Here is a 115,343-nt window from a genome sequence, read left to right as displayed (position 1 = left end):
ATATTTCAACTTTAACCATTAAATTTGCACCTTTTGCAAGTTTATTAAATTGGCAACCTGTTGCAATATTTAATCCAAAGGGAACAGAAATCATACTAAACAAAAATAATAAAGGTTCTTTTTGGGTCTTACCATCATCTGATAATTCTAAATCAAATAATTTTCATCTAAGATTTAATCTGAAGGGCTCAACTAAAATTGTATTTAATCCTGGTGAAAAGACATTATTTGCCAAAGGGAATCTTGCTCTAAATCTTGCTAAGAAAAAAATTTACGGTGCTATTAATTTAAATTCTAAAAAGCAGGGAAGTCTCTATTTTTCTGGGAAGGGATATTTGGATGGGTTAGAGTTTCAAACTAAAGTAAGAATTAACAAATTTAGACTTGGTTTCTTGCAGGGGATTTTAGGAAATGATTCAAATATTATTTCAAAGGGAAATATTAATGGTAAAATCAATTTAGCTATAGAAAAAGGTTTCATAAAATGCAAAGGTGATTTAATTGCAAATAATCTAAGCTTAAGAGGAGGGGTTTTAAATGATATACTATTTTCTGATAAATCAAGAATTAAATGTGATAATAAAAGTTTAAATATAACAGATTCAAATTGGCGATATGGTTTTTGGGATATATCTACTTCAGTTGAAATACCATTTTATAAAAAAGATGAAACTCATATAAAATCTTTTAGTTATATAAAAATCAAAGATTTTGATCACCAACCTCTTTCCTTGAAGTTTAAACTACCAATTTCTATAGTTGATAGACGCTTTATTCCTGGTGACTTAAAAGCTAATATAAATTTAGAGTCTTTCCCTTTAGGTGCATTAAATCCAATATTAAATGCATCATTATCTGGTAAATTAAATACTAATGGTGATTTTTATGGCCCCCTATCTTCACTGAATTCTAATATTGACCTTTCTTTAGATAATCCACAAATTAATGGTATTCGCTTAAGGGAAAAATGGAAAGGTTCTTTTATTCGAATTCCAAATAAAAAGAAATGGGGTAGTTTGAAAATGAAATCAGAAGGGGCTTCCATCCCTGGTGAACTTCAAATAAACTTAAACAAAGACGGTGATTTTAATGATTTAATTCTAAATAGATTAGGCGGTAAAATAAGTCTAAAACCTAAATCAAATGCTTTTGAATGGGATGCTAATAAATTCAGATTAGATAGAGTAGAAGTGGCTTTCCCTCCAGAGAAAAGTTTTAAACGTATCTTTGGGGAAGTTTCAAGTAATGGAATAATTTCTTTTGATCCACTATTTGTTAATGGTGACTTGAATTTGGATAATTTCAGATTGTTAGGTTTTAAATTAAAAAATGCAAGTATTAAAGGTCAAGTTAAGAATTCAGAAACCAATCTAAAAGGTGAATTAATACCATCTAAAAATGGAAAGATTAAATTTGATATTAACAGTGGATCAGGATTTTCTTTGTTAGCTAAAGTGAATGATGTTAGCTCTAGTTGGATTACTGCTACAGCTTTAGAGTTTCCTAAGTTAGGATTGAAGTACTCAGAGGCAGTTGGCAAAGCTGAAGATTTAGCGACATTGATGATTGGTGATACTAATAGTTCGATAGATAGTCAGTTAGAAGCTTTAACTAAATCTAAGGATTCATACAAGGAAGAGATTACTAAGAAAAATAGTAAGAGTATTATTAATCCTTATGATCTAAATGGAAATGTCAATGCGGATGTTAAATTAAGTGGACCAAGACTATCTGATTTAAAGTTAGAGGCCAAAGCATTTGGTAAGGTTTGGACAAGCAAACTGAATATCATAAATTCTAAAGATATACGACCTTTTAAAGCAACTTTTAATGGGGATTTAGGTTCAGCTAATGGAAGCTTTTCACTAATTGATTTCAACTTTTCATTATTGTCTTTGGTGGCGCCGATTCCTTCAGCAGTAAATGGATATTTTGGTTTAAATGGTAAATATAGCTTAATTAATGGAACCCCAAAAGTAACTGCAGATCTAATTATTAAGGACACAGTAATTGATGATAGAAATATTATTTTAGACAAAGGAAATATTTTGCTTAAAGATAATTATCTTGAATTTGATATAGCTCTAAGGGACCTATCTTCGATAAACCCAGTTCAATTAAGTGGAATTTATCCATTGAAAAACTCTGACCCTATTGATCTAAAAGTCGAAAGTCATGGAGATGGATTGGTCTTTCTAACAGGTCTAACAAAAGGAAATGTTTCTTGGACTTCTGGATCTGCTGATCTGAGCTTGCTAATTAGTGGGACCCCTGAAAAGCCTGTGGCGAATGGTTTTTTTGTTTTGAATAAGAGTGATCTACTTTTACAAAATAGAGAAATTAATAATTTGAATAGCACAATGGTTTTTGATTTTAATAGACTTGAAGTTCGCGAACTCACAGCAAATATTGGGCCAAACGGTCTCATTAACAGTAAAGGAGGAATTTCGTTATTTGATTCTCAATTAAGTGAAATTGAACCATTGGTGCTTTCCATAGAGAAAACACGAGTTAAAACAGCATTTGCCGATATAAGAGCTTCATCCAAGATTATTGTTAAGGGCTCTATTATTAAGCCTGAATTGGCAGGTGAAGTATTTATTTCAGAAGGCTCTGTTTTTGCTAAAAGAGCTAATAATCAAGATAAAAATACATCTGAAAAATCTGATCGTCTTAAAGATACCAAGGTTAAAAGTATCCGTAGATTCCCTGAGCAAAACTGGAGCCAGAGTGAACCTTTGGTTTTATTTATTCAAGATGAAGATGCTCCTGCAAGCCGAATAGTGAGAGGTGGCTTTCCTCGTGGATTGGAAGCCATTAGCTTTGATAATTTTAAGCTGGTACTTGGCCCTTCATTACGATTGGTATCTCAACCGTTGGCAAGTTTTGAAACGAATGGATTTCTTTTCTTAAATGGTGCTTTTGATGAGACACTTGATGTTAGTGGAGTCATTAAACTTGTTAGTGGTTACGTCAATCTCTTTACGACTACTTTTAATCTAGATCAAAGTGAACCTAATGTAGCCGTATTTGTACCATCTATGGGATTAGTTCCATATGTTGACGTAACTTTAAAAAGTCGTGTCCCAGATAATGTTAGAGACGTAAGCAATTTTTCCTCCAATGGCATGGCATCATTTGGTATTGGAGGATCTCGTTTTGTAAATGTCGAAGTAACGGCCTCTGGACCTGCAGATCGAATTAGTGAAAACTTTCAGTTAAGAAGTACTCCAACTTTGGGAAGAAGTGAATTGTTAGGACTCATAGGAGGTAATTCGCTTGCAACTCTAGTAAGTAGTGGAGGTAATGGAGATGCTCTCACTAGCTTTCTAAATAGATCTTTTGCTTCGTATCTTCAAGGTAATATCAATGGATTTTTAAGTGATAGGCTGCAAATATCTTTGTATCCTGCATATATAAATGGATCAGATTTAGAGGATGATGCTAGTGAAAGTAGTTCAAATACTGATCAAGAGGATACGAATTTGACAGGCCAACAAGCATGGGTAACTGAAATAGGAGTTGACCTTAATGATAAAATTAATTTTTCAGTTCAGGCTGCTCCTAATCGACAAGATATTCCACCGAAAGGAAATATTACTTTTCAAATGAATCCCAATATAGGTCTACTAGGGTCTTTTGATAAAGATGGGAATTGGCAAAGTCAGCTTCAACTCTTTTTTAGATATTAAATAAATGAATAGTTGAATAAAATGATTTAAAAAAGTGCTCAGTTCGATAGATTTTTATCTTCTTTTATTGCTTGATTCGCCATTAAAGGAATATTTTAAAGATAGTGAAAAATTAACTTTGATTACATAGTTGATCTAAATCAAATGAGTACAAACTTTTCAGTACCTGATCCTACGTCCCAGCTAGTAAAAGTAGCTGAGAGTGCAAAAAAGGCTTCTATTTTGCTTGGTCAATCCACTAATGAACAAAGGTGTAAGGCTTTGACTGAAATGGCAAATGCCTTGAATGCTAATGCTGATGATATTTTAAAAGCAAATATTCAAGATCTTGAAAGATCAGAAAAAGAAGGGTTGAATCAATCACTTTTATCAAGACTTCAGTTAACAAAAACTAAACTCAAAGGATGTATTGACGGGGTTCTAAAAGTTTCAAATCTCGCGGATCCAATTGGTAATAGACAACTTCATAGAAAATTGGATGAAAACCTTATTCTTGAGAGAGTGACAGTTCCATTAGGAGTTTTAGGAGTGATATTTGAATCGAGACCAGATGCATTAATACAAATAGCATCTCTTGCTGTTCGTTCTGGTAATGGAGCTTTATTAAAAGGAGGAAGTGAAGCAAAAGCCACCAATCAAGCAATAATGAATTCTCTTGATAAGGGGTTAAGCAAATCAAATGTGGGCTCAGGAGCGTTGTCTTTACTCACTACACGTCAAGAAAGCTTAGGCTTGCTTCGCTTGGATCGGTTTGTCAATTTGATAATACCCAGAGGTAGCAATGAGTTAGTCCAATTTATTCAAGAAAATACACGTATCCCTGTCTTAGGGCACGCTGATGGGATTTGTCATCTATATGTAGATAATTCTATAGATATTGCTAAAGCTATAAGTATAGCTTTAGATAGTAAGATTCAATATCCTGCTGCTTGTAATGCAATTGAGACATTATTAATTCATGAAGATGTTGCCGAGATGTTTTTGGAAAAAGGCTTGCCAATTTTTTCTAGTGCAGGAGTTACTCTTAAGGGAGATGCAAAAAGTCAATCTTTAGGTGTTAAAAATAAGGCTGATGAGGCAGACTGGTCTACAGAATATCTTGATTTAATTCTTTCAATAAAAATTGTTCGTAATGTAGATGAAGCTATTGAACATATTCGTAAATATAGCTCACGTCATACGGAGGCGATAGTTACTGATGATAAAGAAGTTGCTGAAAAATTTTTAAGTTCAGTTGATAGCGCAGGTGTTTATCATAACTGCTCTACTCGTTTTGCGGATGGTTTCCGATATGGATTTGGAGCTGAAGTTGGAATAAGTACTCAGACTCTTCCACCAAGAGGACCAGTTGGATTGGAAGGCTTAGTTACCTATCGCTATTATCTCAGAGGTGATGGTGACCTTGTTAAGGATTTCGCTTCTGGAGATAGAAGCTTTTCTCATATTGATCTACCATTATGAGTCAATTTAATAATTTAAGTGTAATTCATATTAAAGATATAAATCTATGGGCCCATGTAGGTGTTTTAGAAAGTGAGCGAATACATGGTCAAAGCTTTCTTCTCGACATTAGTTTTTGGTTGGATTTGGATGAGTCATCCAAGCTTGATCAATTAGATAAATCAATAGACTATAGCGAAGCAATTAAAGCTGTTAAAAAACTTTCATTTGAAATCAAATGCTTAACGATTGAATATTTTAGCGATCAAATTTTAAATCTTCTTGAGTCTCTATATGGTCCAGTTCCAATTCATATTCTGCTGAAAAAATGCTCACCACCAATAGATGGATTTACTGGAAATGTTCTAATCGAAAAGAAAAGGAATTTCTTATTTCCTATTAATTAATTGGATAAAAACAAAAGACCAATTTTTCTTATTCATGGTTTGTGGAACAATCCTAAATTATTTGAAAAATTAATTAAAAAAATAAAAGAAGATGATTATGAATTGTACAGACCACATTTGCCACATAAATATGGGAAAACATCTCTTAGGCGCTTAGCTCTAGATCTTGATTTTAAGATTAAGGAATTAGTGGGACCTGAAATCGAAATTGATATTGTTGGTTTCTCAATGGGTGGATTAATTAGTAGGTTTTGGCTACAAAATCATGATGGCTTTTTAAGAACTAAACGTTTTTTTAGTATTGGCACTCCTCATTTTGGTACCTATACAGCTCAAATGATTCCTTCATCCTTGATGCCAGGTATTGCAGAGATGAAAAGAGGAAGTAATTTATTATCTCAATTAAATAATGACTTGACTTCTCTAGAAAAGATTGAATGTACTAGCTTTTTTACAAAATGGGACTTGATGTCATTCCCAGGGTGGCAAGCAAAACTTTCTATTGGTGATTCTTATCACTTACCTGTGTTGACACATAAAGAATTGATAACAAATTCTAGTTCTCTAGATATTTTAGTCAAAAAGATTTTTATTAATAGCTAATTAAGACCACTATGTCTTATTAGGGCATCAGTAGAGGGATGTCTTCCTCTAAATTGTTTGAAAACCTTATTGGGTGAACGACTACCGCCAAGACTAAGAATTGAATCGCGATATTTTTTACCAATCTTTCGAACTTCATCCTGATTGGCAAGACCTGCCTCTTCAAATGCTGCAAAGGCATCAGCACTGAGTACCTCAGCCCATTTATAAGAGTAGTATCCAGCTGCATAGCCACCAGCAAAAATATGACTGAAGGCACAGAGAAATTGATCTTCTGGAATTGGATCCATCACTGTCGTGTTTTTTGCGATTTCTCGTCGTAACTCATCTGGGGAAATTTTTATATCTTTATTCCATTGACTATGGAGTTTTAGATCAGTAAGAGCAAAATGTATTTGCCTTAAAGTCGCAAGCCCAGAATTAAATGTTCTGCTTAGCCTCAATTTATTTATTTCCGATTCTGGTAATGGCTCTTTCGTTTTCCAATGTATTGCTATATCAGAAATTGTTTGATCCTCTAAGCACCAATTTTCCATAAATTGGCTTGCTAATTCGACAGCATCCCATTCAACGTTATTAATACCGGCGGCTTGAGGGTAATCTACAGTTGTCAGCATATGTTGTAGTCCATGACCAAATTCGTGGAAGAGAGTTTCTACTTCTTCGAAACTCATCAGGCTGGGTTTGTCCGCAATAGGAGGTGTTTGATTGCAGACTAAATAGGCTACTGGGAGAACAACATCATCTTTCGTCTTTTGATTTCGGCATAAACATTCATCCATCCATGCACCTCCTCTTTTTGTTGCAGGACGACTGAAGGGATCTAGATAGAAAGATGCAATTTTCTGGCCATCTATATTTTTAACATTGAAGAAACGAACATCTTCATGCCATAAAGGAGCTGTATTACTTGCTTCTTCAATGTTAATTTCAAAAAGTCTTTTGCACAAGTTGAATAGACCATTAAGAACTTGATCTAAAGGAAACCATGGCCTGAGTTTCTCTTGGTCGAGATCGTATTTTTCTTTGCGTAGAACTTCAGCCCAAAAACTTACATCCCATGGAGACAGCTCAAAATCTTCGTTTTCTCCATTTCTTTTGGCACACTCTCGAAGATGTATAAGTTCTTTTTCAGCATGAGGCATTGCAGCCAATCTCAATTCCTCTAGTAACATCTCAACTGCATTTTCACTATCCGCCATCTTTGTGGCCAAACTAATTTCACACCAGTTTTTATATCCCAATAGTTTTGCCTGTTTGTTTCTGAGATCTAAAATTTCTTCAATTATTTTTTTGTTACTAATCTCTCCATCGCTAGCTCTGCTTACAAAGGCTCTATAAACTTTTTCTCTGAGACGTCTATCTTTTGCATAAGTTTGAAAAGGAATGTACCTAGGCATATCTAAGCCAACTCTCCATGGGCCATTGGATGCTGATGGATTATTACCTTCTTCATCTTTGTCACCAGACTCCTTTGCCGCAAGAGCCAATGTTTCAAGTGCTCTTTCAGGAAGCCCCTCGACTTCTGACTTGCTTTTTAATAAAAGACTCCAATTCTTAGTCGCATCTAATACATTGTTGCTAAAAGTAGTTGATAATTCAGCTAATCGTTCACTGCGAGAATTAAATAGTGCTTTTTCATTAGCTCCTAAACCAATTCCTTTGTTTCTCATCGTTATTAATTCTGTCTCAATTATTCTGATTTGTGTTTCATCCTTTATGTTCCCATGCTCTTTCAAATTTGAGAGCGCCTTAAAAATGACTTCGTTTTGAGCAAGTTGATTACTAAATCTAACGATTGTAGGTTGCTGACTTGAATGAACCTCACGTAATTCGGAGGAATTGCATACTGCATTCAGATGACTTACAACTCCCCAGCTCCACCTGAGCTTTTCACCAATATCATAAAGCTGAGGCATTACATCTTCCCAACTTAGAGAGCTTTTGGTTGGTAATTGTTTTTCGAGCTGTTCTTCTAGTTTATTTAATTCTTCATTTAGTTCTTTTATCAGTTTGGGTATATTTTCAGTTATCTCGTTAGGGGTGATTTTATCGTAATCAGGAAGACCTTCACCTTTTAATAATGCTGTTGGCTTAATTGAAGTCATTTTTTAGATTCAAAAACTAACTGATTGGTACAAGGTTATTGGTAATTAATGATTGTGCGAGAGCATTTGTTGATACCTCATATAAATCAATAGCTATCCTTGGCCAAAAACCTATTACTAGTGTAGGAACCAAGAGGCTTAAACCTATCGAAAGCTCTCTCGCATCCATTTCTTTTACTATCGATAAAGCAGGTATTCTTGGGCCAAAGAATACTCTTCTACACATTGAAAGAAGGTAGATAGGAGTTAAGACAAGTCCAATAGCTGCTAAAAGGATTGTTATTGCTCTAAATAAAGAAGTGAATCCTTCTTGACTAGTTATGCCTAGAAAAACTGTGATTTCACTTATAAACCCACTCATCCCTGGTAAGGCAAGTGATGCTAAAGAACTGGCCAAGAAGAATGCAAAGGTAATTGGCAAAGCCTTTGCAAGACCGCCCATATTCGGGATTGAAAGAGTATTGGTTCTTTCATAAAAACTACCAGTAACAAAAAACATTGCGGCCGCAATCAGTCCATGGCTAATCATTTGGAGCATCGCTCCACTGATTCCAAGTGCATTAACTGCACCAATTCCAACAAGAACAAAACCCATATGACTTACAGAACTGCAGGCTATGCGCCTTTTTACATTGTCTTGAGCAAAAGCATTTAAAGCACCATAAATAATATTTACTATCCCAATGATGATTAATGCTGGGGCGAGTATTAAATGAGTATCCGGTAAAATTTGGACGTTAAATCTAATGAGAGCGTAACCTCCCATTTTTAATAAAACACCAGCTAATAACATTGAAACCGGAGCATTTGCTTCCCCATGCGCATCTGGTAGCCAGGTATGAAGTGGAAAGATAGGAAGCTTTACTCCAAAACCAATTAAAAAACCTAGATAACAAAATATCCCAAAATTACCAGTAAAAGATTTGGCTGCGATTTCATTTAAATTAAAGGTAAATTGATCTCCAGAAAGAGCTAAAGCAAGCCCACTAATTAATATTAAAAGGGAAGCTAGAGCTGTATAAAGGATAAATTTTGTTGCTGCATATAGTTTTCTTTTCCCTCCCCAAATTGCAATCAGTAGATAGACAGGAACAAGTTCAAGCTCCCAAGCTAAAAAGAATAGTAAGAAATCTTGTGATAGGAAAACTAAAGCTTGGGCTGAAGCTTGAATTAGTAACAAAGCAAAGTAAAGCCTTGTTTTTTGTTTTACTTTCCAACTTGCGGCTGCGGACAAAAAAGTTATTAGACCGCTTAGAACTACTAGCGGTGCAGATATACCATCTACACCTAATGACCATTCGAGTCCTATGGAAGGAAGCCATTGAAGTCTTTCAACTAACTGGAGATTTTCGCTACTTGGATCAAACAAATTGGCAAAAGCCAATACAATTATTAGAAAATCGGCTAATAAAATAACTAGGGCTATGTTTCTTGGCAGATTAGAGTTTTTACTATCTTGCGTTGGGAGGAAAGGCATTATCAATGCTCCAACTATGGGTAGGAGCACAATGAGTGAAAGCCATGGAAATACTGTCTGAGAATCAATACTCATAGGCAGATTGGCATCCATAATTTGGGGCAAGTCAGCCATAAAGCTATCAGTTTTTGTTCGTTTTCATGAGTAGAACTACCCAAAGGTGTTTGAAATACATTCGCTCCCTCTGAGTTGGAGGCTCATTAAAGGAGCACGACTTGCTACACCAGCAGCTTCCCAGGCTTTGACCATTGCGACACTGACTTCTCGGCCTTTAGTCGCTTTGCACAAGGCAAGAATGCTTGGACCTGCTCCACTAATTGCACATCCTAAAGCTCCGGCAGCCTTTGCTGCTTCTCTTACTTCTAACCCACCTTTGATCAATCCCCATCTGTATGGTTCATGAAGCTTGTCATGCATGCCATCTGCAATTAGATCCTCATTTCCAGTCCTTAGTCCTTGAAGCAGAAGCGTGAGGGCTCCTAAATTGATTACTGCATCATTTACTGGAATGTTTTCTGGCATGACACGCCTTGCTTCGCTGGTGCTAAGGCGAATAGATGGGATTGCAACTACTGCTTTTATTGATTGATCCCAATCACAGCGGACTACGCGCCATCTGTCGTTTGCAGTTTTAGCTGTTACGCAAAGACCTCCTATTAAAGACGGAACAACATTGTCTGGATGACCTTCTATATCTATTGCCAGCTCCAATAATTTTTCCTTAGGCAAAGGGTATCCAGCAAGTGCATTAGCTCCAACTAATCCTGCCACAATTGCTGTAGCACTGCTTCCAAGCCCTCTTGCAGGAGGCACAGCTAATTTTACTCTTGCTTCAAGAGCAACAGGCTCAACACCTGCAGTTCTCCAAACTCTTTGCGCGGCTCGATAAAAAAGATTCTCAGGGCCGCCTCTTAAATGATTACCTTCAGTACTTTCCATTATTAATTCAAACCTTTCAGCATTACCCTCAATTCTTTTAATAGTGAACTGATTGGAAAGATCTAATGCTGCACCAAGGCAATCAAACCCTGGACCAATATTTGCTGTAGTAGAAGGAACTTCTACTACGACAGTTTGTCCTATTTTTGGCGGCCCCATGTTTTTATCCTTTAGCTAAGTCTCCCATTTGATTCGGCACTTAAGCGTGCTCTGCAAGCTGAACTGAATAATGTCGCTTCTGGATCTTTAAGAACAATCAATGGGATTTCCTTTAAATAAGATTGAAAGCGACCCTTATTACTAAATGCATTTAGGAAGTTAGAAGAGTTTATTCCATCGAGGTTTTTTTCGGCTGTTCCACCTGAAATCCATAACCCTGAAGAGCAAAGTTCCTGTAAAGCAAGGTCTCCAGCTGCAGATCCGTAAGCATTTAGCCATAATTTCAAAGCTTCAGACATTAATTTGTCTCCATTATTTGCTTTTTCCCAAACAAGTGCGGGTAAATCTGTGAAATCTGATTTGTCACTATCCATTTTTTTTAAAGTTCTCTGAAGTGGGTGGTTTTTATTTATTGGATCATCCAATTTCCATCTAGCAATCATTCCAAGGCCAGTACCACTGACTATTCTCTCAATCGATACTCTTTGAATATTTAGCTTCATTTTTAGCCATTTCACTAATTCCCATTCGTTCTCAGTCCTTGGGGAAAATTCCCGATGCCCCCCTTCACTTGGAAATATAAAAATGTTTGTAGGCGTAATTAATCCTCTGGACATTCCTAAGCCTGTACCAGCTCCGATAATGGCAACTAATTTTTGATTAGTTTTGTACTCAGATTTTAATGTTCCTTGGATTACTTCATATTGGGATTTCTTGAAAAATGGTATTCCATATATTAAAACTGAGAAATCATTAATTAATTTAATATTATTTATTTTTGAAAGCTTAGATAATTCTTCTGTTTCGATATTCCATCCTAGATTTGTAATCGTAACTTTCTGGTCTTTTATTGGGCCTGCTACTCCAATACATCCATATTCAGGGAGTGATATATGATCTGGTAAATGTTTAAAAAAATCTTTAAATATTGAGTAAAAAGATTCCCATTCTGAAGAAATATAGTATTTTTCAAATAATTTTTTTGGATAGTTCTCGTTTGAATAAACAGCTAATATAGTTTTTGTCCCTCCTAGGTCTCCAGCAAGTAAATTCATTAGTTATTAAAATCGTTTTTGATTTAGGATTGATTAACTTGTATACCTTTTTTGCTAATTGATTCGTCAATTATTAATTTAAACTTATCTATACTCATATTTCCAAGATCTTTACCTTCTCTTGTCCTTACTGAGATTTCATTATTCTCTTCTTCCTTATCTCCAATAATTATCAAGAAAGGTATTCTTTGCATAGTATGTTCTCGTATTTTAAAACCGACTTTTTCATTTCTAATATCAATTTCAGTTCTGAAGCCAAAGTCAACTAATTTATCTTTAGCACTAAAACATGCTTCATTATTTCTATCAGTTATGCCCATAATCATTATTTGAACAGGTGATAACCATGTAGGAAAATTTCCTGAATAATTCTCAATTAATATCCCAATAAATCTCTCAAATGAACCTAAAATAGCTCTGTGAAGCATTACAGGTGTTTGTTTCCTTCCTGTAATATCGATATAATTTGCATTGAGCCTTTGAGGCATGGAGAAATCTACTTGAATTGTTCCGCACTGCCATACTCTGTTGAGACAATCTTTTAGGGAGAATTCAATTTTTGGACCATAGAAGGCGCCTTCTCCAGGGAGTAGCGACCATTCTAATCCTTTTGAATCAAGTGCCTCAGATAAGGCTTTTTCTGATTTGTCCCAGATATCATCACTCCCAACCCTTTTCTCTGGTCTTGTTGAGAGCTTAATAAGAATTGAATCAAAGCCAAAGGTTTTATAAACCTCAAATACCAAATCAATAAAATTTTGGACTTCTTCTTGGATTTGTTCATCGGTACAAAATATGTGTGCATCATCTTGAACAAAATTTCTTACCCTCATTAAGCCATGCAGTGCACCAGAAGGCTCATTGCGATGACAAGAACCAAATTCAGAAAGTCTAATAGGAAGATCTCGATAGCTTTTTAAACCTTGATTGAATATTTGTATGTGGCATGGACAATTCATAGGTTTTATTGCATATTCCCTGTTCTCTGAAGTTGTAGTAAACATATCTTCTTTAAATTTATCCCAATGGCCTGATTTCTCCCAAAGACTTCTATCTACTACTTGGGGAGATTTAACTTCTTGATAATCATATTTTGTAATCGTTTCCCGAATAAAATCTTCTAAAATCCTATAAATAGTCCACCCTTTAGGGTGCCAAAAAACCATACCGGGTGCTTCTTCTTGTGAGTGAAAAAGTGAATACTTTTTCCCTAATTTTCTATGATCTCTTTTCTCAGCTTCTTCAATTCTAGAGATATATTCTTTTAATTCTTTAGAGTTTTTCCAAGCTGTTCCATATATTCTTTGTAGCATTTCATTGTTAGAGTCTCCGCGCCAATAAGCCCCGGATACTTTCATTAGCTTAAATACTCTTAGATGCCTTGTATTTGGCACATGAGGACCTCTGCACATATCAATATATTCTTGATGTTTGTATAACTTTATGATTTCATTTTCAGGGATATTTTTAACTATGTCTAGCTTGAAAATTTCACCTCTATCAGTAAAAACTTCCGTTGCTTTCTCTGGACTAACTATTTCAACACCTACATTATAATCTTTGTTAACTAACTCTTTCATCCTTTTCTCAATTTTGAGAAGATCATCAGGAGTAAAGGTATCTTTATAAGAAATATCATAATAAAAACCATCTTCAATTACCGGCCCTATTGCCATTTTTGCTTCGGGGTATAATTGCTTTACAGCATGTCCAAGAAGATGAGCGAATGAATGTCTAATAATTTCTAGTCCTTCATCATCTTTAGATGTAATAATCTGTATATGAGAATTTTGAGTTATAGGAATACAAGTATCAATTAATTCCCCATTCACTCTCCCCGCTAGCGCTGCTTTTGCTAAACCAGGACCAATTTCTGATGCTATTTGGTCAATTGTGACAGCGGAATCATATTTTTTTTCAGTTCCATCAGGTAATGTAATTATTGGCATAATTTTCTACAAACTTGAATAAAATCCTAGAGCTTCTTTGACTCTATTTAATGTTAACTTAGAAACTTCCTCGGCAGTAAGTTTGCCTTTATTTAGTATTCTTTTTAACTCCTCTGGATCATTCATTAGTTCTTTATACTTTTCTTGAATAGGTTTGAGAACGTTAATCATTGCCTCTGTAAATTCTGGTTTGAATTTACCCCAGCCCATTTCTGCACAATACGCTGCTGCTTTTTCTCTTCCTAGGCCAGAAATTATTGAATAAATTGTTAAAAGATTATCCGCTTCAGGTCTTGAGGGATTTCCAAATTCTAGTCCTAATTCTGAGTCGGTTTTTGCACGTTTTATTTTTTTAGTAATTACTTCTGGATTGTCTAATAAAGTAATCCTACTATTTTCATTTGGGTCGCTTTTACTCATTTTCTTTGTTCCGTCAGTCAGGCTCATGACTTTGGAACACTCTTTCAAAATTAAGGGATTTGGAACTTTAAGTATTGGATTCTCTTTTGTTCCGAATTTTGAATTAACTCTTTGAGAAGCAATATCTCTCGCAAGCTCCAGATGCTGCTTTTGATCTTCTCCAACAGGAACCAAATCAGCGTCATAGAGAAGAATATCCGCTGCCATAAGTACTGGATAATCTAATAATCCAATAGATACATTGTCGCCTTGTTTAATTGACTTTTCCTTAAACTGAATCATTCTCTCCATCCAGTTTAAAGGAGTTAAGCAATTTAATATCCAGCAAAGCTCGCTATGGGCGCTTATCTGACTTTGAATGAATATTGAGCATTTATCAGGATTCATCCCACAAGCGATATACAAAGCCGCTGTAGATAGAGAATTTTGATGAAGAGATTTTGGGTCATGCGGAGTGGTTATCGCATGAAGATCAACAACGCAAACAAAAGTTTCGTAATTTTCTTGTAATTCAACCCAATTTCTTATTGCACCAAGCCAGTTACCAATATGAACATCTCCTGTGGGTTGAACACCAGATAAGACTCGCTTCTGATTCACTTATCCTTGCTCGCTTGTATCTGTGGAATCAACTTCATTTGAACTTGCTGCTGTTGCTTGATCATTATCTTTTTCTCCAGGATCTTGAGTAACATTTTTTCCCTGATCAGTATCAGCGACCTCTTTCTCTTTAACTGGTTTTTCTGGCCTTGCAAAAGGGTTGGGCTTTGTGTTGACTGAGTTGTTATTTTCACCGTTATAGTTTCCGCTGTTACCCCTTCTTCTTTGGTCATTAGCAGGCGCTTGAGACCTATATTGGTTGACTAAATTTTCAAGACTTCCATCTTCAAGCATTTGCGCAAGAGTTCTTACTGCGAAACCTAGAACAGCGACAGTAGAACGAAGATTAAAGGCTTCTTGTAATGATCTGGCTGCTCGCATTTCATTATCACTTAAGCGAATACGAAAGCCTCCCTCTCTATTGTTAGGACCTCGGCCACCTCTAAAGTTATTACGACCATTTTGTCTTTGGTTTTGGAAATCGCCACCACCTGACTGATTATTGGTGTAAGAGTCACCCATGAACATATTTGCCAATAGGGGCAAGTGTGACGCATAGCCGGTACTTTTGCGACATATTTGAATATCTTGATTAGCACTTTCACATCTAAGGATATTGATTCCAGCGGAATGATTTGATTTCTTTAGGCATAAATTTTTCTTTTTAAAAACGTAAAACCTTCTTTCTTTGCGGTTATTAAGGGGAAATTTGCTTTAAAATGAAAGTTAGCTAAGAAGAAACTGTATTTATTGAAATCGTGGAAAATCATTCATTAACAAAATCTCCTCTCTCCTTGCCTTCTTTTTCGATTCCGAAAATTAGTCTTTTTATTGGGCTAACTATCACAGGTCAATGGGTTTTGAGTGATGTGGCCCATATTCCTGGGGGTGGACTTGGATTGCTATTAGGCCTTGGTTGTATTTTTTATTTTTTAAAACCAGGGAAGGTTTCATTTGATGCTCCCTCAACTGTTCAAGGATGGGTAAGAAGATGTCATGACGTTTTAGAGAATTTTGAGTACTTACTTGAGGATGGAGAGCAAAGTGAAAGAAAAAAAGAAAGAATAAATTCCTTGCAAAAAATTATTGATAGAAGCGAAGATCAAAGCATTGGTTTCTTGAAAACAAAAGGCGTAAAATTGCCTGATAAAGAGCAATTGGAAAAAGTTTTAGGAATAAAAAATCAAATAAAAGTTTCTTTCCCACCATCTCTTCCGGTAAGAGATCGAAATTGGATTTTGCCAGATTTAATCCAAGAACAAGATTTTATTGTTTATTCTTTGGCACTTCCAATGAGCGCAGCTGATCTTTTGTGGATTAAAAATATCCCTACAGATCAACCAGCCTGGCTAATGGTTGCCAGTAAAGAATCTACTGATTGGTCTGATGAACGAAATGCATTGGAGGCTCAATTACCTGATAGATGGACTAACAGAGTATTGAAATGGGATGGATCTCAAACAGAAATGGCAACGGTTCTTTCTCCCATTAAGAAACTTCTTGAAAATCCAAAGAAGAATACAGACATTACCAAGCAAAGACTTTTGTCTCGATTGCATACTTCTTGGCAAAAAGATTTAGAAAAATTAAGAAGAGAAAAATTCAAGGTTATTCAAACAAGATCTCAGTGGATAGTTGCTGGTATCGTTTTCGCCTCCCCTGTAGCCTCAACTGATTTGCTTGCAGTTGCAGTTGTTAATGGCTTGATGATCAAAGAAATGTCGAAAATATGGTCTTCCAAAATGAAGCCAGAATTACTTGAGGCAGTCTCAAGACAACTAGCAATGGCTGCAATCGCTCAAGGAGTTGTCGAATGGAGTGGACAGTCGTTGTTGAGCTTGGCAAAGCTTGATGGCTCCTCTTGGGTGGCTGCTGGAACAATTCAGGCCTTGAGTGCTGCTTATTTAACCAGAGTGGTTGGAAGATCGATGGCTGATTGGATGGCTCTTAATAATGGAGTAACTCAACCTGATTTAGAACTTATTAAGCAACAAGCTCCTCAACTGGTGTCAAAAGCTGCTGAACTTGAAAGAGTTGATTGGGTGGCTTTTTTAAAGCAATCAAAAGAATGGATTCAGTCTCAATCTATTAATTACAAAGTTAAATCATTTTAAGTTTATAACTGTTCTTCTGGTATATCTTTGACTTATATTTAGATAAGACATTAATATTTTCTAATTTCAAATATATGTTTAATAAAAAGATTTTTTCTGAGTATATTTATAAGAAAAATAAGATACTTAGTTTATCTCTTTTACTTGCTTTAAATATTTTATTCTCGACAGGATGTGTAAATAAAAAAACTTATGGACCAAGCTATGAAAAGCCTTTTGTTTTAACTACTTTTACAATTTTGGCGGATCTTGCTAGAAATGTTGCTGGGGATAGACTTTTAGTTGAATCAATAACGAAACCAGGGGCAGAAATCCATAGTTATCAATTTACACCTAGTGATATTGTAAAAACTAAAGGAGCAAAACTGATTATTGAAAATGGTTTAGGTCTTGAAGCATGGTTTTCGAAATTTATGAGTAGTACGGGTGATGTCCCCAAGGTGAAATTAACTGAGGGGATAAAGCCATTATTGATAGATGGTGATGCTTATGCAGGCAGGCCAAATCCTCATGCCTGGATGTCACCCAAAAGAGCTATGAATTATGTAGATAAAATAGTCGATGCTTTTATTAAAATCGATCCTGATGGAGCTCTTGAATATTCATCTAACGCTTCAACCTATAAAGCTAAACTTGAATCGCTTGATAAAGAGCTCAGAGATTCTTTATCCTCTATTCCTAAAGAAAGAAGATTTTTGGTGACATGTGAAGGAGCCTTTACTTATCTGGCCCGTGATTACGGAATGAAAGAGGCATATTTGTGGCCAGTTAATGCTGAAAGTCAAGTAACCCCAAGGAGGATGGTGAATCTAATAAAAAAAATCAAAGAGAATGAAGTCCCAACAATTTTTTGCGAAAGTACTGTGAGTGCAGAAGCACAAATGGAAGTTGCGAAATCAAGCGGAGCTGTTTTTGGTGGGACCTTCTACGTTGATTCACTCTCAGATCTAAATGGTCCTGCTCCTACCTATATAGATTTACTAAGGCACAATGTTCGATTAATTACTAAGGGCCTATCCATTTCAGAAGTGAAAAAATAATGAACCCAATTTTTAAAAGCCATGAGAAAGATTTTATGCGTATTGAGGCAGACCAAGTTTGTGTTGACTACAACGGTACAGTTGCTCTCTATGACGCTAGTTTAAATTTAAAGGCTGGATCTATATGTGGTCTTGTGGGGATGAATGGTGCAGGAAAATCAACTTTTTTCAAGGCTCTGATGGGTTTTGTTAGACCTTCAAGGGGAAAAATCAGGATCAATGGTATAAAGGTTAATCAAGCGCAGAAGGAGCAATCGGTTGCATATGTTCCACAAAATGAAGGGATAGATTATTCATTCCCCGTGAGCGTTTGGGATGTTGTGATGATGGGCAGATATGGCGCTATGAATATTTTTCGAATACCAAGAGAATCTGATAGAAGAGCCGTTATTCACGCCCTTGAAAGAGTTGATCTTTTGGATCTCAGAGAGAGACCAATAGGATCTTTATCAGGAGGACAACGCAAAAGAGCTTTTCTTGCAAGAGCAATTGCTCAGAGGGCATCAGTACTTCTTTTAGACGAGCCTTTTTCGGGAGTTGATGTACCTACTGAAAAGCTTATGGCTGAGCTATTTCTTCAGTTTCGACAAGAAGGACACACTATTTTGATTTCTACTCATGATTTGAATCATGTGAGAGATTTTTGTGATTTTGTTGTTCTTATCAATAAGACTGTTCTTGCTTATGGTGAAACCTCGGAAGTTTTTACTTCAGAAAATCTAAATAAAACATTTGGAGGAATTCCACCAAATCCTTTATCGGGGCCGACTTCAAGTAAAGATTTTGTAAATGAGTGAATTTCTAATTTCCATTACGCCAATTGATTGGCTATTGGATCCATTAACTCATGACTTCATGAGAAGAGCTTTAATGGTTAGCGCATTAGTGGGAGGTGTTTGTGGACTTTTATCTTGTTATATGACCTTAAAAGGTTGGGCATTAATGGGTGACGCAGTTTCCCATGCGGTTATGCCAGGGGTGGTTGTTGCTTATGCATTAGGGCTCCCTTTCTCCTTAGGTGCTTTTGTTTTTGGAGTTGGTTCAGTTGCTTTGATTGGATTCGTTAAGCAGAAATCCAGAATTAAAGAAGATACAGTAATAGGACTTGTTTTTACTGGTTTTTTTGCATTAGGCCTTGTATTGGTTTCAAAAATAAAAAGTAATATTGATCTAATGCAAATACTTTTTGGAAGTCCTCTGGGGATCTCTCGTTCAGATGTAAACCAGACTTTAATAATTTCGTTTATTGTTATATCTATTTTGCTTATATTTAGAAAAGATTTAATGCTTTATTGTTTTGATGCTAAGCATGCTAGATCTATAGGAATTAATACAGGTATACTTCATTATTTATTATTAACTTTATTATCTCTATCAGCAGTAGTTGGTTTGCAAACTGTTGGCATTATCCTCGTAGTAGCAATGCTTATTACGCCTGGTGCTACAGCATATTTGTTAACTGATCGTTTTGATCAGATGACTTTATTAGCAGTTATTAGCAGCTCATTCTCAAGTATTCTAGGTGTCTATATAAGTTATTGGTCCGATATCGAAACAGGTGGATCTATCGTTTTAGTTCAAACATTAATATTTCTAATAGCATTTTTATTTGCTCCAAGATATGGAATATTTAAAAATCAATCTCTAATAAAAAATGATTAATTTATTACAACTATGAGTAACCTAGCTTCTGAACAGAAATGGAGTTGGTGGCCACTTTTACCGCTCTATCCTTATGGCAGAAAAAGAACAATATTCAGGGAATTAGTCCCAAATCAGATTTGGAGTTTTGAACAACTTCAGGGAATTTATTATGTTGCTGTCCCTGTGAGGTTATTAGTTGTAAGAGTAAAGAATGAATTGATGATAATTAACCCTCTCCCCCCGACGAAAGAATTGCTGAGTGATATCGACGTACTTGTGAAAAAAATTGGTCCTGTAAAAACTATAGTTTTACCAACGGCCTCTGGGTTGGAACATAAAATTGCTCTACCTGCATTGGCTAGAGCTTTTCCTGATTCAAAAATATGGGTTTGCCCAGGTCAATGGAGTTTTCCATTTCAATTGCCTTTTGATTGGTTGGGAATTCCGTCTAAAAGAACAAATATTTTATTGGCTGATGGATTTCCTCATAGTGATTATTTAGATTGGATTCCATTGGGACCAATTGATATTGGCTTAGGACGATTTCAAGAAATATCTTGTTTTCATAAACCATCAAAATCTTTGTTGGTTACTGATGCACTTGTGGGTATTGAGGAGACTCCTCCTGAGCTCTTTGATTTAGATCCTACGCCTTTATTGTTTCATTCAAGAGAGAAGGGGTCTGAAGAGCTAATTGATACGCCAATTGCAAGAAGGAAAGGATGGCTTCGTTTGGTTCTTTTTGCTTCCTACTTAAGGCCTGAAAAGTTGGAGATACCAAAAATAAAAGAAATTTTTGAAAACGCTTTTAAACCAAATTTAAGAAATAAAAGAGCACATTTCGGCATATATCCTTTTTCTTGGCAGAAAGGCTGGGAGTTGTCTGCTAAAAAACTTGTTGGGAAAAACAATCCTCTGATACAAATTGCTCCTGTAATAGAAAGGCTGGTTTTCCCTAGAGGACAAAAAGCTTTAATAACTTGGTTAAATAAAGTTGAATCTTTGCAAGGTCTTTCTTGGTTAATATCTGCTCATTACAGCGGGAAAGTTAGATTTTCAAAAAATGAAGTAACAGCGTTAAAAAATAAAATTAAAAAATCTGATTGGGCTACAAGTAAGAGTGATTTTGGATTTTTAAGTTGGTTAGATCAAAAATTATTAAAAATCGGCGTAGTACCAAAAGACCCTCTGAAAAAATTTAGTGATTAAATTTTATCTGGGTCGACTGACATCTCTTCATCAGATAAGAGTGTTTCCTCTAGCTGTTTCCTTTGCTCCATTTGCCTTAAGAAATAACCTGTCATCATTGCAGAGGCTAATAAACTCGCCAAATTATCCTTGCTAGAAGTAACTTTTACCTCAAATTGCTCTCCTGGAAGCATTCCAAGTAATCCTTGAACGTTGTGTCGAATTATTTCTTGGATTTCTGGACTTGCAGATTTTGCAACTCTTTGTAGAACGTCCGCAGGTTGGTCTTGTAAGTACTGAATTAGAGCATTTGCCTCATGAGCCTCATTATTGTCTGTAGCTAAAAATTCAGGATTAAACATCCAGTTTTTTACGTGTAACTACACATTATCGCAAAATGTACTCCAATAAAATTTAATTTAGGTTATGGGAACCGAATAGGTCCTATTTTTTTTAAAGGCCAGTACCTTACAAGTGCCGTACCAATAAGATTTTTTTCTGGAAGAGCTCCCCATATGTGAGAGTCCAAACTGTTATTTCGGTTGTCTCCTAAAACCCAAAGTGAATACTCAGGTACATTGGTTGGTTTCATTTCATATTGGATAGGTTCTTTAATCCAAGGTTCATTTATTTCTTTTTCATTTCTATATAGTTTCCCATTAGTAACTTCTATTTTGTCTCCAGGTAATCCAACGACTCTTTTTATTAGCGCTGATCCATCACTGTAACCCGCTTCTGTAAGTATTTTTGGAGGTTTGAAAATAACAATTGTATTTAAATTTAAATGTTTATTTAGTTTATGATTAAGTCTTGGGGTTATTTTTTCTATCAATATTCGATCTTGAATTTGCAAAGTTGGAATCATTGATCCAGATGGAATCCATCTGGGTTCAACTGCTTGCCATCTTAATAAAAGCGCAATTAGTATCCAAACCAACAATCCTTTCCAATTATTTTGGGTTTGATTTTTTTTTGATTCAGTGGATGTCATGAATTTTCTTTGTTTTAGTTTCTTGTTGGAAAGTTCTTTACAAAAATCGAAGTAGTTTTTCTTTTGGCAATTTCACTAGCACGTTACAATTTTTTTATTAGTTTAGAGCTCCTTAAAACTCTAGTAGCAAAGGGAGTGAAATATTTTGTCCTTTGCCCCGGCAGTAGATCAGGCCCTCTTGCATTAGCAGCAGCAAGTCTTTCTAAAAGGAAAGAATTAACTCTAATAACATCAATTGATGAAAGGTCAGCTGCTTTCCTTGCTTTGGGAATAAGTGCAGCTAGTGGACAAGTAAGTTGTGTCATTACAACTTCTGGAAGTGCTGTCGCAAACCTTTTGCCGGCGGCTGTTGAAGCAGATAGGTCATGCCATCCTATCTTGTTCTTGACTGCAGATAGACCTTTACGATTAAAAGAATGTGGAGCGAATCAAGCAGTTAATCAACAGGATTTTCTTAAGTCTGTTTGTAGACATTTTGATGAATCTCCAAAAGAAGGAATTCATTTAATTTCTAAAGAAAGACTGACATCTTTAATTAATAAATCATTCGAAATGGCTTCTAATATTCCTGGCCCAGTTCATATTAACCTCGCTTATGAAGAGCCTTTGCATCCTTGCGAAATTGATCAGAAGAAAGTTCTTGATGGATGGGTCCTTGAAGGATTTTTAGAGGAAAAAATTACTTCAAATAAGATTGAGGCTGTTCAAAATTCTCCATCTTTAAAACTACCAGTATTAGATCCATTTTCTTTAGGAATAATTATTGTTGGGCCATGGAGAGGGAAAGCAAAACAACTTGTTCCTTTTAGGAATGCATTAAAGAAATGGCAGAAATTAACTGGATGGCCAATTTTTGCTGATCCACTTTCTGGGGTTGAAAATCATCAAGAAGGTTTGATAAATCACTGGGATCTTTTTTTCTCAATAGGTTTATTTGAAAAAATCAAAGAGATTCAAGTTTTACGCTTGGGTCCAATGCCACCAAGCAGAGAATTACACACTTGGCTTGCAAAACCTGGAAAAGTTCGATTACTTATTACGGAGGGAGATTGTCGAAATCTTGATCCAATAGGTGGATCAACTCAATTTAGTGAAGGGTTTTCTTGTTGGATTAATAAATTGCTTGAGGGTAATCCTACAAACCCAGCAATAGATAAAAAAATTGTTAGTCAAAAATTGACTAAAGAGCTTATAAAATATGATTCATTTATCCATGATTGGCTTGATAAAAGGTTATTCAGGAATGGGTTAATTACTGAACCTGCCTTAGCTAGATTACTTCCTCGCTTGTTGCCAACTTCTATCCCTGTGATGCTTGCTTCAAGTAGTCCCATAAGAGATTGGTTAAGTTACTCGGGAGAGGGGGCTTTTCTTAGAAGGTGCTTTGGCTTTCGGGGGGCATCAGGAATTGATGGGACACTCTCAATGGGTATGGGATTATCAATAATTATGGGAAGGATGATATTGGTAACTGGTGATTTAGCTCTTCTTCATGATACAAATGGTTGGTTATTTTCTAAGGATAAAAATATTAGTCTAATCGTAATCATGATTGATAATGGAGGAGGGGGCATATTTAATCAATTAAATATAGATAGAATCCAAGAAGGAAATTTTGAAGAAATTTTTCTTATGCCTCAGCAAGTTTGTCATCTTACACTTGCTAAAGCCTACGGATTGAAATATAAGCAAGTTGCTTGTTTGGATGATTTAGAACAAGCAATTGAATGGAGTTTTTCTTTGTCAACAAATGTATTGATAAGAGCTTGTACTAACTCTCTAGAAGATCATAAATTGAGAGTAAGTTTACGTGATGACTTAAAAAAAACATTATCTGAGAATTTATCAATTTTTGACTAAGTTTAATTTAAAAAAATGACTTTAAAACCTGTTAATTCTAACAATATCTCAAGAAGAGTTCTCCCTGGGGAAATTATTACCTCATGGGCCTCTGTTGGTGAATACAAAGATATCCTGCTTGACATAAGTCCGGAAGGAATTGCTCGAGTTGCGATAAATCGACCTGAGAAAAGAAATGCTTTTCGACCTCAAACAATTTCAGAACTTTGTGATGCATTTATCAGAATAAGAGAAGATCCGAAAATCGGAGTGGTCTTATTTACAGGGGTAGGACCTTCCAAAGATGGAAAGTTCGCTTTTTGTTCTGGAGGAGATCAGGCTATACGTGGAAGTGGAGGATACCTAGGGGATGATGGAATCCCGCGTTTAAATGTTCTTGATTTGCAACGTATAATTAGGAGTCTTCCTAAAGTAGTTATTGCGCTTGTTCCTGGTTTCGCAATCGGGGGAGGACATGTTTTGCATTTGATTTGCGATTTGAGCTTAGCTGCAGATAATGCAATATTTGGTCAAACAGGACCTAAAGTTGGAAGCTTTGACGCAGGGTTTGGTTCAAGTTATTTGGCAAGGGTTGTAGGTCAAAAGAAGGCCAGAGAAATTTGGTTCCTATGTAGGAAATATGGAGCGAAGGAAGCATTGGATATGGGGTTAATAAATGCCATCTCACCAATTAACTTGCTCGAGTCAGAAGGTGTTAAATGGGCTAGGGAAATACTTCAAAACAGTCCAACCGCTATAAAGTGTTTGAAATTTTCTTTTAATGCTGATACAGATGGATTAGCAGGTATCCAAGAGCTTGCTGGCCAGGCAACACATCTTTTTTATACGACTGATGAGTCAAAGGAGGGAAGAAATGCTTTCATGGAGAAAAGGGATCCTGATTTCTCCGAATCAAAATGGCTTCCATGATTTTATTTAGTTTATCCCAAAAATAAATCTTTCTTTTTCATGAATAAAATGCGAATACTTTTTGCTGCTGCTGAATGCGCCCCAATGATAAAGGTTGGAGGTATGGGTGATGTTGTTGGTTCATTACCTCCTGCGCTTAAAAAACTTGGACATGACGTTCGATTAATAATTCCAGGTTATGGAAAATTATGGACGTTGATGGATATTTCTCCTGAACCAATTTTTCGAGCCAACACAATGGGTGTTGACTTCGCTGTTTTTGAAACAAGGCATCCCTCTAATGGGTTGCCAATTTATTTGATTGGACATCCATGTTTTGATTCTGAGCGTATTTACGGAGGAGAAGATGAAGATTGGAGATTTACTTTTTTTGCTAGTGCAGTCTCTGAATTTGCATGGAACTCATGGAAACCACAAGTCCTCCATTGTCATGATTGGCATACTGGAATGATCCCAGTTTGGATGCATCAAGACCCCGAAATTAGTACGGTATTTACTATTCATAATCTCAAGTATCAAGGCCCATGGAGATGGAAGCTTGATCAAATAACTTGGTGTCCCTGGTATATGCATGGTGATCACACCATGGCATCAGCAATGTTGTATGCCGATAGAGTGAATGCAGTATCTCCAACTTATTCAAGGGAAATTCGAACATCTGAATATGGAGAAAAATTAGAGGGACTTTTAAATTATATTTCTGGAAAATTACGAGGAATATTAAATGGAGTTGATCTCGATGAGTGGAATCCGGCAGCGGATAATTCATTGCCAGCTAAATTTAGTGTAGATAATATTTCTGGTAGAGCAATTAATAAAAGAGTCCTGCAAGAAAGAATGGGACTTGAAGTGAATCCAGATAAATATCTAATGGGAATGGTGGGTAGGCTTGTTGATCAAAAAGGTATAGATCTTTTATTACAAGTAGCTAATAGGCTTCTTTCTTATACAGATTCTCAGGTCGTTGTACTTGGGACGGGTGATCGCAACTTAGAGTCATCTTTATGGCAACTTGCGATTGAATATCCTGGTCGTTTTTCTGTTTTCCTTACTTACGATGATGCATTATCTAGGCTCATTTATGGAGGAGTTGATGCATTCCTAATGCCTAGTCGCTTTGAACCATGTGGTATCAGTCAATTGTTAGCTATGCGTTATGGTGCTATTCCGATCGTTAGAAAAGTAGGCGGTTTAGTGGATACAGTAGAACCTTATAATCCGATGAATGAAACAGGTTCCGGATTTTGTTTTGATCGGTATGAACCAATTGACTTCTATACAGCATTAGTTCGTTCTTGGGAAGCATATAGACATCAAAAAAGTTGGAAGGAGTTGCAATTAAGAGCAATGTCAAATAAATATAGTTGGGATAGATCCGCGAAAGAATATGAATTAATGTACAAAGACGTTTGTGGAATTAAGGAGCCTTCTCCTGATGCTGCTGAGGTTGAAAAGTTTTCTTACGGCCAAGACGCAGATCCTTCAAGGAAAGGCACTAAAATAAAATTATAGGATTTTTGAGTATTTAGATTACTTTGCTTCTATTCAAATATTTGTATGGATGTTACTTTTAAGGATTTAATTGAACTGTGGGGGAAGCCAGATAATCAAAAGGAAATAGATCTTAATTTACCTATTGGTCGTATATCTACTGATTCGAGGGCAATTGAAAAGGGTGATTTCTTTGTCCCTTTGGTAGGTAATAAATTTGATGGTCATGATTACTTAGATATGGCTTTTGATCTTGGTATACAGGCAGCAGTAGTTTCTGAAAAATATAATGGTTTGGTACCAACTGAGCTGTCTCACTGGGTGGTTCCAGATACTCTGTACGCCTATCAACAGATCGCATTGCTTCATCGAAGAAATTTAAGTCTTCCTGTGGTTGCTGTTACTGGCTCTGTTGGTAAAACAACTACAAGAGAACTGATTCGAGCAATATTGTCTCCTCTTGGTAAAATTGTCTCGAGTAGAGGGAATGAAAATAATGATATCGGTGTTCCAAAAACTCTGCTTAGAGGGTCGGAAACAGATGCTGCATTTGTTCTTGAAATGGGTATGCGTGGTTTTGGTCAAATTGCACGTCTCTCTCGAGTCGCTGAACCTGATATCGCTGTAATTACAAATGTAGGACAAGCTCATATTGGCATTCTTGGTAGTAGAGAAAATATTGCAAAAGCTAAGTCTGAAATCACCTCAAACCTAAGACCTGATGGTGTTGTGATTATTCCTTTTGGCGACTATCTCTTGGAAAAAGCTTTGTTAGAAAAATGGTCAGGACGTATTGTTCGAGTAGAGATAGAGGGCTTTTCACTGAATTACTCAGATTGTAATAATGAGCATTTTGCTTTTCAAGATATTGAACCAGATTATATTTCTCAAATTGACATGCAAAATAATTTCATTCTTTTTCAGGGAAGAAAATTCAAATTGCCCCTTGAAGGAAGACATAATGCTATGAATTTTCTTCTGGCATTAACTGTCGCAACAGAATTAGGACTATCAATAAAGAATCTTGATCAATTAAAAATTAATATGCCAATGGGAAGAAATAGATTAGTTAATTGTGGACAATATTTAGTTTTAGATGAGACTTACAATGCATCTCCTGAATCTGTTATTGCATCTCTAGAGTTATTGGTAAGCAAGCCTGGCAGACATTTTGCAGTTTTAGGCACGATGCTTGAGTTGGGCTCTGAGAGTATTTCACTTCATCAGAAAGTTCTTAACAAAGCCATTGAATTAGGTCTTACTGGTATTGTTTTCGTATCTTGTGGGGATGAATTTAATATCATAAAAAAGACAATCAAAGAATTACCAAATCATGATGTAGTAAGTACCCCAAAAGATGCGGCTATGTCACTATTGTCATGGCTTTCACCGGGAGACAATATTTTAATTAAAGGTAGTCGTAAGTTGGAATTAGAAAAAGTATTACCATATTTACAGAAATAACTTCGCCGTTTTAGTTAATCAGCCTTAGTTCTAATAATTGCTTTTGATCTTTCAACTACTAAACTTTTATCAGGAATATCTTTACTTATTGTTGAGCCTGCACCAATGGTTACATGTGACCCAATCTTGATGGGCGCAACAAGTACTGAATTTGCACCGGTTTTTGAATAATCTTCAATAATTGTTCTATGTTTATTTTTACCATCAAAATTAGCTGTGATAGTTCCTGCTCCAATATTAATATTTTTTCCTAGAGCTGAATCACCTACATAGCTTAAATGATTGATTTTTGTTCCTTCACCAATACAACTTTTTTTTATTTCTACAAAGTTTCCTATTTTAGAATTTTTACTTATGTTTGATTCCGGCCTTATGTGAGCGAATGGCCCAATTGATGTGTTACTCCCAATCTCTGCTTCATTGATGAATGAATGAATGGCTAATACATTCTCCGCAAGTGTTGAATTTGTTATGACACTGCCTGGTCCTAAATGACATCCATTGCCAATATTGCATTTGCCACGAAGATGAGTTTGTGGCTCAATAATTACATCTGTGCCAAAGATTGAATCCTCACTAAGCGAACAACTAATCGGATCAATAAATGAAACTCCCTTGCTCATCCATAAGGATTTAAGCTTTTCTTGGATGTAATGTTCGCATTCAGATAGTTGAAGCCTATTATTAATGCCCTTAATTTCAAATGGATTATCTACCTCAAAATGTAATGCTTTTTTAAGTAAACTTATAGTATCAGTTAGATAAATTTCATTTTGACTATTTTGGTTAGATAGTAAATTTAAAACATCTGATAATTGTTGCCAATCAAAACAATATATACCCGCATTTATTAATTTATTTTTTCGCTGTTCATTAGTGCAATCTTTCTCTTCGATGATGTTTTTTACTAGTCCTGAATCATTTGTGAATACTCGCCCATATCCTGTTGGATTTTCTAAACTTGAAGATAAAAAAGTTACACTCGCTTTGGATTCTTTGTGAAATTTTAAGAGTGAACTTAGAGTTTTCTCCTTTAGCAGTGGAACATCGCCATTTAATACTAAAAGTTCTCCATTAAATCCTTGTAATTTAGGAATTAATTGCTGGATCGCATGTCCTGTTCCATTTTGAGGTTTCTGAAGAACAAAATCTAAGTTTTGATGATTTTTCAGAGAGTCCTTTACTAAGTTAGCTTGATGTCCTACAACTATTAGCTTACGGCTTGGCTTGAGCCCCTCGGCAGAAGACAAAACCCTATCAATAAGTGATTTTCCTGCTAATGGGTGAAGAACCTTAGGCAGCCTACTTTTCATTCGCGTACCTTTTCCAGCCGCTAAAATTGCGATGGCAAGCATTAGAGTACTTTTTTGATGAAATCTAATTGCTTTATAGCTATTGCGCAGTATTCCATCGCTTTCTCCATGATGAAGTGTTTATTAATTGACTTTTAGATTGCTCAATTTCTCTTGTTGAAATAATTTCTTTAGAGATTCCTCTCCCCGTTGGATCTCTGTAAGGAATTGATGAACGCGTAGCAAGGTGTTCTATTTCCCTGGTGCTTAATTCTTTAAATTGACAATTTTCTGAAATAAAATGTGCTTCTAATTCCTTTCTCATCGCAACTGTTCCTGAACTCCATTTGTTTTGATTATCGATTAAGGGGACTATTGAATAGATCTTTAAGCCAGCTCTTTTAAAACTTGCTCTAATCGAGGCAGCAGTTGAATATGTAATCAAGCGGCCTTTGATAGATAGCTTTTCGGTTAATACAGAAATAAATTCCTCACTCCATAGTTCGGGACACTTTTGTGGGGAAAAAGGATCAAGAAGAATTAAATCAAACTTTAGAGAACCTTTTAATTCATAAATCTTTTGTCTTGCATCTCCCCAGTGAATATTTCCTTCATTAAAACCGTCATTCCATTCCCCTGATTTGTTTATGCAATTAAAAAAATGTAATAGTTTTGGAGACCAAGTTTTCTGAAATATTTTTTGATTGAGAGCAAGATTTAAAGGCCTTTGATCAATTTCAAGCCCATGCCATTCAATTTTTATATTGCTTTGAAATAACTTCTCGAGAATACATCCTGTGTTATACCCCAATCCTACGCAAACATCTAAAACAACTATTTTCTCAGTAGTAGAAAATTGTTCTAATTGAGCTGGCAAGAGATATTTACTAATTGATTCTCTAAGTGCTCCGTCCTTATCATGAAATCCTTCTTCATAGCTCAAGCTGTAAAGACTTAAACTCCCATCTTTTGTCGTTTGAATTCTGTAATCATTCAATTTTAAGAAGAGCTAATTTTTTTGTTGAAGTCTTTTTAGATCATCCCAAAAATCTGGATATGAGATTGCTGCTACTTCGCCACGTCTTAATGTCGAATTAGAAATAGCCATTATTGATGCTATAGCTAAACTCATTGCTATACGGTGATCATCTTCGCTATCAAGCTCACATCCTTCTAAAGGATTTCCTCCATGGATAGTTAGACCATCTGGATGTTCCTCTAGATTGGCTCCCATTCTTTTTAATTGCCTGGCCATCACATCTAAACGATCAGTTTCTTTTACTCTTAATTCACTTGCTCCTTTTATCTGGCTGATACCGTTACAAAAACATGCTGCAACTGACAATATGGGTACCTCGTCTACTAGCCGAGGCATTATCTCATCATCAATCTTAAAGGGCTTCAAGTTTTCTTTATAGTAAACTTTAATGTCTCCAACTGGTTCGCCGGCTACATCCCTTTTGTTTATTATGTTGATATTTGCTTCCATTGCCTCTAATACGTCAAGTATTCCAGTTCTTGTTGGATTTAGACCAACATTTTCAATGATTAGTTCTGATCCTGGGATAATGCTACCAGCAACTAGCCAAAATGCAGCGGAACTAATATCACCGGGGACAATAATTGATTGACCTTTTAGATCTTTCCCTGGGGAAACAGTTATATGCCTACCCATTTCACCATCTACCTCTAGATTAGCTCCAAAGGCTTTTAACATTCTCTCACTATGATCTCTTGATCTTGCTGGCTCTATAACAGTAGTTGAACCTTCTGCATTAAGAGCAGCGAGGAGGATTGCAGATTTTATCTGCGCACTTGCCACTGGTGTGCCAATTACGGCACCCCTTAATTTACTCCCCATAATCGATAGAGGAGCGAGGTCTCCGTCATGTCTTCCAGAAATTTTGGCCCCCATCATTTTTAATGGTTGTCCTACTCTTTTCATTGGCCTATTTCGAAGTGATTTATCTCCTGTAAGGATGAAATGACGATTTTTTTGACCAGCTAATAATCCCATTATTAATCTCATGGTTGTTCCTGAATTTCCACAATTCAAAATATCTTGAGGTTCTTGAAGACCATTTAGTCCAACGCCATTGACTTCAACAATTTCTCCTTTTTTAATTGGACTAATCTTTACACCCATTGACCTCAAGCATTCAGCTGTGCTTAGGGGATCTTCAGCAGGTAAAAGCCCCTCAATTATCGTTTTCCCTTTAGCAATAGAACCGAATAATAGAGAACGATGTGATATGGATTTGTCTCCAGGCACTTTAACTTTCCCAAAGAGTTCCCCTCCTTTTTGAAGGTTTCTTAAAGAATGATCTTTAGTAGGAACTTTCAATTAAAAAACAATGAATTCTCTTTATTTTATTTATTGATACGCTTTATTTCTTATTTATGAATTGTTTATTTGTTTTTGACGCATTAGTTCATCGATAACGTAACCAAACAATTCTGGACTGGGTTGGGTGTTTTCTATCTCTGATAATCCTAATTCGGCCCATCTTTCATCAACTTTGTCTTCAAGTTCTTTTGGCCTTGTTAATGGTTTACCCCATTCATGATTTTTTTCTGGACCAATCTTTGTTGTTGCATCAATAGCTAATCTTCCTCCTAAGCCGATATGTTCACTTGCAAAGTCAAGGGAATCAAAAGGGGTATTTTCTAGTACAAATAAATCTCTTTGAGGATCAACCTGACTGGATAAGACCCAAACCACTTGTCTAGGGTCTCTTACGTTAATGGTCGAGTCGACAACAACGACAAATTTTGTATAGGTGAATTGGGGTAAAGCACTCCAAAAAGCCATTGCAGCTCTTTTCGCTTGTCCTGGATACGCCTTGTCAATTGAGATGACTGCTAATTTGTAACTCAATGCCTCCATTGGAAGGAAGAAATCAACAATTTCAGGGATTTGTTGTTTAAGTATTGGTGTATAAATTCTATTCAAAGCTATTGCTAGCATCGCCTCCTCTTTTGGAGGCCTCCCACTGAACGTTGTTAAAAATATTGGTTCTTTTCTTTGGGTCATGCAGTGGAATCTTATCAAAGGTGAGGACTCAGCTCCTCCATAGAACCCCATATGGTCTCCAAAAGGACCATCTATCATTTCCTCTCCAGGAGATATTGATCCTTCCAAAACTATTTCACTGTGACTTGGTACCTGAAGATCGATGGTTTTGCATTTTGTTAATCGAACACCTTCCCCTGCATATAGACCTGCAAAAAGCCATTCACTGAGCTGTACTGGAATAGGAGTAGCTGCAGCCATAACAAGAAGTGGATGAACTCCTATAGCAACGGCAACTTCTAGTTTCTTATTCATGGCAACAGCTTTGCGAAGATGCCTGGCTCCTCCTCTAACACTTAACCAATGGACTGTCATGCTTTTGGCAGATTGTCTTTGGAGCCGATAAACGCCAACATTTGGGACGCCTGTTTCAGGATCTTTTGTTATTACCAGGCCTAAAGTGATAGCACCTCCTGCATCCTCAGGCCATGGTCGTAAAAGTGGTAAATAATTTAGATCTAAATCTTTTTCACCTATTATTTTTTGATGACATGGTGGTAAGAGATCAATGTCAGGACGAGCTTTAAGTAGGTCCCAAGCAACTGAGGCAAAAGCTTTAGTTGCTTTAAATCCTTTTGGGGGTCTCGGTTGCTGAAGAAGTGCTAATTTTTTTCCTAAATCTTCCAATTCTTCTTGCTTCTCTAATCCCATGCTCCATACGACACGTTCCATTGTTCCAAGTAGATTTACAGCAACAGGCATTGATGAACCTTTTACGTTTTCAAAAAGTAGAGCAGGTCCTCCCATCCCCAGAACTCGGTCACTTATTGCTGCAATTTCTAAATCACTATCAACCTCACCACTTATTCTCTTTAATTGACCTTTGTTTTCCAAAAGAGAGAGAAAATCTCTAATGTCACGTGTAAGAGGTTCTTGACGAAAGAATTTCATGAAGGTCTGCACGATTAACCTAATTATCTAGTTACTGTGACGCAAGTTATTAGCGTTTGTGGAAATGAAACTTTCTTATTATTCTGTAGCAGCAGATGTGCCAAGTGGCATTATTCCTGAATCTTCAGTTGTAATTGATGTTCTTAGAGCTACAACAACAATTGCTTGGGCTCTTGAAAATGGTGCTGATTCAGTACAGGTGTTTGCAGATGTTGATGAACTTAAGAATGAGGCAAAGTCTTTTTTTGAAAAGGATAAAATTCTTGTAGGGGAGCGAGGAGGAAAAAAATTAGATGGGTTTGACTTAGGAAATTCTCCATTGGGAGTTTCAACCGCAAATGTAAGAGGCAAAAGAGTTTTCATGAGTACTACTAATGGAACAAGATCACTTCATCGTGTTAGGGAATCCAAAATTTTATACACAATGGCACTTCCGAATAGAAAAGCTATTGCTGAAAGATTGAAAAGTGATAACCCAAATGAAGTTTGGATTGTAGGGAGTGGATGGGAAGGCTCTTACTCTCTTGAAGATTCTTTGGCCGCTGGAGCTTTAGCCTCTCTTTTAATGGATCAATTAGAGTCCGTACAAGTATTAAATGATGAATTGATGGCCTCTATCGCATTGTGGAAAACTTGGGAGAATGATGTTGAAGGATGTTTACGTATTGCAAGTCATGGACAAAGACTTGCAGGAATAGGCAATCATGATGATGATTTCGCTTGTTGCGCCTCTTTGGACAATCTTTCTGTTATTCCAAAACAGACTGAGATGGGCGTACTTCGCTCAAGCTAACTTTCAAATTATTTTTCTTTTTTTAACTCAGTGTCAGATTTCTTGGCTGCGGCCTTACAGCTAACAAGTACCTCAGATATAGATGCAAATCTCAATGCGGCAGAAGAACAAATTGAGTTAGCGTCAAGACGTGGGGCTGATCTTGTTGGACTTCCTGAAAACTTTGCTTTTTTGGGTGAGGATCAAAAAAAACTAAAAATTGCATCATCAATTTACGAAAAATGCAATAGCTTTTTAGTCACAATGGCAAGAAGATATCAAGTCGTTTTGCTTGGAGGTGGTTTTCCTGTCCCCGCAGGTGATGGAGAAAGAACTTTAAACAGAGCCGAATTGTTTGGAAAGGATGGTCAATCTCTGGCTAGATATGACAAGATTCACTTATTCGACGTTGATCTCCCTGAAGGTAACACTTATAGAGAATCTGAAACAATTGTGTCTGGAAGTGAATCGCCACCTGTTGTTGATGTGCCAGGTCTTTGCAAAATCGGACTCTCAATTTGTTATGACGTAAGATTCCCTGAGCTTTATCGAGATTTGGTAAATAAGGGTGCAGATTTATTAATGATTCCCGCCGCTTTCACTGCTTTTACAGGTAAAGATCACTGGCAAGTTTTACTTCAAGCAAGAGCTATAGAAAATACAGCTTATGTTGTTGCACCAGCCCAAACAGGTCGCCATTATGGCAGAAGACAAAGTCATGGACATGCGATGGTTATTGATCCATGGGGCACGGTCCTGGCAGATGCAGGGGTGGTTCAAGGAGCAGCGATAGCTCCTGCTGATAAAGAAAGAGTTGAGAGAATTAGAGGGCAAATGCCCAGCCTTAAACATAGAAAAACAGAGCTTTTTATTTGATGTTTAAAGATCAATCTTTAAAGTCAAAATTAGCATTTTTTACTGGACTTATTTTTTGTTCCAACCTGTTTATTACTTTACCGCTCAAATCTGCTAGTGCGCTTGCTGCTTGGGCTTTGACCAGTAACGGTAGCCTTAAATTAAGAACTTCTTCTGGGACTAAATTAGATGCTTTTTATCAGTCATCAACTATAGATAAAGGTGAAAGGGTATGGATTGATTTTCCTGGAGAATTAAGCAGACCTAGAACTATTAAAGGGAATGGATCAGTTAAGGAAATTAGACTAGGTAAACCTTCTATGGGTAAAACAAGGCTTGTTATAGAGTTCTTACCCTCAGTTGAATTAGAACACTCAAAATTAAGATTAATTGGTACTTCTCCATACAATTGGGAATTGAAATTCGTTGGTTTAGAAAGTAATTCTTTTCGTTCTATTGAAGAAGGTAATATCTTAAGAAACTCAATAAAAAGAACTTATGAAAAAATAAAGATTCAAGATTTAGATATTTCTACCTTGCCTAATGTCCCATATGGAAAGTATGAAGTTGTTATAGATCCTGGTCATGGGGGTTCAGACCCTGGTGCGGTAGGAATAAATGGGTTAAGAGAGACTGATATCGTTTTAGAGGTCTCAAAGAGTGTTTCAGAATTTCTAACAAATAAAGGGGTTAAAACAATACTCACTAGGAACTTTGAGAGAACATTAGACTTGCAACCAAGAGTTACTAAAGCTAATAATTCACAAGCTAATGCTTTTGTAAGTATTCATGCAAATGCAACAAGAGGGAAGCGAAAAGATGTAAATGGATTAGAGACTTATTATTACTCTGGTTATAAAGGCTATTCTTTAGCAAAAAATATTCAAAAACAGATTTTAATTTTTTCTCCGCAAAGCCCTGATAGGGGGGTTCGTAGATCTCGCTTTTATGTGATTAGAAAAACTTCCATGCCTGCAGCTTTGGTAGAGATTGGATTTGTTACTGGTATGTATGATGCAGATTTATTACGACAAAAAGCTTACAGAGATAAAATGTCTTTTGCTATTGCGAAGGGAATACTGAATTATCTCAGGGTTTCTAATTAGGTATGCATCTTGGAATATTTGATAGTGGTGTTGGAGGCTTCACAGTTTTAAAAAAGGTTATTGAATTATGTCCCAATACTTCATTTATATATCTGGCTGATACGGCAAGACTTCCCTATGGATTAAAGACAACCAATGAAATCAAACTAATTGCTGAAGAAATATCATCTTGGTTTAGGCATCAAAATATCGATGCTTTTTTGGTTGCTTGTAACACAACAAATGCAATAGCCTTGGACGTTATAAAGAAAAATTTAGATGTTCCTGTTTTTGACTTGATTGGTTCTGCAGCCTCAACAATCGAAGAATCAAAGGTGGGTGTTCTTGCTACTCCCTCTACAGTTAAATCCAAGGCTTATACAAATGCGATTTTAAAGTTCAAGCCAAAAACTTTAGTAATAGAACAACCATGTCCGGAATTTGTTCCGATGATTGAAATGGATAAAATTGATTCAGATGATCTTATTGATATTGCAATTAAATATTTAAAACCTCTTTTAAACCATAAAATTGATTCTTTAATTCTTGGCTGTAGTCATTATCCTCTCATAACCCCTTTACTCACAGAAATACTACCGTCTAGTGTTAAATTAATAGACCCTGCTGAGGCTCTTTCTTTAAAATTAAGGTTGTTTATGGATTCAAAAATAAGTGATTTTTCAGAGAAAAAATTTTTAGTTGATTCAAAGTTTTATGTAACCTCCAATCTTAAACAGTTTCCTTTTAAGGCCAAGCATTGGTTAAACGTGTTTCCTGAAGTTAATCTCGTTTCGCTGCAGAAGAAGGGTTGTGTCTCTTAATATTAAAAAGTAGAGCGGTTTTATGACCACAGTCACGGAAATTCTTCAACCTGTAGAACTTGATCTAGAAGCATTGCTTTTAGATCTTCGCAGCCTTATAGGTGCTGGACACCCTATCTTGCAGGCGGCTGCAGAACACCTTTTTAGTGCTGGAGGAAAACGTTTAAGGCCTGGAATAGTCCTATTGATTTCAAGAGCCTTGACATCTGAAAAGGATCTTCCTTTGAAGCATCGAAAGTTGGCCCAAATCACGGAGATGATTCATACTGCCTCTCTTGTTCATGATGATGTTGTTGATGAAGCAGATACCCGAAGAGGTGTTGAAACTGTACATAGTCGATTTGATCCCAGGATAGCTGTACTTGCAGGGGATTTTCTATTTGCACAAGCGAGTTGGCATCTAGCAAATCTTGAGAATTTAGATGTTGTTAAATTATTAAGCAGGGTAATTATGGATTTGGCTGAAGGTGAAATAAAACAGGGTCTAAATAGATTTGATTCTAGTCAATCATTTGAGAGCTATTTAGAAAAAAGTTATTGTAAAACAGCTTCACTTATCGCTAATAGCTCAAAGGCTATTGGTGTTTTATCTGATGTAGATCAAGAGAGCTTAAATTCACTTTATTTTTTTGGAAGACAATTAGGATTAGCGTTTCAAGTCGTAGACGATATTCTTGATTTTACTGGTAATGATGAACAATTAGGAAAACCAGCGGCCAGCGATCTTCAGAGCGGTTACCTTACGGCACCTGTTTTCTATGCTTTGGACGAGAATCCAACTCTTAGCGAACTTATTAATGGAAAATTCTTAAAAAAAGATGATCTTGATAAGGCTCTGTCTCTGGTAAGGGATTCAAATGCAATAAAGAAATCAAGAGAATTAGCAGAAAAATTTGCTTCTGAGTCTAAAGATTCAATTTCTTGGTTACCAGATTCATCATCAAAAAAAGCATTACTTGAATTGCCTGAATTCGTTATTAGCAGGCTCTATTAACTTAGTAATCACTCAATATTTTCTCAATTTCTTTTAAATGATTTATTTCGTTTAAACTTTTGCTTTGTTCAAAAAATTCTTTTTTTGGTTGCGCATCACTTTTTTCTTTTAAAAAGAAAACAAAACATCCTGCCTCTAGTGCTGAAGATACTCCAGAAATTGAATCTTCAACAGCCCAGCATTCTTTAGGCGTAATATTTAATTTTTTAGCAGCTAAAAGGTATGGATCTGGGGCAGGTTTCCCTTTTTTTAGTAGTTTGTCATCGCCAAGAACTCTAATAGAAAATAAATTCATCCATTTATGAGGCGCTGTTTTTATCTCGACAGATTCATGGCTGCTACTTGTGACTAACGCCATCGGAATATTTTCTTTATGACACCTTTTGACCAAACTCTCACCCCCTGGCATTGCTTGTGCGGTGAGAATGAGCTTTCTTGAGATGGGTTTATGTAAAGCTAGTAATTCTTCTGTTCTAACATCCATAGAAATCATTTTAACTAGTTCATTTGCACAATCAATTCTTCTTCTGCCTCTTAAGAGCTTTAGTTGGCTTTGAGTTAGATTTAGATCAAAAAACGAGGCTGTTTCTTTCCATGCCTGTCCATGTAAGGGTTCTGAATTAATTAAAACTCCATCAAGATCAAATAAAAATGCTTTAGGGAAATCCCAATTTTTCTTCATTGTGAATTTGTTTTAAATAAGAGTCTCACTATTCAAGCCTTTTGCTCAGAAATAGCTTGAATGCAATAAATGAAAAGTTGTTTTTATCTTTCATGAATTTAGACAATTCTAACTCTATTGAGTCTGTTCTTCAGGAGCAGAGAGTTTTTCCTCCTTCTGAAGACTTTGCCAGTAAAAGTAGAATCTCATCTTTTTCTAAGTACTTGGAAATGTCTGAGATAGCTAAATCAGATCCAAATAAATTTTGGGGTGATGCAGCTAGAGAAGAATTAAATTGGTTTAAATCTTTTGATAAGGTTCTGGATTGGTCCAATCCACCATTCGCTAAATGGTTTGATGGAGGTAAAATTAATATTTCTTTTAATTGTTTAGATCGCCACTTAAATACTCAAGCGGCTGACAAACTTGCGTTGATTTGGGAAGGAGAGCCAGGTGATCAAAAAAAATATACTTATAAACAATTGCACAAAGAAGTCTGCAAAGCAGCCAATGCACTCAAATCTATTGGTATTGAGAAAGGGGATCTTGTCGCTTTGTATATGCCTATGGTGCCTGAAGCCGCAATTGCGATGCTCGCTTGTGCAAGAATCGGAGCACCACATTCAGTCGTGTTTGGAGGCTTTTCATCTGAGGCGCTAAGAGATCGATTGATTAATGGTGAAGCGAAAGCAATAATTACGGCAGATGGTGGCTTTAGAAAAGATAAAGTAATTCCTCTCAAAGATTCTGTTGACTCAGCATTGGAAGGTGGTGCTTGTCCAAAGGTCGAATCAGTATTAGTCGTTCAGAGGACTAAAAAAACTATTTCTATGGATGATGGTAGAGATTATTGGTGGCATGAAATTGTAGATAGTCAATCTGAAGAATGTTTGCCTGAACAAATGGATAGTGAGGATTGCTTATTTGTTTTATATACCTCTGGTTCTACAGGCAAGCCAAAGGGAGTAGTTCATACAACTGCTGGTTATAACCTTTGGTCTCATTTAACTTTTAAATGGATCTTTGATATTCGTGAAAATGATGTTTATTGGTGTACGGCTGATGTGGGTTGGATAACGGGACATAGTTATATCGTCTACGGGCCACTATCTAATGGAGCAACTACTGTTATGTATGAAGGAGTTCCTAGACCGTCAAATCCAGGAGCTTTTTGGGAAGTAATTCAGAAGCATAAAATTTCGATTTTTTATACTGCTCCAACCGCTATAAGGGCCTTTATGAAAGCGGGAGAAAAGATTCCTAATCAATACGATTTATCTAGTTTGAGACTTTTAGGAACTGTTGGAGAGCCAATTAATCCTGAGGCTTGGATCTGGTATCGAGATGTCATTGGAAGGGGGAGATGCCCAATAGTTGATACTTGGTGGCAAACAGAAACGGGAGGTGTAATGATTAGCCCACTTCCTGGCGCGACTCCAACCAAGCCTGGATCAGCAACTTTCCCTTTACCTGGAATTGAAGCTGATGTCGTCAATTCAGACGGGGACTCTGTAGCTAGTAATGAGGGTGGATATTTAGTAGTCAAAAGACCATGGCCAGGAATGATGAGAAATGTTTATGGAGATGAAAAAAGATTTAGAGAGAGTTATTGGGAGTATTTAAAACCTTCAGATAATAGCTATTTATATTTTGCTGGTGATGGAGCTCGAAAAGACGAAGACGGTTATTTTTGGGTTATGGGTCGAGTTGATGATGTTATAAATGTCTCTGGTCATAGGCTTGGTACAATGGAAATAGAATCAGCCTTAGTAAGTCATGAGTTCGTCTCAGAAGCTGCAGTTGTGGGTAGGCCTGATGATTTAAAAGGGGAATCAATAGTGGCCTTTGTCACTTTGAAAACTGGAGCAGAGGCAAATAAAAATATTGATGCGCAATTAAAAGAACACGTCGTTAATGAAATAGGACCTATTGCCAAACCTGATGAAATTAAATTCACTGATTCTCTTCCTAAAACAAGAAGTGGAAAAATAATGCGAAGAATTTTGAGAGCACTGGCTTCAGGTGATGAAATAAAGGGAGATACAAGTACTCTTGAAGATAGATCAGTTTTAGATAAATTAAGAAGTTAATATTAAATTGCCCAATTAGCTATTTGATCGACCAAAAAATCAATTTTTTCATATTTTGAAGAATTTTGGAAATTAGATTTCAGTAACTTTTCTCTTAGACCTACGCCTACTGGGGTTAGATGATTACCGTCAATTCGCATGATTTTAGACTTATCAGAATTTCTACCCCTTAATGATTTTAGTAATAAATTATTTTGATCTAGATTATCATTTTTAAATTTGATTAATAGATTATTTCTTTGCTCATAGTGTTCTCTAATAAGAGTGAATGTTTCAGAGGGACTTGGACTAAATTCAGTTTGGAAATTTAGCCTCTGAGACATTTCCCCAAGCATAGGTATAGATTTATCTGCCTTGAAATTATTAAAGCTTATAGCTACTAAACCATCGCAATTCCTACCTCCATCCGGCGCGAGCAAATGTAATTTGCAACCAAGACTATGACCCAATCTTATTGAGTTTGGTATTATGCTAACTTTTTTTTCAAGAACTTTTCGAGAGTGACGGAATTGCTTCCATGCTTCATTCGCTTGAAGTTGATGATCAAAATTAGGTATATAGCTCCATGCATGTACTGCAAAATTTCTTTGCAAAAAACCAGAAATAAGTCTTTTGTACGTAACTTCTGGCTTTATTGAAATATAGCTACCTCCAATTATTTCTATAAGACCAACTGGCCTGGACGGCCATTGACAAGAAACATTATTTATTCTTCTAATAGTACTCATCGATGAATAATTACTCTAGAAAGAGAAATAGATAACGATTATAAGTTAAATAAAAGAATTTTTATTTTTAATTTTCTGCTAAGTTTTTATTCAACTCTGTTTTTTGATAATAATAGAGGCATGACTAATTAATTTTAATGTGAAAGAAAAGCAAACTCATCAGAAAGAGAGTGAACAGCTTGATTTCCTAAATGGAACAACTAAAAAAATTGCTAATAAAAAAGAGGAAGAGCTAGGAGAAAAAAGTTCTTTGAAACCAAACGAAGAACGGCCTGAAATTTTAAAAAAAGAGAATTCACCTGAGAATATCTTAATTTTAGATACTGAAACTACTGGCCTTGATAATGAAAAGGATGATTGTCTTGAAGTGGGTTCGATCCTTTTTAATGTCAAAAATCGATCTGTATTGGCGCAACAATCCTTCCTGTTACCAGTTGAAATAAATAATGCAGAAAAAATAAATAATATTCCTGCTGAAATAACTAGATTGGCTCAACCTCTATCTGAAGCAATTAAATATTTTGAATCTTTGGTTCGAGTATCAGATGTGATTGTTGCTCACAATGCAGAATTTGATATGAAATGGTTTGGTCTTAATAAATTACCTCAGATTGAAAAACAATGGATTTGCTCTATGGACGACATAACTTGGCCAGTTGATAGACAATTAAAGACTCGCCCTTCTGTAAGAGATCTTGCATTGGCTTATGGTGTACCAGTCTGGAATGCACATAGAGCTTTGACAGATTGCATATATTTGGCAGAGGTCTTTAAAAGATGTAGTGAACTTGAAAAAATGTTAGTTAGAGCGCTAGAACCAAAAGTTCTTCTTCGTGCTGAGATCTCTTATGAAAAAAGGCATCTAGCAAGAAACGCTGGTTTCCGATGGAATGATGCAATTAAGGGTGCCTGGTCTAGAAAAATGAGTCGTAGGGATATGGAAAAATTAGAATTCCCTGTGCATGAGGTTGACTTTCGTGATTAAAGTGGATTTTTCATAAAGTACTCATTCCAAATCTTTCATATATGTTTAATGTATTGAGTAATGAGTTTTCCTAGAGTTTTCTCCATGATTGATTTATGAGAAAATATCTCACTAAAGGAAATATAGTTGGTCAGTTTCATCTTGTAGAAAGTAAAACTGACGGTAACGAATTAAAAAAGCGCCTGAGACAATGGCAGCACTCGAGAAGTTGGGCTCGTTTGATTTGTGAAGCGGAAAGAATGTGGACTCTTGAATCAAGAGAACTAAAACGACTCGGGGCTATGGAATTAATTCAACTCCAAAATGAAATGCCTTTTAATGTGAGAAGAAGAGTTAATTATTGGTTGATTAAATATTCAGGTGTTACCCGGCTAGAGGATTAGGCTTAATCCTCTAGCCGAATTTAGTCTTACTAATTTTTTTAGCAAAAATTACGCAATAAATATTATTTTGAGGTTTACGTTAACAATTACTATTAAACAAACAAAAAATAATTTTGCTGAAGTTACTTTGACAAATTTCAAGAATTTAAGAGGGATGGTAGATCTTTTGCCTTCTCAGAGTCATTGCTGGCAGACGGTCGAATCAATTGCACTAGAACATTTTAATCGAGCTGGGCTTCAAGAAATTAGGACACCGATTATTGAGAAAACAGAATTGTTTTCAAGGGGTATTGGAGAAAATACTGATGTTGTAGGTAAAGAAATGTACAACTTCGAGGATAGGGGGGGGCGCTCTTGCACTTTGAGACCTGAAGGTACAGCTTCTGTAGCAAGATCAATTATCCAGCATGGATTATTAAATAATGGGCCTCAAAGGCTCTGGTATAGAGGACCAATGTTTAGATATGAGCGTCCTCAAGCAGGAAGACAAAGGCAGTTCCATCAAATTGGAGTTGAATTTGTTGGATTAGCATCTGTTATGAGTGAAGCAGAGGTTATTTCAATAGCTTGGAACTTTTTAAAGGATGTTGGTCTGAATGATTTGACTTTAGAAATTAATAGTCTTGGAAGTAATGAAGATCGAAATATTTTCAAAGAAGAGTTAAAAGATTGGCTTACACAGAGATTTGATTTATTAGATGAAGATTCTCAGAAAAGAATTGATGTGAATCCCTTGAGAATATTAGATAGTAAAAATAATTCTACAAAAGAACTTTTATCTGAGGCTCCTTCTTTAAAGGACTTTTTATCTAATGAAAGTAAAACTAGATTTGATTATTTACAGGAGTTACTAGATAATCTAAAGATCCCATATGAAATCAACAATAATTTGGTAAGGGGACTTGATTATTATTCTCATACAGCTTTCGAAATAACAAGTGATCACTTAGGCTCTCAAGCAACTGTATGTGGTGGTGGACGTTACGATGGGCTGATAAGAGAGCTGGGAGGGCCTCAAGCCCCCTCGATTGGCTGGGCTATTGGGATGGAAAGGCTGATAATTCTTGCTGGCGATAAAATTTTAAAGTCAAGATCCCCAGATATTTATGTGATTCATAAAGGTGAAAAAGCTGAGAAACTAGCTTTGGAAATTACTTGTCAGTTAAGATCTTCCAACTTAATGATTGAATTGGATTACTCAGGTTCATCTTTTTCAAAACAATTTAAGCGGGCAGATAAAAGTAGGGCTAAATGGGCCTTAGTTATAGGCGAGGATGAGGCCACTAAGGGTCAATTATTGATGAAGAAATTAAGAGATAAACAAAATGATGAGCAGAGTAAGGAATATATTTTTTCAAAGGAGGATTTAGATCAGTTAATTAAAAAGTTGATTGCTTGAAAAAATGATGGATTGTTTTAAATGAGATCTATTAAAATACAAAAAATATGTTGTATTGGCGCTGGTTATGTCGGCGGCCCAACCATGTCTGTTATTGCAGATAAATGTCCCGATTTAGAAGTTAGGGTTGTTGATATCAATAAAGAACGAATTGATGCATGGAATGATTCAGATCTAAATAATTTACCAATATTTGAACCTGGATTAGATCGGATAATTTCAAGAACAAGAGGGCGAAACCTTTTCTTTAGTACAGAAATGGAAAAATCAATATCTGATGCTGATATGATTTTTATATCAGTTAATACTCCAACAAAAACAAAAGGTCTTGGAGCAGGACAAGCAAGTGATCTTAGTTGGGTTGAAGCTAGTGCAAGGCAAGTAGCTAAATATGCAAAAGGACATACGATAGTAATTGAAAAAAGTACTCTTCCCGTTCGTACTGCACAAGCAATAAAAGAGATACTTAAGACAACAAATAGAGAGAATCAAAAAAATGAAATCGCAAAAACTTTTTCTGTTTTATCGAATCCTGAATTCTTGGCTGAAGGTACCGCGATTAATGACTTAGAAAAACCTGATAGGGTTTTAATTGGTGGAGAGGATTCTGATGCTGTAGATGCACTGGTTAAGATTTATTTGAATTGGGTTCCTGGTGAACAGATAATTTGTACTAATTTATGGAGTAGCGAACTTTCAAAATTAGCTGCTAATGCATTTCTAGCTCAGAGAATTAGTTCCATAAATTCTATTTCAGCCTTTTGTGAAGCTACTGGAGCTGATGTTCAGGAAGTTGCCAAAGCAATAGGAACAGATAAAAGAATAGGGAATCAATTCCTTAGTGCAGGTCCTGGATTTGGTGGGAGCTGCTTTAAAAAGGATATTTTGAATTTAGTTTATTTAAGTGGGTATTTTGGTTTGCCAGAGGTTGCTGATTATTGGAATCAAGTCGTGGTACTCAATACTTGGCAGCAAGATAGAATTTATAAAATTGTCCTTGAGAAGCTTTTTGGCACCGTTAATGGAAAAAATATAGCAATACTTGGTTTTTCTTTTAAGGCAAACACCAACGATACTAGAGAATCTCCTGCAATAAGAATTTCCAGTGACTTACTTGAAGAAGGAGCAATTTTATCGATTTATGACCCTAAGGTTTCATTTAAGAGAATAGAAGAAGATTTTGAAAAAATTTCATTTAATAATCAAGGAATTTGGAAAATGGCCAATTCCATTCCAGAGGCATTGAAAAATGTTGATGCAGTTTTAATTCTTACTGCATGGGATGAATTCTTTGGACTTGATTGGAATTATTTGGCTTCTTTGATGAGATCACCGGCTTGGGTTTTTGATACAAGATCTGTTGTTGATCGAAAAGAAATAGAAAATACATGCATAAATCTATGGAAGCTGGGTGAAGGGAACTAAATTTTTCGTCATAAAAAAATAATATGTCTATAATCGATGCTTAAATAAATCAAATTGATTTGAAGTCTTTAACTGATTTAATTTTAAAAAACATAATGCTATTTAAATTTCTTTTCAAGAAGAAGAAAAAACTTCATGAACAATCTGAAGAAACATTTGAAATGAAAAATTGGATGAACTTAACAAAGGAAGAGAGACTTGAAATAGATTTTAATGAAAAGAATAAAATGATGAGAAAGAAGAAGGCATTGTTAGAATCAATAAGAGAAGAATATATTAAAATAAAAAAGGAAAAATAATTAATATTTAAGTATTAGACTTTAAATAAAAATGCTCAAAGTTATTTATTAGAATAATTACTATCAACTATTGAATTTTATGATTTGGCCTCCAGTAAAAGCATGGACTAGCAAGGTATATATAAATGATCAAGTTCATTTCGTCGCAATTAATTATGGTGGAGAATTGCTTAATAGATGGGTCGTTCTTATGTCTGTACTTGACTCGAATGTGATTGTAAAAGTTTCGTGGTCTCAAATAATTGATTTGTCTAAATGGGAGGCTGGATGGGATGAAAAAAATTATCTAGAATCTTCTAAATCAGTTAATAAGAAAAATGATAATAAAACTAGCAAATCTTCTCGTCTATCCACTGACTCTGGTTTAACTATTCCTATAAGCGAGCATAGCATTAGGCCTTGGTTTTACTAGATTTAAATAATATTTTATCTAACATTTTTAATACTTTAAGTATAATTTTTTTCTTATTTGCTTTTAATCTGACGTTTTGAGCTTTCTTTGGTTGGCTTTTTACGTTAGAAAAAAGATACCTGTTTGTTTGAGAATGATAGAAGCATCAATGTGGCTATCACAGAAAGAAGCTAGTGAGGTTTTAAGAGTAGATGAACAGTCTTTAGAAGTGTTGAGAGAAAGGGGTTATCTAAAGCCAGGATCTCACTGGAGAAGTTCAAATGATCCTAAGCAATTACCCTGGAAGCCAAAAGTTTTCTATTTTATAAGCGGATGTAAAGAAGTTGTTGAATATTTGCAGAAAAATGATGATTCTTTTACTCAAAAAGCAGCTTAAAGAAAAAATCAAGAGTTTCTTGAATTCGGTATTTCAGGATTGAAGATTTTTAAGCCACGAGAATTTCACCTTTACAGTCTTTGATCGAAGTCTCCAAAATTGGATAAAGAGAAATCATTTTTCCGTATTCAGCCGATGTTCTATAAACATTCGCTTTCTCTCTATAGTGGTCTTCTGTCTCCATCTCTAGATTATTAAGTCGATTGAAGTTCATGATTCATTATCCAAAAGGATTTAACTATTTAATAGTTATAAATAAAGAGACTAAATTAATCTTTTATATTAATTACATATTTGGATGTATTTATATGGATTAAGAGACTTGATTGGTCTCGAATGCCTGATATAAATTATTTTTATGTATCAATTAATTCTTTAATCAAAAAGTCTAAGATAGGCAATTTGCTTGATTTTGTTTGTTATCTCTCATTGGCTGTCTGTTTTTGTATTGTTTAAAACCTCGTCTTTTGGATATTTTTTTATTTGGATAGGATTTGAATAATAAAAAAAATTTACAGATTCTTTCTCTTGCATGAGTATTCGATGAAATTGCAGTATTCTCTGTTCGGTTTTGAAAAATAGAACTTCTAATGCAGACCTATGGAAATTCAGCAGTCACCTACGGGTGGTGGGCTGGTAACTCAGGGGTCACCAACCGTTCAGGCAAATTTATTGCTGCTCATGCCGCTCATACCGGTTTGATTGCTTTCTGGGCTGGTGCCTTCACGTTATTTGAATTAGCTCGTTTTGACCCTTCTGTACCTATGGGTCATCAGCCTTTAATTGCTCTTCCTCATTTAGCAGCTTTAGGTTTGGGCTTTGATGAGTCTGGGGCTTTTGTTGGTGGTACTGCAGTCGTTTCAATTGCTGTAGTTCATCTAGTTTTGTCCATGGTTTATGGCGCTGGTGGATTAATGCATTCATTGCTTTTTTCTAGCGATATGCAGGAATCTTCAGTACCTCAGGCAAGGAAATTTAAACTTGAATGGGACAACCCTGACAACCAGACTTTTATACTTGGACATCACTTGATTTTCTTTGGTGTAGCTTGTATTTGGTTTGTTGAATGGGCCAGAATTCATGGAATTTATGATCCTGCTATTGGGGCTATTCGTCAGGTTGAATATGACCTTAATTTGAGTCACATATGGGATCATCAGTTCGACTTCCTCACTATCGATAGTTTGGAAGATGTAATGGGAGGTCATGCTTTCTTGGCATTCTTAGAAATTACTGGTGGAGCATTCCATATCGCTACTAAGCAAGTCGGTGAATATACGAAGTTCAAAGGATCTGGTCTTCTTTCTGCAGAAGCTGTCCTTTCATGGTCTCTTGCTGGTATTGGTTGGATGGCAGTAGTTGCAGCATTCTGGTGCGCACAAAACACTACTGTTTATCCTGTTGAATGGTTTGGCGAACCATTGGCACTTAAGTTTGGTATTTCTCCTTATTGGATAGATACTGTTGATCTTCCTAACGGAGCTCATACTTCACGTGCTTGGCTATCAAACGTCCATTATTACTTTGGATTCTTCTTTATCCAAGGTCATTTATGGCATGCTCTTCGGGCAATGGGATTCGATTTTAAACGAGTAACTAATGCCTTAAGTAATCTAGATACTGCATCAGTATCATTAAAATAGTTAAATAAATTTAACTTAATAAAAAAGCCCCACTTGTTTGGGGCTTTTTTATTGGGCTTAATTAATCAATAGGTCAGTAATTACAATTAGAATCGACAATATCTCTTAATATTTTAAAATCTTTATTTCTTCGATTACTAATTAGTGATTTATCACATATTTACTAATGATTAGAGCAAATTAAATGTTTGATTGAGATATGATAAGAATCAAATTTACTTGTGATGTTAAATATTCATATGGGATATTATTTTTTAGGAATTTTCATTTACTTCCGTAAGCTTGTTTATAGATGAGTTTGTCGTTTTTAGGCTTGGATGACCTATATAAAACTAATGCAATCCCAACATTAGTACTTTCCTTGGGCCTTCTTGGAATCATAGGAATTCTTCTGACCCTTGGTAGAAGATTAGATTCTGCGATGAAGTTAGAAAGATTTGGTATTCCGATAGCACTTTTAGTTGGAGCATTAGGTTTTTTAATTGGTCCTTATGGACCTTTTTCATTATTACCAGAAAGGGTTCTGGATACATGGATGCAATTACCAACGCCATTGCTGACTTTAGTTTTCGCGACCTTAATGCTTGGAAGACCAATTCCAAGCATTAGTGCTATTTGGAAACCAGTTGCTTCCCAGGCCTTATTGGGACTTTTACTAGGCTTTGGTCAATATGTTGTTGGTGGGATAATTGTGTTGTCATTTCTGCTTCCTTACTTCGGGGTAGATCCACTGATGGGATGCATTATTGAAGTTGGTTTTGAGGGGGGACACGGAGCTGCTGCAATAATGGGAGATAGTTTTATGAAGTTAGGCTTCCCTGAGGGCCTAGATCTTGGGTTCGCAATGGCAACTGTAGGTTTACTTGCTTCTACTTTGCTAGGTAGCGGTTTAGTCGTACTAGGTAGGTTTTTGGGATGGCTTGTTCCAGCCGAACCAGAGATCAAAAATGATTTAAATGACATTGAATTGGAATTTAAACCAATTGAACAAATTAAGTTGCTTTTATATAATTTTGCTCTAGTAGGACTAGCTGTTTTAGTTGGAATATTTCTACTCTATTGTTTAAGATTATCATCTAATTATTTGAGTGATATAAGTAAGCAAGTTATATTTGCTTTTCCTGTATTCCCATTGGCTTTGATGGGTTCATTCTGTATAAGATCTTTATTGGAAAAAACTGGAAATACTAAATTAGTCTCATCACTTTTTCAACGTGAGATTGGCATACTTTCAACAGATTTACTAATAATCACAGCTATGGCTGGATTGAATTTACCTTTATTGGTTAACTACTGGGTTCCAATAACGATTTTAGCCATTGGTGGATTAATTTGGAATCTTGCAGGGATGTTGATTTTTTCTAGATTATTTTTTAGAGAAGAATGGTTTGAAAGAGCAATAGCAGAGTTTGGAAATTCAACTGGAGTGGCAGCTAGTGGATTATTACTCTTGAGATTGGCTGATCCTCGAAACTCTACTAATACGCTTCCTGTGTTTTCTATTAAGCAATTATTTCTTCAACCACTTCTTTCTGGAGGCTTAATTACGGTAGTAGCACCTTTGTTTATAAGTAATTTTGGTCTTAAAGGATGGACAGAATTTTGTGTATTAATTTCATTGTCTTTATTCGTTGTCGCAATATCTTTGCAGTCAAAATATACAAAAGCTTCAGCATGACAATCAACATACTTAATTAAAGTTATAATTTATATAAATATTAGATTTAATAAACCATTTCCCTGCTTTAAATGAACCGACAAATTTACAATGATATTCCTCCTCAAGAATTAAAAGAAAAATGGTTTAAAAGTCATCTACTTGGAAAAGAGGTTGAATTAAGAGAGCTCTATGAATTACCTCAGGATCAGTTGGATTTGGTCATGGCAGAAACTGCAGAATTTAGGAGCGATATAGGAAATAGAGATAGAAATCTAGGTAAATTTTGTACAGCTGGGTACTTTTTAGAGTTATCAAGAATCATTGACAAAAGAAGAGCATCAGAATAATTTTCTACTTTATTTCCCGAAAATCAGAGGCTTATTTTGTTTCCTCCATAGTTCATTTTTTTTCATAACTATTGGATATTTCTCATGCGTGAAATAATAATTTAACCAACTTCGTAAATATTGGATTTCATGGTTTTGATCAAAGTTTTTTATATCCGCTATTCTAAATTGCCTTACAAATGGCCAGATAGCCCAATCAGCTAAGCTTTCTTTTGCATCAACGAGAAATAAAGGTTCCCCTTCGGTCGCAAATTCTTTTAATCTGTTATTTAAAGATAAAAGTATTTTCGTGGCAGCAGCTCGATGAGTTTCTGCTTCTTCAAAATTGAATCTAGATGCATATTTAAACCGATCTAAATGATATTTAAATTGATTATCATTTGTTTCTATAAGACTAAATATTTCTTTAGACTTTTCATTATTATCACCAAACAATTTATGTATATAAGATCTTTCAATACTCCATTTCATAATGTCTAAACTCTCGTCAATTACTTTTTTTAAAGTAGTCTGTAATACAGGTACAGTTGCTTTTTTAGAAATTTCAATTAGCTCAATAGGCTTATCCTTTAGTTCGACCTCTCTTAACTCCACTACCTGATTTGTATTTAATAAAGCCCATCTAGCTCTAATTGCATAAGGACATCGTCTAAAGCTATATAAAATATTGTGCTTCATAATTTTCCTGTTAAAATCATCATGAGCCCTATACCTAGATATGATTAGCCATTCTCATAAACCTTAAAAGAATATGCTTCATATGTATATCTTTTATTATTTTTTTTGGAAATTATATTTTACTATAAGAATATAATCCATTTTTTTATATTCCAAACACTTTATTTCTCAAGAATATTAAATCATGTCAGGATTTGTTTATTTAATGAAAAATGGAGATTTATATAAACTCGGGTGCACTGCTAATTTGAAAAGTGAGGCTAGTAAGATGAAACCAGGTGAAATAATTTCTTCTTTCAAAACTAATGATCCCAAATCTTTTGAAGTAAGATTGCTTAGGCTTTATAAGAAGAAGAGAATTCCAGATACGAACTATTTTCGTTTGTCTGAATCAGAAGTTAATAATTGTAAAAAACATTTAGAAGGTAAAAGTAATTTTCCAAAAAGCTTAAATGATGAGTTGAGAATAGGATTAAATGGATCTTTATTTTTCGCGGCTATAACTTTTATTGTTTCATTCCTTATTAATAAGATGTATATATTTAGTTTCTTTCTTTCAGTACTATTTGCCTCTTTCCCAATGTGGTCACTTGCAATTCTCGGTAGTTTTGGTGGTTATGATACTGATGACCTTACACTTTTCTCTACAACCTCTAACAGATTGAAAGGCTTTTTAATAGCTATTTCGATGATTTCAGTTGCATATGTTCTATATACTTTCTCTCGCTCTTCAATTGCCTTTTAATTTAAATAATTATTTATAGATTATATACATATAATTTATAAATTCTTGCTTAATTATAAAAATATAGCTATAAAGATATTTAATAGGTAACGACCTTTAGAGAGAATGAACATTTCTGATTATCTTCAATTCTTAGAACCAATACAAGACCAGCTAAATAAGGTTTACTCAATCGCTTCATTGGCTCTTACGGTTTTGGTTTGTCTGTGGCTTTTTAATTTTATAGTTGGTCTCATACAAAGAACTTATTCAGTAGGTAAAGCTATAGGAAGTTTTTATAGAAATTATTTTCATAAGTATCTTCGTAAGGCAATTCTGGGAGTATTGAATACATTTAAGAAAACCACTAATCCTATTTAAAAAAAGTCCTTCATCATTTTCCCTCATAGTGTTGTTTCAAGTTGACAGTTTAGTGCTATTTCAAAAGGAACAGAACTGTTTGGCAAATCAAGTAAATTAGAACAAATATTTGCAATATCATTTGACTGTGTCATATCTTTTTTGGGAAAATGATTTATTTGTTTTGTCATATCTGTATTTACCCAGCCTGGGCAAATAGCTGTAACCCTAATACCTTTTTCCCAGCCTTCATTTCTCATTGTTTGGCATAAGCTCATTAAAGCGAATTTACTCATTGAATAGCTAGCTAAGTTGCCTTTAGATCGCTTTCCACTCATCGATACCAAGACAATAATTCGTGCTGAAGTACTATTACTTAAATACTTCCAGGCATCTTTTGTTAATATCCATGGCCCCATTACATTAACTTTCCATAGTTCTTCAATATCTTGCACATCATTATCATTAAATATTAAATTTGTTCTTTTAAATATTCCAGCACAATGAATAATAGTATCAATATTTCTAAAAGTTTTGACTGTTCTCTCTACCCATGATTTTGATGAAGTTTGATCAGTAGCATCATAGTTATGAACTAAAAAACTTTCTGGATTATTTAATCTTGGATCTAAGCATGTATTTATTAAATCTTCTTTATTCCTTACCCCTAAGCTTAATGAATGACCTTCTTTAAGTAATTTTAATGCTATCGCTTTTCCTATACCTCTAGTTGCTCCACTTATAAGAATCTTTCTCATTTATTATTAAATATTAATGCTTTAAATAATAAATTTAATTCTCTACCATGCATGTTCATTAAGCCTTGCTTTATAGCCCAAGGTGATTTCCTGAACATTTTCCACATTGCGGATACTAATTCTTTAAGACTAAGTGTATTTGTAAGGAATCCATACCATTGTTTATTAGGTAAACTAAAAAATTCTACAAAGAATCCCCTTAGCAACTCCTCTTCAAATCGCATCAATTTTTCTAATCCAAATTTATAAATAGCTTGTTTTCTTCTAAGTTCTGATGGCCATAAGACTTGCCATCCTTCCCTTGCTAGTGAAGCTGAGGATGCTTTTTGATCTTTCATTGCCAATGAAAGAGCTTTGGCAACCTTAGGAGCTCTCCTTAAAAGGCTTCCAACCATGTATCCGGATGCGGGGTGTACCATCCCAGCAGAACCGCCGAAACCAAGAACCGGTTGTGATAGATCAGGTATAGGCATGTTCATTGGCAAATATGAACCATGCTCTTCATGCTCAAGACTTTTTATTTCTAATCCCCGAGTTTCTAATCTTTTTTCCAGTCTTCTTTTTAACTCATCAAGAGAGACTGGAGGAAATAGACCCAAGGATGTTTCTTCTAAGAAAAATTTTCCATCTCCCATATCCATAGCGTATAAAAATGTTGGAGCTTCTTTCCTCTCGTCTGGATTCAAGTGGTCACAGCGATAATCCATCAGAACAAATTGACCTTTCTCGACAGGGGGTTCGTTGAACTTCCCTACGATGCCGTAACAAGTTTGAACGGCTACTGGGCCTTGGTTCGGAGATTTAATAAAAACGGGTTTGTAACCAGTTGCGTCAATTACTAAACGAGCATTAAGCTTCTTACCATTGGAAGTTTTAACTGTGCTGGTTAATTGATTGGTTTCTAAGTTAATTGCTGATCCTTTGTGCCATTCTATTCCAGCCTTATTGCATTGATCTAACCAATAAGCTTGCAATTTGTTTTTATCAAAAAGCCCATAATCTCTATTATGTTTAGTAACTTCATTCTTTTTAGAATTTGGATCCTTGTCTCCTTCCCCAAAATAACTAATGGTATTTATCCATCTATGTTCAAGTAAATGACTTAGACCAAGGTCGTCAACCTCTTCACCCCAAATACCATAGGTAAAGGGCCAAGGTTCTTCTGGAGATTGCTCCGATAAGATTTCAATATTTAAGTTTTCACTTGCTAATGCTGCCGCTATTGATAAAGCGCCTGGGCCTGAACCTAGTACTAGAGCATCTTTTAATGCACTATTCCTCATAGCTCCCCTTGAGGAACATTGTCGTTTCCGTTTACTTGGAATCGAAAATTAGCATTTAATTTCTTAGAATAAAATCTAGTTATTTGACTGCTTCCCAGGAATCCCACTTTAAACACCTATGCCTATAGAATCAAGAATAGCTTCTGATGGGATTAACAATGAATTGTATTAATGTTTTTTATCAACTTAAGGGTTTTATTTTATTTTTAAGTATCTATGAAGACTTTTTCAATAAAAATTGAGATAATAAATAATTTAATTTAATTATAAATTATTAAATATTAAAATTAAAATTAAAAAATTATGACAGAGAAATTAAATAGTTTCAAAAAAGGTAAATCTTTAACTATTTTTATAACAGGGGGCTCATCAGGTATTGGTTATGAAGCAGTTTTAAATTTAATTTCCCTTGGTCATAAAATAATTTTACCATGTAAAAATATATCTAGAGCGAATGAAGTCTTGATTAATATATTTAATCAATTACCAATTAAATTATCTAAGAAAGGAGAGATTTCTACTCCAATAATGGATCTTTCTGATTTGAAAAGTATTGACTCGCTATGTTCTGAACTTAAAAAAAAACGTTTAAAGATAGATGTCTTAATCTTAAATGCTGGTCTTCAATATACAGGATCAAAAACACCTAGAATATCAAAGCAGGGAATTGAATTAACTTTTGCAGTCAATCATTTATCACATTTCTATCTTACTACAAAGATTTTATCTTTGATGGATAGAAGTAAAGATCCAAAAATAATTATTACCTCATCAGAAGTTCATAACCCTGATAGTGCTGGCGGGAAAGTAGGAGCAAAGGCCAGCTTAGGAAACTTAAAAGGATTAGAATCTGGTTTGGGATTTGAGATGGTTGATGGGAATAAATTTAATGCTGATAAAGCATATAAAGATAGTAAATTATGCAATATTCTTTTTGCAAAAAAGTTAAGTACTTATTTGATGAGTAAAAAACTATCAATGCCAGTTATTGCTTGGGCACCAGGCTTGGTAATCTCTAGAAATAGTGGAGGATTTTTTAGGTATAGTAGAAAATATAATCAATTAGGACAAATATTATTTGCTTTTTTAGCTAGAGATATTTTAAGAATAACTATATCAAATAAAAAAGCCGGTTTAATTTTAAGTGATTTAGCTTGTATCTCTAAATATAAAAAATCTGGATTTAATTATTATAGTAATAAAATTATTTCATCAGGTAAATTTATTTTTGAAAAATCTGATATCAGTAAGGATGCCCAAAGAGAAGATTTATCTGATCATTTATGGGATTTATCTAATTTTCTAATAGATAAGATAATTAAATAAAAATCTCTTATTTATTCAAATGAATTGTTTGGGTTGGATATGCGAAGCTAATATTTTCATTTTGGAACTTCCTCATGATTTCTAGATTGATTTCTTGTTGTGCTGACATTGCTTGAAGATAATCACTAGTCGGAATGTAATAGACAAGTTCAAAATCAAGACTACTATTTGCGAATTCGATAAAATGACATCTGTCGAAGATCGCATTTTCAGTCTTGTCAACGATATTTTTAATCATCATAGGGATGTTTTTTGCTTGCTCATATGTAGTTTCATATACCACACCCAATTTATGAACTAGTCTTCTTTTATTCATTTCAGCATAATTTGATATTACTCCATTTGTTAATCTGCTATTGCTCATCACTATTGCTTCTCCGTTAATACTTCTTAAGCGTGTAGATCTAACACCTACGCTATCAACTTTTGCCCAGATTCCATCAATATGAATAAACTGTCCACTTTGAAATGGTTTATCAAGGAGGATCGTTATGTATTCGAAGAACTCTTGAACTGGCTCCTTTAAGGCCAGGCCAGCACCAATACCTCCTGCACTTAATAGAGCCCAAATAGCAGCCATTTGGACACCCATATTTTGAAGATAAAAAATAATTCCAAGACTCCAAACAGATGCCCCAACCATTGGACTAAGTGAGCGAATCATTTCACTAATAGATTGATCATTGATTTTGTTTGCCCATCTTTGGAGTATTTTAAAAAATACTCTATTTACAAATCTGACTATATAAATAAGGCATAGAAACTTACTAATACCTATAAATGTCTTATCTACTATTCCACCAATCAATAAAACTTTCCATGCAACTATGAAACTTAAGATCAACCCTAAAGGCTTAATAGTCTCAATTAAAAGATTCGCTATGTAGTCATCTGTTTTGCTTTGCGTGGCGGAGGTTATTCTCCTTAAAACCTTTTTTAGAATTTTTGGACTTACTAAGGAAATAATGCAACCTATGCTCAACGTAAGTAGTGAAATTATTATGTTTTTATACAAATCATTCATGATTCCATCTTTCTTTTCTTCAGACTGCCTGATAAAAATGATTTGTCTAGATATTTTCTTATTATTTAATTTGAAAATGAATTTTTTAAAATTTTACTAACCTCTCTAAATTCTTTTCTATTAGAGGTCTTGCATAATTCACATATTAGACTCTCCGTAGTAGATGCTACTGCTCCTGATAATATAAGCCTTAAAAAAGCAGTATTGTTATCTATTTCATTCCTGCTTCCGATAGCATCCCTTGGAATTAATATATTGAACCCTTTCTTTAAAAGATCAATCGATGTCTGAAGGATACATATATGACTCTCAATTCCACAAACTATAATATTTTTGAAATTATTTTTATTTATATAATTAAGAAAGTTCTTATTCTCGCTACAGCTAAATTCCATTTTTTCAAATTTAGGGTATTTATTATCACTTAAAATTGATTCTAAAGTCATTCCAAGCTTTAATGGATTTTGTTCCGTAATAGCGATATTAACATTGAGTAAATTGCATGTATCGATAAGCTTTTTTATATTAAATATTAATAGTTGACTTCCTTTAATATTATTAATAAGCTTTTGTTGAACATCTACTATGAGTAGTAGAGTTTCATTCTCTAATAATGTTTTACTATTATTATTTAATTTCTTTTCTGTAGGACATTGTCTTAAAAATTGATCCATTTAGAATTTCTTTTTATCTAATTTAAATATAAATCATTTAATATTCTTAGACATCATTTACAACTAAAATGCGTTCATGGAAGCCTCTGTGCATTGCAAGCTTTTCTCATTACGCTAAACTATTGAGAAAGCAAGGCTGATATTGGTTTCACCCTCTTCCTATCGTACCCACCCTTCTCCTTTTGAGTCAGGACTTCGTTCGGATGGCAAAAGAATGACCCCTCAAAGGAAAAAGGTTCTTTCTTTATTTGAAGAGATTGGATCTGGAATTCATCTCAGTGCGGAAGAGGTGCATTCCAAATTGACAATTTCTGGAGAGAAGGTCTCTCTTGCAACTATTTACAGAACTTTAAGACTCTTGGTTAAAATGACCTTCCTTAATGAGCTTGATTTAAGTGAGGGGGGTAATAGGTTTGAATTGCTTAGTCATGATCATCCAGATCATCATCATTTGATTTGTATTCGCTGTGGTAGAACTGAAGAGTTTGAAAATAATGCAGTGATTAATGCTGGTAAGGCAGCAGCTAAAAATTTCGGATTTAAATTATTGGAATCATCGTTAAACGTAAGAGCATTATGTCCGAAGTGTCTTAATAAAGAAACACTGGCTTTAAGCTAATTCTCCACCACAACTAGAACCAGCTCCAGCAGTACAGCCAAAACAATGATCTCCTGTTGAAATAGGATTATCCTTTAAAGAGACAAAAGGAATTAATAGATCGTCCAAATGTTTAATGTCACCATTTCTTCTCATTCCAAGTTGTTGGTTGAAATCACAATCATATAGATAACCTTTCCAGTCAACACTCAAAGTGTTTCTACACATTACGGAGTTAATGTTTCCAGGATTATGATTATCTTTAAGTAATTTATTATACTCTTTTAGTTTCCCAATTATCTTTAAATAGTTTTCATATCTATTAATTGGCATATTGGCTAACACAAATAAATTGGAGAAAAAAATACCAAACCTTTCTTTTAGTTCTAGTCTATAAGTATCCTCTAATTCTTTCTGGGATGGTGGAAGTTGTGGACCACTTGGATTATAAACAAGATTCAAAAGTAAACCTTTATCTTTTATTCCATAGCCAAGTGAGTTAAGCTTTTTAAGAGCTAATATGCTTTTTTCAAAAACACCTTTACCTCTCTGTTTGTCTACATTACCTTCGAGATAACAAGGAAGGGATGCTGTTATTTGTACTTTATTTGAGGCTAAAAAACTAGCTAAATTTTCATAACCTTGCTCTGTAAGTATTGTTAAATTACATCTATCCATAACTTCAACATTGAGACTACGTACTTCTTTTACTAATTGTTTGAATTTAGGATGAAGCTCGGGTGCACCTCCAGTAATATCTAATAGCTTAATATTGTTAGCCTTTATAACTTTAGGTATAAGTTTTATAATATCATTGCTCATCATTTCTGTTCTGCTGGGACTAGAATTAACGTGACAATGACTACAGGCTTGATTGCATTTATAACCTATATTTATTTGCAAAGTGTCAAGATAGTCTCTTTTTATTTCCGGGAACTTTGTTTTTTTTATTTCCATAGAGATCTAAATATAACTAACATATTTTGCCATTATAGTTAAAATATTTTTTAGGTGCAAATATTTTATTAATAAGTCAAAAGTTAATAGCTAATTGCTTAAACCACTCTATATATTCTTTTGGACCATCATTAATAACCATATCGAATTTTAAATCATCATTAGGATCGCTAATACCTTTCATGTCAATTCCATTAACTCTTGGCCTTAATACCTGATCGTTGGAGCTGTTAACAAATACAACTAGATTCTCTTTCTTATATGATTCTCCCAACTTTTGTATCAATGTTAAGAAACCTCTATCACTACCTCCTCTCAGCCATGAATTATCCTTATTATCTTTAACCGAGGTTACAGTATCACCAACACCTATTAACAATGGCATTTGATCGCTAGGAATTTTACGCTTGCATAGGTCTATTAATTTATTAAGTGTCTTTGGGGCATTTCTGACGTTGAAGTTTTCACCGAAAGGATAAACGCCGGTTTTGTTTGATATGTATTTATTTAATAGAAATAAAAGACCTGCTTCTTTTATTGCACCCTTGATAATAAACTGAATATCTGTTGTACCGAATTCATTTTGAGTTGCATATTTTATTATTTCTCTACCATTTTTTAATCCTAGATTTGGCATCAAATGAAGATAAAAAGATTTGTCTAAGCCACAATTTTTAGATTCTTCTATTAAATTATTCATTATTTTTACCATAATTAATTGTAAATCTTTTATTTTTATATAATCATTTTTCACGTAGCTAAGAATTTCATTAAAGTTTAAAGTTGGAGTAAAGCGGGTATCACAAACAGCTACATTGATAAATTTATTTCTTAAGTCATTTGATATATTTGGTAGGAATTCTTTTAATTCATTAGTTAACATTGAGCGCATTAACTTTGGAACTTTTGCTAGAAAGTTAATCTCATTATCCTGAAGGCCTGGATAGCATAAATTACTATATCTATCTTGAAATTCAACTCCACATGCAGCGAGGCCAGGTAAGTAAAATCCATTTTCTTTTGCTGTTGTTTTTGAATTAAGTGCCTTTTCAACTAAACGATTCACGCCTCTTCTGCCTTCATGCTCACCGCAGGTTAGAACTGCAAACTTCTCTCTTAATCTTGCAACGTCCTTCACGTATTCTTTGTCTATCTCTCTTTTGAGTGGGTCTTGAACTAGTGGAATACATACTCCGTCAAGATCCTGAACTATTAGAATATTTTTTTCCTTTATAATAGTGCTAATAACTTCTTCTTTCGTCTTGAACATTTTAATAAAAGAAGACTTTAAATATTAGTTTACTCTAGTTCAAATGAATATACACTTTTTTGATAGTTCTTATTCCTAAATGAGTATATAGATAAATATTCATTATTATAAAAACGCTTTTTAAAAGTTTCTTATTATTGTATATAATGCAATCGAATGAAAATAAACTGTGTTTGAAAAGAATTTAAGTAATAGCTTCTTTGATGAGCCTTATTCAACTGAGCCTTTAGCTAAAAGAATTAGAGAGGTTTTGAATGGAAAAGTAGGATTTTATAGTGTCGGCTTGTATCCTGCTTCTCTTGCCTACAACTGTGCATTGCAAAATGAAGGCTTAAACATTCTTTTAGCACCTAGAGACGGTAGAGAACTTTTCGGGGCTTTTTCTGATATTGATCTGTCTGAAATGGATAACGGTATAAAAAATAAAATTGAATCTATCGCAATTGCAAACTCTGATAAATCAGGAAGATATAATACTCTTGAAGACTTAATAATTAACTGTGAATTAGTTCTTTTGAGTTCAAATAGTAAACATATAATAAGCGATGTTGATTTAGCATTTAAGCTCAGAAAAAAACTTAAACGAGATAATGTTTTAATTGCATGCCTGGTTGGATCATTTTGCCATGACTACAATTTGAATGAATCTTTCGTTTTGTGTGAAAAATTAAATAATCTAGCTTTTTTTTCAGGGTTTCATCGACACGGAGCACTTCGTAACCCATTAGATAGCTTTACTGCTAATTTTTGTCATCCAGATGCTATGAATGCAATATTAGGTGCCAAACTATTAAATAAAATTTCACCTAATATTCAAGTTTCTGCAGGTATACATAACGTTGAAGGTCAATACATAAAAGCTGCTAAAAATATTTCTTCAATTTTGGCAGGTTTTGCTCATACTTTTCATAAGAATAATCCTGGATTACTGCCAACTTTATTAACTCTTTTATTAGATCAATGCCTGGATCAGGCTGCTTATGTTTCTATGAGTCGAGCAGATAGAGAGAGCTTATATACAAAACAACCCTTCCCTATCACTGAATTAGGATATGGTGTTCAACGTATAGAGGCTTCTTTACAGAAGGATGGAGATTTTGTGCAGATAAGAGATCATACTTTTTGTCAGTTGACTGCCATGGTTGCCGACGTGAGAGGGAGCATGATGTTGCCGGTAAGTGGTAAGCCAACTAGGAATTTTCAAGCTGGTCAAGTCCTCGCTGAGAAGATGATTGAGTATGGGAGGTGTCCAGAAGATGTAGACGAGTTTATAGAATGGTGCGCAAAATCTGGACTAAAGCGCGGAGCTTTAGAAGGAATAAATTCTTTAAATTATTGGCCACATATCTTGAAGAAATATTCAATTCCTTTGAATAACTCCTCAATGATAAATCTTTTATATATGTGTATAATGGGTCCTAATAAAATGAAGAAATATGTTTATAAAGTTATGACAAGTACTCGTGAACTAGCTAATTATTGTCAAGAGTCTGTTAGATCTTGCCAGAGCAAAAAAATATCTGATTCGCTAAATAATTTTCATTTAAAGTCTTCAATTGATTTTGTTACCAAGTCTTTAATTGATGATGATAGATCTTTTTTCGAATTAAGTGATATTGACTTTGGCAATCAAATAGAATCAGTAGACATTCCAATTTATAATAAGGTTATTGATTATATAGAAACTTATTTAATAAAGTCTGATTTGTAGATCTATTTTATGGATTTTAAAAAAATTAATTATATTACACAAAATTTTTTTTATAAAAGTAATGTCTTAAATATAGACTTAGTAGATTCTGGTTTTATAAATAAAACTTACATTATTGAATATTTAAGTAATGGTAAAAAGTCTAAATTTATCTTGCAGTGTCTTAGTAATATATTTGAATCTTATGATATATTAAATATGAATCATAATTTAATAACGGATCATATTAAAAATAAAATAAAAAAAAACTTAATAGATTTCGATTGCCGTAGATTCGAGGTCCCAAGTTTAATTAGGTGTGATTCTAATAAGCTTTTTTTGTTCCCTTATGATTCCGGTTATTGGCGAGCGATGGTGTATATAGAGGATACTTTTAGCTACGATATTTTAAAAGAAAAATCAATTGCTTATGAAATAGGCCTTGGTCTTGCTAAGTTTCATTTAATTTCCTCCGATCTAGATCTTACAAAAGTAGCTAATAGTATTAAAAATTTTCATAATACGACGTTCTATTTAGATCAATTTAATATAAGCATTAAAGATTATAACTTTATAAAATTAGATGATGATTTAAATAAAAGGACTCAAAAATTAATTATTAGTTTGTCTAATCATATTATATATGTTAGATCTTTATTAGGATCTTTAAGATATAAATCAATTGATCATAGTGTTATACATGGTGATCCTAAGTTAAGTAATTTTCTCTTTGACATTAAATATAAAGACGTTGTTTCTTTGATCGATCTGGATACGGTCTCCTCTGGTTATTTGCTTACTGATTTGGCCGATTGTATTCGTTCTATTTGTAATATGGCCGGCGAGGATCCAAGTGATATAGAGAATGTCTATTTTGATATTAATTGCTGTAAGTATTTTCTCAATGGCTATTTCTCAATACCACATCAAAAGGGTGATTACTTCTTTGGACTCATTCCCGAATTTATTTACTTGATAATATTTGAATTAACTATTAGATTCTTAACTGACTTTTTACAAGCAAATAGGTACTTCAAAATAAATTATCAATCGCAGAATCTATATAGAGCAGAGGTCCAATACCGATTACTTTCTAATTTCGTTACTCAAATTCCTATTTTGTCAAATTCACTGCATGAAATTGGAATTTCTTCAAACTCAACTTTTGTCTCAGATGTACAAAAAATTGTTTAGGGTTTTCACAAGACCCATCTAGTCACTAAAGTAAAATTGATATTTATTTTTTCTTGTGGCAAAGGAATTAACTCATAGGGCTGATGAGCTTAAACAATTAGGTTGGAATCAGGAAGATTTGTATAAATATATTGAATTATGGGATTACAGACAAAGGTGGGGCTCTATCAATTTGGAGAGGGAAGATCGGTTGTTTTTAAGAAAAGCAGAATCTTTATTGCCTGAGATTTCTAAAAAGAAAGTTTCAGTTAAAAAACCTCTCAAGGAAAAGTCATATTATTGCTGGATTCAGTTTTTCCTGAACGAAATGAATAACTTTGAGTCAAATGCAAACTTAGATGATGGTATGAGAGGGGTTTGGCCCATTTTTCTAGAGGAAGAACTTCGCGTAATCGATTATTTTGAACCAGTCCTAGGATTACCAGATACTATTAAAGCTAAATTAATTGCTCCTATTAGAGAGGATTTAGTCAAAACAGCTTTGCAGATCTATAAAGACTCAGTTATTACAAAGAAATTTGATTTCCAAGGAACTTTGGCTAATGCCAAAGTAAATGGTGAAAACGCTAGTTGGCGATCTCTAAGAGATAGTGATTATGAAGGTAATAAAGATTATCAAATTATTGATAAAGCATGTGTTCATGAATTTCGTAAAATAGTAAATGAAAAACTTTTGTCATTTATTAAAGAAAATTTGCCATCATTAGCTGAGTCGGATAAGTCTTTACCTCCTAATGATTGGATTGATTAGGTAGCCATTTTTCAACTTATGTGGCTAAAAAGAAAATAGAGATAATTAATTCTTTGACTTCCCAACGTTTTGAAACGCTTCAATTGCATGCAGGACAAGCCCCAGACCCTGCTACCAATTCAAGGGCGGTTCCTATTTATCAGACAAGTTCATATGTTTTTAACGATGTAGATCATGGTGCAAACTTATTTGGCTTAAAGGAATTCGGGAATATCTATACCCGTTTAATGAATCCTACAACTGATGTTTTTGAGAAAAGAATTGCGGCTCTTGAAGGAGGAGTCGCTGCTTTAGCTACAGCATCAGGACAGTCTGCACAATTTATCGCAATTACCAATTTCCTTACGGCTGGAGATAGTTTTGTGTCAACTTCGTTTTTGTATGGAGGTAGCTATAACCAATTTAAAGTTCAATTTCCTCGTTTAGGAATTAATGTCAAGTTTGCTGATGGGGATGATGCAGAGAGCTTTGAAGAACAAATTGATTCATCTACAAAAGCAATTTATGTAGAATCAATGGGTAATCCTAGATTTAATATTCCTGATTTTGAGGGACTTTCCAAATTAGCTAAATCTAAAAACATACCTTTAATTGTTGATAACACTCTTGGAGCTGCTGGTGCTTTGATTCGACCTATTGAACATGGTGCAGATGTAGTTGTTCAAAGTGCTACAAAATGGATAGGTGGTCATGGGACTAGCCTTGGAGGAGTAATTGTTGATGCAGGAACTTTCGATTGGGGAAATGGAAAATATCCTTTAATGAGTCAACCCAGCAATGCTTATCATGGTTTAGTTCATTGGGATGCTTTTGGATTTGGTAGTGATATTTGTGGAATGCTTGGAGTTCCTACAGATCGAAATATTGCTTTTGCTTTAAGAGCTAGGCTTGAGGGCTTGCGAGATTGGGGCCCTGCAATTAGTCCGTTTAATTCGTTTTTATTACTTCAAGGATTAGAAACTTTAAGTTTAAGAATAGAAAGACATTGCTCTAATGCTCTCTCATTGGCCAAGTGGTTAGACGAACATTCAAAAGTTGATAATGTTAGTTATCCAGGATTGCCTACGGATAAATATTATTCAAGAGCCTCTACTTATATGACCAATAGAGGAAAAGGTTCCATGTTGATTTTCTCTCTAAAAGGTGGTTTCGATGATGCTGTAACTTTTATAAACTCTTTAAAACTTTCGAGTCATTTAGCAAATGTGGGCGATGCGAAAACATTAGTAATTCATCCTGCTTCAACAACTCATCAACAATTATCTCCTGATGAGCAGTTATCAGCAGGTGTTACTCCGACCATGGTTAGAGTTTCAGTTGGAATAGAACATATTGAAGATATTTTAGACGATTTTGAGCAGGCCCTTAACTTAATTTAATTTCTCAAGTTGGTATATAGCTATGGCTTTAATACTTCCTCGTAGTTATCATAAAATATCCTCAATTGAAAAAAATCATATCTCATGGATTGAGCCTGAATTAGCAAAAAGACAGGATATTAGACCTCTTAGGATTGGGATATTAAATATTATGCCTTTAGGAAAACAATATGAATTTAATTTATTGCACCCGTTGGGACTGTCGCCTCTCCAAATAGAACCTATTTGGATAAGATTGAAATCCCATTCATATAAAACATGGGATTTAGAACATTTGAAAAACTTGTATATTTACTGGGAGGATGCAATGTCTCCAACGCCTCTAGATGGTTTGATCATTACTGGGGCACCTGTGGAACATTTACCGTTTGAAGAGGTTAATTATTGGAAAGAATTAGTAAGTCTAATTGAGGAATCAAAATTAAAATGTGCAAGTACCCTAGGCTTATGCTGGGCTGGTTTCGCTATGGCATATATGGCTGGAGTTGAGAAAAATATTTTTAATAAAAAGCTTTTTGGTGTATATCCAATGAGAAGTCTTGTTCCTAGCCATTCTTTAATGGGAACACAAGATGATGAGTTCTTCTGTCCTCAAAGTAGACATGCTGGTTTACCTGACATTGAAATGGAAAAAGCAGAAAAGGAAGGCAAGCTAAGATTATTGGCCTATGGGGAAAAAGTAGGATATACAATTTTTGAAACTCCTGATCAAAGGCAATTAATGCATTTGGGACACCCCGAATATAATGTTGACCGATTGAAATCTGAAATGGATAGAGATAAAAAAAGAGGTGATGTTCCTCCGCCAGAAAATTTTGATTTGACTAAATCAAATACTTCATGGCGATCACATAGGAACTTATTATTTCAACAATGGTTGTGGTTCTGTTATCAACGTGTAAGCCTAAGTGTTTAACTTAATTGAATTTTTTATGATATTGATTCTCTGAGATAAATATATTTAACTATTTTAAAGGTGGCATTAAATTTCTTGGATCATGAATGCCTTTTAATTCTGTTAATGTTGGAAGCCAATCTTTGAAAGCTGTTGATAATTCTCTTTTATGCCAAGGTAAATGAGGGTGTATTTGCGCAAGGTGAACGCCAGGGCATATGAATTCTAGATTATCCCAAGCCTCTTCCATCCATTTGAGGGTTAATTTTCTTTTTGATTGATCGTAGGCGTCCCAAGCCCCATTAATCCAAGGTTTCCAAATCGCTTCACGATGGATAAATGAAGTATCTAGATCAGTTAAATGTGTTATGCCTCCCAATTGTTGTGAAGCTACATAACAGCTTTTGTTAGGTCTTTTATTGATTAAATCTTGAATGATTTTTAATACTTGTGGATTATTCTTTTGCCAAGCAGGACCTAGTAACCCAAGAACTTCAGAATGGTTTGAATTATTATTTTTATGATTTCCCAAGCTTAGATTTGGTAGAGAAATCATATCGTGGACTTTATTAATTGTTCGATTTCGCGAATATGGCAATCTTTCTAATAAGTTTATTAATGAGGACTCATCATCAGTATTTATGGGTTCGCCAATTGCATGAGCAAAAATATCTTCTCCATAAATCCATTGAAAGCTGAGTGAATTAGGCCAACTTTCGGCTTGATTAATACATTCTGAAAGCTGGGAAAATGAAAGGTTTGCTGTCCAGCTTAATAGTGGTCTTAATGGCTGAGTTTTTAGCTTTACTTTTGTGATTATGCCCAGAAATATTGCGGCTCCGCAAAGGGCTTTCCATTCTAAATATGATTCTTTTTGTCTGGTTGGTCGTAATAAGTGAAATTCCTTACCATTTCCCCAAAATCCTTTAATTTCTATGATTTGATCAATTGCTAATCCTCTGTTTCGACTAAGTGGACTTATTCCACCGGTCAAGATATACCCTATGCCTGTTTTTCCGGATAAACCAATTGGGAAACTTCTTTTATGCTTTTTTAAAAAACCTGATAATTCTCCCATTGTTACCCCAGCTTCAATTTCTACGTGCTTTTTATCTAGATCAAAAGATATATTTTGGTAGTTTTTCCTTAGATTTAAAATCCAATGTTTATCTGCTGCCGCTCTGCTTGTAGTCCCTCCACTAGAAACTAAAAAAGGATTGGATGTGTCTTCCGATGATTTCAGAAATTTGAATAATTCTGGGTTGACTGTTTCAAAAACTCCAAGGACATCACTGTCATTGGAATTTTGGTTTTGTAGTGTTATTAAATCTTTAATAATCTGCTCCTTTTTCTATACTGAGTTTCTTAACTTGATATTTTATAAAACTATATTCAATTAAGTAGATTACTAGGTGAAAACATTTTGATTTCCTCGGCTTCAACTAAAGATAAATATCCATCTAATATTGGAATTGTTTTATGCGGTCATGGGAGTAGAGATCCTAATGCAGTAAAAGAGTTCATTAATGTAGTAGATAAAATAAAATCTAGAATACCTAATATTCCAGTTGCATTTGGATTTCTGGAATTTAACCGTCCAATAATCAGCGAGGCCTTAGATCAACTTAGAAATATGGGAGTAGAGAGAGTAATTGCTTTGCCAGCAATGTTATTTGCTGCGGGACATACTAAAAATGATATCCCCGCAGTTTTAAATAAATACTCTTCTGAAAAGGGACTTCCCATCCAATATGGTAGGGAGCTTGGTCTGAATTCTTTGATGATTGGAGCAGCAGGAGCAAGACTCCAAGAAATAATTGACAGTAATCCAACTTTTCCGCTTTCTGAAACATTGCTTGTCGTAGCGGGGAGAGGATCTTCAGATCCTGATGCAAACTCAAATGTTTGTAAAATCACAAGGATGCTTGTCGAAGGATTTGGTTTTGGTTGGGGAGAAACCGTTTTTTCAGGAGTAACATTCCCTCTAGTTGATCCTGGCTTGAGACATTCTCTTAAACTAGGCTTTAAAAGAGTAATTCTTTTACCCTATTTTCTTTTTTCTGGAGTTTTGGTAAGTCGTGTTAGAGATCATTCTTTGAGAGTTTCAAATGATAATCCTGATGTGAAGTTTTTAAATGCAAGTTACTTATCAGACCAAGATTTAGTTATTGATACTTTTATGGAAAGAATTCAGGAGGTTTTGAAAGGAGAAAATTTTATGAATTGTTCCTTATGTAAATATCGCTCTAGTTTATTAGGTTTTGAAAGTGAGGTTGGATATGAGCAGATCAGTCATCATGATCATGTTGAAGGTTGTCTAGACATTTGTCTAGATTGTGGCGTTGAGGAATGCAAATGCAAAAATAAGAAGGAAAGTTTCTCAGGAAATACAATACACGAGCACTCACATGAACATTTTCCTTATCCACATGCTGAGCATCCTTTAGGACCTGTCACGCTTAGCTCTTTAAATCAAAGCCAAATATAAAAAAAATAGGTTTAAATTAAAGAATCAATTGTCTCTTTCTTGACTGCGACGCAATGGACTCGTTATTTATACATTTTTTTAATGTTTAGTTTCAGCTCTTTTCCCCAAGTGGTTTCCACAGCTAGTGAAGAGTTTTCCACTAAAAAATTCTAAAACCCTAGCTTTAGCGATGAACTTGTGGGATTTATTAGAAATTTTAATAGTAATTTACACTTAGTGACCTTGGAGGGATAAAACTTTTTCTTTTGATTAACTTTATCGAGAAGTCTTGCTATTAAGTGAGTCTAGTCATGTCTCATTTTTGTTGTATAGCTTTTCTTTATCTTTGACGTTTTGCTGAAAATTTAAGATCCTTATCTCATAGAAATTGAACATTTTAAAAGGAAATGGAGTTTAATCAAATTGAAGCTCGTATTGAGGGAATAGAAACCGACGAGGTTAGATGTTGTGAAAATGATTTGGATCTTATGTCGATAAGTCTTGAGGCTGAGGTGCCTGAAGCTCTATACGTCGGTATGAAGGATTTTATTAGTGGAAACGAGAAATGGGATCAATCCAAGCTTATTAGCTCAGCTATTGCAAATTTTCTTTTTCAAAATGGTTCTGATGATAGGGCAGTTGCAGAGAAATACTTAAATGATATTTTTAACCTTTAAAGTCAATAATTGCCTTTTCACAAGCTCTTTTAGTTATTGCCATCATTGTTAAGGTTGGGCTTTGCCAAGATGAAGTTGGCCAACAAGCCCCATCAACAACCAATACATTGCTACATTCCCATACGCGATTCCAATTGTCTACAACGCTATTTTCTTTATTATTTCCCATTGGTGCTCCTCCTACCTCATGTATGTAATAACCAGGTGGTGGAGCATCGTTTCTTATGGCAACAGATTTATTTAGAATTTTTTTTGTAAATGGAATATTTAGGATTTCATTTGCTGGAATAATAGTTCCATTTCCAGAATTGATAATCAGTTCAATCATTCTGTTCATTTCTCTGACCATTTGGTGTTCATTTTCACGCCAAACTATGGATATGTGTGGGATAGAAATATCGTATTGATCTGTGTTCTTTGAGAGAGAAACAGTGTTTTTATTATTTGGAAGTACCTCTCCATGACCGATAAGGAATCCCGTTTTCGTATCTTTGTATTTTTTTAAGAAATCTGGTGGTTCAAATCTATCTATTCCTCCCCAAATCCCATATCCTCCAACAAAGTTATATTTACTTGATCGGTCTCTGCCAATGGGAATAAAGAAGCTGCCTGCTCCTGTTAAAAGACTTTTATTATCTTTATTAGAATAATTAGTTAGGTTCTTATCGATTGGGACAGTAAAAAACCTACATGTTGATATGTGGTCCATTAAGTTCCTTCCCAGTGATTGGGAGGGATCGATTAGACCATTTGGATTATTTTTTTCTTCTGAACTTAGTAGAATTCTAATCGTTTGGATTGTTGATGAACATAATATTATTAATTTACTTTCTATTTCACTTCTTTCTCCAGTGCATTGGTTGACTATAATAATACTTTTTGCAGCATTTCTGTTCTTATTCAATACTAATTTTTCTACAATATGATTTGATAGCATTTCTACTTTTCCTAATCTAATTGCTTCTTTTAATGTGCTTCCTAAGCTACTAGATCTGGGCCATATTGTTTTATCTTTATTAGCCCCAAAGCCTCTGGAATGTATAAATGGAAGATTTAATTTTTCTTTTACATTGGAGGCGAACTTTTCTTCACTTTCTGTGAATGGGATTCTGCCAATATATTCACCATTCGGCAGTTGATTTAGATCGTCTTTGCTACCATATATTTTTAGAAACTTTTCTATATCTGAGTAATGTGATTCAATATCTTTATAACTAATGGGCCATTCCAGGTTGTATTCTTTTTCTTTTGAGGCTTCAAAATCTTCTTTGGCTAATCTTAAAGTTATTCCACCCCAGGTCAGGCTTCTTCCCCCAACTTGATTCCCTTGAGTCCACATAAATGGGGCCTTTGGTGGGTGTGTGTAAGGATTTGCTTTCTTGTTTGCGTACAATAACGGATTTGATTTCCAGAACCCTGGATGTTGTGGTTGATTTTGATAATTACCAGTTGTAACTCCTATTAGTCTACGAATCATATTGCATGGCTCTGTTCCATTTGCTCTATTTATTTCAAGCTCAGGTCCTCTTTCAATTACTAATACTCTTACGCCTGCCTTAGCCATTGTTAGAGCAGCCATCCCTCCTGTTGCTCCAGAACCAACAATGATTGCTTCATATGGCTTGTTAATCATTTCTAGTAAATTGGATATTTAAGGTTTTGTAAGATTAAGTAAGTACTATATTTTAATATATAAAATATATATTAAAATATAGTAATGTTTCATAGCTAGTTAGGAAAATTTATTAATTTATATCGTTATTCCTAGCTCTTTTGAAACAGCAGCATTGAATATTCTTGTTAGTCGATTTCCAAATTCAAAGTTTAATTGTTTATTTATTTTTAATTTGTTTCGAATTCTCAGAAGAGAGTATAGTTATGTTTGCTTTAGATCTAAATATATATTGAATTCAATATTCAACTTTTATACCCATTCTGAATTAAAATATAATCATTAGTAGATATTAGAAAGTTATGTTTAAACATCTTCTTCTTTTTGTAAGCGCGATCCTATTTTTCTTTTATTCTCTTCCAACTTATGCTGCTTTGGACTATGGGAAGCAAACCTTGATAGGAGCTGATTTCTCTAACACTGATTTAAAAGGTGCTACTTTCTATTTAAGTGATCTCCAAGATGCAGACTTTTCAGGCAGTGATCTTCAAGGAGCTAGTTTTTTTGATGCAAAGCTTGAAAATGCCAATCTAAGTAATACAAACATGAGAGATGTAACTATGGATGCGGCTATACTTAACGGTGCAAACCTTTCAAATAGCATATTAGAAGGTGCTTTCGCTTACAATGCCAAATTCGAAAATGTTGTTATTGATGGTGCCGATTTTACTGATGTATTGATTGCTAATGATGTTAAAAAGAAGTTATGTATTATCGCAGATGGGACAAATAGCTTCACTAATAAAAAAACAAGTGAAACATTAGATTGTTAGCAAATAGTAGTTACTTAAGAAAGATCATAAATATATTATCAGGATTTTAGTTTTTTTAATAAATCATCTTTTAAGATTTTATATCTATGTAATGCACTTACATAATTTAAAAGAGGTTTATATTCAATTTTAATAATATAATTAATATTTAGGCGATAAATATTTTTCGGTTTATAAAATTATTTCTCTAGATTTTGATTATTACTTTTGAAATGCTTTATTCCAGCAATGAGATGCTATGCCAAGAGACATTAGCACCTCAAAAATCTCTTGATCATTTCGTATTTGACTTATTGTAGATGCCTGAGAGATATCAAAATAGAAATAAAATAAAGCTACGAAAAGGAAATATAGACTATACCTTTTTTCAGGGAAAGCATCAATAGAGGGCCAAGCTCTCCATCCAATCCAACCAAGAAAGAGACAAGAAATTTCGAAAGATGGGTCTAAAAGATAATGATGAAAAAAGTGAATATTATGTATGCTAGTTTCTCCTTGACTATTTATTGCTCTTATAGAATCCAGTCCTATCCCGGTTATACGCTCTCCCCAACTTATCTCTTCTCCAGCGACAAAGAAACAAATCAAAGCCAAAATCAACCATGCCATCCATTTTTTATTAATTCCTATTCTTCTGCGTTTAAAAAGAATTATACTTGAACATATAAAACCTATAAAATATCCAATAAATTGTATCCATTCCAAAGGGCCATCTTCGCTTCTAAACCAATCAAACCAACTCATTCCTACTATGTCTCTACCATAAGGAAATATATATATAAAACCGTAAATAGATAATAGATAAATAACAGGGAAAATATCTACAGCTGGATCAATACTTCCCCAACTTGTGTAAATAACTTTTGGCTTAAAAGGAGTGAATGGATTAAGGTGCTTAAGAATAGAGATCATATTAGATTAAAGATAATATAAACCTTATTATAAATTCTTAATCACTCTTATACGGTATATAACTTATTTGTCATTTATAAACAGATAAGTTATTTCTAATATATAGTTTTATTTTTTTGTTTTGAGCCTAGTATTGAATTGTTAGCTTTTCAAGCATAGTAGTTTTTAATTGTCAAAAATCCTTTTTCTAAGTAATGGTCATGGAGAAGACCTCTCAGGGTCTCTTATGGGTAATGCATTTAAAAAGCTTGGACATGAAGTAAACGCCTTACCTTTAGTTGGCCATGGTGAAGCTTACTTAAATGCAGGTCTAAAAGTCCTTGGAAAGACTAATTCATTTAGTACAGGTGGGATGGGCTATACAAGCCTAAGAGGTCGAATTCTTGAGTTGATTCAAGGCCAGATAATTTATCTAATAAAACGTATTTACCTTTTATTTTCGATTTCTTCTAAATATGACTTTTTAGTTGTAGTTGGGGATGTGCTCCCTATTACAGTTGCATGGTTAACTGGATTGCCAGTAGCAACTTATCTCGTAGCATATTCAAGTCACTATGAAGGAAAATTAAAATTACCTTGGCCTTGTTCTATTTGTTTATCTAACGATAAGTTTTTTAAAATTTTCACGAGAGATAAGCTTAGTGCTTATGATTTAAAAAAACAAATATTTGGCAAAGTTGAATTTATTGGTAATCCTTTTATGGATCCATTTATAACTAAACATCAAAGTCTTCCAAAACATAATAAGCGTTTGGGAATATTGCCTGGCAGCAGAATGCCCGAGGTGGGAGATAATTTATGTCTAATACTTCGAGTTATCGATTATATTTCGAATCTAAGATATGAAGATTATGATATAAGTTTTGATGTTGCATTGGTTTCTTCATTAAATGACTCTCTTTTGAAAAATATTATTACTCCCTATGGATGGAAATTGTGTTATCGATCTAAAAAAGATCATCCATTAAAATTAATTAAAAATAATGTCGTTGTTAATATTTATAGGAATTCATTTGTAAAAGTTGTTCAAAGTAGCAATGTTTTAATTAGTATGGCTGGAACTGCTACTGAGCAAGCAGTACTTCTTGGAAAGTTAGTTATTCAAATAGAAGGGAAAGGTCCACAATTTACTGCCACTTTTGCTGAAGCACAGAGAAGATTATTAGGCACTAAAATATTTTGTGCTAATGGCTCCGTTCTACAGAAAAAATATATGATTGAAACCTGTAAATTGATTCTTGATTTATTAGATAGTAGCTCTCAAGATTTCTTTTTTAATGAGAAAGATAATAAATTAATTTCAGAAGAAAAGATCATTGAAAGAGTATCAGAAACTATGGCTAAGTCAATAACAGATTCTTTTTTTAATTATTAAAATATAAGTTCTAATTAAAATTTTTTCTTTTTAAATTAATATGGTATTGCTAATATCTTTCGGGATCGTATTGTGTCCAAGAAGATTTTAAATTATATTCTTTTTTAAACTTTTCAGCTATCTCTTGCAACCTTAATATGTCCACTCGCCATACATTGTAAATACCAAATCTACGCAATTCTTTTGGTTTAAGTAATTTCCAATGACTTAATTTTGCAGTTGCATTATCTATTAGAATTAATACACTATTTGAGCCTTGATGACTTCCGATTTGATGACCTTCCCACCCGATTCTTTTCTCAATAGCCAATCTTTCTGATAAATTAATAATATTAACATTTGTGTTAGATTCATATAAAATTACTTTATTTGTATAAAAGTGAACAGATGGTTTTTTTATGCCCACCATCGCTATCGATTCATTAGACTTCCTTGAGTTAATTATAAACTTTGAGGCTTCTCGTAATGGCAATTGTCTATTGATGTCGATTAATCCAAATAGAGGATTGATGGCTAATAATTGAAAGAATATAATTGGAATCTGAAATATCAATAAATTAATTTTAGATGATGTCTTTGAAGCAATACCTATAAAGGAAGCAAATAATAAACAAATACCTCCTCTTTTTAATATTCCACTGCTAAGAAGTTGGTTTGATAAATTGTTCATTTCATTATCATTAATTGTATTGAGGAAACTTAAATCAGGTATGAAAATCGGCAATAAAAAAATAAAAGCGATCAAAAATATAAATAAAATAGATAACCACCAGCAGATATTATATAATCTACTTTTCTTGTTTTCTTGATTAATCTCATAATTTTCAACCTGCCCTATAATTATGGCAGCTGCAGGTATTGCAGGAAGCCAATAACTTGGAAGTTTAGTACCCGATAAAGTAAAGAATATAAAGACGGATAAGAGCCAAGATATTGAGAAAACCAATAAAGAATTTGAGGGTTTAAGAGTTCTCTTAGGGAAATTTCTTGTTATCTCTTTAGAACCTTTTATCAGCCCTAGAATTAACAGAGGAGTAAACGGTAAGGAAGCTATTATTGACATTAAGACAAAAAAGAATATACCTTCTTGATGTGAATTTACAATACTTGTGTATCTTTGAAAATTGTGATATCCAAAAAAACTTTTAAGAAATAAATTTCCTTCTAAAATATATTCAATGATGAACCATGGCATACTTATACCCATCGCAATTAAAATTCCATACACAGGCTTTATGTGTCGTCTTATTCGATCAAAATCATTTTGAAATAGACCAAAAATAAATAGTGAAAACATCATCAAAACAATTGCTACTGGACCTTTTGCAAGTATTGATAAGCCTAAAACTATCCATGCATATACCCATGAATTTGGTCTAGGTTTTACATAACAACGCCATTGCAAAAGCATACTTAAACCAAATGTCCCGCAGAGTAAAGCATCTGATACTGCTGTACGACTCCATATCATGACAAAAGGAGAAAGAGCAAAGGAAAGTGCAGTTACAACTGCAGTTCTTCTTTGATTATTGTTTTTCTTTTGAGGCCATCTCAATAATGTTTCTCCTAGAATTGTCATCAATAAAAGAGAAGATATGGCCGAGGGAAAGCGAGCTGAAAAAGAACCTAAAGGATCCCATGATGATTGATTAGGTATTGAATAAATTAAACCCATTAACCAATAAATTAATGGCGGTTTATCAAATCTTGGTATTCCGTTCGAAATGGGTGTTAGCCAATTGCCAGTAACACTCATTGATCGTCCTGCTGCAGCAAATTTTGCAGGTGTTTCGTCTATTAATCCAGAAGCCCCAAGCCCCCAAAAGAAAAGGATTATTCCAGCAAATGCTATAAAAATGAGACTTACGAAGTCACGTTTACTAAAAGAAAACACTTAAATTTTACTGATCCTCTTTTATATTAATAACCAATTTTAGATTCATTTTTTAAAAGTAATAAAGAACTGGAAATTATCTGTGCTTGAAATTTTATCAAATAGGCCCTCTTAATCATATAACCACTTAAAGAATTTGGAACTATTGCTTCGAAATAACTTTCCACTTGTGTAGATCGAAATTATGTTAATATTAGAGTCTGGTATTATTGGACATTTCCGTTTGATGACCGAAAATGCTAATAAAAAACAAAATTATTTGTTAAAGTTTTAGAAACTATGGGAAAATAAAATAATCAATAACTTAATGATATAAATAAATATTTTTTAGAGTTTAAAGTTGATCTCTTTCAAATGTCTTAGTGATCTCTTTTAAAAATTCTACTATTTGAACATTTGTATAGCCAAGCTCAGTTCTCAGCCCTTTGCAAGATGAGGTGATTTCTTTCCAAATGTCTGCTCTTACGATAGCTTCTCTGTCTTTTAGGTAGCGCTCTTCTCTCATTTTGATTTGATTGAGTGATGTATGGCTTTCTGAGTTGTATTAAGAAAAATAATCTAATAAATATTTGAGATTACTAGATTATTTAGATCTATATAAGATCAATTTCTTAAAAATCAAAAAAGTAATTTCGGCAATACACTAACGAAAAAATAAAAAAATCATGGACAGTTTATAATTCTTGTCGATATTTAATATTTGTTTTTCTTATGTTAAGAGTCTTAAAAATAAATAAATTTAAAGATTGCATGCTTTTGAGCCCCATTCCTTTGAAGCCTAAAACTTGCCGTATAAATAAGAGCTTTTTCTTTATCCTATGAATGTATAAAACAATAATGAGAAAGATATAATCTCCCCCACTCTCCATATAAGAACGGAGAGTGGGGGATTCGAACCCCCGATGGAGTTGCCCCCATGCTAGTTTTCAAGACTAGAGCCATAAACCACTCGACCAACTCTCCACCTAAAATTTTACATCATTAGCTTAGGATTTTTACAAGTAAATTTTGAAAAAAGCAAAAATCTATAAGTTGAAAATATAGTCAATGCAATCGTTTTTGGGAAAACTAATTGAATTGTGGAATAGGCGAGAATTGGGTATTTGATCGTTAAGAGCGTGATGCCTGACTAACTAGATCAAATAGAAAGTGTATGTGAACCTTTTGAGCTAATAACAAAATGAACTCGGCTAATTACTGCTTTAAAAAGTATTTTCGCCAGAAGTAGATATTTTAGGCATTTCTAATACACAATTCCATCCTGTTCTATCTGAGCGGTTCACTCAACTACTCAGATAGAACAGGATGGATTCACCAGCCAGAGATGATTCAAAATATAACTAAACGAATATAAGAATAGTTGATATTCCTCCATATAAAAACCGACAAGAACATCCTCAATGGGACATAATTCCTTATAAGAACAGATGAGATCTTTGCTGTTAAAAATTTGATTAAATAAATGAGCAAAGACAACACCTTTAAATAGTTCGTTCTTACCTACCTAGCAATTCCAATATTTCTCATAATTGCCGTCTATGGATATTTAATTCTTAAGTAATGGATGATTATCAAATAGCCGTATTATTTTCAATTCTCATTTTAGTTCCATTTGCAGGCGGTTGAATATCTGGCATGGTGAAGAAACTTCAGAAGATGGCTAGCAGAAGCAATGTTGAAGCAATTTAAAAATCTGTTTCCATTTATCTCTGCGATTGGAGTTTTCTTCTTGGCTAGTAATTCGCCAATGTGGAATGAAATGAATCAACCCAACTCAGTCGAAAACGGAATCAAATCTTTCCCTGTAGAGAGTTTTAAATAGTTGATCTAAAAATGGATTTTCAGCTTTTGTTCTTCTACTAGTTTTGATCCTGCAAAGATCGCAATTGTCCTTTTTGGGAATGGTGAAAGGAGTAAAGAGTTTCATAAGCCCTGCTTGCTACACCTTTCGTTTACTCCTCCTATTGATAAGAAGGGAGTAGGAAAGCACTACCTCAACCGAACATCGGTAATAGAAAAAATTTTTTACTCTTAAATGTCATCGAGTTGAGTGCTCAAACCTTTTTAAACCTAAGTTTTTATTGCATATCACAATAGAAATTATGAAAATTTTTGCAACTTCACTTTGTGCATTGGTTTGATTACTATTAATTCTTTTAATTCAGTTTTAGAGAGAAACTCTTGGATTAGACCTTTAAAAAATTTCAGAACCTATAGATTCTCTAACTGCGGAAATATCAATGATGTTATTTGTGCAATAATTTCAGACATTGGTAATTCACATTCATGGCAAGCAACAAGAGCCCACAATCTCGTTTCCTTGGAGACCTTCCAATGGAAGGTGGTATTAGTCAAAAAGAGAAATATCGTTATGTCGCTCACTTGATGTTCTTTATTGGATGTGCTTTGTTTTCCTTTGGGATTTGGGCTTTGTCAGGTTTTACTGCTTCAAGTGGCGCATCAGGACCATTTCCTTTCTAAAAAACGACTTCATAATTGATTCCTGATAATAGACTTAAAGTAAAGATTATTTAACCGACAACTTAGTAATAGTATTTTCTCTATCTTCAATAAGTGTTAGGAGCCATTTTGACCCTAATGCTCTTGATATACTTCTATTTTTTAGCAGTTCGCAAATTCTTTTATAAAGTTTGTCTGATTCAATATTTGAATTGAACCATTTTTCGAACTTAAGAATTTCCTCAGGGTTTTTACAAGCTCTAAGTTGATCGATAAGTGCATCAGTAGTATTTGTGCTACTTATCTTTATTGGTTTATTAGTCGTAGTCATTTAAATTTTAAGAAACACAAGACCTACTTAATAGTTAGCCAACATTTCTGATTTGGACCATTATCTTTAAAACTTCTTTGAAAAGAAAATTATTCTATTAATCCATTTACTATTTATATATACATCAATATATCCGACGGATTCAAGATTATCTGACTTTCCTTAGGAGGGTTTAGCAAGTGGCAGTAAGCATTTATCAGAATCGCACCCAGCTGGTCCAGCTTCAGAAAGTTCCCCTTGATCATATCGACTAAGAGCATCAAAGAAATCACAAGCTTCTCTTCTTTCTATGACCTCTGCTTGCAGCTTTGTATAGCATTCTTCGTTAATAGGTTCAAAAGGAAGTCTAGGGAAGGTTGCATTCGCATCAAATCTTGCCAGCAAAGCGGCCGAAATATAACCTTTATTTTCATCTATTGAGCTATGCAGAGCTTTAGCTAAATCCTCTATCTCATTCTCTCTAAATTCAATTGTGGCAGAGGTATTGTGGTCTGTGTAGTTAGTTTGAACTTGCATATAAAAATCGAATTGTGCTAGAGCTGAGAAGTTATTTATATCTATTTGATCCGCACCAGGTATGTTTGCCCAACTTACTTCAGTCGGAATTTCAACTAGCCACTCAGTACATTTTGGATCAAATGGATTGTCTAGTAGTTTTCCATTCTCATCCTTATCTGACTGAGAAGGAACGATTGTGTAACCATAATCCATGCAAGCTAGAGCGACTGGATCGTTCTTGCGAAAAGTGATTCTTCTTATAAAACGCTGAGCTTTTGGAGGATGCCATCCTGGTGAAGCCCCAGTTAGGAGACTCTTTGTCCCCGCGGGTTGAACTGTTGTACAACGACTTGGACGACGGATATTATGTCTATCACAATAATCAAATACTGTATCGTTGACGATTTTTCTCCATCGACTCAAAAAAGTAGCTTCTTGAGTTTTAAAATCTTGCCCTTCTTTTGTCTCAGGTCGCCCAGCTTCCCACCATTTCAACCAGGGTGTCCCGAATGCATGAACAAAAAAGTCAAAAAGGCCTGTGAAACTTACCCCAACAATGGGATCCCATTCACGACTTTTTCTGTATCGCTCTACTTCGAATCGATGGTTAAGTAGACAAGCAACTGACAAAGCTGCTGCTTTAAAGGCATCTTCTTGTTGATTGATGTCTAATGGATCAATTTGATTAAGATGGATTTCGGCAAGATTACAGTGAAAATCTGAGCCTAAAATTTCACCACAAGGATTAAGTCCATATCTACTGAGTCTGTGAAAAAGTTCTTTATCATCGAATGGACCGTAATTTGATTGAATCCATTTGGAGGCTTCTTCTTTGCCTTGGTCGCAATATATATCTATAAATTCATTCCTTAGTTCTACTGTTGAAAGTATATCTGCGTTAGAACGGGCAATTGCTTCTGGTGCAAATTGAATTGCACCTTCTCCTGAATGAAATTGCTTGATAACGGCTTCGACAAGAACTTTTAATTCAGGTTTAGTGTGGTAAACACGAGTATGGTTTGCCATTCTTAAGGCATCCTTTTCTGGATCAATACTCCAATTACCATCTGAGTCTTGCTTCCACAAATTTTCTTTAGCGCCAGCAGCGTCTAAATCTTGCGAAGAAAATTGACGCATACCTGCACTTCTTCTGATATTGCCAGCAACGATCGTGACGGCAGCTTCGTCTATGAGGAGACAGCACTCAATTGAGGTTAGTTTTCTTCCCCTTGCTTTATTTAAAAGATTTGCCACACGAGGGTATAAATCTTTTAATTTGACTGGGTTCGCCATGCCTCCGAAACCTTTAAGTGATTCACCTGCTGGTCTTACATCTTTTAAATCAATAGATACATTAATGACTTTGGAATTGAAACTATTGTCACTACTTAATTCAAGGATTTTTTGATAGCTATCAACCCATCCACGTCTACTATCTCCTACTTTTATAAGTACATTATTCTCTTGGATAGAGAATGTAGTTTTTTCATTTCTTTCTCCAGAGGGAGTCAACCCAATATCGGAAACACTTTCAATATTTATTGTATTGATAACCTCTGGCAGCTTATCAATTAAGTGAGGTTCAATTATTGCGCCAGTTCCGCAACCCATCATGGCTAAATCCATCATGAGTCCAAAGGCTTGCCAATCAACAAGATTTGTTGAGGTGCAATTGTAGGCTCCAGAAAAATTCTTTTCTTTCTCAATCCATTCTGTTCCTCCTATCCAAAGCCACCTGCCTGAAGGAAGAGCTTTCTTCTCCTGTTGCATTCTTTGCATTAAATTTATTTCTGCCTCGTTTAATCCCCCAAGCTTTTTAAGACCATCAAGGTTTCTTTTATTTACTTGTTCCCAGCTTTCACGACCTGCGGGAAGTTTTCTACTATATGTTCTGTAAAAGACAGGATTAGCTGCAGGTGCAGTTATTGGAAAATCAGTAGTAACATTTTCTTTTCCCGATGCTGAATTATTCGTTTCGGGCTGGCTTGTTGCAATTGTCAAAATCTTTGTATCCCTTTGGTAAGTACTACGGTAACGCCATGTATAGCGTTAGCAAGTTTTTTTAACACCATCTACAGGGCTCCAAGGAAAGAATCAATTTTTTTGCTTTTAGTAATGAATAGAACACCTGAACCTGAACTCATGCAAAGCCCTTCTCAGGTAAGGGCTTATGCAGATGCGGATTTCTCTAGAAGCGATTCAATGGTTGTGAAATCACTTGAAAAATATTTAAACAAAGTAGGAAGAACTCTTAATAAAAGTGATTTGATTTTTGATATTGCATGTGGGCCTGGAAATATTGCAGAGAGAGTTTCAAAAAATTGGCCCTTTGTAAAGATTGTGGGAATTGATGGCTCAAAGGAAATGTTAAATGAAGCAGAAAAGAGACTTTCTAAAAGCCTTACGAAGAATCTCTCTTATGAATTGATTGACATTAATTCGATAGCCTCAGATGGTACACATTTTCCTTTTAAGGCTGATGTTCTAGTCAGTAATAGTGCCTTGCATCATTTTCACGATCCTTATTGTTTTTGGGGTGCATTAAAAAAACTTGGTAAAACAAAGTGTATTCATATTCATCGTGATTTAATAAGGCCTGCTTCTGTTGAAAAAGCATTTGAGCTAAAAGAAAAACATCTTTCAAATTCTCCAGAAATTCTAAAAAAGGATTTTTATGCATCTCTCAAAGCATCATTTACAGTTGAGGAAGTATCTCAACAGCTAGTCGATGCAGGCTTATCTCAATTAGAGCTTTTTCAAGTTGATGAGCTTTATTTTGAGATTATTGGGTGTATTTAATCTTTTCTCTCAACAATTGAACAATCAAAAACAATAATGAAATCAACTCCCCAAGACAAAACTAATTTAGATCCAAATTCAGAAGAAGAACTAACGATATCTTTAAGTAAGGAGGTTGGTAAAAGAAGAAATTTTGCGATTATTTCCCATCCTGATGCTGGGAAAACCACTTTGACAGAAAAACTTTTGCTTTACGGCGGAGCTATTCAACAAGCAGGAGCAGTAAAAGCAAGAGGAGAGCAGAGAAAAGTTACTTCTGACTGGATGGAGCTTGAAAAACAAAGAGGCATATCAATCACATCAACTGTCTTACAATTTGCTTATAAAGAAAAGACCATTAATTTATTAGATACCCCTGGTCACCAAGATTTTTCGGAAGATACGTATAGGACACTTGCCGCTGCTGATAATGCTGTGATGCTTGAGGATGCAGCGAAAGGACTTGAACCTCAAACAAGAAAGCTTTTTGAGGTTTGCAGAATGCGTCAAATACCAATTTTTACGTTCATCAATAAAATGGATAGGCCAGGTCAAGAACCTCTGGAATTATTAGATGAGATTGAGTCTGAATTAGGATTATCAACCTTTGCAGTTAATTGGCCAATAGGAAGTGGTGAGCTTTTTAGAGGTGTTGTAGAGCGTGCAACCAAAGAAGTTGTTTTATTTTCTCGAGCGGAAAGAGGAAAGCAATCTGGGGAAATAAGGTTGAAAATTAATGACCCTGAACTTAAAAATTTAGTAGAAGAAGAACTATTGACAAAAGCACTTGAAGAAATTGAGATCCTTGATGAGGCTGGTTGTGACTTAAATCAAGAATTAATATTATCTGGTGAATTAACTCCTGTGTTTTTTGGATCTGCAATGACCAACTTCGGGGTTAGGCCATTTTTAGATAATTTTCTTGAGTTATCTCAGGGACCCGTTGCTCGAAATAGCTTTGATGGACCAATCGTTCCTACAAGAGAATCATTTAGTGGATTTGTATTTAAATTACAAGCAAATATGGATCCAAAACATAGAGATAGAGTCGCCTTCGTGCGGGTATGTAGTGGGAGGTTTAAAAAAGATATGACAGTTCAGCATGCTAGGACGGGTAAACAAATCAGACTCTCTCGTCCCCAAAAAATTTTTGGTCAAGATAGGGCAGTTGTTGATGATGCTTACCCTGGGGATGTCATTGGTTTGAATAATCCAGGGATGTTTTCTATTGGAGATACATTATTCATTGGTCCAAGAGTGGAATTCGAGGGGATCCCATGTTTTAGCCCCGAGATATTTAGTTGGTTAAGAAATCCAAATCCCTCAGCTTTTAAGAACTTTAGGAAAGGGGTCAATGAATTAAGAGAGGAGGGAGCGGTTCAAATTCTTTACGATAAAGATCAAAGCAAAAGAGATCCAATTTTGGCCGCAGTTGGTCAGCTTCAGCTTGAGGTAGTACAACATCGACTTGTCAGTGAATATGGAGTGGAAACCAGGCTTGAACCAATGGGTTATCAAGTCGCCAGATGGGTAAAAGGGGGATGGCCGGCTTTAGATGAGGTTGGAAGAATTTTTAATTGCAAAACGGTTCAGGACGCTTGGCTTAGGCCAGTACTTCTTTTTAAAAATGAATGGAATCTAAATCAGCTAAAAGAAGATCATCCTGAAATGGAATTAAACTCAGTTGCTCCTGTTGTCAGTGGTGTTGATCCTGTTTCCCTCTAAAGTATATTAAAATCTATTTATTAAAGAGAGTTTATAAATCTTTTTTGAAAAATCTATGGAGCCTGGTACTAATTCACAACCAAATTCAAACTCACAAGATCCTTATTTGATACTTGGAGTAAATGAGGGTGCAAGTTTTGATGCTATTCAAGAAGCAAGGGCCAAAAAGTTAATAGAGGCAGGAGATGAACAAATCACAAAAGCAAAGATAGAAGCTGCTTATGATTCGTTGTTAATGGTAAGTCTCAAGTCAAGACAACTTGGTAATGCAAGTAATGAAGCTATAAATGCTTCAAAGAAAGAAAATAAATCCAAGAAAGTTGGTGATATGGGGGCTGGTTCTCTTCTGACTAGGTTGAAAAATTTAAATCTTCCCAAAAACGAGGCATCAGCATCTAATTTTTTACCAAGCTTAGAGTTGCCCTCTGGACAAGAACTAAATATACGGATTTCTTTTGGAATATTGGCTTTTTTGCTCGTTTTAATTGTGCCTTCTGAAAGTGTTGAATTAATACTTTCATTCTCAACAATAGGCTTATTTATTAGTCAGTCTCGAAGAGGTAGACCTTTCTTTTCCTCTATTCTTTGGTGCATACTTCTTCTTAGTATTGGACTTTTATCTGGTGCATTACTTTTGGGTGGTGCTCAGTCATTTATTGATAACGCTGGATCATTGTCTTCAGATAAATTTGAGGCCATACCAGCAGTATTTTTACTTTGGTTAGGAGTGATTTTCCTTGATTGATCCTTTAATCGATTAAAGATGTCAATTCGTCCTTGTTAACAAGATAAACATTTTTGCAGAATTGACATGTAAGTTCTGCTTTCCCATCCTCCTTTACCATGTTCTGAAGCTCTTCTTTTCCTAAAATCTTCAATGCTGATAGGCTTCTCTCTCTTGAGCATCTACATTTAAAACGAACTTCTTGAAATGTGCTAATAATATCTGAATGTGATTGATCAAGGTCAGGAAAAATTTCTTCAATTAGAGAAATAAGGTTAGTTCCTTTTTTGTTTAATAGTTCACTAAAAGAGTTGATTTCTTTACATCTATCTTCAAGTAGGGCTATCAATGAATAGTCTCGTTCTGCTTTGGGTAATATTTGTGCTAAAAGTCCTCCGCTACAAACTATTCCATCCTGATTAATTCTTTCTCCAACAAATACAGCTGATGGAGTTTGTTCAGAATGTAATAAATAGGAAGCGATGTCTTCACCTATCCCTCCATTAATTAATTCAACTGTGCTGTTGTGTGGCTCACCTTTCCCGTCGTCTCTAATAACGTGAAGATAGCCAATACCTGTTGCTTTTTTAAAATCAAATGTATAGTTATTGCTTTTATTTTTAATTAGGTCTAATTCAAGACTTGGATCGCCAACATAACCTCTCACACTTCCATCTCTACCCGCATCAATAGTTAATCCTTTTAGTGGTCCATTTGAGCTTACCCTCAAAGTTACCCTTCCATGATTTACTTTCATTGAGCTTGCAAGCAGGAGGCTTGCACTCATGGCCCTACCTACAATTGCAGAAGTTAAATATGAAAGAGAATGTCTTTCTTTTGCTTCTTTTGTTGATTCTGTTGTTGATACGGCAACTAGCCTGATCCCTCCTTTCGCAGCAGTAGCTCTAACTAGTAAATCTGTCATTGATTAGTTGAATTGATTACTCAGGGATAAGCTGACCATTGTTTAACTCATAATTGTCGGTATTCAAATTTTTAAAAAGTTCGGGTTCATGTGTAACTATTAGGATAGTTTGCTTGTCTTTAAGCTTTGCGAGTAATTCTATAATTCCGTTTCTTACTGACCAATCTAAACCTGCTGTTGGCTCATCCAATAAAAGTACTTTTGGACTTCTTAATAATTGAACAGCAATAGCTAGTCGTCGTTGTTGTCCACCACTAAGAGATTCTGGCGGCTTCTTTAAATCTAAGTTGATCAACCCCACTTTTGTGAGAACGGAAACTAGTTCTTCAGTCGTTAACCTCTTATGTCCAATGCGTAATTCTTGAGCCACCGATAATCCAAGAAAATATCTTTCTGGAAATTGAAAAACCAATCCACATAACCACCTGCGCTGACGTGCATTTAGAGTTTTGTTGAACCATGCTATCTCTCCTTTCTGATATCCAGATATACCGCTAATTATTTCTACTAATGTAGTTTTTCCGCTTCCACTGGGTCCTCTAACTATTGTGATTTTTCCAGCATTTGATTTCAAACACAAATCTTTAAGGATTGGCTTCTCTGCTGTTGAGGGATGGTAATAAATATTTTTTAAACTAAGCATTATTTTTTATTGAGGCTTTGATCAATTAAATAAAGATTTTTTAATTTTCTTTAATCAATTTACATTAGATTATGTTTGATATCTTTTAGTTTTTCTTTTTTAAGATCTATTGTTTATGGAAGTTCGATTTCGTGAAGTTGATCCTTTCAATTGTTGGATATGGCTTAGATATTCAGATGTCCCAAGTAAGGGAGAAAAAGAATATGTCGATGGTATTTTTGATTCTTGGTATGTTTTAGGCAGACTTGGTGGATTTAATTCTGAAAATTTGCAAACACACGAAATGGGTTCTGACATCAGTTGGATGAGCTATGAAAATGACGATACCTCCTCTAGTCTTCCATCATTAATGCATAATCTTGGAGAATTTGAATTTAATGAGTGCTGGGCTAGATGTTGGGTCGATTTAGGTACTTCTGACCTTATTGCAATTGATGTTTTGATAAATGTGCTAAAACAAATGGATGTTGATGTTCTAAAAATAGAAGAACTAATTATCGGAGGAGTAAATCAAGATTGGCCAGTAGAAGAGCATCCTGATGCAATTTTCTCTTCAACAAATTAATTTTCTATGGCTGAGAAAAGAAGATTATTTATAAATCCACATCGATTAAGTGATGAAATCGATTCAAATGGAGAGTTGATATTGACCTCTAATGAATCACATTATTTATCTAGAGTTATGAGGATGAGATCGAAAGATCTTTTAGAGGTTATTGATGGAAAAGGTCATCTTTGGAACGCAAAAATTGTTGAAAATAAAAATATAAAACTTACCAATGCTTTTGATAAACCCTTTCAAGTCGTTCCAAGAGAGAGACCATTAATAGGCATTGCTGTAGTTATTCCTAAAAAGGGGTTTGAAAACTTTTTACAAATGAGTTGTGAGATAGGAGTTGACATTATTCAACCATTAATTTCAAAACGATCAGTAGTTAAAGAATGTAGTAACGAAAAAATTATTAGATTTCAAAAAATTATTCATGAAGCCGTTGAGCAATCTGAAAGACTTTGGAGTCCAAAACTAATGCAGGTCTTGACATTCCCTAATTGGATAAATGATTTGCCTTCCGAAGCTCAAATAGGATTTGCCACAACACGCATTCAAAACTTGCAAGATTGTGTGAATTGGTTAAAAGAAACACCACATAAAGTCAATCAAGTTTGGGTGGTAGTTGGCCCAGAGGGAGGCTGGAATAAAGATGAAGAGGCATTAGCTTTTGACTCTGGCTTGTCTGGGGTATCTATGGGAGAAACTATTTTGAGGACATCAACAGCTGCCGTAAGTGCCTGTCAGTTAATGACTTCATGGAGAAGACTTAAATCATCCCTTTAAGATTGAATATTTTTGATCATAAAACCGTCTATTGTTTAGAAATAGGCATGCTGGTTAGGAACGATGGCTAACTTCTCTTCTATAAGCGGTATTTGGATTAATGCTTTTTTGATTAATTTCTTGTTGATATTTGTAGGACATAGGCTTCCATTTTTAACTAAGAAAGGATGGATTCATGCTGGAATACTTGGAACACTTTTATTAGGATCTATTGGTTGGAATGGTTGGATATCAGTTTGTGTCTATCTCTTGTTGGGAACTTTAGTTACAAAAATTGGATACAAAAATAAGGCTTCCCGTGGGATTGCTGAAGCAAGAGGTGGTCAACGTGGCCCTGAAAATGTATGGGGGTCTGCAGCAACAGGTTGCTCACTCGCCTTATTAAGTTGTCTTTGGCCAAATTTTTTAAATTTATTCATGGTAGGTTTTGCTTCTAGTTTCAGTGCAAAACTTTCCGATACCTTTTCAAGTGAAATTGGCAAAAGATTTGGTAAAAGAACTTTTCTAATTACGACTTTAAAGTCAGTATCACCAGGAACAGAGGGGGCAATAAGTATTGAAGGTTCAATAGCTGGTTTGTTAGGTAGTTTTATTATGACTGTTTTTATGCTTAATCTATCGATTATTTCTGGACTATCTGTTGCTTTTATAGTCTTCTTCTCTGGTTATTTAGCAACATTTTTGGAAAGTTATATTGGAGCAGTAGTTCAAAATAAGATTGATTGGATGACTAATGAATTAGTTAATTCTATCCAGACATCTATAGCCGCTATTATTTCTATCTTTTTATATTTGAAGTTTGTTTGAAATATTTATTTTAAACCAGCCCAATTCTTCAGTGCTGGCCATTCGCTAATTTGGTCATAAATCCATTTATGACCCTTAGTATTTAGATGTATTCCATCTGATGAGAGTAATTCTTTAAATGATAATAGGTTGATCATTTTATCATGGATAGATAAAAACGGAACATTTAATTCTAAGCAAGCTTCTTCAATTTTATTTTCATATTTAGAACAAGCTTGATTTGAATACCAAAGACATTCTGCAAAAGGCATTGAGTCTTCATTAACAGGTGTTAATCCAAGAACCATTATATCTACTTCATTCTTAATTTCGTTTACTAATTGTTTTAAGCCAAATTTAAAAGCATCTTCGGAAAGTTGGGGCCTGCCATCTTTTCTTCCAATTCTAGCTGTATCATTTAATCCAATTGATAGCAAAATACCTTCAGGAACTTTTCTCCTTAACTCTCCCCTTGATGCCCACTCATTCTTATATCTTATAGCAACTTTCTCTAATCCATCTCCTCTTATTCCAAGAGAATAAATGATAGGTGCACCATCTAAATTTAACCAGTTTTGTCTTAATCTCTCAGACCATCCCCCTCCCTCTAGATCTCCCCATCCGTAAACCCCACTATCTCCAATTATGATTAATTTTTTCTGATATTTATTCATAAGTCGATATGGTGAATAAAATAACTAACTAATGAAATTGTTGGTTGAATTCTTTAACCAATAATTTTGAGTAGTGTTAAATAAAAATTCTCCTGACATTGTTAATAAAGAGAAAGTAGCAGTTATTATAATGACTTGTGCCCAATCGAATGAGCTTAGTGATTCCTGTAATTGCCACCCTAATCCTACTCCTCCGACTGCACCTATAATTGCTGTTTCCTTTAGGATTACGTCACTTCTATATGCTCCATAAGCTAAGTAACTATTACTTTGGGGGGCTAATATTCCATAAAGTGTTGCTGACTTCTTGCTTGAACCATTGCTTTTAATTGCTCGATAAATATTTTTTTCTTGATTTAGTATATTATCTGTAAGTAATCTTCCCATGACACCCATATGTGTAATTCCTAGTGATAATGCGGCTACAGATATATTAGGAGTAGTAAAAAGAAGAATAAGTATAGTGGTCAATGGAGGAGGTATCAATCTAAAGAAGATCCAAATAAGATTTTGAACTTTTAGAGGGAATTTACCTGGGAATAATACTAGTAAAAGTGGAGGTGTCCCTATTGCAATCCCAGACGCAAAAAAAGTTATTAAAATTGTTGTAATGATTAGTTTAAAAAGAGGTAAGGTATTAAATCCATTTCTTATCTCTACGAATGAAGGTAAATTTAAATACGAGAATCTTAATGGAGTAAATATCTCAAAATTTAGATTATAAAGCCAACTAATACCTAAGGACAGAGATAGTGAAAATATTGAGATTGAAATTAAGAAAGAATTTTTCAAACTAATATTTTCAGATAAATAACTTCTTAAATATCTTATAAATTTCTCTAATAAAATCATAACTAACCAAAGCATCCACAAACAAGTCCACATTTCATTGAACTCAAAGGATTTTATAGTTAAATATAGTTCTGTTCCTATACCTCCTAATCCAAATATTCCAAGTAATGTTACACCTCTAATTGCACATTCAAATCTGTAACTTCCATATGTAGATACGATAGGTATTAACTTTGGTAGTAGAATAGTTATAAATGAGCTTATAACATTAGATCCAGTTTTCTTAATTGCTATTAGAGGTTGTATGTCAAAACTATCTAGTTGCTCTGAAATTACTCTTGCTGTTAAGGCTGAATAGGGAATGACTATAGATATAATTGCCACCCAAATATTCAAACCTAAAATTTGTATAAATAGCAGGCCCCAGACTACTTCATGTATTGATCTTGGAATTGCTAATGAGTATTTTATGAATTTACCTAAATAAGAAAATTTAGGAATACTTTTCCAAAATAAATCTGTAGATAGTACACCTAAAAGAATTCCAATAAGCATGCTTATAACCCAGCTGGTTAAAGCAGTAGCAATTGTTATTTGAAGTCCTTCCCATGCGCTTTTAACTACTTCTTGATTGAACGATGGTTTTATTGCTGAGCTTATGAATAGTAATATGATATTTAGGCCCCCAATATGAAGTCCTTTGATGATTTCTATTAGAATGGGAATGTAGGCTATTGATGGGATTAATGTTAATAAAGTTGATACTGGTTTTATTAATTTCATTGTGAATTAAAATAGCCAATCAAGCTCTGATTGATTGATATTATCAATTTCTCTATCTATTACAATCTCTCCATCTTTTAACCCAATAACTCTATTGAAATTATTTATTAAATTAATTTGGTGAAGACTTATAAGTATGGTCTCAGGGATTTTAATTCTAAGATAATTTTTTTGATTAATAAATAAATTTAAGATATTTTTTGATAATAGAGGGTCTAAATTTGAGAAAGGTTCGTCTCCAAGAAGAATCTCTGGTTCTTGTCTTAAAAGACGTGCAATTGCTATTCTTTTTTTTTGCCCACCAGAAAGTTTATTTATATTGGAATAAATAGTTTTTTTTGGCAGAGAGACTGCTGCTAGACATTCTTGGCATAAACCTTTATCTAAGACTCCGAGGAGATTTTTTAAAGCCCATATGAAATTGTGTTTACCTAGTGCACCGCAGTTTATATTCTGAGCGACATTAAGCTCTTCTATCAAAGATAAATCCTGCCATATAGTTCCTATTTTTGACGACTCAATATTTGAAATATTGTTAATGTGAGAACCTTTCCATATTACATCCCCTTCGTTTGGGATTAGTGATCCATTCGCGATCGAGATTAATGTACTTTTGCCAGAGCCACTCTTGCCAATAAGCGCTATTTTCTCACCTTGATTTATTGTTAAACTAATACCTTTTACTCTAATACTTTCTTTATTGCTATGGCTTATATTCTTTAATTCTAGTAACTTAGTCACTTAATCTTTCCAATTTTTCTACCTACCTTTTCTATTTTATTATAATTCTCATTTTTTGATATTATAAATTTCTTTGCGCTAAATAAGTCGAGAATTTGTTTTTGTTTTTTTGACTTTTCATTGAAACTTAAAAATACATTTGTAAGCTCTTTCGTAAAGCCTTTTTTGAACTTTTTATCTAGGTTTCCTTGAGCAAGCCAATGATAATTATGATAAGAAGGAGTCTTCCAAATCACAAAGACCTTTGAGGGGGCCACGCTTCCTCTAACAAGATTTCTCTTCCATACTTCTTCGCTAAGAGCACCTGCCTCATATGAACCACTTTGCACAAGCATTAATGTTGAATCGTGGCTACCACTAAAGCCTGGGCTTGCACCTTTGAAATCTTTAAGTTGAACACCTGCTTTGTTTAAAAAATATTGTGGCATCAATCTTCCTGATGTTGAACTTTCAGAGCCAAAAGTAAAACGCTTGCCTTTTAGTGTTTTTAAGTCATTTATGTTATTTATTTTTTGGATTGAACTTTTTTTGTTTGCAATAAAAATACTATGGAATTTTTCATCAATATCTCTTTGAGCTATTACCTTGGATCCATTGCTTTGAAGTCTTGCTTGTACACCCGTTAAAGCACCGAACCATACTAAATCTAAATTCCCGGTCCTAAAAGCTGTTACAGCTGCAGCATAATTAGTAACTGGTTTATAACGGACTTGAACATTGAGCTGCTCGCTTAATTCAGAGGTTAATACTTTATATAGACGATTCAGGTGCTCTGGGTTTTGATCTGGTATCGCCCCAATGCTAAGTATTTCCTCTGCTTTTAATGAACCAATATTAGATAAATTAAATATTGATAAAAGAGCAGTTGTTATTTTCGTGAACTTTATTGATCTTGGCGCTTGATTCATTTTTTTTTTTTTTAATTTAAAAATCATTTAATAGTCTTTCTAACCTATCAACTCCATCGTTGATCATTTTATTTGAAGCTGCGTATGAGATTCTTATGCATTTGTCATCTCCGAAAGCAATCCCTGGAACTATTGCTAGACCAACCTTTTCTAGTGCCAATTTGCAGAAACTTATTGAATCGATCTCCCCTAGATTAATTTCTGGGAAAACATAGAAAGCTCCATTGGGAGGGACAAATGAAATATGTTTTATTTTTTTTAGTCTGTCTGTTATTAATAACCTCCTTTTGTTATAAATTTCTGCCATTTCATGAACGCAATCTTTTGAGCCTTGAAGTGCTGCAATAGCTCCTTTTTGAGCAAAACTACATACATTGCTTGTACTTTGACTTTGTAAAGCAATGGCTTTCTTTATCACCTCTGCGTTTCCTGTTAAGTATCCAATCCTCCAACCAGTCATTGCCCACGCCTTTGCAAAACCGTTGACAGTGAAAATTCTATTTTTTAAGTCTGGTGAGATTTTCGCGAAACTATGATGAACTTGATTTGGAGAAATAAGAAATTCATAAATTTCATCACTCATTAATAAAATTCTTGGATGCCTTCTTAAAAAATCGGAAATAGTTTTCATCTCTCGCTCAGTTAAAACACAGCCAGTTGGATTACTTGGAGAGTTAATAATTAATAACCTTGTTTTTTCAGTTACTTTTTCTTCTAGAGAATTGATATCAATTTTAAAATTATCTTTAGTTGAAGATTTGATTTTAATTGGCTTCGCACCAGCCAAAAGGGTTATTTCAGGATAGCTAAGCCAATAAGGTGAAGGTATGAGGACTTCATCTCCTGGATTTAAAACTACTTGAAATAAATTGTATATTGCTTGTTTCCCTCCATTCGTTACTAAAACATTGTCTGGTTTCGTTGGCACTTTATTAATAGTTGATTGTTTTTGCGCAATAGCCTCTCTTAATTCAGGATCTCCAGCGGCTGGTCCATAACGAGTTTTCCCATCTTTTAATGCTTTTAGAGTTGCATCGATAATAAATTCAGGGGTATCAAAATCAGGTTCCCCTGCGCTTAAACTACAAATATTTTTTCCTTCATCTTTCAAAGCCTTAGCTTTTGCGCTGATCTCAAGAGTTAGAGAAGGTTTTATTGAGAGAGCTCTTATAGATATCTGTGATTTGTCAGTCATCTTCGAAGCATAACTTCAAAATGTATTTCTTAGATTCACTTTTAAAGTGAATTGATCTAATTACAAATTTACTACTTAATCAGATACTTGCATGCCTTTGATGAACATAAACTTTGTAATTGCCTCTAAAAACCCTAAAGAATTGTCTGGATTTTATGCCAAAATCAACTCTGACAAGGCATGCAAAGGTTTTAATGCTTCTCATTATTTTATTTCGTTAAGTAATCGATCCAAAATACATTTTTATCGACCTAATGAGAATCATGAATGGCAAAGGAAAGGAAATTCAACCTCATTATGTTTTCAAGGTGAACCTTCTGAAGATCCATCAAAAATGATTGAAACGTGGATTTCTGAGATATTAAAAACAGGAGGTAGTGTTATGGGCAAAACAAAATTGGTGAACTTTGGAGCTGAGCAATGGATTCTTGATCCAGAAGGTAATAAATTCCTGATTTTAGTGCCGTACCTTTCAAAAGGATCAGATTTGGATGCTCTGATGTGAAAAAAAATAGCGCCCCTGATAAAGACTTTTCTGAAGTTTCTAATTTAGGCAATCCCATAAGCAAAATCGTTGTATCACGTGGTAACCCTTTCGCTAAGTTGATGATTGTTGGCGAGGCTCCGGGAGCAAAGGAGGAGGAGTTAGGAGAGCCTTTTGTGGGAAGGTCTGGAAAGCTACTTGATAAGTTGCTTCAAAATGCAGGAATCGATATCAGACTAGATGTTTATTTTTGCAACGTGGTCAAATGTAGACCTCCAAAAAATAGACGCCCTACAAAGACAGAAATCCAAGAAAATCTTCCCTGGTTATATCAACAAATCAAACTTGTAAATCCAGAAATTATACTTCTTGTTGGTGCTACAGCCTTACAAGCAATTTTGAAAATTAAGTCCCCTATAAGCATTCTCAGGGGTAAATGGATTAATTGGGACGGAAGACTTGTTATGCCTATTTTTCATCCAGCTTATTTACTTAGAAATCAATCAAAAGAGGAAGGATCTCCAATGAGTTTAACTAAATTGGATTTTTTAAAAATCAAAGAAAAAATTGATACTTTAAAATAGCCCTCAAATATGTCATTCTTGTTTATTAAAGAGGCTCAATTGTTAACCCATGATTGCGACCCTGGAAAAAGATAAGAAAGAAAATAATGTTTCACAGCGTTATAGCACCAGAATTATTCGTAGAGATACTAGACCTGTAATGGTTGGAGATATTGGCATAGGAGGGGATAATCCAGTTCGTGTTCAGTCGATGATTAATGAAGATACGATGGATATTGAGGGTTCAACTGCCGCAATTAGAAGATTGCATGAAATAGGATGTGAGATTGTTAGATTAACGGTTCCCACTCTTGCAAGTGCAAAAGCTGTTGGAGAAATAAAAAAACTTCTAGCTAGTACTTATCAACCAGTTCCATTAGTAGCGGATGTTCACCACAATGGAATGAAAATAGCTTTAGAGGTTGCTAAGCATGTAGATAAAGTTCGTATCAATCCAGGATTATTTGTTTTTGAAAGACCTGATCCAAATAGAACAGAATTTACTGACGCGGAAATAAAAGCAACTAAAGATAAGATTATTCAGAAATTTGAACCAATTGTTAATACTTTAAAAGAGCAAAATAAGGCACTTAGGATAGGAGTTAATCATGGATCATTAGCAGAGAGAATGTTATTTGCATATGGAGATACACCTTTTGGGATGGTTGAATCAGCCATGGAATTTATTCGAATTTGTGATTCATTAGACTTTCACAATATTGTAGTTTCAATGAAGGCTTCTAGACCTCCTGTCATGCTCGCTGCTTACAGAATGATGGCTGATACTATGGATAAAGAGGGATTTAATTATCCTTTGCATTTGGGTGTAACTGAAGCTGGAGATGGAGATTATGGGAGAATAAAAAGTACTGCTGGAATCGGAACATTATTATCAGAGGGGATTGGAGACACAATACGAGTTTCCCTTACTGAGGCACCAGAGAAGGAAATACCGGTTGCTTATTCAATTCTGCAAGCAGTTGGACTGAGAAAAACTATGGTCGAATATATTAGTTGCCCTAGCTGCGGTAGAACATTATTTAACTTAGAAGAAGTTGTGGCAAAAGTTAGAGCAGCTACCATCCATTTGACAGGACTAGATATAGCAGTGATGGGTTGTATCGTTAATGGACCTGGAGAGATGGCAGATGCAGACTATGGTTATGTAGGTAAAGGTGTTGGAACTATTGCGCTTTATAGAAATAGAGATGAAATCAAGAGGGTACCTGAGGATGAAGGGGTTCAGGCCTTAGTTGATTTAATTAAAGAAGATGGTAAATGGGTAGACCCTTAAAAACAGAATATAAATTTTAATTGTTTTATTATTAGAAAAATTATTTGATAATTATGTTGAAGATATTTTTAAAAATATGTTTATTATCAGTTGTTTTACCTGCTCCATCTTTTTCCTTTCAGGCAAATTCTTCTACTTTGATTACTAATAATCCAAAGGAGATTATTGATCAAGTATGGCAAATTATATATCGCGACTTTTTGGACTATTCAGGAAAATACAAAGCAGAAGATTGGATTAAATTAAGAAAAGAAATTCTATCAATTAAATATTTTGATAATGAAGATGCATACGTTGCAATAAAAGATATGTTGACAGGATTGGATGATCCTTATACAAGATTTTTAGATCCTAAAGAATTAAATGAAATGAGAATAGATACAACAGGTGAATTGATGGGAGTGGGTATTCAAATATCTCTTGATCAAGTTACTAAGCAAATTGTAGTTGTTTCTCCAATAGAAGGAACTCCAGCTTTTCTTGCAGGAATAAAACCTAAGGATATAATTGTTTCTATAGATAGCAAGTCTATCGAAGGTCTGAGTATAGATAGTACCGTTAAACTTATTCGAGGCAAAAAAGGAACTAAGGTTGAATTAGGTATTCTTAGAGACGATGAGTTATTAAATTTCTCATTGATACGAGATAGAATTGAAATTAATGTGGTTGATAGTCGAATAAATAATACAGTTTTAGGTGCGAAAATTGGTTATTTAAGGTTGAAACAATTCAATGCAAAATCTCCAAAAGAAATGAGCTTATCTATTAATAAATTAGAAAAACAACAACCTCTTGGTTATGTATTAGATCTTAGAAGTAACCCAGGCGGTTTGCTTGAGGCAAGCATTGAAATAGCTAGACAATGGATAAATACAGGAATAATTGTCAGTACTAAAACAAAAGATGGTATTACTGATATTAGGAAAGCAAAAAGCAGAGCTTTAACCAACAGACCAGTTGTAGTTTTAATCGATGAAGGATCTGCGAGTGCTAGCGAGATTCTCTCTGGAGCAATTAAAGATAATAAAAGAGGAGTATTGGTTGGGAAAAAGACTTTTGGTAAAGGACTAGTCCAGTCTGTCAGGTCTCTTTCTGATGGCTCAGGTCTAACAGTTACAGTCGCTAAATATTTAACACCAAGTGGTAAAGATATTAATAAAAATGGAATAAAACCTGATATTGAAGTAGATCTTTTGTTAAATGATGAAAATAGATTAACAAATTCAGATCTAGGAACTTTAAAAGATAGTCAATATGTTGTGGCTGAAAATATATTGCTTAAAAAGTTTAAAGTTGAAGCTAATAAAAATTCTTATAACCCCTTAAAATCTAATTTAGACTACGCTCTGAAAAAATAATTAAAACTTATCAATTCTCCTATATCCATACCAGTCAGGAATAAGTTTTTCATTTCTCTCTTCTGGATCTGGGATTAAATTTATTTCCCAATTTTTTATTTTTATAGGATGCAAATCATCAACTTGTTCCAAATAATTTATCGCTGAGTAGTCATCATTATGTTTATTTTTTAAATTTGATTCCCAATTCTTTTTGGCTTTATTTTTTGCCTGAATAGCTTTTTTTGCGACAATTAGATTGAATTCATGTTCTTCATACATCTTTTTAGGATTGTACCCACCTAAATTAACAAACCAAAGTTTTAAGTCTTTTATTTGGGGGTTATTTAAATTATCTTTATTAGATTTAGTAATGACTATTTCATAGCCATCTATATATTTAATACACTTATAACTATCAATATGAAGCCCGCTAATTTTCCCTAACCATTGTCCTCTAAGTTCTGGGAATGTGTCTTCAATTGATTCCCCTATAACCCATCTTACATCGTGTATTTCTATATTACTTTTTAGACTTCTTCCTCCTAAAACAACAATAAAAAGAGATAAATTCACACTTGAAATCAGTTACTCATATCAAGCATTTTTTTTAGTGGCTTATAGGCCATTAATCTAATTTGTTCGTCCATGTGCAACTCTGGATTCATTTCTTTTAGGCAATTTAATACTTTTTCTAAGGTATTCATTCTCATGTATGGGCATTCATTGCAACTACAACCATCTAGTCCAGGTACTTCGATATATGTCTTTAAAGGGTCTTGTAATCTCATTTGATGGATTATTCCTGGCTCAGTTAGCACGATAAATGTATCTTTCTTACTATTTTGAGAATAATTCAGCAATTTGCTTGTTGAACCTATGAAATCTGCTAAATCTAAAAGATTCTCTTGACATTCGGGATGGGCAAGAACTTCAGCAGTTGGATTTTTGATTTTTAATTTTATAAGTGATTCTTCATTAAAAGTTTCATGGACAAGACATCTGCCTGGCCACAAAGTTAATTTTCTGCCACTTTGACGTTCAACCCATCTGCCAAGATTCCTATCTGGTGAAAATAAAATAGGTAAATCTTTGGGTAATTTGTTTACCAGATCAACTGCGTTACTACTAGTACAAATTAGGTCACTTTTTGCCTTCACCGCTGCACTGCAATTTACATAGCTAATGGCAAAATGATCAGGATGCTTGTCTAAGAATTTTTGGAAGTCATCAGGTTGGCAATCATCTGCGAGTGTGCATCCAGCATCAAAATCAGGAAGAAGAACAGTCTTATTTGGACTCAGGATCTTTGCTGTCTCAGCCATGAAATGAACGCCACAAAAAACAATGACGTCAGCATTTGTCTCAGAAGCTTTTCTGGATAATTCAAGTGAATCTCCAATAAAATCTGCAATATCCTGAATCGCAGGCTCTTGATAGTAATGAGCAAGAATTATAGCGTTTCTTTTTTTACGCAAAAAATTGATCTCATCAATGAGATTTTTGCTTTTATTTGAGACTGATATATCAGTCTTGTAATAGGAAACAGTAGTAATTAGTTTCCAATTCAATGTGTTGGGGCAGTATAGAGGGTAATTTCCAAAAAAATCTGACAGATATCCGAATTGCTATCGCTGGGGATTTACATGGCTCATGGAGTCAGGATGATTTAGATCTGCTTTTGGAACTGAATCCTGATGGCGTTTTATTTGTTGGCGACTTGTCCGATGGTGATTTAAGAATTGTTCGGGGAATAAATAAAATTTCTATACCCACTTCTGTCGTACTGGGAAATCATGATAGAGGTAGAGACGGATCTGGTAATGTTTTACAAGCCCAGTTGGATTTGTTAGGTGAAAAGAATTGTTCATGGAATTTATCGAAATGGGCATTAAATGAACTTTCTGTCGTTGGAGCTAGACCTTGCAGTGGTGGGGGAGGCTTTTTCTTAACACCAGAAGTTAAATCTGTATTCGGGGAGGTGAGCCTTGATGAATCTGTCTTTAGGATTGTTTCTGCCGCCAAGTCAGCACCATTAGATTTTCCTTTATTAATACTTGCTCATGCTGGACCAGTAGGTCTTGGATCAGAGGCTTCTAGCCTTTGTGGCAGAGATTGGAAATTGCCCTCAATGGATTGGGGGGATAAAGATCTTGGTATCGCAATTGATCAAATTCGTAAATTTAGAGTTCCAGAATTAGTCGTTTTTGGCCATACTCATCATCAATTAAGAATTGGGGGGAATCGAACTAGAAAAACTTTTGCTCAAGATCTGTGGGGGACTTCATATTTAAATGCAGCGTGTGTTCCAAGAAGAGGTATTGATTCTGCAGGTGAGAATTTGTGTCATTTTTCTTGGGTTGAGTTCTCTAATAACAAGCTCGTTCATGTATCTCACAGATGGTTTAGGAATGATGCATCAATTGCATATAAAGAGATTTTATTAAACCAAGAAAACTAGTATTCACTATATTTTTATTTTCTTCATCTCCAATTGACTTTAACTTTGCTTATTTAAATCAGGATCCTTAAATTTTCTTTCTGCAATCAAATAAGCACCAATTGCAGAGCCTATAAATCCCAAAATATTTCTCATTAATGGCAAAATATCATTAGTTCTTGTTACCACAGGAGCAATGCCAAAAATTCCAAATAGAATTATCCAAAGAGGAGAGAGGAGCAATAGCCATCCTATTGAAAATGATTTACCCCCTTCTCTTGGAGAAGCCGCAAAACCTGCAATAACCCCCCCCAATAAAGAGGTTAATAATGTCCATTGCCATTGTTCTTGAGGTAAGCCAGGTACTACTTCGCAACCGCCACGGTCTAAACAGGTTTCTACAGCTTTAATTGAAGCTAAGATCGCACCATCTTCTCCGTTATCCCTTACATAAAATTGGTTTCCAAATCTAGTTTGCAGCTCCACCCAAAAGATTCTGGGCATTAGGGCAAAATATGCATCTCCAACATTGAAACTAAGTAAATTACCTCCTCTAGGGTCAGCAACTATTAGTAAGCTTGTTTCATCAAGACCCCAATAGTCTTTGACAGCTAGGCCAGGGGTTTTCTCATATTGTGACAATACCCTTATTTTCCATCCAGTTTCTTGTTCATAAGAATTAAGTGAGGTTTCTAAATCTAATCTTTGTTTCTCACTTAGAGCCTTTGCAAGATCGATTATTGGTGTTTGTTCTTTTGGTAATAGTTCAGGATTATCGTAAGCAAATGTCCTCCCTCCCATTGAAAACATTATTACGAGTCCTAGGCAATAAATTATGGCTCTTTTAAATGATTTCTTCAGCATGTGCTTGATTTTCTCTGGATGTATTCTCCATCATGATTGACCCCACCGCGAGATGTCCCCAATGGTTAATTGATCGAATCATAAATAGTGGCGGTTTTATTAGTTTCTACAAATATATGGATTTAGTTTTAAATGATCCTGAAAATGGATTTTATTCAACTGGAAGATTGAATATTGGGAGGGATGGAGACTTTTGTACTTCTCCTTCTTTGGGTAATGATTTTGCACGTTTATTAGCTATTCAAGTCGTTGATTGGTTTCTAGATTTAGAGAAGTCAGGAATTGAATCTGAATTGTTTTCTCTCGTTGAGATTGGACCAGGAGAAGGAACTTTGTCTAGAGATTTGGCAATTGCTATTGCTGAAATTTCACCCGCTTTAATCAGTAAAATCGAGTTTGTTTTAGTTGAATTAAATGTAGGGATGAGAGAACGACAAGAAAAAGTAGTCAATAATTTAGAGGGTATTTATTGTCGCTGGTGCGATTTGGAAGATCTAATTTTAAGGCCAGTAACAGGTGTAGTTATTGCTAATGAAGCTTTAGATGCTTTTCCAGTAGAGAGATTAATTTTTACTGGAAATAAAGTCTTTAGACAAGGAGTTGCTTTAAGAAAAATAAATGATGAATATTTTTTGGAGTTTGTTGATCTCAAGCCCACTTCACCGATTATGGAGTTTTTGCAAGAATCGAATAGTCTTTTAAACATTGAGTTTCCACCAAAGGATATTTGTGATAGATGGGTTACAGAATGGCATTGTGATTTGCCAACTTGGTTTGGGAAGTTGTCTAAGGTTTTAATCAATGGCACATTATTGATTGTCGACTATGCGATGGAATCGAAGCGGTATTACAATTCAAATAGAAAGGACGGTACTCTTATTTCTTACAGGAATCAAAAAGCAAATACAAATATTTTAAAAGATCCAGGCTTGATTGATTTAACAGCACATTTATGTATTGAATCAACTATTAGTTATGCCTTGATCAATGGATGGAAGTTTATGGGTGAGACTAGGCAGGGACAGGCTCTATTGGCATTAGGACTTTCAAGATTACTATTTTCTCTTCAAAATACAAGTAGTCAAGATTTGTCGGCCGCTTTAAATCGAAGAGAGTCATTATTGAGACTTGTTGATCCAATAGGGCTAGGGGAATTTAGGTGGTTAGCTTTCCAGAAGGACAATAGTTATGATCTGATTTTAAGCAATCGTTTTCTTCAAGAGCCCATTAGCTAAGTTTTTGCAAGCATTCATATATTTCTTTATTAGAGATATCGTTAAACAATCTCACATCACCAATTGTTAAGGGCATAACGAAACTGACTTTGCCGTTTTTTACTTTCTTGTCGCCTTGAAGTGATCTTAGAACATTTTCTTGTTCAAGCTTAGGCCACTTTGTTGGTAAACCTGCTTTATCTATTAGTTGATTCTGTCTTTTTGCGTCACTTTCTTCCCATAGTCCTCTTTGAACCGCCAACTGACCGACTGCGACCATACCCATTGCTACTGCCTCACCATGAAGCCATTTACCATAGCCACAAAGATTTTCGATTACGTGGCCAAATGTATGACCATAATTTAAGAATGCTCTAATTCCACTTTCCTTCTCATCTTTTACAACAATTTCTGCCTTAGATTTTGCAGAACGCTTAATTACTTCTATTAGCAGCTTCTCATTTATTCTTGAAAAATCAGAGATATTTTCTTGCTTTTCTAAAAGTTCAAATAGTTCTAGGTCTGAAATAACACCATATTTTATTATTTCAGCCATCCCTGCTCTGAACTCTCTTGCTGGGAGTGTAAATAACGTTTGGGGATCTATTAACACCAATTTAGGTTGATGAAAAGCACCGATAAGATTTTTACCTTTTGAATGATTTATGCCCGTTTTGCCACCAATAGAGGCATCAACCATGGCAAGCAAAGTTGTAGGTATTTGGACTACATGGATTCCACGCAACCAAGTGGCAGCTGCAAAACCAGTCATGTCTCCAATCACACCACCTCCAAGGGCAATCATTAATGACCCTCTCTCTAACCGGGCTTCATAAGCTGCGTCGTGGATTAAATCTATAGAAGATTGATTCTTTTGGTCTTCTCCTGCTTTCAATATTAGAAGTTTTGGATTGAACTTACTTTTGATCAGACCTTTAATTATGCAATCACTATAGTGATCTGAGACTTCCTTATTGGAAACGACTAATACTTTTAGTCCATCTTTAAAACCAATTTTACATAGCTCATCTCCTATACATTCAAGACTCCTTTTCCCTATAACTATTTCGTATGGGTTGCTAGTTAAAGAGACTTTAATATGGAGGTTGTCTTTATTCACAGTTTGAGTATGTAAGATTTTTTGATGATTTACTATGTTAAACCAACAAAATATGGAAGCAATTATATGGTTGACGAACTCATTTTGAAAACCAATTATATATGTTCTTCATTGTTAAGTATTTATTCCAGGATCATAATAATTAAATTGTGGAATATTCTTTGGGTTGTGAATCAAGGATGTTTTTATTAAAATCATAACTCATTCATTATGTTTGTTTGTTTGTACGAAATTTATGTTGTTTGCCTGCAAGTGCACAAATCTCTAAAAATGAGGTCTTGAACTAATGATTGGGGTCGTCGGCGGAGGACAGTTGGCAATGCTTCTTGTTGAGGCTGGAAAGAAAAGAGATGTTGATGTCATTGTTCAGACGGGAGCTAAAACTGATCCCGCCGCCAAAAAAACAAATCACGTAGTTCTGCATAATCCCACTAATGCTGAGGGCACAAAACTTCTTGCGGAAAAGTCCCGCATGATTACTTTTGAGAATGAGTGGGTTGATATACCAAGCTTAATTTCTCTTCAAAACAATGGAGTTTCTTTTGTCCCCAGGCTTCAATCTATAAAACCTTTAATTAATAAAATAACTCAAAGAGAGTTGTTGAACAGTCTTGATATTCCATGCCCTGATTGGTTACCTATACCCTTAGAAAAATCATCGGAAATTCAGATTCCTTCCGATTGGGAATTCCCATTGATGGCAAAAGCTGCAAAAGGTGGATATGACGGCAAAGGAACTAAAATTATTAAAAATTTAAAGCAACTTCAAGAATTTATTCAGGTTCAAACGAAGGAACAATGGATGTTAGAGAAATGGGTTTCTTTCGATAAAGAATTATCAATTGTTTCTAGTAGGGATTCAAAAGGAATTGTTCGATGTTTGCCAATTGTAGAGACTTTTCAATCTAAGCAAGTATGTGACTGGGTTCTTGCTCCAGCTGACATCAAACATGACGTTGAGCTTATGGTGAAGAACATCGTATCTTCTTTACTGGCTGAGTTGGACTATGTTGGAGTTCTAGCTATTGAATTTTTCTATGGATCTGAAGGATTACTTGTAAATGAAATAGCTCCAAGAACTCATAACTCGGGTCATTTTTCTATAGATGCTTGTAGTAGCAGCCAGTTTGATCAACAAATTTGTATCGCTTCTGGTATTGATACTCCTATCCCTGAAATGCTTGTAAATGGTGCTTTAATGGCAAACTTGCTTGGTTTGCAAAGCAACTATCCTATATCACTAACTCAGAGGTTGGATGATTTAAGGGGTATTCCTGGTGTGAATGTTCATTGGTATGAAAAAGAGGAAGAAAAAAAAGGTAGAAAGCTTGGACACGTTACTTATCTCTTGAATAATAAAGATGCTTTGTCTAGAAAAAAAGAAGCATTAGATGTTTTAAAAACCATTAGGTCAATTTGGCCTACCTCTTGATGCTGTTTGGTTTAGATTGAATAAGTACTGCTTTGTTGGTAAAGGCCTTCTAAAGTGCTCTGATCTGACTCTCTTTCGATATGGGGAAGCTGTCGTGAAAGTAACGTATACCAGCTTGTTCTGGAAACGAAGCTCCACTTTGATTCCCCCTCTGGTTCTTCCAGGTCGATGCTTCTTGGGCCTTACGGCAAAGCGGTACTAACTATTAATTCAACGGGTTAATATCATAAATTATTTAGTAAAAATTTAAATAACTAAGTATCTAATCTTTTTTTTGAAATACCCTTCGTTTTGGACAATACAAACAATTGATATTAAGAGGCTAATCCTTTAGCTTGCCGTACCTTTCTCAGTAGTTCATGATCTTCTCGTCCTCTTTTATCAAGAATGGCTATGTCTTTTCTGGCTTTTTGATCAACTTTTTGAATATCTTCTCTTGCTCTTTGATCGAGAAGGGCAACATCTTTTCTTGCCCTTTGATCGATGTTCTCAAGGTCCGCTCTAGCTCGCTGATCAACATTCTCAAGATCGATTTTTGCTCTTTCAACCATACTCTTCATTGAGTCGACCATCATTGTCAAAGCTGCGGGAACCTGCCTCTCGGATGTTGAAAACGGGGACTTTTCATTAAGACTAATACCAGTGTTCGCTTGATTCGAAGCCATAGGTTTAATTAAAATAGGCTCCCATTAATTAGAAGCCTTTCTTTTCTCCTCTTATTATCTCTTTTTATTAGCAAAAAAAAAAAAAAATCCTCTGAAGAAAAACGAGATGTAATAGAAGTTTGATTATTTTGCTTGAAAATCTCATTTCTCTTCGTTAGAGCTCTTTTCGACCTGTTATAAAATCTAGATTTAATAACCAATGAATTAGGATCCAACGATCAATAATTAATTATGAATTTGCATCTCATAAACAATACTCATCCGATTTTGATAAAATGGAATTAAAATATTCTGATCTACATTATTTAAATTTATAGTATTTCATTTTGGATAAAGCCTAGCTATTTTTTCTTTTTGACTCTCTTTTTCTAATTCTTTTCTTTTCCTATCCTTGTATGAATCTTTATCTTCATTAAGTCTGAAAAAGACGTAATAGAACATAATACCTGTGAATATGAATCCTATGAATAGTATCCAGAAACCAATTAATCCTGTAGGAGATAAATAGTCAATAATAAAAGAACCATTGTTCATTTTTTTATATAAAAATGAATTCTAGTATTTTATCTAAAAAAAATTAGAGAATGCAGGAATAGCAGAGTTTTGAAAAACCTTAATTTATTGTCTTTAAATTAGACTGTTCATTGCAGATCAATGAGAATTTTTACGCATTAACACATCATGAAAATTAATTAGAATTTATTATATTATTTTTGTAGAAATGGAAGAAACCCATAACTATGCAATGAATCTTGTAGTTCCACTGATGGGAATTGCTCCGCTGCTAATGGTTTTTGTATTTAAAGGCGATAAAAAATCAAAAGTTAGAAAAAGTTGGACTAGATCGACTAATTAGAATTAAATATATAAGATAAATATTTTCTGATTTTAATTAGAACACTAGGAATATATATTATATCCCATTAAACGGAGTAAAATTATTTTTATACTATATTTTCTCTTAGTTGATTTATTTTATTCATATACCTATAGGTTTATAAGTAATCTTAAAGAATATAAAGTTGAGGAATAAATCAAAGCTTCAAAAAATTAGTTGTTCGGTTTTCACTCACGGAAATCTGTTTCGCACGCTATATTAAAAAGTGTTACTAATAATTTTTTTAGTTAATCGGTTTTATTGATGCATTTTGATGGAAAAGAAAAAAACTCAACAATTTGCTAAGTTTTTTCTTAAAGACTTAAAAATTAAAACTCGCAGTTACCAGAGTGAAAAAAATTTAGTTACTGAATTAAATTCAGTATCAGCAAGCTGATTTATTTTTATAAAATACCACTTATCATTTATGGTAAGAACATTTCTTGAATTCTAGATTTTTTATCTCAACCTTCAACAAAGTATTTTTACACATTCCTGAAAAGTAATTAGCAAATCATATACAAATAACTACCATAGTGTTTTATACCTACATTTTCGAAAAATAAAGACAATCTAAAAAAAAGAATAGAAATTTTAAATATATGCTAAACGTATTTTAGATTCTTTTTAGGGACATGAACAATCCCATTCAAAGAAAAAAAAACTCTTAAATGGAGTTCCGATGGAGAACTATCTTCTATTGATATGGCAAGGATACTGCAACTTCTTGCTAATAAGGAATTAACACAATGTGTATTAGCATGTGATGCTAATAAAAAATCTTCGGAGATACTATTTCATTTAAAAGATCGTCGATAAGTGCATTTACCTAAAAAAGTTTTGTTAATTTATCTAGAAATCTAATCGTTGAATAGTATCTTTAGTTACTACTTATTTAAAAAATATGAAAACAGCACAAGACAGATATTTTGAATGTTTAGAAGTTTGTATTGAAGATGAGCAGGGAAAGTCTTGTCGTCAAGTATGTGCACCTATTTTGAATGATGATCCCTTTGATCATCCTACAGTTCCAATTACTAGTAGTAAGTAAATATTTAGCATGGAAAATCAAAAAATATATAATATTAAATAGAGTAAAAATCTTTAATAATTATTTTTTCTTATTTAATCATATATTAATAGACACTTTATTTATTGGAAGTTCAATTTATATTATACATTAGCTATGATATTTTATATTTTTTATAAATTATGGATACACCTATCTCGCATATTAATTTATTCAATGCAATTCTAGCTTTATATGTAATTGGTTATCAAGTCTCAATATGCTGTGATTGGAGTTGGATACCAATGAATAAGGAAGACTATCAACTCCCTTATCAAGACAAATGGAGCAGTATTGGATAGTAAATAACTTAAGACAATATTCTTGAAGTTATCTTATCTAGTGGAAATAAGTTCCACTAAAATTTATCAAATTATAGAAAAATAAATTACTATATATATAATTAACAACTCAGTATAATATTAGTATCATAATTAGAAAAGTTTAAACGATATTTTTACTAACAATATTTAACTATGCTTATCATATATTTTGAACTACGTGAAATAGTCCAAATGAATACCCTCCAATAAGTATCCATCCAAGTATGGCTGAAATTATTGTGGATCTTCGATTATGTCTTCTTATTGCGTTCTCTATCATTTCATTTACATCATCTCTGTTTATCAACTTTGTTGATTTTGGATTAGTAGAAGTCATTTTTTTATGTAAATTTGATGCTTAGAGATGAATTTAGAAATCTTTCCCTAAAAATTCAGCTTTAGGACTGAGTTCCATAGAGGAAACAAAGGTTGATAATGCCATTAGCTGCGATCTTGGGGGAAAGCTAAAAAAATTTGTAAATATTTGTTAAGACTATAATGGATTTTTTTTTAGATTGTGTAGGTAAAATCACTTTAATATGATTTTTATCAAAATTATAAGTCTGCAAGCAGAAATCTGGCACCTAGAAAGTGAATTTCTTTGACCAACAAAAGTTCAATTATAAATTTTATTCCATATATATCCAATCAACCTTATGAGAAATTTTTATTGTTTAACTATTTAATATATTAATCATCATCTATATATATTCATTTTTCAATTAATTCTGTTTCAATTAGTATCTTTAATAATATATATTTTTAAAATATATTCTTCATATTAATTTTTTTTAATTAGATATGCAAAGAGTAAGTTGCGTTAGGAATTCTATTAATATAGGTTGTAAATTAAGTTAGAGATAGCTTTTAGAATAAATCAAACTTTATCAAACCATATAAATATCAAAAAAATATTAGGTAAATCAACTATATAATTCCTTGTCTAAGTTGATTTTAAGTAGAGGTTATCAATCAATTAATCAGTAAATTATTAATTATATTCATTATTGTCCTTTTCATTCTTTTCTAAGAGCTTTTTTGTTAGGAAAGGATATGAAGCTTGATGTTTTTCCTTCCATTCTTTGTGTTCTTTTATTTGTTTTTTTAACTTTTTTAGACTTTCTTTTTCTTCTGGGTAAACCTTCTCTAAATATTCGGGACTTAAATTTATGTTACCTTCAAATTCATATACCATCTCCTCGAATGACTCGCATATTCCAAGTATATCTGCCATGAAATCCTCAAACTCATCAATATTTATTTCTTGAAGAACTTTTCTTAATTTACTTTGACTTGTTTCTTCAGGCTCCCATTCTTTTTTTAAAACATGAAGGAGATTGAGTTGACCAATCCTATCAAGAAGATCCCATTTGGAGGCATCATCAGCTGAATAAAAATAAGAGCCGTCCCCAGATTGATAGAATTTTCCTCTTTCTTTATCCATTTAGACAGAAAGATAAGTTTATTAGATCTTCTCTAGTGGTTTTAAAGTAGTAAAAAATTTGATTCATTTATATTTCAATAAATTTGAGTTTTTTGCAAGGTATTTAAATTTTTTATTTTATTAACAATATAAGGATAGCACTTCTTCTGACATCATTCTATCTTTCTGATTATTTTTAGATTTATTTCCTTAAAATATTAACTTATTATTCTAACTGATTAATTATTATTTTTAATCAAAGAAATCTAATGGAAAAGGACCAATAGTTTTAGAGGTCAATGAATTATCATAGTGTTGACAACTAATTAATATCCCTTCTCCTAATCCAAATTCAATTCTAGCGTGAATTTCACCTGTTTTTTGATTGGCTTTTAAGAATATTGGCCCTTCTGAACTAGGCAATGTGACGCATTCCATCTTATTGCATTCAAATTTTTTTTCTATTCTCCTAATTATATTCATTCCTATTTCTAATGAAGGCGACATAATTCCTATTGTTAACCAATCTGATTCATTAATAATACTTCTCAACTCATGGAAAAGTTTTTCTGACTGATTTTTATTTAGTTTAGGAGCAGATCTCAATTTATCAAGATCTTCTAATTTGCAGATTTCAATATCTTTACTAGACATTTAAACAATTCTTTTAATTATTTTATCAGCTAGATCAATCTTTTTCTGCTATTAAATTTAATAATATAAATTTTGATTCATTTATTAAAGTATTTCTAATTAAATTCTTTAATAATTCTAAATCTTGTTATTCACAAACAATACTAACTAAAGATTTTACTTAATAATAATTTGTTGTTCATACAGATATTATTCTTGTTCCTTTTTAGTTCTTATAAATCAATTTATTTGTATAGGTATTTAATTTAGATTGTTCGATTCTTTTATTCTTCTAGATTCATGGAGAATTTCCAATTCCTTATAGACATCACGTAATGTTTGTTGTATTTGATCTGTTTTGTCAATCGCGCCAAGCGAGCTCATGGCTTTTATAAGGCTTTCTTTCGCCTCTATTAACCCTCGACATTGAGTGCTGCCAGCTTCAGAGGACATCTTATTAGGTTGTTTGTATGAAGTTATTATATCTATTTTTTCAAATTTTTTAAATAATAATTTTTTTGCTTCTTCAACTTCACTTTAGATTCTTAGGCTTGACGAAGCCTCATTTTTTAATTAAAAACAAAATTAAGACTATATTTATTGATGGCAAAAGTAGAAAACTTAGAAGCCCCTAAAGGATGGCTTATTGATCCTCACAATAAATGGGCTATTCATTTTGATTTTAAAAAGGTATCTAATGAATACATCGCTACCGATTTCACTATTGATATGTGGGGAGTTGTTCCAAAGGGCAAACCTATGAAGTTTAAAAGCAGAAGAAAGGTCACAAAACAAGATTCAGAAAAGACATGGCAGCAATTGATTGAAGCTAATTGGGTTGAATTTAATTGTGAAAAGAGCAAGACTTCCTGAAATTCTTCTTTGGAATGTGCATTCTGCTTTTTATTAGTTAACATAAATACGTTTGTTTTTTTATTTTCAAATTGCTAAATACTTTCCATAAAATTATTAAGTTGTCTCTTATATTCTCTGCTGTCATTACTTCATGGACCTCAATTCTCTTGTTGTCAAGTACGAACTTTAATTTAGAAATCAAGGAATTAATAACTCAAATGTATTTGAATCAAAAGAATTTTATTTTCAATGTAAAGGATTTATCAGTTATATTAGTAAAAGACGCAAATGAACGTTTTTCTGAAAATAATCATGGAACAATTAGGATAAAAAATGCAAGAAAAAAGATTAATAACATAGATCTCTAGAAATTTTCTGATAAATTGACGTTTACTACCATTGATTTTGTAATTATTGGAGCTTGAATCTTTTACCAGTTTTATCACTATCGCAAGTCTATGAGTTCGTTTGCCCAATTGTTTGTCTTTTATATTTCTCTTTCTATCTCTTCCAGGTTTAATACATTCTATTTACCTATATTAATATAGGATCATTTTTGACCTTTATTTCATGAACCTTCTAATCAGATTTTTGTCGTTTAGCTTTTAGATATTATTGCTTTAACTAAGATATTTTTTTGAAAAATATGCTTACTAAATATACTGATTATGATGAAAAAATTAAATTACTAAATTTTTTTTGGAAATCCCCTTAAATTGTTCTTAGCTTACTATTATTATAATTAAGTTGAGATCATTAATAATGAAAGATATATTATTTGATTTGAATAATATAAGGTTTGAAATTTCTTTTAAATCTTTTGATGAACTTCGCCGAATTCTATCTTTTTATAAAAGAAATAATCTCTATAAAATTAATATTCCTTCTAAAAATAGCTTAAAAAAAGGTTTTCTATTAGACTCAATTAAGATTTCAAAAGATGAGTTTCCAGGTATAGATATAATTCCTCATTTTAGTATCCTTCATGAATTTAGAAAAAATAGGCTTAATACTCAAGATTCATTTATTAATTTTCTTAAGGTCGTAAATCATTTAGGTTGTAAGGAAGTTCTTCTTATTTCTGGTTCTCAAAAAAGATCGACATTAGACTCTTTGTCAACTTTGTCTTTCCTTAAATGTAATCCCCTATTAAAGAGTGAAGATATTGCTATTGGAGTGGCATTTAACCCTTACTTACCCAATTTTTTGTTTAAAGAAGAGATTATAAGATTAGAAAAGAAGCTCGAATCAGGTCTAGTCAGCTCTATTTGGATTCAATTTGGTACGGATTATAAACTTCTAAAAAGTAGAATTAAAATATTAAAAAATATAATTTATTCTACTAAACAAAATTACTCAGAAGAACAAAATATAAAGCTTTTTGGTAGTATTTTAATTCCATCTAAGCAATTTCTAGCTAGATTTAAGTTTCGTCCTTGGAAAGGTGTTTATTGTTCAAGTGAATTCTTAGACTCAACAGACTTTGCTAATAACGTTGTAAAAAAAATTTTAATAGCTTATAAAGAGAATAATATCTTTCCAATAATTGAAACCAGAATTTATACAGATGAACATTTGAAAATATTAAAAAACAACTTTCTTGAATAAAAATTATTATTAAATTTAAATTAATCTCTTTATCTGCTTTTCACGTTATTTATATTTATTTTCTTTTATAGCCGTTCATTTCGGTAATTGAATTAATTATCTTCTGAAATAAGTGTTTTTCCTACCATATTTGTTTCATGCTAAAACACGTGCTTGATTCTGCTTGCGTTCCCCTTTTTTTCAATTATTGCGTTGCACTTTTTTTTGTTTGTGGATTCTTCGCGGTCGAAGATAAATTCCATTAATTTGTTTAGGAACGTATAAATGAAAATGTTCTCATCAAGAAAAAAAACAGTACAAAAGCCTGTCATTCAAACAAATTCTTTTGCAGCTGATACCATTCTACTTAGGAGAGGGGCAGAGGCTACAAGATATAAGGCTGCGGCCTTGATGATGTTCGTTGCTGGATTCAGCTTGCTAACTTTGGGTACTTGGGTTCTTAATGGATTTAATTTCCTTACATTTACGAACTAAAAATCCTTTTTTATATTTTTTATATACTTTTTGTGTTTTAATTAGTTTAAATTTTTATAATTTTACTACACTTTCAATAGTTGATTTGGATAATATTTATTATCCTTGAGTGTTATAGCCATTGTAGTTTTGAATTTAAAATGTCAAATTCCTGGGATAAATATTTTTCACACTATTCAGACTGGGATGATGCTCATTGTTTTAATGTAAGACTGGAACTCAAGTTTGAGGATGAAATAAAGAGTCTGGGATATGTTGAATACGTTAATTCCAACGATATGTTTATATTAGAAAACGAAATTTCTAGTAAAACATTCCCTCAAAGTAAAACATATACTAAAAATAAAAATGAGATAAAAATATCTTTTGAAGTACCTTACGATTGGTCAATTGATACAGATTGGGAGGACAAAGCTCTTGTTCTCCTTGGACTATCTGAAGAGTGGGTCATAGACTCATCTGTTGAAGACAATTAATAAGTCCTAACTGAAATTTGTTTGATTAGAATTTATAAAATTTTGATTTATGTCTAAGAGTAGAAAATAAGTGCAAGCCCTTTTTGAGTGAGATAAAATTCTTTTTCTTCTCTACTTAGATCCATAGCTAATTCCTCACCCTCTTTAATTGCTTGCTCATATGGAGGTTTTGAAGGAGAAATTCCTTTATAAATTGCTGCTATCCCTAAAGGTGTTGCATTCCATGCGAAATTAGCTGTTTCACCAATAGGAGGCTGATTTAAGGCTTCTTCTAGGAGATTAGATGAGTTTGATTTTGGGCGAGTTGTTGTTGTTGTCATTTTTATATTTAAGATTTCTTATAAAAAAAACTTGTTGGGTGATCCTTAGAAGAACTAATACTTATACTTTCTAGTCCATTGATTTGCTTTATGCGTGATTTTTGTTGATCTCTGCATTCTTTGAATGTTTTACTATTTGAGTTTTTTTTGGATTTAGATAGATATTTTTCAATTACTTTAGAAATATTTTTATTGTTTATTCTGAATCATTTTTTGAAACGTAATAAATTGTTTAAACTGTTCAAATAACTCTTCGTTATGTTTTCCTTTTGGTTCGAATAAATTATCTTCTGAATGATTTTTATAATTATTTGTTTTATAACTTACACCTTTGTCTGATATTAACTCATCTAAATTAATATATTTGAATGATGATTTATCCAGATTACTTTTTTCGCTAAAAAGGTTCTTTTTATTGAAATCATTAGAATTAAGAACATCTAATTCATTTCTAGCAATCAAGGCCTCCTCAACTAATATACCAACCACTTTTTATTGGCTTAGTTTTTCTTTAATTGCAATTTTGGTTATCGTTTGATGAGCATTTATTGAGGGAAGATAGCCAATCCTTTTCCTTATGGAGGGGATACATATCTATATAACAGAAAATTTAACTTACTTTACCTATTGGTTGAATTTCAATTGGTTTATTTATTTCTTGACGTATTATTTTTATAAAATCCAATCATCTAACATTATTTTAGCTTTCTCCAATTCATTATTAGCTTTATGCTCATTAATTTTTCTTAGAGCTGAATATGCCATCTCCCCTTTTTCCCAGAAATGAACTCTACTCATAAAGCCTAGAAGATTAGATTCACCACCAGAATTTCTATGTTGTTTAGGCATTTGTTCAACAAAAAGAGGTATTTCTTGATTTGAGTTTTTTGGATATGTACAGTTCCAGAATAGACTATTACAGTGCTTTTCTATAAAAAAAAAGAGATGGTTAAATAATCCTTCAAGGATTTATTTTTAAATAAATTGAGTATTTAGGTATATTAATTTGACTGGAGCTTTTTAATGTTTTTTGTCTTCAGGAAACTCTGGTTTCTCTTTCTTTTTTCTCCTCCCGTCAGAAAGCTCTAGTAAAGTTGAAAGTTGTTCATATACTGATCTTAGTGATGACAATTCGGGAAGCAAACCATCGTTTCTCAGATCTTCGTCCATGTATCTAAGTTCTTGCCGCACATAGGAAAGAATAGATTTTGCTTCATCTCTTTTAGGACCAGCCATATTTTTTTTTCAAAAGATACAACAAAATAGAACTAAATTAAGATTTCAACTGCGTTTCAAGACAATGTGTTCATAGTTAAAATCTTTTCTCTTTTAAATTAAATTAGATCATATTGTTTTCTGATTTCATTTAATTCTAATTTTTTTCAATAAATAAAAGTAATAAATAGAAGAATTATATATTATTTCATTAAAATATAATTCATTGAATTCTATTATTTAATGATATCAGATCTTGTCATTATTGGTGGTGGTGCGGCTGGTTTTATGGGAGCAATCACTGCTATTAGTAATGGTCTTAGATCTGTTGTTATACTAGAGGGCACACCAAAAGTACTTGAAAAAGTTAGAATAAGCGGTGGTGGTAGATGTAATTTAACTAATTCATGTTGGGATATATCTGATTTAGTAAATAATTATCCTAGGGGAGATAAGCAACTATTAGGATTGTTTAATAGATTTTCTACTGCAGAGGCATTTGATTGGTTTCAGAATAAAGGACTTGATCTTAAAATTGAGAAAGACGGACGTGTATTTCCTTGTTCTGATTCTTCTGAAGACGTCATAAAATGTTTAACAGATGTTGCGAAAAGATCAGGTGTAAAGGTATTCACTAATTCACATGTAAAGAAAATAATCATAAAAAAAGTGGGTTTTAATTTATTTGTTAAAGGAAACAATGTTTTTGAATCAAAAAATATTTTGATTTGTACTGGTGGTCATCCTAGCGGACGCAGATTGGCGAAGAGTCTTGGGCACTCAATTATTCAACCTGTTCCATCCCTTTTTTCATTATCTACTCCTGAAAATTTATTAAGATCTTGTTCAGGTGTAACTTTAGATGTTCAGATTAAGCTTACAGTTAATAAAAAAATATATACTGAAACTGGTTCTATTCTCATAACTCATAAAGGCTTTAGTGGCCCTGTTATTCTTCGTCTTTCTGCTTTTAGTGCTAGAAATCTACATGCTAATAAATATAAGGGTGAGTTAAGAATAAATTGGCTTTGCATGACGGAATATGAGGTCAGGTCAAAACTTGATTTATATAAATTAGAAAATGGTAAGAAGGTTGTATTAAATAATAAACCCTTCAAAGATTTGCCAAGAAGCATATGGCGAGCACTTCTATTAAACTTAAATATTGATAGTCAATTAAAATGGGCGGATTTATCCAAATACCAAAAAGATTCCATAGTTAAATGTTTGATAATGAAAAGTTTTTTAATAAACAGCCGTGGTCCTTTTGGCGAGGAATTCGTATCAGCTGGGGGAGTATCACTTAAGGAGATTAATTTCAAAACTATGGAAAGTAAGATATGTGAGAGTTTGTTCTTCGCAGGCGAGGTATTAGATATTGATGGTATAACTGGTGGTTTCAATTTTCAACATTGCTGGACTAGTGCTTGGGTTGCCGCTAATGCAATTTCGGCTAAACAAAAAAAACTTACTAGCCTTTGATGTTATGCAAATAATTTATCCAAGCGAAGCAATCAAGGCTGGTATTGCAATCAATATTATTCCTACAGATGCCGTAGCCGCCAGGAGAGATGTGCTCACAATAAATAACTAATTAAAAAAAATTTTAATATAACGTTTGTAATCTTGTTGTGAGTATTAATACTATTTTCAGTGATTTATTTATTCGTTTTTTTTAAGTTGCACAAAAGGCCCGATAGAAAAATATCCCTTGAGAAAAGTTTCACACTTAATATTTGTAAAAATGCCAATTCGTTTTCCTCGAACTAATTCAATTCTTTGCTTGTCGAGCAACGGCCAATGCTTGAGTATTAATACTTATCCTCCTTCTTGGAGCATTTTTTATCCACGCTTTATGTCCCTATGTAATTAAAGTTCACCTTGATGAATTTAGGTTAAATTGCTTAGTTCCATTCTCTTTAAAACAGTATTCAAGGATTTGGCCATCCTTCTTTTAAGAGTTTTTACTGGTGCGCTTCTGATCCATCATGGATTTGAAAAATTAAATGACATCAATAATTTTGCTGACGCTTTTGTTCGTCCCCTTCACTTGCCTTTTCCTGTAACTCTCTCTTACTTAGCTGCTGCTTCAGAAATAGTTGGGAGTTGGTCATTGATAATTGGTCTTGGGACAAGGTTGGGGGCATTTGCAATCTTAGGGACAATGAGTGTAGCGATTTATCATGCTTTGGTTACTTCAGGTTTTAATATTTACCTTTTAGAATTACTCGCTCTGTATTTTTCCTCTGCTATTTCAATAATTCTGCTAGGCCCTGGCAATTTATC

At 34.0% G+C, this 115,343-nt stretch carries 115 protein-coding genes, 1 tRNA gene and 1 other RNA gene (2 of these 117 only partly in view); 65 read left to right on the top strand and 52 right to left on the bottom strand.

Features of this window, described 5'->3' with window-relative positions:
- The 4 genes from SIB75_RS07765 to SIB75_RS07750 form a co-directional block, all read left to right on the top strand.
- Positions 1-3,692 carry the 3' portion of a translocation/assembly module TamB domain-containing protein gene (locus tag SIB75_RS07765; RefSeq protein ID WP_413682712.1) on the top strand. It extends 265 nt beyond the left edge of the window, so 3,692 of the gene's 3,957 nt are visible here — the last part of the coding sequence; its start codon lies beyond the left edge, outside the window; its stop codon occupies positions 3,690-3,692.
- 144 nt (positions 3,693-3,836) lie between these two features.
- Positions 3,837-5,153: a glutamate-5-semialdehyde dehydrogenase gene (locus SIB75_RS07760; RefSeq protein ID WP_413682711.1), complete on the top strand. Its 1,317-nt coding sequence runs from the start codon at positions 3,837-3,839 to the stop codon at positions 5,151-5,153.
- Positions 5,150-5,539, top strand: coding sequence for a dihydroneopterin aldolase (locus SIB75_RS07755; RefSeq protein WP_413682710.1), 390 nt, complete (start codon positions 5,150-5,152; stop codon positions 5,537-5,539). Before SIB75_RS07760 ends, SIB75_RS07755 begins: the two co-directional genes overlap by 4 nt.
- Entirely contained in the window at positions 5,540-6,142 is a 603-nt protein-coding gene (locus tag SIB75_RS07750) for an esterase/lipase family protein (RefSeq protein WP_413682709.1), read from the top strand.
- Here the strand turns inward: SIB75_RS07750 and SIB75_RS07745 are convergent.
- From SIB75_RS07745 to SIB75_RS07715, 7 genes are read right to left on the bottom strand one after another with little or no spacing between them, the layout of a single operon-like run.
- The gene (locus SIB75_RS07745) at positions 6,139-8,250 is read right to left on the bottom strand and encodes a M3 family metallopeptidase (protein WP_413682708.1); all 2,112 of its coding nucleotides are present in this window, start codon (positions 8,248-8,250) and stop codon (positions 6,139-6,141) included. The two genes, SIB75_RS07750 and SIB75_RS07745, sit on opposite strands and share 4 nt — an antisense overlap.
- A 16-nt stretch (positions 8,251-8,266) precedes the next feature.
- On the bottom strand, positions 8,267-9,820 hold the full coding sequence (locus SIB75_RS07740; RefSeq protein WP_413684836.1) for an NAD(P)H-quinone oxidoreductase subunit 4: 1,554 nt from the start codon (positions 9,818-9,820) through the stop codon (positions 8,267-8,269).
- Positions 9,821-9,877: 57 nt separating this feature from the next.
- The gene (gene thrB / locus SIB75_RS07735) at positions 9,878-10,825 is read right to left on the bottom strand and encodes a homoserine kinase (RefSeq protein WP_269612524.1); all 948 of its coding nucleotides are present in this window, start codon (positions 10,823-10,825) and stop codon (positions 9,878-9,880) included.
- Positions 10,826-10,836: 11 nt separating this feature from the next.
- Positions 10,837-11,880 (bottom strand): glucokinase, encoded by a 1,044-nt coding sequence (locus tag SIB75_RS07730; protein ID WP_413682706.1) that lies wholly within the window; start codon positions 11,878-11,880, stop codon positions 10,837-10,839.
- A 23-nt stretch (positions 11,881-11,903) separates the two neighbouring features.
- Positions 11,904-13,829, bottom strand: a complete 1,926-nt coding sequence (gene thrS / locus SIB75_RS07725) for a threonine--tRNA ligase (RefSeq protein ID WP_413682705.1) — start codon at positions 13,827-13,829, stop codon at positions 11,904-11,906.
- A gap of 6 nt (positions 13,830-13,835) precedes the next feature.
- Entirely contained in the window at positions 13,836-14,849 is a 1,014-nt protein-coding gene (gene trpS, locus SIB75_RS07720) for a tryptophan--tRNA ligase (protein ID WP_413682704.1), read from the bottom strand.
- On the bottom strand, positions 14,850-15,371 hold the full coding sequence (locus tag SIB75_RS07715; RefSeq protein WP_413682703.1) for a hypothetical protein: 522 nt from the start codon (positions 15,369-15,371) through the stop codon (positions 14,850-14,852).
- Positions 15,372-15,607: 236 nt separating this feature from the next.
- Here SIB75_RS07715 and SIB75_RS07710 point away from each other — a divergent pair, with 236 nt between their 5' ends.
- The 5 genes from SIB75_RS07710 (at position 15,608) to SIB75_RS07690 (ending at position 20,856) form a co-directional block, all read left to right on the top strand.
- The gene (locus tag SIB75_RS07710) at positions 15,608-16,963 is read left to right on the top strand and encodes a YcjF family protein (protein ID WP_413682702.1); all 1,356 of its coding nucleotides are present in this window, start codon (positions 15,608-15,610) and stop codon (positions 16,961-16,963) included.
- Positions 16,964-17,037: 74 nt separating this feature from the next.
- Positions 17,038-18,003 carry a metal ABC transporter substrate-binding protein gene (locus SIB75_RS07705; RefSeq protein WP_413682701.1) on the top strand — a complete coding sequence of 322 codons (966 nt, stop codon included), beginning with the start codon at positions 17,038-17,040 and terminating at the stop codon, positions 18,001-18,003.
- Positions 18,003-18,800, top strand: coding sequence for a metal ABC transporter ATP-binding protein (locus SIB75_RS07700; RefSeq protein ID WP_413682700.1), 798 nt, complete (start codon positions 18,003-18,005; stop codon positions 18,798-18,800). Before SIB75_RS07705 ends, SIB75_RS07700 begins: the two co-directional genes overlap by 1 nt.
- Positions 18,793-19,665, top strand: coding sequence for a metal ABC transporter permease (locus tag SIB75_RS07695; RefSeq protein WP_413390113.1), 873 nt, complete (start codon positions 18,793-18,795; stop codon positions 19,663-19,665). The genes SIB75_RS07700 and SIB75_RS07695 overlap by 8 nt, the downstream gene beginning before the upstream one ends.
- A gap of 12 nt (positions 19,666-19,677) precedes the next feature.
- Entirely contained in the window at positions 19,678-20,856 is a 1,179-nt protein-coding gene (locus SIB75_RS07690; protein ID WP_413682699.1) for a DUF4336 domain-containing protein, read from the top strand.
- On the opposite strand, the gene SIB75_RS07685 is transcribed toward SIB75_RS07690, so the two are convergent.
- Positions 20,853-21,197, bottom strand: coding sequence for a DUF760 domain-containing protein (locus SIB75_RS07685; protein ID WP_413682698.1), 345 nt, complete (start codon positions 21,195-21,197; stop codon positions 20,853-20,855). The two genes, SIB75_RS07690 and SIB75_RS07685, sit on opposite strands and share 4 nt — an antisense overlap.
- Before the next feature lie 62 nt (positions 21,198-21,259).
- Entirely contained in the window at positions 21,260-21,826 is a 567-nt protein-coding gene (gene lepB, locus SIB75_RS07680; RefSeq protein ID WP_413682697.1) for a signal peptidase I, read from the bottom strand.
- 63 nt (positions 21,827-21,889) lie between these two features.
- Here lepB and menD point away from each other — a divergent pair, with 63 nt between their 5' ends.
- The 4 genes from menD to SIB75_RS07660 are packed head-to-tail and all read left to right on the top strand — an operon-like array spanning position 21,890 to position 27,550.
- Positions 21,890-23,686, top strand: a complete 1,797-nt coding sequence (gene menD / locus SIB75_RS07675; RefSeq protein WP_413682696.1) for a 2-succinyl-5-enolpyruvyl-6-hydroxy-3-cyclohexene-1-carboxylic-acid synthase — start codon at positions 21,890-21,892, stop codon at positions 23,684-23,686.
- Positions 23,687-23,701: 15 nt separating this feature from the next.
- The gene (gene menB / locus SIB75_RS07670) at positions 23,702-24,595 is read left to right on the top strand and encodes a 1,4-dihydroxy-2-naphthoyl-CoA synthase (RefSeq protein ID WP_413682695.1); all 894 of its coding nucleotides are present in this window, start codon (positions 23,702-23,704) and stop codon (positions 24,593-24,595) included.
- A gap of 48 nt (positions 24,596-24,643) precedes the next feature.
- Positions 24,644-26,107 (top strand): glycogen synthase GlgA, encoded by a 1,464-nt coding sequence (gene glgA, locus SIB75_RS07665; protein ID WP_413684834.1) that lies wholly within the window; start codon positions 24,644-24,646, stop codon positions 26,105-26,107.
- A gap of 45 nt (positions 26,108-26,152) precedes the next feature.
- On the top strand, positions 26,153-27,550 hold the full coding sequence (locus tag SIB75_RS07660) for a UDP-N-acetylmuramoyl-tripeptide--D-alanyl-D-alanine ligase (protein ID WP_413682694.1): 1,398 nt from the start codon (positions 26,153-26,155) through the stop codon (positions 27,548-27,550).
- A gap of 14 nt (positions 27,551-27,564) precedes the next feature.
- On the opposite strand, the gene glmU is transcribed toward SIB75_RS07660, so the two are convergent.
- From glmU to SIB75_RS07640, 4 genes are read right to left on the bottom strand one after another with little or no spacing between them, the layout of a single operon-like run.
- Positions 27,565-28,905: a bifunctional UDP-N-acetylglucosamine diphosphorylase/glucosamine-1-phosphate N-acetyltransferase GlmU gene (gene glmU / locus SIB75_RS07655; RefSeq protein WP_413682693.1), complete on the bottom strand. Its 1,341-nt coding sequence runs from the start codon at positions 28,903-28,905 to the stop codon at positions 27,565-27,567.
- Positions 28,906-28,942: 37 nt separating this feature from the next.
- Positions 28,943-29,839 (bottom strand): MnmC family methyltransferase, encoded by an 897-nt coding sequence (locus SIB75_RS07650; RefSeq protein ID WP_413682692.1) that lies wholly within the window; start codon positions 29,837-29,839, stop codon positions 28,943-28,945.
- 12 nt (positions 29,840-29,851) lie between these two features.
- Positions 29,852-31,186 (bottom strand): 3-phosphoshikimate 1-carboxyvinyltransferase, encoded by a 1,335-nt coding sequence (gene aroA / locus SIB75_RS07645; RefSeq protein ID WP_413682691.1) that lies wholly within the window; start codon positions 31,184-31,186, stop codon positions 29,852-29,854.
- A gap of 54 nt (positions 31,187-31,240) precedes the next feature.
- Positions 31,241-32,806 (bottom strand): UbiD family decarboxylase, encoded by a 1,566-nt coding sequence (locus SIB75_RS07640; RefSeq protein WP_413682690.1) that lies wholly within the window; start codon positions 32,804-32,806, stop codon positions 31,241-31,243.
- A gap of 64 nt (positions 32,807-32,870) precedes the next feature.
- Between SIB75_RS07640 and SIB75_RS07635 the strand changes: the two genes are divergently transcribed.
- The 5 genes from SIB75_RS07635 to sds are packed head-to-tail and all read left to right on the top strand — an operon-like array spanning position 32,871 to position 37,333.
- Positions 32,871-33,599: a 2-phosphosulfolactate phosphatase family protein gene (locus tag SIB75_RS07635; protein WP_413682689.1), complete on the top strand. Its 729-nt coding sequence runs from the start codon at positions 32,871-32,873 to the stop codon at positions 33,597-33,599.
- A 30-nt stretch (positions 33,600-33,629) separates the two neighbouring features.
- Complete coding sequence (locus tag SIB75_RS07630) at positions 33,630-34,454, top strand: carbon-nitrogen hydrolase family protein (protein WP_413390125.1); 825 nt, start codon at positions 33,630-33,632, stop codon at positions 34,452-34,454.
- Positions 34,454-35,539, top strand: a complete 1,086-nt coding sequence (locus SIB75_RS07625) for an N-acetylmuramoyl-L-alanine amidase (RefSeq protein WP_413682688.1) — start codon at positions 34,454-34,456, stop codon at positions 35,537-35,539. The genes SIB75_RS07630 and SIB75_RS07625 overlap by 1 nt, the downstream gene beginning before the upstream one ends.
- Before the next feature lie 2 nt (positions 35,540-35,541).
- A complete protein-coding gene (gene murI, locus SIB75_RS07620) occupies positions 35,542-36,339 on the top strand; it encodes a glutamate racemase (protein WP_413682687.1) in 798 nt (265 codons plus the stop codon).
- 22 nt (positions 36,340-36,361) lie between these two features.
- Positions 36,362-37,333 carry a solanesyl diphosphate synthase gene (gene sds / locus SIB75_RS07615; protein ID WP_413682686.1) on the top strand — a complete coding sequence of 324 codons (972 nt, stop codon included), beginning with the start codon at positions 36,362-36,364 and terminating at the stop codon, positions 37,331-37,333.
- A gap of 1 nt (position 37,334) precedes the next feature.
- Here the strand turns inward: sds and SIB75_RS07610 are convergent, their stop codons facing one another.
- Positions 37,335-38,015, bottom strand: coding sequence for an HAD family hydrolase (locus tag SIB75_RS07610; RefSeq protein ID WP_413682685.1), 681 nt, complete (start codon positions 38,013-38,015; stop codon positions 37,335-37,337).
- Between the two features lie 92 nt (positions 38,016-38,107).
- On the opposite strand from SIB75_RS07610, the gene acs reads away from it, so the two are divergent.
- Complete coding sequence (gene acs, locus SIB75_RS07605) at positions 38,108-40,084, top strand: acetate--CoA ligase (RefSeq protein WP_413682684.1); 1,977 nt, start codon at positions 38,108-38,110, stop codon at positions 40,082-40,084.
- Between the two features lie 2 nt (positions 40,085-40,086).
- Here the strand turns inward: acs and SIB75_RS07600 are convergent, their stop codons facing one another.
- Positions 40,087-40,812 carry a DUF1350 family protein gene (locus tag SIB75_RS07600; RefSeq protein ID WP_413682683.1) on the bottom strand — a complete coding sequence of 242 codons (726 nt, stop codon included), beginning with the start codon at positions 40,810-40,812 and terminating at the stop codon, positions 40,087-40,089.
- Positions 40,813-40,951: 139 nt separating this feature from the next.
- Here SIB75_RS07600 and SIB75_RS07595 point away from each other — a divergent pair, with 139 nt between their 5' ends.
- The 7 genes from SIB75_RS07595 to SIB75_RS07565 all read left to right on the top strand — a co-directional run bounded on the left by SIB75_RS07595 (position 40,952) and on the right by SIB75_RS07565 (position 46,091).
- Positions 40,952-41,797: a 3'-5' exonuclease gene (locus SIB75_RS07595; protein WP_413682682.1), complete on the top strand. Its 846-nt coding sequence runs from the start codon at positions 40,952-40,954 to the stop codon at positions 41,795-41,797.
- Between the two features lie 95 nt (positions 41,798-41,892).
- Complete coding sequence (locus SIB75_RS07590; RefSeq protein WP_413682681.1) at positions 41,893-42,180, top strand: hypothetical protein; 288 nt, start codon at positions 41,893-41,895, stop codon at positions 42,178-42,180.
- Between the two features lie 127 nt (positions 42,181-42,307).
- Positions 42,308-43,579 (top strand): histidine--tRNA ligase, encoded by a 1,272-nt coding sequence (gene hisS / locus SIB75_RS07585; protein ID WP_413684832.1) that lies wholly within the window; start codon positions 42,308-42,310, stop codon positions 43,577-43,579.
- 21 nt (positions 43,580-43,600) lie between these two features.
- The gene (locus SIB75_RS07580) at positions 43,601-45,004 is read left to right on the top strand and encodes a nucleotide sugar dehydrogenase (protein ID WP_413682680.1); all 1,404 of its coding nucleotides are present in this window, start codon (positions 43,601-43,603) and stop codon (positions 45,002-45,004) included.
- Positions 45,005-45,063: 59 nt separating this feature from the next.
- Positions 45,064-45,303, top strand: coding sequence for a hypothetical protein (locus SIB75_RS07575; protein WP_413682679.1), 240 nt, complete (start codon positions 45,064-45,066; stop codon positions 45,301-45,303).
- A gap of 79 nt (positions 45,304-45,382) precedes the next feature.
- A complete protein-coding gene (locus tag SIB75_RS07570) occupies positions 45,383-45,715 on the top strand; it encodes a TIGR02450 family Trp-rich protein (protein ID WP_413682678.1) in 333 nt (110 codons plus the stop codon).
- Positions 45,716-45,806: 91 nt separating this feature from the next.
- Positions 45,807-46,091 (top strand): hypothetical protein, encoded by a 285-nt coding sequence (locus SIB75_RS07565; protein WP_413682677.1) that lies wholly within the window; start codon positions 45,807-45,809, stop codon positions 46,089-46,091.
- Between the two features lie 49 nt (positions 46,092-46,140).
- On the opposite strand, the gene SIB75_RS07560 is transcribed toward SIB75_RS07565, so the two are convergent.
- On the bottom strand, positions 46,141-46,305 hold the full coding sequence (locus tag SIB75_RS07560) for a hypothetical protein (RefSeq protein ID WP_413682676.1): 165 nt from the start codon (positions 46,303-46,305) through the stop codon (positions 46,141-46,143).
- 376 nt (positions 46,306-46,681) lie between these two features.
- Here SIB75_RS07560 and SIB75_RS07555 point away from each other — a divergent pair, with 376 nt between their 5' ends.
- The 3 genes from SIB75_RS07555 to SIB75_RS07545 all read left to right on the top strand — a co-directional run bounded on the left by SIB75_RS07555 (position 46,682) and on the right by SIB75_RS07545 (position 49,741).
- Positions 46,682-47,734, top strand: coding sequence for a chlorophyll a/b binding light-harvesting protein (locus SIB75_RS07555; protein WP_413682675.1), 1,053 nt, complete (start codon positions 46,682-46,684; stop codon positions 47,732-47,734).
- Positions 47,735-48,026: 292 nt separating this feature from the next.
- Positions 48,027-49,412 carry a sodium/glutamate symporter gene (locus SIB75_RS07550; RefSeq protein ID WP_413682674.1) on the top strand — a complete coding sequence of 462 codons (1,386 nt, stop codon included), beginning with the start codon at positions 48,027-48,029 and terminating at the stop codon, positions 49,410-49,412.
- A 71-nt stretch (positions 49,413-49,483) separates the two neighbouring features.
- Positions 49,484-49,741 carry a hypothetical protein gene (locus SIB75_RS07545; RefSeq protein WP_413682673.1) on the top strand — a complete coding sequence of 86 codons (258 nt, stop codon included), beginning with the start codon at positions 49,484-49,486 and terminating at the stop codon, positions 49,739-49,741.
- Between the two features lie 9 nt (positions 49,742-49,750).
- Here SIB75_RS07545 and SIB75_RS07540 read toward each other — a convergent pair whose 3' ends face one another.
- Entirely contained in the window at positions 49,751-50,419 is a 669-nt protein-coding gene (locus SIB75_RS07540; protein ID WP_413682672.1) for a glutathione S-transferase, read from the bottom strand.
- 184 nt (positions 50,420-50,603) lie between these two features.
- Between SIB75_RS07540 and SIB75_RS07535 the strand changes: the two genes are divergently transcribed.
- Together SIB75_RS07535 and SIB75_RS07530 are read left to right on the top strand one after the other, a co-directional pair.
- On the top strand, positions 50,604-51,164 hold the full coding sequence (locus tag SIB75_RS07535) for a GIY-YIG nuclease family protein (RefSeq protein ID WP_413682671.1): 561 nt from the start codon (positions 50,604-50,606) through the stop codon (positions 51,162-51,164).
- A 105-nt stretch (positions 51,165-51,269) separates the two neighbouring features.
- Entirely contained in the window at positions 51,270-51,524 is a 255-nt protein-coding gene (locus tag SIB75_RS07530; RefSeq protein WP_413682670.1) for a hypothetical protein, read from the top strand.
- A 23-nt stretch (positions 51,525-51,547) separates the two neighbouring features.
- On the opposite strand, the gene SIB75_RS07525 is transcribed toward SIB75_RS07530, so the two are convergent.
- Both SIB75_RS07525 and crtL read right to left on the bottom strand, forming a co-directional pair.
- Positions 51,548-52,261: an SDR family NAD(P)-dependent oxidoreductase gene (locus SIB75_RS07525; protein ID WP_413682669.1), complete on the bottom strand. Its 714-nt coding sequence runs from the start codon at positions 52,259-52,261 to the stop codon at positions 51,548-51,550.
- Positions 52,258-53,544, bottom strand: a complete 1,287-nt coding sequence (gene crtL / locus SIB75_RS07520; RefSeq protein ID WP_413682668.1) for a lycopene beta cyclase — start codon at positions 53,542-53,544, stop codon at positions 52,258-52,260. The genes SIB75_RS07525 and crtL overlap by 4 nt, the downstream gene beginning before the upstream one ends.
- A 303-nt stretch (positions 53,545-53,847) precedes the next feature.
- Between crtL and SIB75_RS07515 the strand changes: the two genes are divergently transcribed.
- Positions 53,848-54,870 carry an SDR family NAD(P)-dependent oxidoreductase gene (locus tag SIB75_RS07515; RefSeq protein ID WP_413682667.1) on the top strand — a complete coding sequence of 341 codons (1,023 nt, stop codon included), beginning with the start codon at positions 53,848-53,850 and terminating at the stop codon, positions 54,868-54,870.
- A gap of 7 nt (positions 54,871-54,877) precedes the next feature.
- Here the strand turns inward: SIB75_RS07515 and SIB75_RS07510 are convergent, their stop codons facing one another.
- Both SIB75_RS07510 and SIB75_RS07505 read right to left on the bottom strand, forming a co-directional pair.
- The gene (locus SIB75_RS07510) at positions 54,878-55,894 is read right to left on the bottom strand and encodes a mechanosensitive ion channel family protein (protein ID WP_413682666.1); all 1,017 of its coding nucleotides are present in this window, start codon (positions 55,892-55,894) and stop codon (positions 54,878-54,880) included.
- A 65-nt stretch (positions 55,895-55,959) separates the two neighbouring features.
- Positions 55,960-56,568, bottom strand: a complete 609-nt coding sequence (locus SIB75_RS07505) for an isochorismatase family protein (RefSeq protein WP_413682665.1) — start codon at positions 56,566-56,568, stop codon at positions 55,960-55,962.
- Between the two features lie 136 nt (positions 56,569-56,704).
- On the opposite strand from SIB75_RS07505, the gene SIB75_RS07500 reads away from it, so the two are divergent.
- On the top strand, positions 56,705-57,187 hold the full coding sequence (locus SIB75_RS07500; protein WP_413684830.1) for a Fur family transcriptional regulator: 483 nt from the start codon (positions 56,705-56,707) through the stop codon (positions 57,185-57,187).
- Here SIB75_RS07500 and arsS read toward each other — a convergent pair.
- Both arsS and stpA read right to left on the bottom strand, forming a co-directional pair.
- Positions 57,179-58,123 (bottom strand): arsenosugar biosynthesis radical SAM (seleno)protein ArsS, encoded by a 945-nt coding sequence (arsS, locus tag SIB75_RS07495; protein WP_413682664.1) that lies wholly within the window; start codon positions 58,121-58,123, stop codon positions 57,179-57,181. The two genes, SIB75_RS07500 and arsS, sit on opposite strands and share 9 nt — an antisense overlap.
- Positions 58,124-58,199: 76 nt before the next feature.
- A complete protein-coding gene (stpA, locus tag SIB75_RS07490; RefSeq protein ID WP_413684828.1) occupies positions 58,200-59,399 on the bottom strand; it encodes a glucosylglycerol 3-phosphatase in 1,200 nt (399 codons plus the stop codon).
- 163 nt (positions 59,400-59,562) lie between these two features.
- Between stpA and SIB75_RS07485 the strand changes: the two genes are divergently transcribed.
- The 5 genes from SIB75_RS07485 (at position 59,563) to SIB75_RS07465 (ending at position 65,323) form a co-directional block, all read left to right on the top strand.
- Positions 59,563-61,104 (top strand): hypothetical protein, encoded by a 1,542-nt coding sequence (locus SIB75_RS07485; protein ID WP_413682663.1) that lies wholly within the window; start codon positions 59,563-59,565, stop codon positions 61,102-61,104.
- Positions 61,105-61,302: 198 nt separating this feature from the next.
- Positions 61,303-62,277, top strand: coding sequence for a phosphotransferase (locus SIB75_RS07480; protein WP_413682662.1), 975 nt, complete (start codon positions 61,303-61,305; stop codon positions 62,275-62,277).
- Between the two features lie 55 nt (positions 62,278-62,332).
- A complete protein-coding gene (locus tag SIB75_RS07475; RefSeq protein ID WP_413682661.1) occupies positions 62,333-63,028 on the top strand; it encodes a hypothetical protein in 696 nt (231 codons plus the stop codon).
- A gap of 53 nt (positions 63,029-63,081) precedes the next feature.
- Positions 63,082-64,407 carry an O-acetylhomoserine aminocarboxypropyltransferase/cysteine synthase family protein gene (locus tag SIB75_RS07470; RefSeq protein ID WP_413684826.1) on the top strand — a complete coding sequence of 442 codons (1,326 nt, stop codon included), beginning with the start codon at positions 63,082-63,084 and terminating at the stop codon, positions 64,405-64,407.
- Between the two features lie 22 nt (positions 64,408-64,429).
- A complete protein-coding gene (locus tag SIB75_RS07465; RefSeq protein ID WP_413682660.1) occupies positions 64,430-65,323 on the top strand; it encodes a homoserine O-succinyltransferase in 894 nt (297 codons plus the stop codon).
- Between the two features lie 49 nt (positions 65,324-65,372).
- Here SIB75_RS07465 and SIB75_RS07460 read toward each other — a convergent pair whose 3' ends face one another.
- The gene (locus tag SIB75_RS07460; RefSeq protein WP_413684824.1) at positions 65,373-66,545 is read right to left on the bottom strand and encodes an FAD-binding protein; all 1,173 of its coding nucleotides are present in this window, start codon (positions 66,543-66,545) and stop codon (positions 65,373-65,375) included.
- 180 nt (positions 66,546-66,725) lie between these two features.
- Here SIB75_RS07460 and SIB75_RS07455 point away from each other — a divergent pair, with 180 nt between their 5' ends.
- Both SIB75_RS07455 and SIB75_RS07450 read left to right on the top strand, forming a co-directional pair.
- Complete coding sequence (locus SIB75_RS07455) at positions 66,726-67,790, top strand: sirohydrochlorin chelatase (RefSeq protein WP_413682659.1); 1,065 nt, start codon at positions 66,726-66,728, stop codon at positions 67,788-67,790.
- A 386-nt stretch (positions 67,791-68,176) separates the two neighbouring features.
- Entirely contained in the window at positions 68,177-68,446 is a 270-nt protein-coding gene (locus tag SIB75_RS07450; protein ID WP_413682658.1) for a DUF2811 domain-containing protein, read from the top strand.
- On the opposite strand, the gene SIB75_RS07445 is transcribed toward SIB75_RS07450, so the two are convergent.
- Positions 68,436-70,079: a GMC oxidoreductase gene (locus SIB75_RS07445; protein ID WP_413682657.1), complete on the bottom strand. Its 1,644-nt coding sequence runs from the start codon at positions 70,077-70,079 to the stop codon at positions 68,436-68,438. The genes SIB75_RS07450 and SIB75_RS07445 overlap by 11 nt on opposite strands.
- A gap of 341 nt (positions 70,080-70,420) precedes the next feature.
- Between SIB75_RS07445 and SIB75_RS07440 the strand changes: the two genes are divergently transcribed.
- Positions 70,421-70,891 carry a pentapeptide repeat-containing protein gene (locus SIB75_RS07440; protein WP_413682656.1) on the top strand — a complete coding sequence of 157 codons (471 nt, stop codon included), beginning with the start codon at positions 70,421-70,423 and terminating at the stop codon, positions 70,889-70,891.
- A 201-nt stretch (positions 70,892-71,092) separates the two neighbouring features.
- Here SIB75_RS07440 and SIB75_RS07435 read toward each other — a convergent pair whose 3' ends face one another.
- Positions 71,093-71,803, bottom strand: coding sequence for a pectate lyase (locus SIB75_RS07435; RefSeq protein ID WP_413682655.1), 711 nt, complete (start codon positions 71,801-71,803; stop codon positions 71,093-71,095).
- 169 nt (positions 71,804-71,972) lie between these two features.
- Here SIB75_RS07435 and SIB75_RS07430 point away from each other — a divergent pair, with 169 nt between their 5' ends.
- Positions 71,973-73,178, top strand: coding sequence for a lipid-A-disaccharide synthase-related protein (locus SIB75_RS07430; RefSeq protein WP_413682654.1), 1,206 nt, complete (start codon positions 71,973-71,975; stop codon positions 73,176-73,178).
- 49 nt (positions 73,179-73,227) lie between these two features.
- Here the strand turns inward: SIB75_RS07430 and SIB75_RS07425 are convergent, their stop codons facing one another.
- The 3 genes from SIB75_RS07425 to SIB75_RS07415 form a co-directional block, all read right to left on the bottom strand.
- Positions 73,228-75,072 (bottom strand): ArnT family glycosyltransferase, encoded by a 1,845-nt coding sequence (locus tag SIB75_RS07425; RefSeq protein ID WP_413682653.1) that lies wholly within the window; start codon positions 75,070-75,072, stop codon positions 73,228-73,230.
- 334 nt (positions 75,073-75,406) lie between these two features.
- Complete coding sequence (locus tag SIB75_RS07420; RefSeq protein ID WP_413390163.1) at positions 75,407-75,577, bottom strand: hypothetical protein; 171 nt, start codon at positions 75,575-75,577, stop codon at positions 75,407-75,409.
- A 371-nt stretch (positions 75,578-75,948) separates the two neighbouring features.
- Positions 75,949-76,035 (bottom strand) — tRNA-Ser (locus SIB75_RS07415).
- Positions 76,036-77,358: 1,323 nt separating this feature from the next.
- Between SIB75_RS07415 and SIB75_RS07410 the strand changes: the two genes are divergently transcribed.
- Entirely contained in the window at positions 77,359-77,553 is a 195-nt protein-coding gene (locus tag SIB75_RS07410; RefSeq protein WP_011293625.1) for a hypothetical protein, read from the top strand.
- Positions 77,554-77,599: 46 nt separating this feature from the next.
- On the opposite strand, the gene SIB75_RS07405 is transcribed toward SIB75_RS07410, so the two are convergent.
- Positions 77,600-77,863: an RNA recognition motif-containing protein gene (locus tag SIB75_RS07405; RefSeq protein WP_413682652.1), complete on the bottom strand. Its 264-nt coding sequence runs from the start codon at positions 77,861-77,863 to the stop codon at positions 77,600-77,602.
- Between the two features lie 162 nt (positions 77,864-78,025).
- Positions 78,026-80,356, bottom strand: a complete 2,331-nt coding sequence (nrdJ, locus tag SIB75_RS07400) for a ribonucleoside-triphosphate reductase, adenosylcobalamin-dependent (RefSeq protein WP_413684822.1) — start codon at positions 80,354-80,356, stop codon at positions 78,026-78,028.
- Between the two features lie 120 nt (positions 80,357-80,476).
- On the opposite strand from nrdJ, the gene SIB75_RS07395 reads away from it, so the two are divergent.
- The 3 genes from SIB75_RS07395 to SIB75_RS07385 are packed head-to-tail and all read left to right on the top strand — an operon-like array spanning position 80,477 to position 83,609.
- Complete coding sequence (locus SIB75_RS07395) at positions 80,477-81,160, top strand: class I SAM-dependent methyltransferase (protein WP_413682651.1); 684 nt, start codon at positions 80,477-80,479, stop codon at positions 81,158-81,160.
- A gap of 36 nt (positions 81,161-81,196) precedes the next feature.
- Positions 81,197-82,864, top strand: coding sequence for a peptide chain release factor 3 (locus SIB75_RS07390; protein WP_413682650.1), 1,668 nt, complete (start codon positions 81,197-81,199; stop codon positions 82,862-82,864).
- A 55-nt stretch (positions 82,865-82,919) separates the two neighbouring features.
- On the top strand, positions 82,920-83,609 hold the full coding sequence (locus SIB75_RS07385) for a CPP1-like family protein (protein WP_413682649.1): 690 nt from the start codon (positions 82,920-82,922) through the stop codon (positions 83,607-83,609).
- A gap of 4 nt (positions 83,610-83,613) precedes the next feature.
- Here the strand turns inward: SIB75_RS07385 and hslO are convergent, their stop codons facing one another.
- Together hslO and SIB75_RS07375 are read right to left on the bottom strand one after the other, a co-directional pair.
- Complete coding sequence (gene hslO, locus SIB75_RS07380; RefSeq protein ID WP_413682648.1) at positions 83,614-84,513, bottom strand: Hsp33 family molecular chaperone HslO; 900 nt, start codon at positions 84,511-84,513, stop codon at positions 83,614-83,616.
- Positions 84,514-84,529: 16 nt separating this feature from the next.
- Positions 84,530-85,156: an ABC transporter ATP-binding protein gene (locus tag SIB75_RS07375; protein ID WP_413682647.1), complete on the bottom strand. Its 627-nt coding sequence runs from the start codon at positions 85,154-85,156 to the stop codon at positions 84,530-84,532.
- A 115-nt stretch (positions 85,157-85,271) separates the two neighbouring features.
- Here SIB75_RS07375 and SIB75_RS07370 point away from each other — a divergent pair, with 115 nt between their 5' ends.
- The 3 genes from SIB75_RS07370 to SIB75_RS07360 all read left to right on the top strand — a co-directional run bounded on the left by SIB75_RS07370 (position 85,272) and on the right by SIB75_RS07360 (position 87,299).
- Positions 85,272-85,721, top strand: coding sequence for a DUF3531 family protein (locus SIB75_RS07370; RefSeq protein ID WP_413682646.1), 450 nt, complete (start codon positions 85,272-85,274; stop codon positions 85,719-85,721).
- Between the two features lie 6 nt (positions 85,722-85,727).
- Positions 85,728-86,492, top strand: coding sequence for a 16S rRNA (uracil(1498)-N(3))-methyltransferase (locus tag SIB75_RS07365; RefSeq protein WP_413682645.1), 765 nt, complete (start codon positions 85,728-85,730; stop codon positions 86,490-86,492).
- 63 nt (positions 86,493-86,555) lie between these two features.
- Positions 86,556-87,299: a TIGR00297 family protein gene (locus SIB75_RS07360; protein WP_413390173.1), complete on the top strand. Its 744-nt coding sequence runs from the start codon at positions 86,556-86,558 to the stop codon at positions 87,297-87,299.
- A 5-nt stretch (positions 87,300-87,304) separates the two neighbouring features.
- Here the strand turns inward: SIB75_RS07360 and SIB75_RS07355 are convergent, their stop codons facing one another.
- The 5 genes from SIB75_RS07355 to SIB75_RS07335 are packed head-to-tail and all read right to left on the bottom strand — an operon-like array spanning position 87,305 to position 92,371.
- Positions 87,305-87,952 (bottom strand): GDSL-type esterase/lipase family protein, encoded by a 648-nt coding sequence (locus tag SIB75_RS07355; RefSeq protein ID WP_413682644.1) that lies wholly within the window; start codon positions 87,950-87,952, stop codon positions 87,305-87,307.
- 24 nt (positions 87,953-87,976) lie between these two features.
- A complete protein-coding gene (locus SIB75_RS07350) occupies positions 87,977-89,527 on the bottom strand; it encodes a PhnE/PtxC family ABC transporter permease (RefSeq protein ID WP_413682643.1) in 1,551 nt (516 codons plus the stop codon).
- Positions 89,528-89,533: 6 nt separating this feature from the next.
- Entirely contained in the window at positions 89,534-90,268 is a 735-nt protein-coding gene (locus SIB75_RS07345) for an ATP-binding cassette domain-containing protein (protein ID WP_413682642.1), read from the bottom strand.
- Positions 90,265-91,176: a putative selenate ABC transporter substrate-binding protein gene (locus SIB75_RS07340; protein ID WP_413682641.1), complete on the bottom strand. Its 912-nt coding sequence runs from the start codon at positions 91,174-91,176 to the stop codon at positions 90,265-90,267. Before SIB75_RS07340 ends, SIB75_RS07345 begins: the two co-directional genes overlap by 4 nt.
- A 16-nt stretch (positions 91,177-91,192) precedes the next feature.
- A complete protein-coding gene (locus SIB75_RS07335) occupies positions 91,193-92,371 on the bottom strand; it encodes a pyridoxal phosphate-dependent aminotransferase (protein ID WP_413682640.1) in 1,179 nt (392 codons plus the stop codon).
- Between the two features lie 100 nt (positions 92,372-92,471).
- Here SIB75_RS07335 and SIB75_RS07330 point away from each other — a divergent pair, with 100 nt between their 5' ends.
- The 4 genes from SIB75_RS07330 to SIB75_RS07315 are packed head-to-tail and all read left to right on the top strand — an operon-like array spanning position 92,472 to position 96,070.
- On the top strand, positions 92,472-92,876 hold the full coding sequence (locus SIB75_RS07330) for a lactoylglutathione lyase (protein WP_413682639.1): 405 nt from the start codon (positions 92,472-92,474) through the stop codon (positions 92,874-92,876).
- Positions 92,873-93,439 (top strand): uracil-DNA glycosylase, encoded by a 567-nt coding sequence (locus SIB75_RS07325; protein ID WP_413682638.1) that lies wholly within the window; start codon positions 92,873-92,875, stop codon positions 93,437-93,439. The genes SIB75_RS07330 and SIB75_RS07325 overlap by 4 nt, the downstream gene beginning before the upstream one ends.
- 49 nt (positions 93,440-93,488) lie before the next feature.
- Positions 93,489-94,712: a (E)-4-hydroxy-3-methylbut-2-enyl-diphosphate synthase gene (gene ispG, locus SIB75_RS07320; RefSeq protein ID WP_269610058.1), complete on the top strand. Its 1,224-nt coding sequence runs from the start codon at positions 93,489-93,491 to the stop codon at positions 94,710-94,712.
- A gap of 53 nt (positions 94,713-94,765) precedes the next feature.
- A complete protein-coding gene (locus SIB75_RS07315; RefSeq protein ID WP_413682637.1) occupies positions 94,766-96,070 on the top strand; it encodes a S41 family peptidase in 1,305 nt (434 codons plus the stop codon).
- Here SIB75_RS07315 and SIB75_RS07310 read toward each other — a convergent pair whose 3' ends face one another.
- Both SIB75_RS07310 and nadA read right to left on the bottom strand, forming a co-directional pair.
- Positions 96,071-96,625 (bottom strand): DUF1543 domain-containing protein, encoded by a 555-nt coding sequence (locus SIB75_RS07310; protein WP_413682636.1) that lies wholly within the window; start codon positions 96,623-96,625, stop codon positions 96,071-96,073.
- Positions 96,626-96,633: 8 nt separating this feature from the next.
- Entirely contained in the window at positions 96,634-97,575 is a 942-nt protein-coding gene (gene nadA, locus SIB75_RS07305) for a quinolinate synthase NadA (protein WP_413684820.1), read from the bottom strand.
- 44 nt (positions 97,576-97,619) lie between these two features.
- Between nadA and SIB75_RS07300 the strand changes: the two genes are divergently transcribed.
- Positions 97,620-98,510, top strand: coding sequence for a TIGR04168 family protein (locus SIB75_RS07300; protein WP_413390184.1), 891 nt, complete (start codon positions 97,620-97,622; stop codon positions 98,508-98,510).
- Positions 98,511-98,549: 39 nt separating this feature from the next.
- Here SIB75_RS07300 and SIB75_RS07295 read toward each other — a convergent pair whose 3' ends face one another.
- Complete coding sequence (locus tag SIB75_RS07295; RefSeq protein WP_413682635.1) at positions 98,550-99,299, bottom strand: TPM domain-containing protein; 750 nt, start codon at positions 99,297-99,299, stop codon at positions 98,550-98,552.
- Between the two features lie 86 nt (positions 99,300-99,385).
- Between SIB75_RS07295 and SIB75_RS07290 the strand changes: the two genes are divergently transcribed.
- The gene (locus SIB75_RS07290) at positions 99,386-100,588 is read left to right on the top strand and encodes a class I SAM-dependent methyltransferase (protein ID WP_413682634.1); all 1,203 of its coding nucleotides are present in this window, start codon (positions 99,386-99,388) and stop codon (positions 100,586-100,588) included.
- On the opposite strand, the gene aroB is transcribed toward SIB75_RS07290, so the two are convergent.
- Positions 100,581-101,687, bottom strand: a complete 1,107-nt coding sequence (aroB, locus tag SIB75_RS07285; RefSeq protein WP_413682633.1) for a 3-dehydroquinate synthase — start codon at positions 101,685-101,687, stop codon at positions 100,581-100,583. The two genes, SIB75_RS07290 and aroB, sit on opposite strands and share 8 nt — an antisense overlap.
- A gap of 286 nt (positions 101,688-101,973) precedes the next feature.
- On the opposite strand from aroB, the gene SIB75_RS07280 reads away from it, so the two are divergent.
- Together SIB75_RS07280 and ssrS are read left to right on the top strand one after the other, a co-directional pair.
- The gene (locus SIB75_RS07280) at positions 101,974-103,119 is read left to right on the top strand and encodes a 5-(carboxyamino)imidazole ribonucleotide synthase (protein ID WP_413682632.1); all 1,146 of its coding nucleotides are present in this window, start codon (positions 101,974-101,976) and stop codon (positions 103,117-103,119) included.
- A gap of 21 nt (positions 103,120-103,140) precedes the next feature.
- A non-coding RNA gene (gene ssrS, locus SIB75_RS07275) (6S RNA) lies at positions 103,141-103,322 on the top strand.
- A gap of 111 nt (positions 103,323-103,433) precedes the next feature.
- On the opposite strand, the gene SIB75_RS07270 is transcribed toward ssrS, so the two are convergent.
- Both SIB75_RS07270 and SIB75_RS07265 read right to left on the bottom strand, forming a co-directional pair.
- Positions 103,434-103,784, bottom strand: coding sequence for a hypothetical protein (locus SIB75_RS07270; protein WP_413682631.1), 351 nt, complete (start codon positions 103,782-103,784; stop codon positions 103,434-103,436).
- 321 nt (positions 103,785-104,105) lie between these two features.
- Positions 104,106-104,318, bottom strand: coding sequence for a hypothetical protein (locus SIB75_RS07265; protein WP_413682629.1), 213 nt, complete (start codon positions 104,316-104,318; stop codon positions 104,106-104,108).
- 1,247 nt (positions 104,319-105,565) lie between these two features.
- Here SIB75_RS07265 and SIB75_RS07260 point away from each other — a divergent pair.
- Together SIB75_RS07260 and SIB75_RS07255 are read left to right on the top strand one after the other, a co-directional pair.
- On the top strand, positions 105,566-105,712 hold the full coding sequence (locus SIB75_RS07260) for a hypothetical protein (RefSeq protein WP_413390191.1): 147 nt from the start codon (positions 105,566-105,568) through the stop codon (positions 105,710-105,712).
- Positions 105,713-105,873: 161 nt separating this feature from the next.
- The gene (locus SIB75_RS07255; RefSeq protein ID WP_413682628.1) at positions 105,874-106,032 is read left to right on the top strand and encodes a hypothetical protein; all 159 of its coding nucleotides are present in this window, start codon (positions 105,874-105,876) and stop codon (positions 106,030-106,032) included.
- Between the two features lie 181 nt (positions 106,033-106,213).
- Here the strand turns inward: SIB75_RS07255 and SIB75_RS07250 are convergent, their stop codons facing one another.
- The 4 genes from SIB75_RS07250 to SIB75_RS07235 all read right to left on the bottom strand — a co-directional run bounded on the left by SIB75_RS07250 (position 106,214) and on the right by SIB75_RS07235 (position 108,562).
- Complete coding sequence (locus SIB75_RS07250; RefSeq protein ID WP_413682627.1) at positions 106,214-106,390, bottom strand: hypothetical protein; 177 nt, start codon at positions 106,388-106,390, stop codon at positions 106,214-106,216.
- Between the two features lie 654 nt (positions 106,391-107,044).
- A complete protein-coding gene (locus SIB75_RS07245; RefSeq protein ID WP_413682626.1) occupies positions 107,045-107,497 on the bottom strand; it encodes a hypothetical protein in 453 nt (150 codons plus the stop codon).
- A gap of 231 nt (positions 107,498-107,728) precedes the next feature.
- A complete protein-coding gene (locus tag SIB75_RS07240; protein ID WP_413682625.1) occupies positions 107,729-108,130 on the bottom strand; it encodes a DUF1824 family protein in 402 nt (133 codons plus the stop codon).
- 240 nt (positions 108,131-108,370) lie between these two features.
- Positions 108,371-108,562 carry a hypothetical protein gene (locus SIB75_RS07235; RefSeq protein ID WP_413682624.1) on the bottom strand — a complete coding sequence of 64 codons (192 nt, stop codon included), beginning with the start codon at positions 108,560-108,562 and terminating at the stop codon, positions 108,371-108,373.
- Positions 108,563-108,712: 150 nt separating this feature from the next.
- Here SIB75_RS07235 and SIB75_RS07230 point away from each other — a divergent pair, with 150 nt between their 5' ends.
- The 4 genes from SIB75_RS07230 (at position 108,713) to SIB75_RS07215 (ending at position 111,522) form a co-directional block, all read left to right on the top strand.
- Positions 108,713-108,982: a DUF1651 domain-containing protein gene (locus SIB75_RS07230; RefSeq protein WP_413682623.1), complete on the top strand. Its 270-nt coding sequence runs from the start codon at positions 108,713-108,715 to the stop codon at positions 108,980-108,982.
- A 744-nt stretch (positions 108,983-109,726) separates the two neighbouring features.
- The gene (locus SIB75_RS07225; RefSeq protein WP_413682622.1) at positions 109,727-110,572 is read left to right on the top strand and encodes a hypothetical protein; all 846 of its coding nucleotides are present in this window, start codon (positions 109,727-109,729) and stop codon (positions 110,570-110,572) included.
- Between the two features lie 270 nt (positions 110,573-110,842).
- Positions 110,843-111,046 (top strand): hypothetical protein, encoded by a 204-nt coding sequence (locus tag SIB75_RS07220; RefSeq protein ID WP_413682621.1) that lies wholly within the window; start codon positions 110,843-110,845, stop codon positions 111,044-111,046.
- Between the two features lie 140 nt (positions 111,047-111,186).
- The gene (locus tag SIB75_RS07215) at positions 111,187-111,522 is read left to right on the top strand and encodes a hypothetical protein (protein WP_413682620.1); all 336 of its coding nucleotides are present in this window, start codon (positions 111,187-111,189) and stop codon (positions 111,520-111,522) included.
- 53 nt (positions 111,523-111,575) lie between these two features.
- Here the strand turns inward: SIB75_RS07215 and SIB75_RS07210 are convergent, their stop codons facing one another.
- The 4 genes from SIB75_RS07210 to SIB75_RS07195 form a co-directional block, all read right to left on the bottom strand.
- Entirely contained in the window at positions 111,576-111,842 is a 267-nt protein-coding gene (locus SIB75_RS07210) for a hypothetical protein (RefSeq protein WP_413682619.1), read from the bottom strand.
- A 189-nt stretch (positions 111,843-112,031) separates the two neighbouring features.
- Positions 112,032-112,331 carry a hypothetical protein gene (locus SIB75_RS07205; RefSeq protein WP_413682618.1) on the bottom strand — a complete coding sequence of 100 codons (300 nt, stop codon included), beginning with the start codon at positions 112,329-112,331 and terminating at the stop codon, positions 112,032-112,034.
- Between the two features lie 183 nt (positions 112,332-112,514).
- On the bottom strand, positions 112,515-112,691 hold the full coding sequence (locus tag SIB75_RS07200) for a hypothetical protein (protein WP_413682617.1): 177 nt from the start codon (positions 112,689-112,691) through the stop codon (positions 112,515-112,517).
- Between the two features lie 171 nt (positions 112,692-112,862).
- Positions 112,863-113,078: a hypothetical protein gene (locus SIB75_RS07195; protein ID WP_269612639.1), complete on the bottom strand. Its 216-nt coding sequence runs from the start codon at positions 113,076-113,078 to the stop codon at positions 112,863-112,865.
- Positions 113,079-113,300: 222 nt separating this feature from the next.
- Here SIB75_RS07195 and SIB75_RS07190 point away from each other — a divergent pair, with 222 nt between their 5' ends.
- Positions 113,301-114,539 (top strand): NAD(P)/FAD-dependent oxidoreductase, encoded by a 1,239-nt coding sequence (locus SIB75_RS07190; protein ID WP_413682616.1) that lies wholly within the window; start codon positions 113,301-113,303, stop codon positions 114,537-114,539.
- 418 nt (positions 114,540-114,957) lie between these two features.
- A protein-coding gene (locus tag SIB75_RS07185) for a DoxX family protein (RefSeq protein ID WP_413682615.1) crosses the window boundary here: on the top strand, positions 114,958-115,343 show its 5' portion. Its footprint extends 172 nt past the window's final position; 386 of the gene's 558 nt are visible here — the first part of the coding sequence; its start codon is at positions 114,958-114,960; its stop codon lies beyond the right edge, outside the window.

Origin of the sequence: Prochlorococcus sp. MIT 1011 (assembly GCF_047305235.1) — a bacterium.
Classification (GTDB): domain Bacteria; phylum Cyanobacteriota; class Cyanobacteriia; order PCC-6307; family Cyanobiaceae; genus Prochlorococcus_B.
This window is presented reverse-complemented; position numbering and strand designations above follow the sequence as displayed.

Coding starts and splice junctions, on each gene's coding strand:
- SIB75_RS07745 (WP_413682708.1), bottom strand. CDS start 8,250: ATGACTTCAATTAAGCCAACAGCATTATTAAAAGGTGAAGGTCTTCCT.
- SIB75_RS07510 (WP_413682666.1), bottom strand. CDS start 55,894: ATGAATGATTTGTATAAAAACATAATAATTTCACTACTTACGTTGAGC.
- SIB75_RS07560 (WP_413682676.1), bottom strand. CDS start 46,305: ATGAACTTCAATCGACTTAATAATCTAGAGATGGAGACAGAAGACCAC.
- SIB75_RS07250 (WP_413682627.1), bottom strand. CDS start 106,390: ATGACTTCTACTAATCCAAAATCAACAAAGTTGATAAACAGAGATGAT.
- SIB75_RS07300 (WP_413390184.1), top strand. CDS start 97,620: ATGTGTTGGGGCAGTATAGAGGGTAATTTCCAAAAAAATCTGACAGAT.
- SIB75_RS07200 (WP_413682617.1), bottom strand. CDS start 112,691: ATGCCTAAACAACATAGAAATTCTGGTGGTGAATCTAATCTTCTAGGC.
- SIB75_RS07515 (WP_413682667.1), top strand. CDS start 53,848: ATGACAGAGAAATTAAATAGTTTCAAAAAAGGTAAATCTTTAACTATT.
- SIB75_RS07570 (WP_413682678.1), top strand. CDS start 45,383: ATGATTTGGCCTCCAGTAAAAGCATGGACTAGCAAGGTATATATAAAT.
- SIB75_RS07240 (WP_413682625.1), bottom strand. CDS start 108,130: ATGTCTAGTAAAGATATTGAAATCTGCAAATTAGAAGATCTTGATAAA.
- SIB75_RS07405 (WP_413682652.1), bottom strand. CDS start 77,863: ATGACTACGACTAATAAACCAATAAAGATAAGTAGCACAAATACTACT.
- SIB75_RS07290 (WP_413682634.1), top strand. CDS start 99,386: ATGATTGACCCCACCGCGAGATGTCCCCAATGGTTAATTGATCGAATC.
- SIB75_RS07375 (WP_413682647.1), bottom strand. CDS start 85,156: ATGCTTAGTTTAAAAAATATTTATTACCATCCCTCAACAGCAGAGAAG.
- SIB75_RS07555 (WP_413682675.1), top strand. CDS start 46,682: ATGCAGACCTATGGAAATTCAGCAGTCACCTACGGGTGGTGGGCTGGT.
- SIB75_RS07505 (WP_413682665.1), bottom strand. CDS start 56,568: ATGGATCAATTTTTAAGACAATGTCCTACAGAAAAGAAATTAAATAAT.
- SIB75_RS07740 (WP_413684836.1), bottom strand. CDS start 9,820: ATGGATGCCAATCTGCCTATGAGTATTGATTCTCAGACAGTATTTCCA.
- SIB75_RS07390 (WP_413682650.1), top strand. CDS start 81,197: ATGAAATCAACTCCCCAAGACAAAACTAATTTAGATCCAAATTCAGAA.
- SIB75_RS07700 (WP_413682700.1), top strand. CDS start 18,003: ATGAACCCAATTTTTAAAAGCCATGAGAAAGATTTTATGCGTATTGAG.
- SIB75_RS07295 (WP_413682635.1), bottom strand. CDS start 99,299: ATGTTTTCAATGGGAGGGAGGACATTTGCTTACGATAATCCTGAACTA.
- SIB75_RS07600 (WP_413682683.1), bottom strand. CDS start 40,812: ATGAGTACTATTAGAAGAATAAATAATGTTTCTTGTCAATGGCCGTCC.
- SIB75_RS07385 (WP_413682649.1), top strand. CDS start 82,920: ATGGAGCCTGGTACTAATTCACAACCAAATTCAAACTCACAAGATCCT.
- SIB75_RS07190 (WP_413682616.1), top strand. CDS start 113,301: ATGATATCAGATCTTGTCATTATTGGTGGTGGTGCGGCTGGTTTTATG.
- thrS (WP_413682705.1), bottom strand. CDS start 13,829: ATGCCAATAATTACATTACCTGATGGAACTGAAAAAAAATATGATTCC.
- glgA (WP_413684834.1), top strand. CDS start 24,644: ATGCGAATACTTTTTGCTGCTGCTGAATGCGCCCCAATGATAAAGGTT.
- SIB75_RS07315 (WP_413682637.1), top strand. CDS start 94,766: ATGTTGAAGATATTTTTAAAAATATGTTTATTATCAGTTGTTTTACCT.
- SIB75_RS07235 (WP_413682624.1), bottom strand. CDS start 108,562: ATGTCCTCTGAAGCTGGCAGCACTCAATGTCGAGGGTTAATAGAGGCG.
- SIB75_RS07705 (WP_413682701.1), top strand. CDS start 17,038: ATGTTTAATAAAAAGATTTTTTCTGAGTATATTTATAAGAAAAATAAG.
- SIB75_RS07440 (WP_413682656.1), top strand. CDS start 70,421: ATGTTTAAACATCTTCTTCTTTTTGTAAGCGCGATCCTATTTTTCTTT.
- SIB75_RS07420 (WP_413390163.1), bottom strand. CDS start 75,577: ATGAGAGAAGAGCGCTACCTAAAAGACAGAGAAGCTATCGTAAGAGCA.
- SIB75_RS07545 (WP_413682673.1), top strand. CDS start 49,484: ATGAACCGACAAATTTACAATGATATTCCTCCTCAAGAATTAAAAGAA.
- SIB75_RS07540 (WP_413682672.1), bottom strand. CDS start 50,419: ATGAAGCACAATATTTTATATAGCTTTAGACGATGTCCTTATGCAATT.
- SIB75_RS07435 (WP_413682655.1), bottom strand. CDS start 71,803: ATGATCTCTATTCTTAAGCACCTTAATCCATTCACTCCTTTTAAGCCA.
- glmU (WP_413682693.1), bottom strand. CDS start 28,905: ATGCTTGCCATCGCAATTTTAGCGGCTGGAAAAGGTACGCGAATGAAA.
- SIB75_RS07480 (WP_413682662.1), top strand. CDS start 61,303: ATGAATCATAATTTAATAACGGATCATATTAAAAATAAAATAAAAAAA.
- SIB75_RS07355 (WP_413682644.1), bottom strand. CDS start 87,952: ATGAATAAATATCAGAAAAAATTAATCATAATTGGAGATAGTGGGGTT.
- ispG (WP_269610058.1), top strand. CDS start 93,489: ATGATTGCGACCCTGGAAAAAGATAAGAAAGAAAATAATGTTTCACAG.
- SIB75_RS07690 (WP_413682699.1), top strand. CDS start 19,678: ATGAGTAACCTAGCTTCTGAACAGAAATGGAGTTGGTGGCCACTTTTA.
- SIB75_RS07640 (WP_413682690.1), bottom strand. CDS start 32,806: ATGAAATTCTTTCGTCAAGAACCTCTTACACGTGACATTAGAGATTTT.
- SIB75_RS07610 (WP_413682685.1), bottom strand. CDS start 38,015: ATGAAGAAAAATTGGGATTTCCCTAAAGCATTTTTATTTGATCTTGAT.
- SIB75_RS07245 (WP_413682626.1), bottom strand. CDS start 107,497: ATGGATAAAGAAAGAGGAAAATTCTATCAATCTGGGGACGGCTCTTAT.
- SIB75_RS07220 (WP_413682621.1), top strand. CDS start 110,843: ATGTTCTCATCAAGAAAAAAAACAGTACAAAAGCCTGTCATTCAAACA.
- SIB75_RS07280 (WP_413682632.1), top strand. CDS start 101,974: ATGATTGGGGTCGTCGGCGGAGGACAGTTGGCAATGCTTCTTGTTGAG.
- SIB75_RS07530 (WP_413682670.1), top strand. CDS start 51,270: ATGAACATTTCTGATTATCTTCAATTCTTAGAACCAATACAAGACCAG.
- SIB75_RS07335 (WP_413682640.1), bottom strand. CDS start 92,371: ATGACTGACAAATCACAGATATCTATAAGAGCTCTCTCAATAAAACCT.
- SIB75_RS07265 (WP_413682629.1), bottom strand. CDS start 104,318: ATGAACAATGGTTCTTTTATTATTGACTATTTATCTCCTACAGGATTA.
- SIB75_RS07330 (WP_413682639.1), top strand. CDS start 92,472: ATGAACATAAACTTTGTAATTGCCTCTAAAAACCCTAAAGAATTGTCT.
- SIB75_RS07195 (WP_269612639.1), bottom strand. CDS start 113,078: ATGGCTGGTCCTAAAAGAGATGAAGCAAAATCTATTCTTTCCTATGTG.
- SIB75_RS07695 (WP_413390113.1), top strand. CDS start 18,793: ATGAGTGAATTTCTAATTTCCATTACGCCAATTGATTGGCTATTGGAT.
- SIB75_RS07225 (WP_413682622.1), top strand. CDS start 109,727: ATGAAAGATATATTATTTGATTTGAATAATATAAGGTTTGAAATTTCT.
- SIB75_RS07370 (WP_413682646.1), top strand. CDS start 85,272: ATGGAAGTTCGATTTCGTGAAGTTGATCCTTTCAATTGTTGGATATGG.
- sds (WP_413682686.1), top strand. CDS start 36,362: ATGACCACAGTCACGGAAATTCTTCAACCTGTAGAACTTGATCTAGAA.
- SIB75_RS07590 (WP_413682681.1), top strand. CDS start 41,893: ATGAGAAAATATCTCACTAAAGGAAATATAGTTGGTCAGTTTCATCTT.
- SIB75_RS07215 (WP_413682620.1), top strand. CDS start 111,187: ATGTCAAATTCCTGGGATAAATATTTTTCACACTATTCAGACTGGGAT.
- SIB75_RS07230 (WP_413682623.1), top strand. CDS start 108,713: ATGGCAAAAGTAGAAAACTTAGAAGCCCCTAAAGGATGGCTTATTGAT.
- lepB (WP_413682697.1), bottom strand. CDS start 21,826: ATGACATCCACTGAATCAAAAAAAAATCAAACCCAAAATAATTGGAAA.
- SIB75_RS07715 (WP_413682703.1), bottom strand. CDS start 15,371: ATGGGTGACTCTTACACCAATAATCAGTCAGGTGGTGGCGATTTCCAA.
- SIB75_RS07410 (WP_011293625.1), top strand. CDS start 77,359: ATGGCAAGCAACAAGAGCCCACAATCTCGTTTCCTTGGAGACCTTCCA.
- SIB75_RS07350 (WP_413682643.1), bottom strand. CDS start 89,527: ATGAAATTAATAAAACCAGTATCAACTTTATTAACATTAATCCCATCA.
- SIB75_RS07635 (WP_413682689.1), top strand. CDS start 32,871: ATGAAACTTTCTTATTATTCTGTAGCAGCAGATGTGCCAAGTGGCATT.
- SIB75_RS07450 (WP_413682658.1), top strand. CDS start 68,177: ATGGAGTTTAATCAAATTGAAGCTCGTATTGAGGGAATAGAAACCGAC.
- menB (WP_413682695.1), top strand. CDS start 23,702: ATGACTTTAAAACCTGTTAATTCTAACAATATCTCAAGAAGAGTTCTC.
- SIB75_RS07685 (WP_413682698.1), bottom strand. CDS start 21,197: ATGTTTAATCCTGAATTTTTAGCTACAGACAATAATGAGGCTCATGAG.
- SIB75_RS07210 (WP_413682619.1), bottom strand. CDS start 111,842: ATGACAACAACAACAACTCGCCCAAAATCAAACTCATCTAATCTCCTA.
- SIB75_RS07360 (WP_413390173.1), top strand. CDS start 86,556: ATGGCTAACTTCTCTTCTATAAGCGGTATTTGGATTAATGCTTTTTTG.
- thrB (WP_269612524.1), bottom strand. CDS start 10,825: ATGGGGCCGCCAAAAATAGGACAAACTGTCGTAGTAGAAGTTCCTTCT.
- SIB75_RS07755 (WP_413682710.1), top strand. CDS start 5,150: ATGAGTCAATTTAATAATTTAAGTGTAATTCATATTAAAGATATAAAT.
- hslO (WP_413682648.1), bottom strand. CDS start 84,513: ATGACAGATTTACTAGTTAGAGCTACTGCTGCGAAAGGAGGGATCAGG.
- SIB75_RS07660 (WP_413682694.1), top strand. CDS start 26,153: ATGGATGTTACTTTTAAGGATTTAATTGAACTGTGGGGGAAGCCAGAT.
- SIB75_RS07255 (WP_413682628.1), top strand. CDS start 105,874: ATGGATACACCTATCTCGCATATTAATTTATTCAATGCAATTCTAGCT.
- SIB75_RS07760 (WP_413682711.1), top strand. CDS start 3,837: ATGAGTACAAACTTTTCAGTACCTGATCCTACGTCCCAGCTAGTAAAA.
- arsS (WP_413682664.1), bottom strand. CDS start 58,123: ATGGAAATAAAAAAAACAAAGTTCCCGGAAATAAAAAGAGACTATCTT.
- SIB75_RS07465 (WP_413682660.1), top strand. CDS start 64,430: ATGGCTTTAATACTTCCTCGTAGTTATCATAAAATATCCTCAATTGAA.
- SIB75_RS07365 (WP_413682645.1), top strand. CDS start 85,728: ATGGCTGAGAAAAGAAGATTATTTATAAATCCACATCGATTAAGTGAT.
- acs (WP_413682684.1), top strand. CDS start 38,108: ATGAATTTAGACAATTCTAACTCTATTGAGTCTGTTCTTCAGGAGCAG.
- SIB75_RS07340 (WP_413682641.1), bottom strand. CDS start 91,176: ATGAATCAAGCGCCAAGATCAATAAAGTTCACGAAAATAACAACTGCT.
- SIB75_RS07625 (WP_413682688.1), top strand. CDS start 34,454: ATGTTTAAAGATCAATCTTTAAAGTCAAAATTAGCATTTTTTACTGGA.
- SIB75_RS07395 (WP_413682651.1), top strand. CDS start 80,477: ATGAATAGAACACCTGAACCTGAACTCATGCAAAGCCCTTCTCAGGTA.
- crtL (WP_413682668.1), bottom strand. CDS start 53,544: ATGAGGAATAGTGCATTAAAAGATGCTCTAGTACTAGGTTCAGGCCCA.
- SIB75_RS07525 (WP_413682669.1), bottom strand. CDS start 52,261: ATGAGAAAGATTCTTATAAGTGGAGCAACTAGAGGTATAGGAAAAGCG.
- SIB75_RS07730 (WP_413682706.1), bottom strand. CDS start 11,880: ATGAATTTACTTGCTGGAGACCTAGGAGGGACAAAAACTATATTAGCT.
- SIB75_RS07260 (WP_413390191.1), top strand. CDS start 105,566: ATGAAAACAGCACAAGACAGATATTTTGAATGTTTAGAAGTTTGTATT.
- SIB75_RS07550 (WP_413682674.1), top strand. CDS start 48,027: ATGAGTTTGTCGTTTTTAGGCTTGGATGACCTATATAAAACTAATGCA.
- SIB75_RS07270 (WP_413682631.1), bottom strand. CDS start 103,784: ATGGCTTCGAATCAAGCGAACACTGGTATTAGTCTTAATGAAAAGTCC.
- SIB75_RS07580 (WP_413682680.1), top strand. CDS start 43,601: ATGAGATCTATTAAAATACAAAAAATATGTTGTATTGGCGCTGGTTAT.
- murI (WP_413682687.1), top strand. CDS start 35,542: ATGCATCTTGGAATATTTGATAGTGGTGTTGGAGGCTTCACAGTTTTA.
- SIB75_RS07535 (WP_413682671.1), top strand. CDS start 50,604: ATGTCAGGATTTGTTTATTTAATGAAAAATGGAGATTTATATAAACTC.
- SIB75_RS07445 (WP_413682657.1), bottom strand. CDS start 70,079: ATGATTAACAAGCCATATGAAGCAATCATTGTTGGTTCTGGAGCAACA.